This window comes from Actinoplanes auranticolor (assembly GCF_018332655.1).
Taxonomy (GTDB): domain Bacteria; phylum Actinomycetota; class Actinomycetes; order Mycobacteriales; family Micromonosporaceae; genus Actinoplanes; species Actinoplanes auranticolor.
The window spans coordinates 1-88,356 of the sequence record NZ_BOQL01000048.1 but is presented as its reverse complement, the minus strand read 5'-3'; the positions used below and the strand labels follow the sequence as shown (position 1 = coordinate 88,356).

Genomic DNA, 88,356 nt, shown 5'->3' with positions numbered 1-88,356 from the left:
TTCGCCCACTTCTCCGCGATCTCGACGAGCGGCTACCGCAGCCTCGACGAGAACCAGAAGGTCGAGTTCGACATCACCCAGGGCCAGAAGGGCCTGCAGGCGGAGAACATCCGCCCGCTCTGATCCACGTACTGCGAACGGCGGCCCGACTGATTCAGCGGGCCGCCGTTCGGCGTTTCCAGCACAGTGCCATCCCCCGGATCCGCACCGATCGACCGCGGCTATTTGCGCGCACAGTGACGCTCGCAAGGTCGCCCAGTTCGTGACGGCCAAGGTGCTCGGCTTCGACCTGGAGCGTGACTTCCTGCTGCGTGAGCCCGTACCGTCGCGCTCGTTCTGACGCCGGCGGGCCCGGTCCTGGACCGGGCCCGCCGGAGTTGTCAGCGCCGCAGGGTGAGCAGGCCCGGCCGCCACGGCAGCTGGTCGTAGGCGCCGCCGGCGTTGGGGTCCTTGCCCTGGTAGAGCAGTTGCAGGTTGCACGGATCGATGGTCTTGGTCTGGTCGGGGTTGTGGCGGACCAGGTCACCGTGGCTGATGTCGTTGGTCCAGGTGGCACCGCTGTTGGCCTTGCCCGCGAACGGGTTGCTCTCGGTGGCGGCCTGCGGCGTCCACGTACCGTTGAGGCTGGTGGCCGTGAAGGAGCGGAAGTAGCGTCCCTGGCTGCCGATCGCCTCGACGATCATCAGGTACTGGTTCTGGCCCTTGACCTTGTAGACCTCGACGCCCTCGAACAGGTTCTCCCTGGTGTCGCTCATGATCGTGGTGTACGAGGCGCCGAAGCTGCCCGGGAAGTTGCCGATCGGCATGCTGGCCCGGTAGATCTTGCCGTTGTCGCCGGCGAAGAACAGGTACATGTTCTGGTCGTCACCGATGAGCGTCTGGTCGATCACGCCGTACGGAGCATCGGCGATCGTCCCGGTGAACAGCGTCTGCACCGACGACCAGCCGTTGGCGTTGGTCGGGTCGGTCGACGTCTTGTAGCTGAACGAGGTCGGACCCCACTGGTACGCCAGCACCCAGATGTTCTTCGGGGCGAAGTACAGCAGCGTGGGCGCCACGGTGCCCTGGTTCATCGCGTTCTGGCTGGCCGAGGCCATCTCGGACCAGTCGGTGAAGAGGCCGAAGTTCATCGAGCCGTACGTCGAGCCGGACACGTTGGACGCGTAGACCAGGTGCTTGCCGTTGTAGACGACGTTGGTGAAGTCCTTCAGCGAGACCCAGCCCGACCGGGGGTTGGCCAGCGGGCCCGAGGACGTCCAGCGGTAGCTCGACGGAAGAGTGCACGTGGGGCTCGGCGCCGAGGGTGACGCGGACGGTGACGTCGGCGGTGTGGTGACCGGCGAGCTGGGGACGGTCCCTCCGTTACAGGTCACCCCGTTGACCGCGAAGGTGGTCGGGGCCGGGTTGCTGCCCGTCCACGAGCCGTTGAAGCCGAACGACACCGAGCCGTTGGTCCCCAGCGAGCCGTTGTAGCTCGCGTTCGTCGCGGTCACCGCCGAGCCGCTCTGCGTCAGGGTGGTGTTCCACGCCTGCGTCACCGTCTGCCCGGCGCCGTACGACCACGTCAGCGTCCAGCCGGTCAGCGGGTCACCCAGGTTGGTGATCGACACGGTGGCGCCGAACCCGCCCTGCCACTGCGACGACACGGCGTAGTTCACCGAGCAGCCCGCCGCCGCGGCACCCGCCGGCACCGCCACGGCAACCGCCGCCGACGCGAGCAAGGCGACGCCGGCCGAGGCCAGGCCGACACTGATCGATCTGGATCTGGTCACTGGGTCACTCCTGAGGGATGGGTCAACACGACGGTGGAGATGCTGCGAGCGGGCACGCTGACCGTGACCTGTCCCCCGTTCAGGCTGGTCGGCTGGCCGGCCGCGTTGGCGTTCTGCGAGGTGACGTAGTGCTCGGCCCGGGAGATGGTCTGCGGGGCCTGCAGCACAGCGTTGGTGACCGCGCTGCTCGAGCGGTTGAGGACGACCAGCGTGGTCTTCCCGTCACCCTGATAGGCGGTCACTTCCAGCGGCGTGGCCTTGGCGCTCTTCGTCAGGGCGACCCGTTGGTGGCCGGGGCGCACGTACTTGGCGTACTGCGAGAATGCGTATCCGCGCTTCAGCGGCGTTCCGGCGGTGGTGCCGTAGGCCGATTCCCCGTCACCGATGAAGGAGTAGTAACGCTTGCCGTACCACCAGATGTAGGCGCTCCAGTTCGATTCCATCGACTTGTGCACCGTACGCATGATGTCGTCGAGCGTTTCGTTCCACACCGCCTGATTACCGGGGTTGCCCCAGATATTGGAGCCGTTCCCGTCGGCCTCGTGGAAGTTCCATTCGGTCATCCACACCGGTTTGTTGTACTGCGCGGCCAGCGGGTACGGCTTCAGCCGGCCCGCGTCCTCGGTGCCGTAGAGGTGCCCGCCGATGTAGCCGACGGTGTTGCGGGCACTCGCGTCGTTGAGGGTCGGATCGGTGTAGCCGTAGTTCAGGTTCACCGCTTCGGCCACCATCAGCTTGGTGTTCTGCACCTTGGCGCCGTGGTCGCGGACGAAGTTCCGCAGTTCGGTGCCGGTCCAGTCCATCGAGTCGTAGTCCGGGTGCCAGTCCGGCTCGTTCTGCACCGAGGTGACGTCGATCGCCACGCCCTGGTTCTTCATGTACTGGACGTAGCTGTTGAGATGGTTGGCATAGTCGTCGTAGTAGTCGGTCTTCAGCTTGCCGCCGTTGACCCGGCTGTTGTTCGTCTTCCACGCCGCCGGTGCGGTCCACGGCGAGGCGAGGATCTTCACGTTGGACCCGTACGACTTCGCCGTCTTCAAGGCGTTGACCTGCGCCGGCCATTCGCTGGAGACGGGCGAGACGCCGGTCCGCACAATCGACAGGCCGAGCTGGCCGGCACCCGTGCCGACCAGCGTCTGCGTCTCGGTGGTGGACCACGCGCCGCCCCAGATCGATACGGCAGCCCCGAACCCGTCGATCGTCTGGTACTTGGTGGCGCCGTTCACCGTGATGTCGGGCGCGGTGGCAGGCGCGGTCGTGGTCGGCGTGGTCGGTGCGGTGGTCGGCACCGTCCCGCCGGTGCAGGTCACGCCGTTGAGGGCGAAGGCGGTCGGGGCCGGGTTGCTGCCGGTCGACGACGCGTTGAAGCCGAACGAGACCGTGCCGTTGGTGGCGAGGGAGCCGTTGTAGCTGACGTTCCGGGCCGTGACCGCGGCGCCGCCCTGGGTCAGCGTCGTGTTCCAGGCCTGGGTGACCGTCTGGCCGGCAGCGTAGGACCAGGTCAGCGCCCAGCCGGTGAGGGGGTCACCGAGATTGGTGATCGCGACCTCGGCGCCGAAACCACCCTGCCACTGCGACGAGACCGTGTAGTTCACCGCACAACCGGCGGCCGTGGCCCCGGCCGGCAACGCCACCGCGACCGCGGCGGAGGCCAGCAGGACGGCACCGGCCGGCACCAGGGCATGGGCCGGCCTGAGTTTCCGCATCCGTGACTCCTCGAAAGGGAAAAGACAGCCATACTGGGAGCGCTCCCAGCCTGAGCGGCATATCGATGACTGTCAAGCCGTAAGGCCGAATTCGCCGTTGGCGACTTCCGATATGGCGCCGGCATAACGCTTTTCGTTCTACGGAATCAGAATCCTCGCCATGCCATTGTGCGAGGGCCGGCCGATCCCTTACGGCTTGACGGCGACCGCGCCGTATTCGTCGACCACGCGGAGGTCCTCGGGCGTGGCTCCCGGCGACGGGCGCCACTGCGAGCACGGGACGAGGCCGGGCTCCACGACGGTCAGCCCGGTCAGGAACCGGGCGAGCTGGTCGGGGTGCCGCAAGTGGTACGCCAGCGGGGCGTTGGCGTTCCACACGTCGATCGCCGCGGAGAAGGCGGGTCCGTCGACGACGTCGGTGCCGTCGGCGGTCACCAGGTGGCTGCCCGGCGGCAGGGCGTCCATGAGCTGCCCGACGATGGCGACGGCGCGGTCCAGGTCGCCCACGTGGCCGAGGATGTTCATCAGGATCAGCCCGGTCGGCCGGGAGAGGTCGAGCGTGGTGCGGCCGGCCGCTCGCAGGATCGTCGCCGGGTCGTTCAGGTCGGCGTCGACGTACTCGATGGCACCCTGCGGCGTGCCGGTCAGCAGGGTGCGGGCGTGCGTCAGCACGAGGGGATCGTTGTCGACGTAGACGATCCGCGACTCCGGCGCGGCGGCCCGGGCCACCTGGTGCGTGTTCTCGGCGGTCGGCATGCCCGTGCCGATGTCGAGGAACTGGCGGATGCCCTCCTCGGCGGCCAGGTAGGTGACGGCCCGCTTGAGGAACGCCCGCGACGAGCGGGCCACGACCGTGATGTCCGGATACAGCTGCGCGAACTGGTCACCGACCGCGCGATCGGACGCGAAGTTGTCCTTGCCGCCCAGCCAGTAGTTCCAGACCCGGGCGGAATGCGGGACGCCGGCGTCGAACTCGGCACCGGGCAGGGCATCGGTCATCGTCGGCTCCGGGGATGCGGTCGATCCGGGACGGCCTCAGCCTAGCCGTCCAGGGTGGACGGACAACCATGACGAACCGGTCGGATCTTCCCCGGCGGCCCCGCGGATGACTTTACAATGAAAACCGCTTCCAACAAGATGGCGGCATGGCTGTTCCCAAGCGGCGCACCTCGCGCGCCAACACCCGTCATCGCCGTGCCCGGTGGAAGGCCACGGCGCCCGCCCTCGCCGACTGCCCGTGCCCGCGCCGCGAAAAGGTCATCCCGCACCGGGCCTGCGTGCACTGCGGCCTCTACCGTGGCCGCCAGGTCATCGAGTCCCGATGAGCATCGCCGACGGCCGTTCCCCGTACGGCAGACCGGTTGTCATGGTGTGCGGCTTCTGGCCGCATGCGACCGCCGAGGCGGCCCAGACGCTGCTGGACCGTGATCCGACGCTGCGGCTGCTGCACTACGAGACCTCGCGACCCGGAGTGCTGTCCCGGCACGGCAGCGGGGAGATCCCGGCCGCCGAGGATCCGGCCGCCGTCCTGCTCGCCGACCTGGCCACCGTCGCACCCGGTGGCGACGCCTCCGGCCGGCTCGTCATCGTGCCGGAATCGCTCGAGCCGGACCAGATCCGCACCGCCTGGCAGGCACAGCGCCACCCCGGCACCTTGCAGGTCATCACCGTCGTGCCCGCCGACCTCGCGCTGGACGGCCTCACCGACGAGACCGACCTGTGCGCGGTCGGCCTGCACCACGGCCCCGCCGACGGGCGCAGCATCGGCGACCTGGTGGCCCGGCAGCTGGAGCAGGCGGACACCGCCCTGCTGGCCGGACAGCCCGAGGGCGACGCGTGGGAAGCCGAGCAGCTTCGCGTTCTCCTGCAACGGATCGCGCCGTGGTCACAGCATCAGAGCCTGGACGACGTACGCCTGCCGAGCACCGGCCGCCTCGAACCCGTGGCACCACTCACCCGGGGCCTGCGCGGGCACGCCGTCGGGGTCCACGAGCCCGTGGCCGAGCACGGCGTCACCGCCTGCGTGTTCCACGCCCGCCGGCCCTTCCATCCGGAGCGGCTGCATGACGCGCTGGACGAGATCACTGGTCAGGTCGTGCGCTCCCGCGGCCACTTCTGGCTCGCCGCCCGCCCCGATCTGGTCCTGAGCTGGGAGTCCGCCGGTGGCTTGAGCGTGGGCCCGGTCAGCGGATGGCTCGCCGACGTCCCCGGTGAGCACTGGGCCGGAGCCGGCGCCGAACGCTGCCTGGCCGCCGCCGTCGACTGGGATCCGTACTACGGCGACCGGCACCAGCACCTGGCCTTCATCGGCGTCGATCTGGACCCCGTACGCCTGCACCGCACGCTGGCCAGTTGCCTGCTCACCGACCACGAACTCTGCCGCGGCGAGGAGGCCTGGCGGAGCTTGCCGGACCCGTTCTCCAGAACGTACCCGTCGGCGGCACCATCGTGCTCACGCTGACCGCGGCGTTCCTCGGCGCCCACCTGCCGGCCCCGCGCCACGGGGTCCTCGCCCGGCTCGTCATGTGCAGCCGGGCCCGCCGCCACCGCCGCAAAGCGTGGATCATTTCGGCAGCTTCGGGGCCGGGCCGTTGTCGACGAAGGAGAAGGTCGTCGCCAGGTTCGAGTCGCCCAGCTCCTCGGCGATCAGGCCGGTGCGCGGGAAGTACTGCAGGAACGCCCCGGCGTTGTGGATGCCGTACGTCGCGCGGCCGTTGTCCTTCTTCGCCTGCTTGACCAGCGTGAACAGCTGACCGGCGCGGCGGGAGTCGCAGGTGGCCGCCACCGCGGTGAGCGGGTTGCTGCCGTTGCTCCGGATGCCGATGCAGGCGGCCTTCTTGCCGTCGCCCGGCTTCGCGGTCTTGATCTGGAACTTCTGGCCGACCGGCGAGAGCACGAACAGACCGTACGCGGGCTCGCCGTCGGTCAGGTTGAGCCGGCCCTTGCTGTCGATCCCGACGATCGACTCGAACGAGGGGATCGGCTTGATGACGACCTGACGCTGGCCGGCCAGGATCGGGTCGGCAGCGGCCGCGGCGGCCGGGGTGGCGGCCAGCGCGGTGAGCGCCAGACCGGTCGCGGTCAGGGCGCCGATGAGAGCGGTCTTCTTCACGGTGAACTCCCGGGAGTAGGTGGTGCCGGCCAACAAAGGCCATGTTCGTCGTCCGCAAGCGCCCGGATGCCGCTTCCGTCGGGACCTGGCATGAATCATGGAGACAAGCCGGGTGGCACAGTCACCGGCGGCGCGATCGGCAGAAACGGGCGACGACGTCGCCGAGCTCGGCCGGCGCGGTCAGCGGCATCAGGTGGTCGGCGTGCCCGACGGTGACGACCGAGGATTCCGGGAGCAGGCCGGCGACGTGGGCGATCAGCCGGTGCACCGGCGGCGGGCTGTCGGCTCCCTGAATGAGCAGGACCGGCCGGATGACCGCCGGGTCGAACGTCCAGGTGCCGACCGCCGGCAGTTCACCGGTGAAGAAGTCGCCGCTGTGACGCGCCGCGTCGTCGACGGGGCCGGCCCCGAGCACGCCGTCCAGGACAGCGCGGTAGCCGGGCCCGCACACCAGCGCCATGAAGGCGTCGAAGGCTGCCGCGTGGTCGCCCCGGGCGGTCGCGGCCATCGCTGATCCCAGCACCGGGCCGAAGGCTGCGTGCAGGGCATCCCGATCGGCGGGGTCGGCCAGGGTGTCCACGAGCGGTGGTTCGCAGAGAGCGACCGTACGGACGGAGGAAGGATCGTCCACGGCGAGCTGGAGAGCGATCGCCGAGCCGGACGAGTGGGCGACGACGTGGGCGGGCGCCGCGTCCAGTTGCCGCAGCAGGGTGGCGGCGTGGCGGGCGTGGTCTGCCACCGTCAGCCCGGCCGGCACCGGACGACCGGTGTAGCCGGCGCGGACCATCCGAATCACGCGGTAGCCCTTCAGTTCGGGTGTCGCGGCCAGTGGCGTGAGCCAGTCGGCGAGCCCGCCGCCGTGGATGAGCAGCAGCGGTTCGCCGTCGCCGCCGGAATCGGTGTGGGCGACCTCGGCGCCGTCGATGAGCGAGCGGGTCAGGCCGGTGTGGACGTCCAGCATGGTCGGTCCTTTCGGGTCAGGGAGCGTAGAGGCGGATCTCGATGCCGTCCGGGTCGTGCAGGCCGACGAGGACGGAGCCGCCCTTGTGGCCGGTGACGATGCCGCCGTGCGGCTGACCCAGGTCGTCCAGCCGGGCCTGCCAGGTCTTGATGTCGTCGCGCTCCGGCACCTCCAGGGCGACCACGTCGAAACCGGCGAGGGCCTGCGCCCGTACCGGATCGAGGCGCAACGCCAGGCGCGACCGGCCGCTCGCGTCCGCCAGGGCCAGTCCTTGGAGACGCCCGTCCTCGACGAATTCGATCTCGACGTGCAGACCGAGGACCGTCGCGTACCAGTCGCGGCTGCGGTCCAGGTCGGCGACCGGGAGTTTGACGTGGTGGAAGCCGGACAGCCCAGGCATGTCGTCCTCATTCGCTAGAGTCGGCTCTAGTAACTCACTAGAGTAGGCTCTAGCGTGTGACGGAATCTGTCAAGCCCCGCCTGAGCCGGGCCGAGCAAGCGCGGGCCACCCGGCGGCGCATCATCGCGGCCGCGGCGTCGCAGTTCGTGGCGCACGGCTACGGGGCGACGCTGCTGGATCAGGTGGCCGAGCAGGCCGGAGTCGCGGTGCAGACGGTGTACTTCCACTTCGGCAACAAGCGCACGCTGCTCAAAGAGGCGCTGGACGTCGCCGCGGTCGGTGACGATGACCCCGTACCGCTGATGGAACGACCGTGGGTGCAGCAGATCCGGCAGGAAACCGATCCGGTCCGGATCATCGTGCTGTGGCTGGCCGCCGGCCGGACCATCCTCGACCGGATCGCCCCGCTCATGCGGGTCGTGCGCGGGGCGACCGGCACGGATCCCGAGGTGGCCGCGCAGTGGGACACCAATCAGGCCCAGACGCGTACGGCGCACGGCCTCCTGGCGGATCTGCTCGCCGCGCGCGGCGCTCTGCGGCCCGGGCTCGACGTGGAGCAGGCCGGCGACATCGCCTTCGTGCTCGGCAACGTCGAGACCTACCTGCAGTTCACCGACGTCTGCGGGTGGACCCCGGACCAGTGGCAGGAACGAACCGCGGCCGTGCTGACCTCAGCACTCATCTCCGGCGCCTACGCTGACTGAATGCCTGACCCGGCCGATCGGCCCGCCCGCCTCGAGGACGTCCACGCGCTCGCCCTGGCCATGCCGCACGTCACCGTCCACGACCCGGATGCGGACAACCCGGTGTACCAGGTGGGCGGCAAGTCGTTCGTCTTCTTCCGTACGCCCCGTCCCGACGCGGTGGATCCGGAGACCGGCGAACGCTACCCCGACGTGATCGTCTTCTGGGTCGAGTCGGACGCGGACAAGCAGGCGCTGGTCCAGGACGAGACGACGCCCTTCTTCACCACGCCGCACTTCGACGGCCACCCCTCGGTGCTGATCCGGGCGTGCCGGCTCGGCGAGATCAGCCGTACGGAACTGGCCGAGGTGATCCAGGACGCCTGGCTGTCCCGGGCCTCGCAGCGCCGCCGGACCGCCTGGCTGGGCCGCCGCCCCGGGCAGTGACCGGGCGGTCCGTCGGCGCGCGTCGATTCGTCCGGCTCAGTCCTCCCGGCCGCAGTTGAACCGGGTTTCGCCGGCCGCCATCCGGATCCCGCCGAGCAGGTGGGCCAGCAGCAGTGGCTCGGTGAAGTACTCGGCCTTGTGGCCCATCGCGGTGTAGAAGGCGCGGCCACCGTCGTACGGCTGGCACCAGGAGACCGGGTGATGCCGGCCCATGCCGGGTGAGCCGCCGGGAACGCTGTACCCGCGCGGGTCGTAGGTGCGTTCGTCCACTTCGGCGAGGACCCGGACGGTGTGCCGCGGGTTGGTGCGGAAGTTGTACCACTCCTCTTCCCGTTCCCAGCGGCGCGGCAGCGGCCGGGTGGCGGCGGTGTCGCGGCCGAAGACCTTCACCGTGGCGACCTGGAACTGAGGGCTGACCGAGCCCGGGTGGTCCCGGAAGTACGCCGCGACCAGCCCGCCGTACCAGGCCCAGTCGTACTCGGTGTCCGAGGCGGCGTGGATGCCCGCGTAGCCGCCACCGGCGCGGATGTAGCGCTCGAAGGCGCCCTGCTGCTCGTCGGTGAGCACGTCACCGGTGGTGCTCAACCAGATCACGACGTCGTAGCGGGCGAGGTTGGCGTCGGTGAACGCCGCGGCATCCTCGGTCGCGTCGACCCGGAAGTGGTGCCGGGCGCCGAGCTGCTTGATCGCGGCCACTCCGGCCGGGATCGAGTCGTGCCGGAACGCCGCGGTCTTCGAGAAGACCAGCGCACTGAACCGGGGATGATGCCCGGGGCCTCCCGGGCCGGACGACGCCGCGGCGGCCGGCCCCACCGATCCGGCGAGTCCCACCGCCAGGACCACCGCCACCACGAACCTGACCACGAGTTTCATGACCCCTCCTCAGCGTTGCCGCGTCGCGGATCTCCCATCGAAGGGTATGACTCAGGTCGGCCCCGGGGAAGGCATCGCCGCCGATCCGCCCGCCCTCACCAGATCGGGATGTCGAGGCCACGCTCGGATTCCGGGCGGGGGCCGGTGATGCGACGCTCGGACTCGTCGATCCGGCGGTCGTTGTGCGAGTCGGGCGTGTAGGCCGTGGCGACCCGCGCGGGATCGCGGGTGTTCCAGGCATCCTCGGCAGCCTGCACCTACTGCCGGGCGGTGGCCAGGTCGAACGGCGGGAACGGCGGTCGGGCCTCGGTCATCGGGATTGCTCCTTGCGGTCGGTGAGCGTGGGGTTGCGCGGGCAGGGGCGGTGGGCGACCTCGCGCATCGGCAGCCGGCGGGCGCTGACGAGGCGTTCCGGCTCGAAGCGGACGATGCGGCCGCTGTGCCCGTCGTCGCCGGGCCGGCCGGCCTCACCCCACTCGACCCGGGCGGTGCCGGACAGGTGCAGGGTGGCGCCGGTGGTGAAGTCCGGGAACAACAGGGCGGCCTCAGGGCTGACGGCCAGGTTGCCGAGGCTGTTGAAGAGGTTGTTGCCGGGATAGTCCGGCCACCACAGTCCACGCTCGTCGACCCGGACGAAGCCGGGCGGGCCGCCGCGGTGCGCGGCGTCGGCACCCCGCTCCGGGTGGGCGGTGCCGAGGAAGAAGGTGTCGGCCGAGCGGATCACCTCGATGTCGTACGGCTCCAGCACGGCACCGCGACGCGCATCTCCGGGCGCCGACCGGCCGGTGGTGTCCGGGGTGAGCAGCCGCTGCTGGATGTACTGCGGGCAGTTGCCGTAGACCTGCTCGACGTCGAGGACGAGCAGGTCCTCGGTGGCCTGCGCGAGGGTGCCGTTGATCCGTACCCGGCGTCGCAGGGCGAAATCCATGCTGGTCGTGCCGAGCCACTGGCCGGCGGTGATGCCGTGCAGCGGGTCGCCGGCCGGGACTCCGGCATGCACGGCCAGCTCGGCGCCCGACCGGACCTCGAGGAACCCGGCCGTCCCGGCCAGCGGGGAGGTCCACAGCCGACCGGTCGCGTCCCGCCCGGTGATGACCAGCAGGGTGCGCTCGGCCAGGAATCCGGCGATGCCGCCGGACAGCTCCGCCGGTTCGAGCATGCGTGAGAGACGGGCGGCGTCCTGCAGTACGCCGGCCCGGCGCTGAACGTCCAGCTCGCCATCGTGGAAACCCGCGGTCGTCATGAGGCCCCCGATCTAACGGATGAACGTGCGGCCACCCATGAGAATTTGTACCCCGATGTACTCACGGATGCAAGCGTCATGTTCCGTGATACGTTTCCGGGGTGGGTGATACGGCTTCCGCACGGGCCTGGATGCTCGCCGACGAACCGGTGGCGGTGCGGCTGATGGCGACGATCCGGGCCGACACCGACGGGGTGCACGACGATCTGGCGGAGCCACCGGATCTGGACGAGTGGCTGGACGCCATCGGCGTCGACCGCCACGGCGTGGCGGCGACCAGCGACGAGTTCCTGCGCGCGCGGGCCCTGCGCGATGCCGTACGCCGGCTGGCCGCTCTCGTGACCGGCGACGAACGTCCCGCCGCAGTCTCTGCCGGGCCGGACGTCGTACAGGCGATCAAGACGGTGAACGCCGCCGTCCGTGAGCTTCCGGCCCCCCGGCTGGTGCTGCACGGAGAAAGCCTCGCTCTCACCGACGGGCCCACGGCTTCCACGGTGATCACCGCCCTGGCCGAGGTGGCAGCCGGGGCCCAGCAGCTGCTCGCCGGCGAATCGACGCTCCGCGCCTGCTGCGCCCCCGGCTGCGTGCTCTACTTCGCCAGGACGCACCCACGCCGCGAATGGTGCTCGGTGGCCTGCGGAAACCGCGCCCGCGCGGCCCGCCACTACCGGACTGTCCGCTCCGCGCGCGCGGAGCGGAGGACATCCTGACGCGGCTCATCGGCCGGCCGCCGCGGCCGGCCTTCTCGAACGGGCTCGCACCGGGCGGCGACGACCACCGCCCACCCGGCAGACCGCTTCCGGCCTGCGGTCAGCGGCGGCCCGCGGCCAGCGCGACGAGGAACTGCCCGCCGCCGGCGTCGACGCTCGCGGTCACCGGCAGTCCGGGCGTCAGCCGCGAGAACCGGTCGACCAGCCAGTCCGCCGCCTCCTGAGCGTCCTTCCGGCTCGGGCAGCGTGCGACCAGCTCACGGCCGCCCTTGCGTTCGAGGCGGTCGGCCACGGCGATCAGCGGCGCCGGCTCCACCACGTGCAGCCGGTCGGGCCAGGCGATGACCACCTTGACCGCGCCCTTGCGGGTGTTGCAGGCGCGGTGCGCGAGCCGCTCGGTCACCTTGGCCTTCCGGTCGGCGGTACGGCTGTCGACGCTGGGGCCACGCGGGTCGTTCACCGACATGTCGGCGTCGACCGGCTCGTCGCACACCCAGCACCGCCAGCCGTCCCGCTCCGCCACGTCATCAAGGAGACTCATCCCAGCAAACTAGCCCCTCCCGGACAGGGGCTGCTCATCGAGCGTCGTTCCGGTATCGTCCCATCCTCATCGAAGATCGACGGGGGAAAATGAGGATGGCATTCCGGCATCGCCGTGGCCCGATCGCAGTGGCCGCCGTCCTGGCCCTGACCGGGGCCGGGATCGTGGTCGCCCGGGAGGTGCCCGCGGACGATGCGCGGCCACGGTGGAACGAGGCGGCCGCGCCCGGGCCATCCGCCGTACCCGATCCGATCGCCGCCGGAAAGCCTCAGGCCGCAGCGGCGCCGAAGAAGGCCGCTGCGCCGGCGCCCGGGCCGGCGATCAGCCGCGCCCGGGCGGTCAAGGACGCGCGAGCGGCGATCCGCCGTAACGGCGTGGCCGTCCGGTCCGCGCCGGGCGAGCAGTACCGGGTGGTCGACGCCGTGGTGGATGCGGCCGGCAGCCGGCACGTCCGGTTCGAGCGCACCCACCGTGGTCTCGCCGTGCTCGGCGGCGACTTCGTGGTCCATTCGAGCGCGACCGGCCGGTTCACCAATGCCACCGTGGCGCAACAGCACGCGATCGACGTTCCGGCGACCGCGGAGATCAGCCGGAAGCAGGCGGTCGCGGCGGCCGGGCGGTTCGCCGGCCGGTCCGGCGCCGGAGACGCGCGGCAGGTGGTCGACGCCTTCGCCGGTAAGCCGGCACGCGCCTGGCAGGTCTCCGCCGGCAGCCAGGTGGTGATCGTCGACGCGACCACCGGGGCGGTGCGGCGCAGCTACGACGAGGTGGACACCGCCGAAGCGGGCACCGGGCACGGGCTGATGGTCGGCGACGTCCCGGTGCGCAGCACCCGGCGCGACGACGGCACCTACACGCTGGTCGACCCGGACCGGGGTGACAGCACCGTGCGCGACGCCCTCAACCGCTCCTACCGGCTCGAGCCGGACCAGTTCGCCGAGTTCACCGACGCGGACGACGAGTGGGGCGACGGCACCCGCACCGACCGCGCCACCGCGGCTGTCGACGTGCACTACGGCATCGCCCGCACCTGGGACTACCTGCGGGACACGTTCGGCCGTTCGGGCCTGCGCAACGACGGCAAGGGCGTGACCGCGTACGTCCACCACGACGTCGACGATGCGAACGCCTCATGGCGCAACGCGTGCGACTGCATGCTCTTCGGTGACGGGACGCCCGCCGGTAAGCCGTTCACGTCGCTCGACGTCGTGGCGCACGAGATGGCCCACGGTCTCAACCGCGCGACCGCCAGGCTGGTGAGCTCCGGTGAGTCCGGCGGGCTGAACGAGGCCAACAGCGACATCTTCGGCACCCTGGTCGAGTTCTCGGCGGCCAACCCGGCCGACCCGCCGGACTACCTGATCGCCGAGAAGACCGAGTTCCGTACCCCGGCCCTGCGCCGGATGGACGATCCCGCCCAGGACGGCAAGTCGGCCTCGTGCTGGTCCCCGGCGGTCAAGAACCTCGACGTGCACTACTCGTCCGGCGTCGGCAACAAGTTCTTCTACACCCTGGCCGTGGGCAGCGGCGCGTCGCAGTGGGGCGACAGCCCGCCGTGTGGCGACGCCGCGCCGGTGACCGGCATCGGCAACGACCGCGCGGCGCGGATCTGGTACCGCGCGCTCACCGTCTACATGGTGTCGAACACCAACTTCTCCGGCGCGCGGGATGCGACCAGGCGCGCGGCCGCGGACCTGTACGGCCCGGACAGCGTGGAGCGGCGCACCGTCGACGCGGCCTGGCTGGCCGCCGGGGTGGACGGCTCCGACCCGGCGTACGGCGCTCCGGAACTGGCGAACTTCGAGGACGTCGCGCCCACCCCGCATGTCGGGGACACGGTGCGGGTCCAGGTCAGCGCCCGCGATCCGCAGGGACAGCCGGTGACCTTCAGCGCCGTCAACCTGCCGCCCGGCGTGTCGATCGACGCCGACGGGCTGATCTCGGGCACGACCACGGTCAAGGGCGACTACCCCAGCGACATCATCGCGACCGACCCGGACGGCAACACCGCCCGGGCACTGATGTGGTGGGTGGTCAAGGGGCCGCCGGTCGTCGTGTCGGTCCCGCCGGCCCAGACGATGCAGCTGGGTTACGGCACCTTCGGCAACTTCAGCGTGATCTTCACCGACGCATCGGACCAGATGATCGATGGCGCCGCCTCGTTCCAGGCGACCGCCACGGGCCTGCCTGACGGCCTGACCCTCGGGGTACGCCGGCCGGGATCGGGCACGCTGGTCGCCGCCATCGGCGGGATACCCACGACCCCCGGCTCCGGCACCACCGTGGTGACCGCCGTCGACGCCGACGGTGACCAGGTGACGGCCTCGGTGCCGTGGCAGGTGCTGCCGGCGCAGGCACCGGGCGCCCCGGTCAGCGTGTCGGTCACCGCCGGCGACGGCACCGCTCTGGTGGAGTGGGTCAAGGCGACATACCGCACCGGGGAGATGGTCCCCACCGGCTTCATCGTACGGGTCTCCCCCGGTCAGGAGACGACGCTTCGCGCCTCCGCCAAGTCGCTGGAACTGACCGGCCTGGACACCCGTAAGACGTACACCATCGGGGTGCGGGCCACCAGCACGATCGGCGACGGTGCGGAGAAGACGTTCACCCTGTCCCCCACCGCCCCCCCGATGACGGTGACGCCCACCGCGTTCAGCTACGGCCAGACGGCCACGCTGAGCGGCAAGGTCCTCCGCGGCAGCACCGGGATCGCCGGAGCGGCGGCGACCCTGGAACAACGACCGGCCGGGAAGACGACCTGGAGCCGGATCACGACGGTGCGGACCGACGCCAAGGGGGCGTGGCGGTCGGCGGTCAAGCCGTCGATCACAACCGCCTACCGGATCAGGTACGCGGGCTCGTCCGGCGCCTGGCCGGCGACGTCAGCGACGCCGGCGGCGACGGTGCGCTACACCGTCACGATCAAGGCAAGCACCACCAAACCCAAGGCCAACACGAGGATCAAGCTGACAGGTACGGCGAAACCGGGCCGCGCGGGCGCCAAGGTGACCCTGCAACGCAAGGTGGGCTCGCGCTGGGTCACCGAAACGACCACGAAGACGACCTCGAGCGGCACGTACGCGTTCTCCCGGTCCTACAAGCGCGGCACCTGGACGCTGCGGGTCTCGGTGGCGGGCGGCGCGTACAACGCGAGCGCGACCAGCAGCGGGGTCACGCTCAAGGTCAAATGATGCGCCGCGGTGCGGGCCGGGTCACCCGGTCCGCACCGCGCTCACCTGATCCAGCTTGCGTTTGAGCACCCGGCTCACCGGCCGCTCGACCAGCCGGTACAGCAGCCAGGCCGCGGCCAGCATCAGCACGATGACCAGGGCCAGCGTGAGCACCGCCATCTGGTTGAGGGGTGATCGGCTCCCGCGCGGTCGGCCACAGCATCACCACAGCGGTGCTGATGAGCACGGCCGGTCAGTAGGCCGGTGGCGCGCCACGATACTAGGGCGAGGCGGTCCAGGCGAGGGCGAGATACACCCCGTACCCCGCCGAGATCAGGGTCAGCGCGGCCAGGACCACCGCAGCGATCCGTCGCCGTCCCGCCGCCAGGGCGTACGCGATCGGCAGCAGCAGCGGGAACGCGGGGACCATCAGTCTCGCCTTGGCGTTGAAGTAGCTGTCGCCGAAGAAGGCCATCGCCACGATCAGGCCCGCGTAGACCACCAGCGGCCACGGCAGCCGGTCCAGGATCAGGATCGCCAGCAGGGCGAGCGCGAGCAGGAGCAGGAGGATGTTGGTGTAGATCACCAGCGGCGCCGGCTTGGTCAGTGCGGCGTGCACGGTCCCGGCGGTGAAGGCGCCGGTGTCGTACGACATCTTCCAGGCGTCTTTCTGCACGTGGAAGTAGCCGTCGGCCCGGCCCAGGCGGTGGCCGACCCAGATGACGTAGCTCAGCAGGCCCACCGGGGCGATCGCGCCGGCCAGCCATGGCCGCCACCCGTCCCGCCGGCGGATGACGGCGATCAGTGCGGCCAGGCCGATCACCGCCACGAGCGCGGCGCCGGTCGGGCGGGTCAGCCCGGCCAGCGTGCACAGCAGACCGGCGGTGAGCCAGTGCCGCCGGAGCAGCGCGAACAGCGACCAGGCGGCCAGCGCGGTGAACAGCGTCTCCGTGTATCCCATGGACTGCACGAGGGCGTGCGGCAGGACGGCCCACAGGCCGGCCAGGAGCACGCCGGTGCGTCTGTCCCGCAGGTGGGCGCCGATGGCGAACAGGCCCCACGCGGCGGCGATGCCGGCCAGCCAGGAGACAGCGATGCCCGCGCCGGCCGGGCCGCCGGGCAGGATCGGGTCGGCCAGCGCGGTCAGGCCGGGAAACAGCGGGAAGAACGCGAGATTGGTGATGGCCAGGGTGCCGTCGGCCTTGAGCGGAATGGCCGCGTCGTAGCCGCGCGCCACGATGCCGGCATAGTGCACGGCGTCGTAGCGGCTGAGCACGTCCAGCAGGCCGCGGTTCCGGTCGGCGGCGAAGAGCCAGAGCACGAGGATGCTGAACGTCCGCAGCCCGAGGTACAGAGCCAGGGCGGGCCAGGCCGCGCGCACTGTCACGTCGACGATCGGCCGCACCGGTGGGGACGCGGGAGGCCCGCTCTGAGCAGCGGTCGCCGCTGGGCGCAGCTCGGGTGCCATCACCAGGACCGCTGTCTGGTCCCCCGCACGCGCCGTATCGCGTTCGGACATTGCGGGATGCTCCTCAACGCGAGTACGGCTCTGCTTTCGCCGAGTGTACTGAGCGGGGATCGATTGTGGTCGACGGGTTGGCCGCTAACACTTTTCCGGTCCGGGCCGGCGAATTCTGTCCTGATGGACAGTCATTCTTTGGTCCCGCTTAAGGGCCTGTCGGGTCCGCGCCGTGCCTGCCTACCATTCCGGCGGCCGGTCGCCTCGGCCCCATTTTCTGTTCGCCTGGTGGGAGTGACCCGTGCCGTCTCCGTCGTTCTCCGCTCCTGGGGCCGGTCCGCCGCCGCGTCCCGGTCGCCATGCCCGGCGCTCGCGGGGTCTCGCCGTCGCCGTCGCCGGCGTGACCGTTGCCGTGATCAGCGTGGTGGTCGTGTCGGTGAGCCTCACCCGGGCTTCCGCCCGCCCGCAGCCGCACGCCGCGGCTCAGAGCCTCCCGGCGACGCCATCGACAACAGCGGCGGCGAGTGCGTCAAGCTCCGCCGGCAGCTCGGCGAAAGCCTCACCGTCCGCCGGTAAGCCGTCGGCCGGTAAACCGTCTGCAGCGGCGCCGGCTCCCCGGGCCGGCTGGATCCCGATCGACCGGGCCGCCTGGCAGGCGCAGCTCGCCGCGTACAGAGCCATTAAGGCCGAACCCGCGGGCGACGCCGGCAATCTGCCGGAGTTCCGGGCCGACTGCCGGTACAGCCACCGCAAGGCCGACGACCCGATCGTCCTCCCCGGCCTCCCGGGCGCCTCGCACATGCACTCGTTCGTCGGCAACAAGGCCGTCGATGCCCACACCGAGGCCGCCGATCTGATGAAGTTCACGGCCACCACCTGCAAGCCGGTCGTGGACCACTCCGCCTACTGGGTGCCGACGCTCTATGAGGCCGCCACCCGCAAGCCGGTCGAGACCACCGGATTCCGGGTCTACTACCGCTCGATCCGGAAGAACTCGGACGGCGTCGTGCCGATGCCCAACGGTATGCGCATGGTCGCCGGTGACGCCAAGAAGAAGCAGCCCACCCCGCGAGGTGCGCAGGGCCAGTTCTACTGCGCTTTCTACGGTCCCGGCGACATCAACGGCTACGCCCGCAGCGACAACGGCAACTGGCCGATCTGCGGCGAGCCGGCGAGCCTGCACTACATGATGCAGTTCCCGGACTGCTGGGACGGCAGGAACCTGGACAGCCCGCACCACAAGGAGCATCTGGCCTTCGGGACCGAGGCCGGCTGCCCGGCCGGTCACCCGGTGCGGATCCCGGCCTTGACGTTCGACATCGCGTACGGCGCCAAGGGCTCGAAAGCGGGTTACTACCTCTCCTCCGACCCGCCGGGCCGCAGCGCCTCGTCGATGCACGGCGACGCTTTCGTGATGTGGGACGTACGGGAGATGAACCAGCGCGTCCGGAACTGCATCGCGCAGCGCCGCACCTGCAACAACGACGGGTACGACCCGTTCCGGTACTGACCGAGGGACATCGATCTTCGTCGAAGCCGCGTAGAGTATTCCCCCGACTACACAATGTGGAGGTTCGGGGATGTCTCTGCCTGCGTTGCCACTGCCCGGGGAAGACCAGCTGCCGTTCGACCCCCCACCGGAGTACGCCCGGCTGCGCGCCGCCCCGCGGGTGATCCGCGTGGCCTGCCCCACCGGCCTGGACGCCTGGCTGGTCAGCGATTACGCCGGGGTCCGCGAGGTGCTCGGCGACGGCCGCCGCTTCTCGACCCGGCCCGGCCAGGCCGCCCACGTGCTCGGCGCATTCGGCGGACCGGACGCGCCGATCAGCGGCTTCAGTCAGCTGGACGGCCCGGAGCACATCCGGATCCGGCGCAACTTCGCACCGCAGGTGTCGCACCCGCGCCGGCTCGCCGAGCTCCGGCCCCTGGTGGAGCAGATCACCGACGATGCGGTCACCCGCATGCTCGCCTCCCCGCAGCCCTATCCGTTGCACAGCCGGTTCTCCACCGCGATCACCACCGCGGTGATCGCCGAGCTGATCGGCGTGCCACCCGACCGGCATCAGCTGCTGCACGACGCGGCTACCGCACTGTTCACCACCTCCACCACGCCGGACGAGCTGCGCCGGGCGGTCGAGCCGCTGTGGGCGTACCTCTATCAGCTGGTCGCCACCCGCCGGGCCCGGCCCGGCGACGACGTGCTCAGCCGGATGATCGAACACAGCGCGGACAGCGCGCGCCCGCTCACCGACGCCGAGCTGACCGAGATGAACGGCGCGTTGCTGATCGCCGGTTTCGACACGACCGCGTCCATGATCACGTACGGGCTGGTCTGCCTGCTCAACACCCCGGGACAGTGGGAGAAGCTCTGCGCCGACCCCGAGCTGGCCGCCTCGGCGGCCGAGGAGTTGGTGCGGTACCTGGGTGTCGGCGCCGGGCTGCTGCGGCAGGCCACCGAGGACACCGAGGTGCACGGGCAGCCGATCAGAGCAGGCGACTACGTGGTGGTGGCGCTGCAGTCCGGCAACCGCGACACCGCCCTGCACCCGGACGCCGGCACGCTGGACGTGACCCGCAAACCGGGCGCCCACCTGGGTTTCGGGCACGGCGCGCACGCCTGCGTCGGCCAGCAGATCGCCCGGATCGAGCTCACCACCGTGCTGGGGACGCTGGCCCGCCGGGCGCCGGGGCTGCGCGTCGCGGTGCCGCTGGAGGAGATCGTCTGGAAGAAGGACTCGGTGGTCCGCGGGCCCGCCGAGCTGCCGGTGGCGTGGTCATGAAGGTCGTCGTGGAACGGGACCAGTGCATCGGCGCGGGGATGTGCGTGCTCACCGCGCCGGCCGTCTTCGACCAGGATCCCGACGAGGCTGTCGTGGTGCTGCTCGACGAACAGCCGCCGGAGACGCAACGGCCGGCGGTGGAGCAGGCGGTCGACCGCTGCCCCGCCGCCGTCATCCGGCTGCTGCCCTGAGCCGTGCGGTACCAGGTCAGAGATAGCTGACGCCGGTCAGTTCCTCGGCCGCCGCCCAGAGCCGCCCGCCGACGGCCGGATCGGTGGCCTCGCGGCTGAACCGGGCCTCGGTGACCCGGCCGCGCGTCTCCCAGAGCCCGGCCGGCCCGAAGAACTGCCCGCCCCGCACGCCAGGGTCGGTGGCCGCCCGCAGCTGGGGCAGCGTGCCCTGCTCCACCGGCTGGGTGGCCAGCAGGCCGACGCGGGCGATGACCCGGCCGAGCCGGCCGCGGTGCTCCCAGGCGCGCGGGGTCAGGTTGGTGCGGGTGATGCCCGGGTGGGCCAGCACGCTGGCGACCGGCGAGCCGGCGGCGCGCAGGCGGCGGTCCAGTTCGACGCCGAAGACCGTGGTGGCGAGCTTGGACCGGCCGTAGACCGCGGCGGCCCGGTAGTTCCGCTCGGACATCAGGTCACCGAAGTCCAGGTGCGCGTTCCTGTGGGTGATCGAGCTGAGGCTGACCACGCGCGCCGCGGGTGCCGCCGCCAGGTTGCCGAGCAGCAGGCCGGTCAGCGCGAAATGGCCGAGCAGATTGGTGGCCAGCTGCAGTTCGAAGCCGTCGGCGGAGGTGCGGCGGGGGCCGAGCAGGACCACACCCGCGTTGTTGATCAGCAGGTCGATCGCGGGGTGGTCGGCGGCCAGCTTGGCGGCGAATCCGCGTACCGAATCGAGCGAGGCCAGGTCCAGCTCCCGCACTTCGACGTCGCCGCCGATGCGGCGGGCGGCCTCGGCGCCGGCGGCGGTGTTGCGCACGGCCAGCACGACGTGCGCGCCGCGCCGGGCCAGCTCGGTGGCGGTGACCAGGCCGAGGCCCGAGTTCGCGCCGGTCACGACCGCGGTCCGGCCGTGCTGGTCGGGGATGCGGTCGGCGGTCCATCCGGTCATCTGCTGCTCCTGAGGAATCGATGCGTGGAAGCCGACGGTAGGAGCGATCCGGGCCGGTTCCGTCGTACCCGTCTGCCTAGGTCCGGCAGACCTACCCACGACGGTCCGGGTCGCGGCACACTTGCGGCATGAGCAGCCCGCATCCGTACGCTCGTGAGCTCGGCGACTTCCTGCGCGCCCGGCGCAGCCGGCTGCGCCCGCACGACGTCGGCCTGGAGCCCGGCGGCCGGCGCAAGGTCACCGGGCTGCGCCGCGAGGAGCTGGCCCTGCTCGCCGGGCTGAGCACCGACTACTACCAGCGGATGGAGCAGGGCCGGGAGGTACGCCCGTCCGACGACGTCCTGGAGGCGCTGGCCGGCGCGCTGGCGCTCGACGACGAGGAACGCCGCCACCTGTTCACGCTGGCCCACGCCGCCCGCCGGCCGATGCCCGCCCGGCCCGAGCACGGCCCGGAACGGGTGCCGGACAGCACCCGTCGCCTGCTGCGGGTGATGGACACCCCGGCGGTCGTGCTCGGCCGGCACCTCGACCTGCTGGCCTGGAACACGATGGCGGAGGCGCTGCTCGGCGACCCGGCCGGCCACCCGGCCGACCGGCTCAACATGCTGCTGCTGATGTTCGACGACACCCGGACCGGCGACCGGACCTGCCCGGACTGGGAGCGCCAGGCCCTGGACTACATCGGCATGATGCGCGCCGCCGTCGCCGCCGACCCAACCCATCCCCGCGCCACCGCGATCGTCGGCGAGCTCAGCATCCGCAGCGCCGAGTTCCGGCGGCTGTGGGCCCGCCACGACGTCCGCGAGTCGGTCAGCGGCACCAAGACCTTCTCGATCCCCGAGGTCGGCGACATCGCCCTGGACTGGGACACCTATCCGCTGCCCGGCAACCCCGGCCCGGTCATGCTGATCTTCACCGCCGAGCCGGGCAGCGCCGACGCGGACCGGCTGCAGCTGCTGGCGTCCCTGCACGCGACCCGCTCGGCGCACTCCCGCTGAAAAAGCCGGCGCGGATGTCGAGAACGGCGTGGCGGCCGCGTCCCCGGGGCGGAGACGGCCATCTCGGCCGTCCGGCAGCGAGGAGACCGGCATGACGATCCAGCGGATGGACAACGTCCTCATCGTGGTCGAGGACCTGGACGCGGTCATCGCGTTCTTCGTCGAACTCGGCCTGGAGCTGCAGGGCCGGGGGCCGGTCGAGGGCCCCTGGGTGGAGCAGGTCATCGGGATCGCCGGCGTCAAGCAGGACATCGCGATGCTGCGGACCCCGGACGGTCACTGCGGCGTCGAGCTGGCCATGTTCCACACGCCGAAGGCGATCGGCGCCGGGCCCCGGATCGCCCCGGCGAACACGCTGGGTCTCCGCCGCATCATGTTCGCCGTCGACGACATCGACGAGGTGGTCGCCCGGCTGCTCGCCCACGGCGCCGAGCTCGTCGGCGAGGTGGCGCAGTACGAGGACGCCTACCGGCTCTGCTACGTCCGCGGCCCGGAGGGCATCATCGTCGGGCTGGCCGAAGAGCTCGGCTGAAGGCCCCCGAGGACCGCGCTCAGCACCTCGCGGGTCCGGTCACGGAGCCAGGCGTGGCCGGTGTCGGTGTCGTAGCGCTGATGCCAGTTGGCCACGATCGGCACCGGCGGCAGCCGTAGCGGGGCCGGCAGCGGTGCGACGCCCAGCCCGAAGGCCGTGATCAGCGGCCGGCACATCACCTCCGGCACGGTCACGACAGCGTCGCTGTTTCCGACGATGTGCAGGGCTGTCGCGGTGCTGCCGACCGCGGCCAGCACCCGGCGGTGCCGGCCGTGCGCTTCGAGCTGCTCGTCCACAGGATCGCTGAGCCGGCCGCGGCGGGACACGAGCAGGTGGGGCTGAGCCGCGTACGCCTCGAGGCCCAGGCTCCCCGCGTACGGGTGATCGGCGCGCAGCACCACGACGAGCCGGTCGTGGCCCACGGTCTCGGTCCGGATCTCCGGCAGCTCCGGGGCCGTCGCGCCGATCTCCAGGTCCACCCGGCCGTGCCGCAGGTCGTCGGTGTCCACCGCCGTCTCGGTCAGGAACCGCACCCGTACGCCCGGGGCCCGCTCGGCGATCGCGGCCAGCAGCGGCGCCGCGAGTGCCGTGGTCAGCGCGTCGTGGCACTGCAGCGTGAACGTGCGCTCCAGCGTCGCCAGGTCCAGATCACGGCTCGGGGCCAGCACCGCGCCGGCCTGCCGGACCAGCCCGCTGACCTGCTCACGGACGGCCATGGCGTACGGGGTCGGCGTCATCGTCCGGCCGGTCCGCACCAGGATGTCGTCGCCGGTCAGCTTCCGGATCCGGCCGAGCGAACGGCTGACCGCGGGCGACGACAGGTGCAGCCGTTCGGCCGCTCCCCGCACGCTGCCCTCGACGAGCAGGGCGTCCAGCGTGGTGAGCAGATTCAGATCCAGTTGCATGCCGGTAAACGTTAGCTTAAAGAGAGTGCACTGTACTTATCTCTGGGTACGGCCAAGACTCAGATCATGACCGATGACCTGATCTCCACCACCACCGATCTGGTCCGGGAGGCCGGCGCCCGCCTGCGGGGCTACTTCGCCCCCGGCAACCGCGTCGCGACCGAGGACGAGCTGTTCAGGAGCCTGCGGCGCCACGACGGCGCCGTTGCCGACCTGCTGCGGCCCGCCCTGCTCGCCGCGCTGCCCGGCTCCGGCTGGGAGGAGGACGAGCACGCCACCGGCCCGCTGGCCGGCGGCGACCGGTGGGTCGTCGACCCGGTCGGCGGCAACCTCAACCTGGCCCACGGCATGACCGACTGGAACATCGGCGTCGCGCTGGTCCGCGACGGCCACCCGGTGTTCGCGGTGCTCTACGCGCCCTGGTCCGACGAGACGTTCACCGCTGCCGACGGCGGCGGGGCGTTCCTCAACGGCACCCGGATGGCGGTCTCGGCCAAGACCGACCTGGCCCTCGCCCTGACCGGAACCGGCCAGGCCCGCCCCGGCCACTCGGCCGTGGTGGCCCGGCAGGTCGGCACCTCGATGACCGCCATGCTGCAGCGCGCCCTGTACGTCCGCTCGTCGGTGCCGGTCGGGCGCGAGCTCAGCCAGGTGGCGGCCGGACGGCTGGACGTGCACTGGCAGTTCGAGAACGTGCGGTCGCACATCGGCCCGCTGCTGCTGGTCCGGGAGGCCGGCGGTGTCGTCACCGACTTCGACGGCAAGCCGTGGGAGATCACCAGCAACGGCTACGTGGCCGCCGCGCCCGGTGTGCACGCCGCCGCCCTGGACGTCCTGCAGAACACGCTCTGACCCTCCACTGTGATCGAGGAAGACTGCCATGCGTATTGCCGTACTCGGCGCCACCGGCGCCACCGGAACCCTGATGGTCACTGCCGCGCTCGACCGAGGGCTGGCGGTGACGTGCATCGCCCGGCAGCCCGGACGGATACCTGTCCGGCCCGGACTCACCACTGCCGCGGCCGACGTGCACGACCCGGAATCGATCGAGCGGGCCGTCATCGACTGTGACGTCGTGCTGTCCGGACTCGGTGTCGCCAAAGGCACTCCGCCCGGGGTTCTCACCGCCGGCGCCAAGGCTGTCGCCGCCTCCGGCGTTCCTCGCATCATCTGGCTCGGGGCGCTGGGCACGGGACCGTCGGCCGACGTCGCCGGCCCGCTCACCCGGGCCCTGATCAAGCTCTTCCTGCGCGACGAGCTGCCCGACAAGGTCACGGCCGATGCCACGGTCATCGCCACGGGCGGAACGGTGTTCCACGCCGGCCTGCTGACCGACGGCCCGGCGACCCCCGCCCGGCGCACCCTGACCCTGGACCGGACCCCGAGACGATTCCTGCCCGGCCGGGTGAGCCGGGGGACGGTCGCGGCAGCCATGGTCGAGGAGGCGGTACGCGGACACTTCCCCGGACAGACCGTCACCATCAGCAGCACCTGAGAGCAGGCTCGTAGGTATACCTAGGCGGCCCGCGTACCCCCACTAAAGCGGAGCGACAGCCAAGATAGGTGATCGCGTCCGATGTGACAGCTCCCCCGTCAGCCGACGATTGATCCATCACCGGTTGACGAGGAGAGAAGCCATGATGATGCACCCGGACCTCCTGCTGGCCCTGGCGAACGACCGGCACCGTGAGTTGATCGCCGAGGCGGATCGGGAGCGCCTGCTCACCAGCGCCCGGCGGGCCCGCAGAGCCCGCAGGGCCCGGAAAACCTCGGCCGTCCGCGGACAGCCCACCGGTACCCTGGCGTCGTGCGAACCATCCGCGGCGGTGCCGGCCCGGTGATGATCGGGCGGGAGAGCGAGCTGCGCCGGCTGGCGCAGCTCGCTTCGGCGCATGAGCCGGCGGTCGCCCTCATCGCCGGCGAGCCGGGCATCGGCAAGACCCGGCTGGTGCACGAGTTGCTGGCGACCGTGCCGGCGGCGACCGTGGTGCTGGTCGGCCAGGCGGAGCCCGGCTCGCTGTCCCGGCCGTACGAGGTGCTCCTGGACGCCATCGACGGCCACCCGGAAGTCGACGAGGAACAGTTGGCGGCCCTCGCGGACCCGCGGCGCAGCCCGGTCGAGCGCCTGCACACCGGACTGGCCATCCTGGCCGACCTGATCGGCGACTCCCCCGCCGTCGTCGTCTTCGAGGATCTGCACTGGGCCGACTCGGAGAGCGCGGCGCTGTTCGAGCGGATCGCGGACCAGCGCGGGCCCCGGCTGCTCATCGGCACGTACCGGCCGGACGAGGTGACCCGCCGCCGGCCGGTGGCGGGACTGCTGGCCCGCATGGAACGCCGGCACGCCGTCACCCACGTACGCCTGGACCGCCTCACCCCCGCGCAGACCGCGGCGTTGCTCGCGGCAGCCACCGGCGCGCCCGCGCCGCTGCGCGCCGCGACGGCGCTGCACCACCGCACCGGCGGCAACCCGTTCTTCCTGGAGGAGCTGCTGCGTGCCCTGCCCGGGTACGACGTGGACGCCCTGGTCGAGCAGCCGCTGCCGTGGAGCCTGGCCGACGTGCTGCGCCGCCAGGTCGACGACCTCGAGCCGCTCAGCCACCGCATCGTCGAGGCGGCCACCGTGCTGGGCCACCGCATCCCGTTCGATCTGCTCGCCGAAGTGACCGGAACGGGCGAGGACGAGCTCATCGCCGCCCTGCGCGACCTGGTCACCCGGGGCGTGCTGGTCGAGTCGGGCGAGGACGAGTTCGCGTTCCGGCACGCCCTGGTCCGCGAGGCGATCGCCGATCAGATGCTCGGCCGGCAACGCCGCCGGCTGCACGAGGCGGCCCTCGACGTCCTGCTGCGCGGCGCGGCCGGCCCGGTCGCGGGCGCCGGCGGCTCCGACCCGGCCATGGTGGCGCACCACGCCCGCGGCGCCGGCCGGTACGACGACATGATCGCCGCGGCCCGCCGGGGCGCCGCGCTCTACCTCTCGATCGGCTCGGCGTACCAGGCCCTGCAGCTGGCCGAGATGGGCCTCGACGAGGTGCCCGACGACACCGAGCTGCTGGCCGCCGCGGCCCGGGCGGCGTGGCTGGCGGGTCTGCTGGACGACGCCCTGCGGTACGGCCGGCGCTGGCGGGACCTCGCCGGCACCACGACCGACCGGGCCGAGTCGCTGTACCTGCTGGTCCGCATCGCCTGGGAGTCGCGGGAGACCGCCGAGATGCGCACCCTCACCCAGGACATCGAGACCCTGATCGCGCAGCTGCCGCCCGGGGCCGACCAGGCCCGGGCGATGACCGCGATCGCCCAGTCGGCGTACCTGCGCGACGACCCCGACGCCGCGCTGCACTGGGCCGACAGTGCCCTGGCCCTGGCGGACGAGTTCGACCTGCCCGCCGTGCGTCTCGCCGCGCTGCTGGAGAAGGGCTCCACCCTCACCGAACGGCCGCAGACCGCCGCGGCCGGCCGGGAGATCCTGTCCGGCCTGGTCGACGAGGCCGAGAAGGCGGGCGAGTGGGTGCTGGCCGCCCGCGCCCTGAACAACCTGGTGCACGGCGAGCCGCCCACCTCGCCGGCCGAGCACGCCGAGACCCTGGAACGGATGCGGACCGACGCCGAACGGGCCGGCTTCGAGTCGCTCGCCGTGGCCACGTACTTCCAGGGCCGGGCCCGCCTCGCACTGCGGGCCGGCGACCTGGACGCCGCGATCGCGGCCCTGGAGAACGGACGCGAGCAGGACCGCGGCTACCGGCGCCGGGGCCGCTGGGCCGACTACCACGGGGTCTTCCTCGCCGGGCTCTACCTGGAGGCCGGCGAGCTGGACCGGGTCGAGCAGCTCATCGCCGACCTGGCCGCGCTGCCCAACAATCCGCCGACCACGATCCCCGGCCTGGCGTTCAACCTCGCCTGCCGCCGCGGCGACCTGCCCCGCGCCGAGGCGACCCTCGACGAGCTCGTCACCGTCATGAACGAGGAGAACTGGCACAGCGGGGAACAGGCCCACGACCTGATCTCCGCGGCTCTGCGGATCGGCCTGCCGGCGCACCAGCTCGACCGGATGGCCGCCGCACTGCTCGACGAGGACGTGTGGGACGCCTACCGGACGCTCGTCGACGCCCAGCTCGCGGAGGCGCGCGGCCGGCACGCCGAGGCGCTGGCCGGCTACCTTTCGATCACCGACGCGCACATCCTGGGGCCGGCGAACCGCGGCACCGTCCACGTCGGCGCCGCCCGCTGCCTGCTCGCCGCCGACCGCCGCGAGGAGGCCACCGCGCAGGCCGGGGCGGCCGCGTCGTTGCTGTCCGGGTGGCGGGGCTGGCGGGTGGACCAGCTCGCCGGGGTACGCGCCCGGCTGGGCATGGCCCCGGCCGACGCACCGCCCGCGGTGACCGGCCCGGCCGCGCTGACGCCCCGCGAGCGGGAGGTGGCCGTGCTGATCAGCGACGGGCTGACCAACACGGAACTGGCCCGGCGTCTCTACATCTCACCGAAGACCGCGGCCGTGCACGTCTCCAACATCCTGCGCAAGCTGGGCGTCTCGTCCCGTACGGAGGTGGGCGACCTGGTCGGCCGGCGCTGACCCACCACAGTGGTCATTGCGGGAAGACGCGCGGGATCCGGGGCGAGATCTCGCTGCGGAACGCTTCGATGCGCCCGGTCACCTGACGCCGGCCCCAGGCGTTCTCGATGCGGTCGATGTACAGGCAGCGGGCGGCGAGCTTGTCCAGGTCGACCGTGAAGTACATGGCCGTCAGCGGATTGACGAACAGGGTGCTGCCGCTGGTGCGCCGGGTGAACTGGACGTCCCCGAAGGCGCCCCTGGTGGCCGCGGCGATCTGGCCGTGGACGATGGTCGGCCAGGTCACCAGCTTCACCGCCGCGTCGAGGCCGCCGCCCGCACCGGCGATGAGGACGTTGCGGGCCGGGGCCAGAGCGGCGAACAGCGGCGGGGTGAGCAACGAGGGGCCGGCGTCCGTCAGGGCCGGATCAGTCCCGCCACGAGCACGGCGAGAGCGTCGTCGATGGCCATGTTCTTCTCCTCGGCGGTCAGCTGCGGCAGCAGGTCGAGCAACATGATCGACAAACCGTGCACCGTGGCCCAGCTGGCCGTCACGGCCTTGCCCGTGTCCTCGGGACGCAGGCAGCCCACCTCGACGAGCCGGGTGAGCGCGCGCTCCAGGAAGGCCCTCGGCCTGGGCCGGTCGTCCTCGTCCCCGGACGTGTCGGCGGGCGCCGCGGGAACTCGGATCCCGGTGGGGTCGCCGCCCATCGCGGTGCGGAACAGTCCGGGCTCCGTCAGGGCGTACTGCACGTAGGCCCGGCCGACCTCGCGCAGGTAGGTCGTCGCCGCCTCCCGCGCGTCGGCGGGCTCGGCCGGGGCCACGCCGTCGAGGTGGGCCTTCATGGCCACGGCCATGTCGCCGCGGGCCCGCTGCGCGACCGCCTTCTTCAGGGCGGTCAGGGTCGGGAAGTGACCGTAGGCCGAGTTGGGCGCGACACCGACGACCCTGGTCACTTCCCGCAGGACCAGGGCTTGCGGGCCGCCCTCGCGAGCGAGATCGATCCCGGCCCCGATGAGAGCGGCGCGCAGATCGCCGTGGTGGTAGGAGGCCCGCTTGCGAGGGCGTTGCTCGACCATGGCCAGATCCTGGCACGCCTCGGCGGCCCCGGCCCGCGTGGGCGGGGCAGCCGCGGCCACCCCGCCCACGAACGGTCACTGCTGCGGCGTCAGCACCGACTCCGGGATCAGCGTGGCGACCGGCGGACGCTGCTTACCGGTCGGCGAGGACAGCGTGGTGGCCTCCCCCGCCGGCGGCAGCGGCTCGGTGAACGGCTGCACCGAGTCCGTGCAGACCGTGCCCTTGGCGGGCGGCGTACCGGTCAGCAGGTAGTTGTCGATCGCGGTGGTGGCGCACACACCCGAGCCGTACGCGGTGTGGCCCCAGTTGTTGCTCGACAGCAGCCGCGAGTTCGGCAGCAGCCGGCTCGACGTGACGGCTCCCCGGTAGTTCGTCGCCGGGTCCCAGAAGTTGCCGACGACCAGCACCGGAGCGGCGGTCCGCCGGGTGAACGGCCCGCGGTAGGCGTCCTCGTCCTGGACCGTCCACGTCTTGTGCGCGCACTGGCTGTCGATCCAGCCCCAGGCCCGGCCGAAGTAGGGCGCCTGCTGGTCGCGCCGGGCAGTGGCGGCCGGCCAGAGTCCGGCGTCCGCCGGGTGCCGGCCGTCGGTGCAGATGACCGCGCTGCTGGCCTCGAATCCGTTCTGGTACGGGAAGTCGTACCCCCGCTTGGTCGCCCGGGCCTCCCGGGCCCGTTCGGTCAGCGCGGCCGTCGAGCCTCCGCGCAGTGCCGCCCAGACCTCCGCGGCGATCTCGGTGACCACCTGGCCGGCGTCGACGCCGTAGAGCGAGCCGAGGATCGCGCTGACGAAGACCGCGTACGTGACGGTGATCGTGCCGCCCGCGCCGTCGGGTAGTTCGAGCGGCTTCGCGCGCAGCTCGCGGGCGATGGTCGCGAAGTTCTTGACCGGGTCGCCGCCGGCGAAGACGCAGAACTTCTCACCCGCCTTGTCGCAGCGCTTCAGGATCTCGATCAACGCGCGGTACGCACCGTCGGACGAGCGCAGCCGCTGGTCGAGGATCTCCCGGGTGCTGCCCACCCAGTCGGTCGGGTCGAGCACGCCGTCCACGGCCAGGGCCCGGAACCGGTCGGGGAACATGTTCGCGTAGTACTGGCCCAGGGCGCTGCCGTAGCTGAAGCCCAGGTAGTTGAGCTTGCGGTCACCCACGGCGCGGCGCATGACGTCCATGTCGCGGGCCACCTCGGCGGTGGACATCGCGCCGGCGAGCGGCCGGCCGGTGGTGGAGCAGGCCCTGCCCAACTGCTTCGACCCCTTCACGTACCGCTGCTCCTCGGTCTTCGTGACCGGGAACGGCACGTTCAGCAGATCGAGGACCGCGGTCTGGTCCTTGACCGACTTGAAACAGCGGAGGTTCGCGCTGGCCCCGATGCCGCGCGGGTCGACACCCACGATGTCGAAGCGCTGCAGGAGCGAGTCGCTGAGGAAGTACGGCGCGAACAGCGCGAAGTCGGTCGCCGATCCACCCGGACCGCCCGGGTTGAGGAACAGGCTGCCGATCTTGCGCTTCTGGTCCTTGGCCTTGACCCGGAGAATGGCGATCTCGGTGGTCGCGCCCTTGGGCTTGTCGTAGTCGAGCGGCAGCTGCGCGGTCGCACACTCGGCGATGTCGTAACACTTGTACCAGCCGAGTCTGGGCGTGGGCACGGCATCGACCCGGCGGCTCTCCGCCTTGCTGGTGCGCTCGGCGGCGGCCGGTGCGGCCGACCCGGGCGCGGCGGCGACGGTGGCCAGGACTATGCCGGCCAGCGCTGCGGTCAGTAGTCGGTGCGCCTTCAGTGGCATACGGACGACCCTTCTGACGGTGGCTCGCGGCGGCGGTGCCGCGACCCCAGGCATAGTAGAGAGTCGATGCCACGCTGAGTGATCATCAACCGTCGTCCGGCAACCGGACCGGGCGGCGTTCCCCACGGACCGGCCTGCTCGGTTAGCCTTGACGCATATGGCTACCTTTCGCAGTTCCTCAACGCTCGTCGCCGCCGACGGCACCCGTACCCCCGGCACCGCCGCGCTCTTCGCCGAGCCCAGCCGCCGGGGCGGTGTCCCGCCCTGGGCGGGCGACTTCCGGCCGGCGAACGACGCCGGCTACGGCCCCAAGAATGCGGTCGGCAAGACGTTCACGCTGGAGCTGCCCGACGGCCGCACCGGCAAGGTCGTGGTGCAGAGCCTGAAGACCGGAAAAGGCGGCGTCACCCTGGCGCTGATGGGCGAGGACGCGCCCCCGTTCTGATCGACCACCACAGTCGTGCAGGTCGGCGGCGAGGGGAGACGAGCGATGCATTCCGCGTTCCGCACACCGGAGGGCGTGACGCTCGGGGTTGAGCACTTCGGTGACGAGGCGGCACCCCTGGTGCTGCTCGCCGGTGGCACGACCATGCTCTCCTGGCCGGACGCGCTGTGCCTGGCCCTCGCCCACGGCGGACGCCATGTCGTGCGCTACGACCTGCGCGACTCCGGCGCGTCGGCAACCGTCGACCCCGACGCGCCGGCGTACACGTTGCGCGACCTCGCCGCCGATGCCGCCGCGCTCGCCCGCGGGCTCGACGACCGCCCGGCGCACCTGGCCGGTATCGGCGTCGGCGGCATGGTCGCCCAGGTCGCCGCGCTGGACCACCCGGACGCCTTCTCGGCGCTCACCCTGGCCGGGACCCGGCCCGTGGCGCCGGGCCCGGTCGACGACGACCTGCCCGACCACGACGCGGCGACGATGCGCCGGGCCTTCGCGGTCCCGCTGCCCGACTGGTCCGACCGCGCCGCCGTGGCGCAGAGCGCCGCCATCCGCGCGGAGATCCTCGGCGACGACCCGGCCGCGGCCCGCGCGACCGCCGAGCGGGTCTACGACCGCACGCCGGGCCCGCAGCCCGCGGTCCAGATGGCCAATCAGCTGGGCATGGTGTTCGCCAAGCTCGACTGCACGCCACGCTGGCGCGAGCGTCTGCCCGAGCTGGCGGTGCCCACGCTCGTGGTGCACGGTCGCCGCGACCCGTTCTTCCCGCTGGGCAACGGCGAGGCCCTCGCCCGCGAGATCCCCGGCGCGCGGCTGCTCGTGCTCGACCGGGCCGCCACCAGCATCCCCGATACCGCCGCCGACGAGGTCGCCGCGGCGATGCTCACGCTGTAGGCACCCGGGTCACGCCGGTTCGACCGGCAGCCACAGTTCGCAGGTCGCGGTGCTGAAGTCGGCCGCGCGTTCGAGCACAGCGACGATCGAGGGACCCGGCCGGAGCTGCCAGGGGTTGGACGGGAACCATTCGGTGGCGGTCGCGGCCCAGCCCTCCTGCAGAGCCTGCGGATGCGGACCCGTGGTGCGGAAGACCGCCCACCTGCCGGCCGGTACGCCGATGGCGTCGAGATCCTCGGGCACCGCGGTGTCCGGGGAGACAGCGACGCCGTGCAGATAGGTCAGCTCGCTGCCCTCGGCGCCGTCCGGGTCGACGTCGTCGCTGACCTGCAGCAGGCCCTCGGGCTCGGTGTTGCCGAGGGCCTTGAGCCGGCCGTGCTCCTGCTGCGGCAGCGCGGTGATGTGCTGCTGGATGTGCGGGTTGACGCCCCGGTGCAGCAGGGGGACGCGGGCGGCGTATCCGACGAGCCGGAATGCGGGCCGGTCGAGGATGCGGGTGTCCATGGGGATGCTCCCTTCGACGGTCAGGCGGAACCTGAGTTGTGGTTGTGTGCGAAGGGGGCCGCCGTGCCGCCGGACCTCGCCGGGCCCGGTGCCGTGGACCGCCCGGAACGCCCGGCCGAACGCCTCGGTGGAGCCGTATCCGTGCCGGACGGCGATGCTCAGCAGATCGTCGTTGCCGCGCACCACGTCGCCGGCCGCGACGGTCATGCGCCGCCGGCGCACGTACTCCGACAGTGGCATGCCGGCCAGCGACGAGAACATCCGGCGGAGGTGGTACTCCGTCGTGCCGAGCACACCGGCCAGCCCGCTGAGGTCGAGCTCCTCGGTGAGGTGCTGTTCGACCAGGTCGACCAGCCGGTTGAGAGCCGAGATCACGGGGCCTCCCTTCGAGATCGATCCTGACGCGGGGCAGCCCGGCAGCGCCCGATCAGCGCGGACCGATCAGATCATGCGCCGGGTGGGCGCCGCACCGATCCCGGCTCGTAGGCTGAGGCTCCCACGCGAAGGACGGGAGGCCCGGGTGGCTGACACGACGGTGGCCGAGGTGATGGCCGAGCTGGCCGCGCTCGAGGACCCGAGGGCACGTGAGGTGAACGAGAGACACGGTGACGATCACGGGGTGAACCTCACCAAGTTGCGCGCGCTGGCCAAGCAGCTGAAGGTCCAGCCGGACCTCGCCCGGCAGCTGTGGGAGACCGGTGACACCGCGGCCAGGCTGCTGGCGCTGCTGATCTGCCGGCCGAAGGCGTTCGAGCGGGACGAGCTGGACGTGATGCTGCGCCGGGCGCGTACCCCGAAGGTGCACGACTGGCTCGTCAACTACGTGGTCAAGAAGAACCCGCACGCCGAGGAACTGCGCCGGGCCTGGCTCGCCGATCCCGACCCGGTGGTCGCGAGCGCCGGCTGGGCGCTGACCACCGAACGCGTGGCGAAGAAGCCGGCGGGTCTGGATCTCGCCGGGCTGCTCGACGTCATCGAGGCCGGGATGAAGGGCGCCCCGGACCGCCTGCAATGGGCGATGAACCACTGCCTGGCCCAGATCGGCATCGAACACGCCGGGCACCGCGCCCGCGCGATCGACATCGGCGAGCGGCTGCAGGTGCTCAAGGACTATCCGACCCCGCCGAACTGCACGTCGCCGTTCGCGCCGATCTGGATCACCGAGATGGTGCGCCGAGGAACGGGTGCCACTGCCGGATCCGGGTGACCGCAACGCCCGGAGTGGTGAAGTAGGGGTCGGCGGCGATGAGCTCGTCCACGGTGCGCCGGTCGGCTGCCTCCACCACGATCAGCGCCCCTTCGTCGTCGGCGAACGGGCCCGCCATCCGGACCACTCCGTCGGCGTGCAGGGCGGCGAGCCGGCGGCGATGCTGCGCTCGTGCGGCCAGGCGTTCGGGTGCGGCGGTGAAAGCCAGCTCGAGGATCCACATGCCGGCACGGTAGGCCGGGGCGGCGGGGCAGCGCTGTATCACTTGATACATGACCTCGTTGGGATCCATCCCGGCGTTCGGCCGGCTCGGGCCGGACGAGCTGCGAACGCTCACCCGCCGGAGCAGCCCCGCGGCCTTCGACGCCGGCGCGCTGATCCGCCCGGCCGGCGAGCCGGTCAGCACCGTGCTGTTGCTGCTGTCCGGCACGGTGGCGGCCGTGCACGTCGCGGCCTCGGGCCGGCAGGTGTGGACCCACCGGTGGACCGGGCCCGCGATCGCCGACAAACCCGCCACCCTGGACACCGGTACGCCGACGACCGGCCTGGTCGCTGTCACCGCGGTCTCCGCGCGGCTGCTGTCGCGGTCGGGTTTCCTGCAGCTCCTCGACGAGCAGGCGTCGGTACGCACCCACGTCCTCGGGCAGCTCGCGGGGGACGTCATGACCGGTCGGCGTCGCCTGGCCGGAGCCGTGACGCTGCCGGCGGTGGCTCAGGTCGCCGCCTGGCTGCACGCGCAGGAGCCGGCCGGCCGGATCGTCTGGCGGGGATCCCAGGAAGAGCTGGCCCGGGTGCTCGGCCTGAGCCGGGTGACCGTCAACCGGGCGCTCGGCCGGCTCACCGAGGCCGGCGTCGTGGCCGTGACCAGGCACGGAGTCGTCGTCCAGGATCGGGAACGCCTCGCTAAATTCGCGGCGTCGCGATGATCGGCCGGCACTGCCGGAAAAAAGTTCCGAGAATCTCCGGCGGAGTCGTCGATCGGGGCGGGGCCCTTTCGTAGCCCTGGTGAGAGGCCGGCACGGAGCCGGCCCGCGGACCGCCGGAGGGCACCATGACCACCATCGCCACCACCCCGACGACCACCCGCACCGCCGGTTCGAGCGTCGTCGCCTCGATCGGGGTCGGACTCGCCGCCACCGCGGCTGCCGGTGCCGCCACCATGATCGTCGCCGCCGCCGGTGAGGCCGCGGGCATCAGCCTCGACGTGAGCGGCGCACCGATCCCGGTTTCCGGATTCGGCGTACTGACGGCCGTCTTCTCGGTCGTCGGCCTCGTCCTGGCCGCGGTGCTGTCCCGCACGGCCCGGCACCCGCGGCGGGCCTTCGTCCGGACCACCGTGATCCTGACCGCGCTGTCGCTGGTCCCGGACGTGATCGTGGACGCCGCGCCGGCCACCAAGGCGCTGCTGATGCTGACCCACCTGGTCGCCGCCGCGATCGTGATCCCCGCTGTCGCCCGGCGCCTGTCCGCCTGATCCGGCGACATCACCCCGCGGCTCTGTCACCATTTCACCTGTCTATCCACCGGAGGAAGAATCATGAAGCAGTACATGCTCGCCGTGCACATGGTCGAGGGCACGCCGGCCCCGTCGCCGCAGGACATGCAGAGGGCCTACGACCAGGTCGACAAGGTCAACCAGGAGCTGCAGGCCACCGGAGCCTGGGTCTTCGGCGGGGGCCTCCTGCCGGCGGACAGCGCCACCGTGGTCCGGGCCGAGGGCGGCCGGACCACCATGACCGACGGCCCGTTCGCCGAGACGAAGGAGCAGCTCGGCGGGTTCTGGGTGCTGCGGTGCAAGGATCTCGACGAGGCGCTCAGCTGGGCGGCCAAGTGCTCCGAGGCCTGCATGGGACCGGTCGAGGTGCGGCCCTTCGAAGACGAGCCGGAAAGCTGAACGGGCGGCCCGGCACCATGGACCTGGACGGCGTCTACCGAGCGGAGTACGGCCGCTGCGTGGCGACGCTCGTGCGCCTCCTCGGCGACATCAGCCTCGCCGAGGAGGCCGTCCAGGACGCGTTCGCGGTGGCCCTGGAGAAGTGGGACACCCTGCCACCGAACCCCGGCGCCTGGATCGTGACCACCGCCCGCAACCGGGCCATCGACCGGCTCCGCCGGGAGTCCACCCGCGAGGCCCGGCACGCCCAGGCGCTGCTGCTGCACCAGCACGACGAACCCGAGGAGGTGGGACCGGTGCGCGACGACCAGCTTCGGCTCATCTTCACCTGCTGCCACCCGGCGCTCGCCCCGGACGCGCGGACCGCTCTCACCTTGCGCCTGCTCGGTGGCCTGGAGGTGCCGGAGATCGCCCGGGCGTACCTGATGCCGGAGGCGACCATCGCCCAGCGGATCGTGCGCGCCAAGAAGAAGATCCGCGACACCGGCATCCCCTACCGGGTGCCGGCCGAGCAGGAGCTTCCGGACCGGCTGCCGCCGGTCCTGACCGTGCTCTACCTGATGTTCAACGAGGGGTACGCGGCCACGAGCGGTTCGCTGATCAGGACGGACCTGTGCGCGGAGGCGATCCGGCTGGCCCGGGAGCTCGCCACGTTGATGCCCGACGAGCCGGAGGTGCTCGGCCTGCTCGCCCTGCTGCTGCTGACCGAGGCGCGCCGGCCCGCCCGCCTGAGCCCGGCCGGCGAGCTGGTGCTGCTGCCGGACCAGGACCGGTCACTGTGGAACCACGCGCTCATCGCCGAAGGCCACGACCTGGTCCGCCGGTGCCTGCGGCGCAACCGGCCGGGCCCGTACCAGATCCAGGCGGCGATCAACGCCGTGCACACCGACGGCCCGGCCACCGACTGGCAGCAGGTCCTGGCCCTCTACGACCAGCTCCAGGCACTGGCACCGACCCCCGTGGTCGCGCTGAACCGGGCAGTCGCGGTCGCCGAGGTGCACGGGCCGGCGCTGGCGCTGGCCGCGCTGGAGCACCTGGAGCTACCGGGCTACCACCTGCTGCCCGCCACCCGTGCTGATCTGCTGGTCCGGCTCGGGCGGGCGCGGGAGGCCGCGGCCGCCTACGACGAGGCGATCGCGCTGGCCGGCAACGAGACCGAGCGGGCCTTCCTCCGGACCCGGCGCGCCGGCCTCGACCGGCCTTCCTGACCGAGGCCGTGATCCGGCCGGAGCCGGGTCAGCCGCGGCAGGTGCGCCGGTAAGGCAGCTCGGGGACGTACCGGGCCCATTCGCTCGCGGTGAGGCCGCGGCCGGTGATCGCGCAGGCGTAGCCGGCCGGGTCGGTCCGCAGGCTGTTCAGCTTCGCGTAGCTCCACAGGGTGACGGTGGCGCTGGTGCGGGAGGACTCCCCGGTGACCGCCAGGGTGCGCCCGTCGCGCCGGAACACCAGGGCGCGCACCTCGCCGCCGAGGCCGGACGGGATCGAGGCGACCCGGATCGGCGTGGCCGGATTCGCGGTGTCCCACAGGACCACCGTCTCGTCCCGGCCACCGGTTGCCATCGTGCGCCCGTCCGGGCTGAAGGCCACCGCTCTCACCGGTCGGTCGTGACCGCCCACGACGGCGAGCCGGTGCGGGCGGGCGCGGTCGGTGACGTCCCACAGCATCGTCGTGGCGTCGAAGCCGGCGCTCGCCAGGGTGCGACCGCCCGGGGTGAAGGCCAGCGATTCCACCGAGTCGCTGTGACCGGTGAGGGTGGCCAGCCGGACCGGTACGGAACGGCCCGCCACGTTCCACAGCGTCAGCGTCCGGCTCTCGCCCCCGACGGCCAGAGTCCGCCCGTCCGGGCTGAAGGCGATGGCCGCCCCGAAGCTGCCACCGCTCACCGTGGCCCGCAGAGCGGGGCGCCGGCCGGTCAGGTCCCACAGCATCAGCCTGGTGGGATCGGCGACGACGGCGAGGGTACGCCCGTCCGGACTGAACGCCATCACGTTCGTCCCCCGCACCTCCTCCGGCAGCACGGCCAGCGCCGTCGGCCGGGCCGGACGAGCCACCTCCGCGACCGTCAACCGCCCGTCCTCGGCACCGACCGCGGCCACCGTCCGGCGGTCCGGGCTGAACGCGACCGACCGGACCGGTCCGCTGTGGACGGTCACCGGGGCGCCCGGGATGGGGCGGGAGGGGTTGGCCACCTTCCAGGACTTCGCCGTGCCGTCGGAGCCGGCGGCGAGCAGGCTGCCCCCGTCCGGCCGGAAGACGGTGGTCCGGTGCGGCCCGCCCGGCAGGGTCAGCGCGGCGAGCCGGTCCGGGGCGCCCCGGGGCGCGACGTTCCACATGGTCGCGGTCCCCGACGTGTCGGTGGCGACCAGCGTCCCGGCGCCGGGGGCGAAACCCACCGCGCTGATCGCGGCGTTGGTCCGCATGCTGGAGACCACCGTGCGGCCGTCCCACACGGTCACCGTGCCGTCGACGTCACCGGCGGCCATCATCTTCCCGTTCGAGCTCAGCGCCAGCGCGGTGATGTTCCCGCCGAGGCTGGTCACCCGGTCGTAGGCGCCCCAGTCCGGCTCGTCGGGCGGCATGGGCGGCGGCTGCGGACTGTCGTCGTCCATGACCCGGACCTGCTTCTCGGCCTGTTTCTCGACCCGGCGCGCCTCGATGTCGTAGAACGCCACCGTGCCGTCGTAGTCGCCGACGATCAGCTTCGACGAGTCCCGGGTGAACACCATCGGGGACCCGCCGAAGCCGACGACGCCGCGCAACGAGACCGGATCCAGCGGGTCGGTCATGTCGTAGACCGGGACGAACCGTCCCTTGTCCACGATCAGGGTGCGTCCGTCCGGGCTGAACGCGAGATCCTCCACCGGGTACGGCACGAAGCCGTCCAGCTCGGTGATCAGGATGGGTGCGGTGCGGTCGCCGGTGTTCCACAGCGTGGTGATCCCCGACCGGTCGCCCGTGACGAAGGTCCGGCCGTCCGCGCTGTACGCCATCGAGCGGACGGTGCCGTCGTTCGGCAGCGTGACGAGCCGGACCGGTCGGGTCCGCACGGCCACGTCCCACAGGACCGCCTTGTCCTGCGCGCCCACCACGGCCAGGGTCTTGCCGTCCGGACTGAACAGCACGGATCCGGCGGTCGCGGCCGGGTCGCGCAGGGCGGCGAGCCGGACCGGGTTGCGCCGGTCGGCCACGTTCCACAGCGTCACGCGCCCGTCGGTGCCGAGGGCGGCCAGGACGCCGTCGCGGGCGTACGCGGTAGAGGTCACGTTCCTGAGCGTGCCGGCATAGTTCGTCGAGGTGACCACGCCGGCGAGCTCCTTGTGGCTCTCGGCGTCGGGCCGCAGCACGTGGGCGGCCGCCCCGAGCATCAGCGCGGTCTTCGGGTCCTCGACGACCGACGTCTTGGCCCGGGCCATCAACCGCCGGCTGACCGCGATCCGCTGCTGCTCGTCGGCCTTGGCCTGCTGCCGGGCCGCCTCGGCAGCCGCCACCCGGGCGAGCCGCCGCTGCTCCTCCGCGATCCTCGCCAGCCGCTGCGCCTCCTTCGCCAGCCGCTGCGCGCGCTCCGACGCCTCCGCGGCCAGACGCTGCTGCTCCCGCGTCCGGGTCGCGGCCCGGTCGGCGAGCCGCTGCTGCCGGCGCGCCTCCACCGCGGCCTGGTCCGCCAGCTTCTGCTGCTCCTGGGCCAACCGCTCGGCCTCGTCCGCCGCAGCCGCCGCCTCCGTGGCCCGGGTCCGCTGTTGCTGCGCCAGAGTCTGCTGCTCTTTCGCCAGCTCCTGCTGCCGGAGCGCCTCCTGCGCGGACCGCTCGGCGCTGCCGCGCTGCACTTCCGCCACCTGCTGCTGACGCAGCGCCTCGGCCGCCGCGGCCCTCGCCCGCTCCGCGTTGCGCACCGCCGACATCCCGGTCACCGAGGCCAGCAACGTCAGCAGGACCAGCGTGGCCACCGCCCCCGACCGCAGCCGGCGGGCCCGGCGGTGCTGCCGGACGTCCTCGCCCTCCAGCTCGTCCTTACTGACCCCGTGCATCGGGGCCGCCAGCTGCGCGATCGCGTCGCGGAAGCGGGAATGCTGGAGGCTGAGATGCTCGCTGCCGCGCGCCCAGCGCAGATCGAGGAACAACGGCTCCTCGGTGAACACCCCGCGCAGCGCCGCGGGCACCGCCGTCGAGTCCGCGGTGAAGTCGTGCCGCTCCCGGTCCCAGTCCCAATCCCCGTCGGTCACCACCGGCAGGATCCGGTCCGCCGTCTTGGTGGCGATCCAGTGCTCGATCTCCCGGTTCACCCACGGCGACTCCGCGGCCTCCGGGGAGGCGAGCAGCACGAAGTATTCCGAACCGTCCAGCGCGGTCTGGATGGACGACCACAGGGCGGGGGTCACCGACAGGCCGGTCTGGTCCCGGAAGATCCACAGGGCTCGCCGGCGGTGCCACGGCTTGGCGAGCCGGTGCAGACCACGCTGCACGGCCGGCGCGAGGCGCCCGTCGGCAGCGTGGCTGTACGAGATGAACCCATTGAAGGTCATGACACGGTCCCCCGGCGATCAGCATGTCCAGCGACGACAGATTGTCCATGCCCGCACTCCCCGGGGAAAGGCGGGAGACCGTATCGTCATGGTGCTTCTGCAGAGTCGGCGAGCCTTGGTACGGGGGTCGTGGTGCGGTTCGGTGTCACCGGTCATCAGATTCTCCCGCCGGAGATCGTCGACTGCGCGCAGGATCACTGGCGCCGGGTGCTGCCGGCCGGCGCCGAGTTGTGCGGCCTGTCGAACCTCGCCGACGGCGCCGACCAGTTGTTCGCCGCCCACGTGCTGGCGGCGGGCGGCACCCTCGAGGTCATCCTGCCGTGCGAGGGCTACGCCTGCTCACTGAGCGGGGCGGAGAGCCGGGCCCGGTTCGAGGACCTCAGGCGGGCGGCGGCGACGGTGGTCACGATGCCGTACCCGCGGCCCAGCGAGCAGGCGTACCTCGCCGCCGGCCAGACCCTGGTCGATCGCTGCGACCATCTCTTCGCCGTCTGGGACGGCCGTCCGGCCCGCGGCGTGGGCGGCACGGCGGACATCGTCACGTACGCCCGGAGCCGCGGCTGCCCGGTCACGGTGCTGTGGGTGGACGGCGTGCGCCGGATCTGACTACCCGCCGGGAGCCACCGCCGGGAGGCCGAGGCCGGGCGCCGCGGGCACCGCGAGCTCGGCGAACAGGCGCCGGGCGAGATCCCGGTGCGGCCGGCAGTCCTCGGTGGCGTCGGTCGTGGCGGCTATGCCGTCGTGCGCACGGGCCTGCTCGTACCGGTCGCCGATCTCCCGGGCCAGCATCAGCGCCTGCTCGTGCTGGGTGCGCGCCTCCGCCGCCTCGCCCGCGGCCCGCAGCACCTGGCCCAGGTCGTTGAGCGCCTCGGCCTCGCTGGCCCGGTCGCCGATCCGCCGGTGCAGGACCAGCGCCTGACGCAGGTGACCGGCCGCCTCGGCGAACCGGCGGTCACGGGCGTACACCGCGGCGAGGTCGGTGAGCGCGTACGCCTCCGCGGTGCGGTCGCCGGCCTGCCGGCCGGCGGCGAGGCTCTGTTCCAGCTGGACGGCGGCCCGGGCGAGCTGCTCCGGTCCCCCGGAGAGCCGGGCGAGCAGGGAGAGCACGTACGCCTCACTGAACCGGTCGCCGAGCCGCGTGAAGAGCTCCAGAGCCGACCGGAGGCGCTCCGTCGCCTGCGCCTCGTCGCCGAGCCGGCCGTCGACCAGGCCGAGCCGTACCGAAGCGTCGGCCTGCCCGGCCTCGTCGCCCAGCTCCCGGTAGTGCGCCCAGGCCCGCCGGTAGTGCTCCGCGGCCTGCCGGTAGTCGCCCAGCCGCCAGTGCACGCTGCCCAGGTTGCGCAACGCCACCGCCTCGGCGGCGCGTTCGCCGAGGTCGGCGTAGAGGAGCAGGGCCTGCCGGTAGGTCTCGGCCGCATCGTGCAGGCGGCCCTGCCGCCGGTGCAACCGGCCCAGATCGGACAGTGCCCGGGCCTGGGCGGCACGGTCGCCGTCGGCCCGGGCCGCGGCCACGGCGGCCGCCGTCACGGTGACCGCCTCGGCGACCGGCCCACCGGCGTCGAGATAGCGGAACATGGTCGCCGCGATGGCGATGGCGTGCCGGTACCAGCCGTGGGCGGCACCGTACGTGCAGGCGGCAGCCAGGTTCGGCCGTTCCGCTTCGATCCAGCTCCGGGCGGCATCCGGGTCGCCGGTGAGCACCGGCTCCTGCGGATGGAGGACGTTCATCGCCGCGACGGCCCCGGCCAGGTAGTCGTCGAACAGCCGGGTCAGGGCGGCTCGGCGTTCCGGCGCGGGGTCGTGCACGGTCGCCAGTTCCGCCGCGTACGCCCGCAGCAGGTCGTGCATGGCGTACCGGCCGCCCCGGCCGATGTGCACCAGGCTGGCCCGGACCAGCACGCCGAGCAGCCGCCGGGCCTCGCCCGGATCGGTGCCGGTCAGCGCGGCCACGGCCGCGACGTGCACACTGTCGCCCGGATGCAGACCGAGCAGCCGGAACGCCCGGGCCGCGTCGGCGGGCAGGTGCTGGTACGACCACGAGAAGACGGCACGGACCGCGGCTCGCGGATCACCACCGGCGTCGAGCAGGTCCAGCCGCAGCTGATGGTCACCCAGCTCGGCGACCAGCTCGGTCAGCGAGACGTCACTGCGTGCCGCGGCCAGCTCGGCGGCGATCCGCAGCGCCAGGGGCAGCCGGGCGCACGCGGCGGCCAGGTCGGCGGCGACGGACGGCTCGCGGTCGACCCGGGCACCGATCAGGCGGCGCAGCAGGCCCACCGCGTCCGGCAGGGGAAGCAGATCCAGGCTGACCCGCTCCGCGCCGTGCACCGCCACCATGGCGGGCAGCGAGTCCCGGCTGGTGATCAGCACCAGGCACGATCCGGTGCCGGGCAACAGCGGCCGGACCTGCTCCACCGACGACGCGTTGTCGAGCAGCACGAGCATCCGGCGGCCGGTCAGCTCGGAGCGGTACCGGGCGGCACGCTCGTCGGTGCCCAGCGGCATCTCCGGTCCCCGGACGCCGAGGGCGGTCAGGAACCCGGCCAGGGCGTCGGCGACCGCCACGGGCTGCTCGGCGTCGTAACCGCGCAGGTTCACGTACAGCTGCCCGTCGGGGAAGGCCTCCCGGACCCGGTGCGCCCACCGCACGGCCAGGGCCGACTTGCCCACCCCGGCCGTGCCGGAGAGCAACGCGACCGTCAGCGGCGGCTCATCGCCCTCGGGCGGCGCCAGCAGGCGGTCCAGCGCGGCCAGTTCACCGGTACGGCCGGTGAAAGCGCGCACGTCGGCGGGTAGCTGCGCCGGCATCGTCGCCGGCATCGCGAGCTGAACGCCCGGGGCGCGGGTCTCCGGCACCGGGGCGGCCAGGGCCGGATCGGCGGCGAGGATGCGCTCGTGCAGCCGGCGCAGCCCGGCGCCGGGATCGCTGCCGAGATCGTCGGCCAGGCGGCGCCGGATCCGCCGGAACTGCTCGTCGGCGTCCGCCTGACGGCCGCACCGGTAGAGCGCGAGCATCGACTGCTCGGCGAGCCGTTCGTCCAGCGGATGCTCATCGACGGCGGCGGCCAGGGCGGGCAGCAACTCGCCGTGCCGGCCCAGCCGCAGCAGCACGTCGTTGCGGTCGAGCTCGGCGGCGAACCGTTCACCGAGCAGCAACCGGCGCATCGCGTTCAGCCACGGGGTGTCCAGGCCGGCGAACGGTTCGCCGCGCCACAGGCCGAGAGCCTGCTCGATCAGCTCGGTGGCCGAACGGTCCGCATCCGTGGCCCGCGCCAGCGTGACGAGCCGGCGGAAGAGGTGGAGATCCACCGTCTGCGGGTCGGCGGTCAGGACGTATCCGCCGGGCCGGCGATCGATGCCCACCGCACCGGCGTCGGCGACGGCTCGGCGCAACCGGGACAGATAGCTGTAAAGTGCGCCGGCGGCCCGCTGCGGGGGTTCCTCGCCCCACACCCGCTCGATCAACTGGTCGACCGTGACCGGCCGGCCCGCCTCCACCAGCAGCACCCCCAGCACAGAGCGCTGCCGAGCGTGCCCCAGAACGACCAGCCGGCCGTCGATCCGGGCCTCCACCGCGCCGAGCACCCCGAAATCCGCCGCCAACTGACCTCAGCACACCCTTCGTTAGACCGTCCCCACCAGGGGATTCAAGAAATCTACAAGGAACGTCACCAGTCTCCCACGCTTCGCACAAGGTCCGCAGACGACTATTGGTCACGTTGCAGGGGAACAGGTCGCCCTCGCCCGGTTACGCAGCGCGTACGGGGGAATCGGGACGTGAGGGTTTGACCAAGAGCGACGGGCGACCTGCCCTGCGACAAAGGCCAGGACGGCATCCTGCGTACACGTAGGACACGAAGTGCCGGCGGCCCGGCCGGCGCGGCCGCCGCCCGGATCCGAACCGCTCCCGCATCGCCTCATCGTCGCAGCGCCCGGCCGGTTGATTCGGGCAGGCGTCGATCCTTCGTCAGGGCTAGCATGACTCACCGTGCGCGCCTTGAAGATCGTTGTCGTCCTGTTGCTGGCGGTGGCCGGGGTCACCGGATGCGGTCTGTTCGGCGATGACCCGGGCCCGTCGCAGGACGAGCAGATCCAGCAGATCCTGGACGAGAACGCGTCGTTCACGGTGATGCTGAAGCACGACGCCACCGCGGCGCAGCGCCAGAGCGTCGAGACGGCGGTGCGGGGCCTCCCGGGCTTCACCGGTCTCACGTTCACGGACAAGCAGGAGGCGTACGAGAGGACCCGGCAGCTCTTCTCGGCGAACCCGGCCGGAGTGGACGAGATCGGCCCGGAGCACTTCCCGGAGAGCTTCGAGGTGCGGATGACCGACATCACCGCGGTCCGGAAGGTCCGCGACGCCCAGGCCCCGGTGAAGAACCTGCCCGGCGTCGATCAGCTCGTCTTCGCCTGCCTGACCGTGGCGGAGTGCAAGGACCGGTACTCGCCGAAGCCGACCGCCTCGCCGTCCTAGGAGATGCCCCGGTCCCGTCGCCGCCGGACCACGAGCCCGGCGGCGACCAGGAGGGCGTCCAGGACGAGGTAGACGCCGGCCACCAGCCACCAGCCACCAGCCACCAGCCGCGATGCAGTACCGCCCGGCACCAGGTCCACCGGACGAAAACGGCGCCGAGAGCGGGCGGCAACAGCGGGTCCTCAGGAGCTGATCATGGCGCTGCCGAGGGGACGGCCTTGGCTGTCGAGGGCGCTGATGCGGCTACGGTCGCCGTCCGGGCCGGCGCCCTCGTTCAGGCCGATCCCGGGGAGGATGAACGTGCCGCCGGTGACCGGCGCGGTGACCGCGGCGCGGTGCGGCCGGCTGATGCTGACCGTGGCGACGCGCGGGTCCTTGACCAGGCCCGTGACGGCCACCGTGTCGCTCGCCGAGGCTCCCTGCGACGTGGCGCGGAAGCCGTAGAAGACGGTCCGGGTGAAGAAGAGCGCGTTCCCGTCGGCCTCGGCGGTGCGCAGACCGCTGCTCGCACCGCCCTCGTCGACCGTCACCGTGGGGGTGCCGGGAGCTCCGGGGGCACCGCGGCGGACGCATACCGCGAGCAGGTCGTGGTAGCGGCCGAGCAGGATCCGTTCGTTGTCGTTGAGCGCCAGGACAGCGCCCGGCTGCCACGCGTGCGGGTCCACGATCGGCGGGGTCGCGCCGCCGAGACAGTCGGCCAGGCCGCGGCCGGCCGCCGACGACGCGTCCCCCGCGGGCTGCGGGCGATCCGTACGAGGTGTGACGGCTCGCGGGAGGTCGGCGGCTTCCACGACGATCGAGGTCGCGCCGGCCGTGAGCCGCAGGGAGCCGATGGTTCCGGAGAAGGTGTTCGGGAGCACGAACACGCCGTCGCGGGTCACCGCCGGGTTGCCGCTCTCGGTCATCGGGTCCGGCGTGCCCGGGTCGAACACGGTCACGTCCCCGGTCCCCGGGCCGGTCACGCCGGCCACGGTGCCGAGCGCTGACACGTACGTGATCCTCGGGGTGCCGTCGCCGGCAGCGGAAGCGGCGGCAGACAGGGCGACCGTCGCGGGCGTGAGCTCACAGAAGCGCGCACCGGACCCGGTGCGGTACGCCACGACGGTGTCGCCCCGCGCGGAGACCGTCAGGATGGGCTGCCACCGGGCGGCTTCCCGGCCCCCGGCGGCCGTACAGCGCCGGGCCGCGTCCCTCGGCGCACCACTACGCGCATCGAACATCTGCTCGGGCGGCACAGCCTGAAGTTGGGGAATCTCCGCTCCGGCGGCCGGTGTCACGTCCGTCCGCGAGCCCACCGTGAGCACCGCGGCACCCAGCGGGACGGCCAGGACGGTGAGGGCGAGCGCGAGGGCGCCCACGACAGCCCGGCCCGAGCGGGGGGCGAGACCGGCCTGCAGGCGGCGGCGTGCGTCCCGGCGTACGGTCGCCGGCAGTGGACGGTGCGCGGGCAGATCGCCGAGATCAGGCATCGGGGTCCTCCAGGACGAGGTCGTGCAGGCGGGCCCGGGCGCGGGCGAGACGGGAATGCACGCTGGACGCCGAGATGCCCCACATGGCGGCGGCGTCGGCGACCGGGGTGCCGCCGAGCAGGCACAACTGGACGGCTTCGCGTTCGGCGCGGGGCAGGCGGTCGACGGCGGCGAGGACGCGGCGCAGGCGGTCCCCGGCGGCGTCGTGCTCGGCGAGGCGTTCCGCGTGGTCGGGGGTGTCCGGGGCGAGCAGCCGGGGCAGGGCGCGGAACAGGCGGGCGAGCCGGCGGCGCTCACCACGGCACACGTTGGTCGTCACCACGTACAGCCAGGGCAGGGCGCTGCCGTGGACCAGGCGCAGGTCACGGCGGCGGCGCCAGGCGGTCAGGAACACCACGGACAGCAGGTCGTCCGCCTCGCTCCAGGACGCGGTCAACCGGTACGCGTAGTTCCACACCGCCTCGGCGTGGCGCTCGTACAGGACGGTGAAGGCGCCGTGGTGCCCGGCGGTGATCAGCGGCCACAGATCCTCGTCCGCGGCGGAGGCCACCAGCGCGACGCCCGGGTGCACCACGATGTCCCCCAGGCCGATTGAGTAGGTCACGTCTCCTTGTGGCCGCGGCCCGGACGTCCCTGCATTCTCGTCGCGAGACCCACGTCACAGTAGGCACTCCCCAGTGGATGACAGCCTCGAGGCCGAAGCCGGATTCGAACCGGCGTGTCCCGTGTTGCAGACGGGCCCCTGACCACTCGGGCATACGGCCGTGCGTGCCCCCGGCTGGGATCGAACCAGCGGCCCCCGGATCCGGAATCCGGTGCTCTGTCCGCTGAGCTACGAGGGCAGACCATCAGTTCTTGTAGATTCGCCGATGCCACCAGGGCAGCGGGTCGCCATTCCAACTCGTCCGGGGAAGGGAGTCGGGAAGGGTGCGGCGCCGGAACTCGTCGTCGAGGCGGCTCAGCAGTCGGCGCATCTCCATGCGGGCCGGCGGTGGCAGGCGACGGGTCACGGCCTCCAGCGCGTCCCGCACGACCGCCAGATCGTCGTACTGGCAGCCGGGACAGGCGGGACAGAGCGACGCTTCGAGGCGGAGCTTGTGTCCGGGCTGCCGGAGAAACTCGCGATACTGCGCCAGGAAAGTGGCAGTGTGCCCGGGACGGATGTGTTCGCTGAAGAGGTCGGAGTCGTAACCCTTTCCGTCCTGGGCGTACCGACCCAGACAACCGCCGAGCTCGACCGCTCGGACGACGGCGGTGGCGGCGGGAGACAGCCGGTCGATGGGACCACCGCCTTCGCCGGTCCACTGGCGGACGGCACGACGGGCGGCTGGTGGTGTGGCGCGGATCGCGCCCGGCCGCTTACGCGGCATGACCCTTTCGGTCGATCATCATGGCGCCATGCTCCCACACGGGCCGGGGATCTGCTCCGGCGGAAGGACTCGAACCTTCACCTGTACGCATTAACAGTGCGCTGCCCTGCCGATTGGGCGACGCCGGACCGTGCAGCGCGGACGGGATTCGAACCCGCACATGTCCCGGGCGAAAACCGGGCGACTCTACCTTTCGTCCACCGCGCCGAGGCGGGTTCTCCCTGACCGCCGCTACCGGCGGTTTCCTGCGTGGACCCGGCCGGAGTCGAACCGGCCACCTCCCGCTTGCGACACGGGCGCTCTACCAGATGAGCTACGAGCCCAGGTGTTGAGCCAGCGGCGGGACTCGAACCCGCTACCTCCCGATTACGAAACGGGTGCACGACCGGTCGTGCTGCGCTGGCGTGATACTGCGTGCCCTCGGCGCGATTCGAACGCGCACTGGCGACGTCCTCAACGTCGGGCCTCTGCCGTTGGGCTACGAGGGCGTGAGCTGCGGGCGGAGGATTCGAACCCCCGACCTCCCGGTTCAGAGCCGGGTGTGCTGCCGGATTGCACCAGCCCGCAAGGGGGCCGGCGAGGTCGCGGCCCCGCCGGCCGGGTGCAGCGCCACGTGAGCGCGCTGCCGGAACGTGTGGAGCGGCTGCCGGGGCTCGAACCCGGGACCTCGACGATGGCAACGTCGCGCTCTACCACTGAGCTACAGCCGCATGCCCCGCGACAGGGGCGCCGGGAGGGGGTGGTGACCTTCCGCGTTGGCCGGGTTGCGCTCTTCCCGGCCGGCGAGCCGCCACGGGTCGAGACCCGTGGTAGCCGGCGCGCGGTGTCCCCCGCCCCTTCCCGGCTCCGGGCGGCCGTCGCCGGGCCGGCGCGTCCGCCGGGCCCACCGGGCCGCCAAAGGTGGTGCCGTCGCCCGTCCGGGGGTCGAACCCGGTCCTCCGGATCGAGAGTCCGGTGGTCTACCTCCCTCAGCCTCACGGGCGTCACCGCCGCATCCGAGAGTGCGGCGGACGTTCTGCTGTCATCCACTGTGGAGTTTTCAAACACCGTTGCCGCCGGCCGGAACCGGGGCGTGGAGCACGGGCGGCAGGAGTCGAACCCGCAACACACGGCTTTGGAGACCGTTGCTCTACCGATTGAGCTACACCCGTAGGGGGATACGAAAAAGCCGCCCGGCCCGTGAGGGCGTGGGCGGCGGCTGTGCCGAGGTGCGCTAGCCGCGCCGCCTACCCGATTCCTGCTGGCCGTTGTTCCGGCCGCTGACCGCACCGAGCCGTCCGGTCAGCTCCACGCCAGCCTCGCGACACGGCGTGAGCCGGCGCGCGGTGTTCGAGGGCTGCCACAACATCTCGGTCTCCTGACCATCTCGGTGCGTTCGGTGTTGATCCATACGGTAGGGCCCGCCCCGCCGGGCGGACAACCCATTAACCGGCCTCAGGTGTCGATCCTGTCGGTGCCGCGCGCGACGGCGACATCAGCCGCCGGCCAATCGGTCACCGTCGCGAGCGCGGCCAGCGGAATCCGGTCCACTCCCTCGGCGTCGCCCTCGTCCAGGATCGCGCGGTAGGTCAGCGACGCCGCCCGCAATGCCGCGAGCACAGCAGCAAGCGGGTGCAGCACCAGGCGTACCCCGAAGCCGGCCAGCTCCGCGCCGGTCAAGCGCCCGCGGCCGCTCGCGCTCTCGGATCGGCTCACCACCAGCGGTACGGCGGGCAGCGCCGCTCGCAACCGGCCGAGCCCCTCCGCCTCGGAGATGTCCACCGGGAGAACCGCGTCCGCGCCGGCGGCCGCGTACGCCCGGCACCGCTCGATCGTCCCGGTGAACCTGCCGCTGCGGACCCGCGCGATCACCGCGATGCCGGGTGCCTGCGCGGCCAGCGCGGTGATCCGGGCGGCCGACCGCACGGCGTCCGCGCCGTCGTCCAGGATGATCCCGCTGATCCCGGCCCGCTGGTAGGCGAGCGCCGTCCACACCGCGTCGTCCGGATTGTCGTAGCCGATGTCCGCGTCGGCGAGCAGCGGCACGCCGTCGAGCGCCGGCGTCAGGGTCGCCGCGCGGTCCGCGATCTGCGTGGCCGGGGTGAAGCCGAGGTCCGGCCGGCCCAGCATGGTAGCGGCGATCGCCTGCCCGGACAGGTGCACGGCCCGGTGCCCGGCCCGGACCGCCAGCGCGGCGCTCGCCGGATCCCAGACCCCTGGTACGTGGGTGAGGCGGTCGGCGGCGAGCAGCGCCCGCAGGTCGGCGGCGGTCATGGGCGGGGCACCGCGGCGTCGTTCATGTCCCGATCATGACTGGTGCATCGGCAACTCGCGATCCCCGCAACGGTGTTAGCGTCCATCCGTGACCGAGTTCAGCATGCAGGTGGCCCGTCTCCATGGCGCCGGGGACGTGCGGTTGCACGCCGAGGACCGTCCCGCGCCCGGCAGCGCCGACGTGCGGTTCGTCGAGGTGACCTCGGTCGGCATCTGCGGCTCCGACCTGCACTGGTTCACCGAGGGCGGGATCGGGGACGCCGTGCTGGCCCGGCCGCTCGTGCTCGGCCACGAGATGGCGGGTGTCATCCGGGGCGGGCCCGAGGACGGGCGCCGGGTGGCGATCGACCCGGCCATTCCGTGCGGCGTCTGCGAGCCCTGCCGGGAGGGGTACGGCAACCTGTGCCCCCAGGTGGTCTTCGCCGGGCACGGCTCCTGCGACGGCGGCCTGCGCCAGTTCCTGACCTGGCCGGCCGACCGCCTGCACCCGCTGCCGGACGGCCTCTCCGACGACGACGGCGCCCTGCTCGAACCGCTCGGTGTCGCGCTGCACGCCCTGGACCTCGCGCACCTGCGGATGGCTTCGACGGTGGCGGTGGTCGGCTGCGGACCGATCGGCCTGCTGCTCGTTCAGCTGGCTCGCCGGCACGGCGCCACCCGGGTGCTGGCCGCCGAGCCGTTGGCGCACCGGATGGCCGTCGCCGCGTCGTTCGGGGCCGAGGCGGCCGACGCCGACGCGGCCGGTGTCGCCGACGTGGTCTTCGAGGTGTCCGGCTCGGATGCGGCCGTGGACACGGCGCTGCGGCTGGCCAAGCCCGGGGCCCGGGTCGTGCTGGTCGGCATCCCCGACGGGGACCGCACCTCGTTCAGTGCGGGGCTCGCCCGCCGGAAGGGCCTGACGCTGGTCATGGTCCGCCGGATGGGCGAGGTCTACCCGCGGGCGATCGACCTGGCCGAGCGGGGCCTGGTCGACCTGGCGCCGATCGTCTCCGACGTGTTCCCGCTGAGTGCGGTCACCACCGCCCTGAGCGCGGCTGCCGCCCGTACCGGACTGAAGGTTCTGATCCATCCGAATTGATCCCGGGTCTCAGGACGCCGCCCAGCTGGCCGAGGTCACCGCGTCGGAGGCGACCAGGTCGTAGCGGTTCTTGGCGGCCGACCAACCCGGGGAGGTCAGCGTGGCGCCGGCCTTGGCCTTGCGGGGCGGGCCCGCGACGGTGGCGGTCTTCGCGCCACCGCGCAGGCGGAGCCGGACCGGGGTGCCACCCGCAGTGCGCACGATCAGCTCCCCGACCGTGCCGCTGACCGAGATTCGTACGGTGCCCTTCGGCTCGGGCAGCTGCAGAACCAGCTGGTTGGTGCCCCCGGTGACCTCGATGCCGGCCACGCCGCCGGTACGCATGTCGATGAGCTGCTCGGACGAGCCGCCGGCGAGCTTGAGGGTCCACGCCACCTTCGAGTTGAGCTGGATCTCGGCCCCCACCGTCCCGGCCTGCCCGGTCGGGGTCAGCTCGAGCCGGGAACTCTTCTCCGTCTCGGTGAGAGCGGGGATCGCGCCGCGGTCCGTCGTGGCGATGTCGAGCAGGTTCTCGCCGAGATCCACGCCGCGGACGCGCAGCACCGCCGAGGCGCCGGCCACCTCGAACCGACGCGTCCGCACCGCGCCGAGCGGCGCGGTCACCCGGTGCGCGGCCTCCGGCCACGGCTGCTGGAGCGTGCTCGGCGACGGCACGACCGGTGGCGGTTCGGTCTGCGCGCCCGCCGCCGGCCGGTAGACCGGGTCGAACGCGGCCGTCTGCCCGAGGACGACGCCCACGGTCAGCGCCACGAGCGCCACGGTGAAGACCCAGAGCCGCCAGGGGCGCCGGGGCCGTTCCTGGTAGACGATCACCGCGCGGGCGACCACCATCGGCGGTGGCAGCCGGGGCGGCGACGCGGAGACGAGCGGAAGGACCTGCGTCGGCTCGGTCACGGCAGCGCGCGGCTCGAACCAGTCCCGGCCGTCGGACGCGTCCGGGCCCGGCGCGGACTCCGGCGGTCGCTTGCCATGCCTGCCGTTCACCGTGGCGCCTCCGCTCGCCGGGTCCCTGCACCCGGCCTCACAGTGATACGGATCTCAACCGGCTTCGGATCGACGGTCGTCAGCGCGTTCTGCGGAAGATCAGGGACGGGTGGGCCGCGGGCGCCCCGCGGCGCCGCGCGGCCGGCCGGTCACGCCGGGTCGGTCTGGGTCAGCAGCCCTTCGTAGTACGGCTTCATCGCCGGGTAGTAGTCGCCGAAGTCCGGCGTGGGCAGGCCGTCGCGGGCCGCCACCAGCATGTCGAGGTAGTACTCCCAGCCGGGTCCCATGTCGCCGGCCTCGGCCGGGTTGTCGAGGTGGTGCACCAGCCGCAGCTCGGTCCGGCCGTCGGCGTGCGACAGCAGCAGCTCCAACCGCTGGTTGCTGGACTGGTCGATCATCGACACGGCCAGGCGCCGCGGCGGCTCACACGCGTCGATCCGGAAGTCGAACCACGGTGACTGCTCCTCGAAGGCCATCTGCACCTTGATCGTGGCTCCCGGGGCGGCATCACCTTGCCACGCGCCGAACCAGCGGGCGGTGCGGTCGGATTCGGTCACGCTGGCCCAGACGTCCTCGATGGGCGCCCGGAACGTGCGGTTGACGACGAGGTCGGCGCCGTCGGCGGTGGGAAAGAGCCGGCCGATGGGTGAACTGGTCATGCCGTGTTCTCCTGTCGTTGATCCGTCGTGGCACCCCGGCGGCGCTCACGACGGGTGCGATAGACCTCGGTCTCCAGCGCGTCGAGGCGCCGCTCCCAACCGGCGGCGGCGAACTGCGCGAGCCACCCGATCAGGTCGGCGAACCGCGACGGGTCGATCTCGTAGACGCGCCGGCGACCGACGAGCGTGTCGCGGACCAGCCCGCTCTCCCGCAGCACCCGCAGGTGCCGGCTGACGGCGGGCCGGCTGATGGCGAACCGGCCGGCGATCTCCCCCGCGGGCAGCGACTGCTCCCGCAACATCACCAGGATGTCCCGCCGCACCGGGTCGGCGATCGCCGCCGCCACCTCGTCCACCGCGGAAGCGTAACCAGTGTGTTACGCGTTTGGCAAGGAGGGATCATCGCCGGCGCTCGTCAAGGTCGGGGGACGGTGGCGGGCCGGCCCTCGACGGCGGGGACGACGAAGGCGGGCCGGCGCGCGTTCGTCAGCCAGCGCAGCACCCACTCGACCGGGCCGTAGCGGAACCGCCGCAGCCACACGGCACTGACCACCAGCTGGACCAGGAACACCGCCACGGCGTACGCGAACAGCGCCGGCGGCGACAAGGTGCCGGCCAGCCCCAGGCCGATGCCGGTGAACGTCAGCAGGCCGATCGCGGACTGGCCCAGGTAGTTGGTGAGGGCCATCCGGCCGGCCGGGGCCAGCGCCGCCCGGACCGCCGCCGTACCCGGGTGGTGCATGATCCGCAGCAGCGTCGCGACGTACGCGGCCGCCAGGGCCGGCGCCGTGGCGACGCTGGCCGCCACCCCCAGGGTGTTGGTGTTGCCGCCGGCGGCGGCGTAGGTGATCGAGCCGAGCAGGCCGACCGGGAATCCGATCCACTGGATCCGGCGCAGGGCGGGCATCCCGCCGGAGATCCGGGTCAGCCACTCCCGGCGCCCGGCGACCATGCCGAGCAGGAACAGGCCCAGCGCGGTCGGGCCCTGCAGAGTGACCGCCTGCAGCACCAGCAGGGGCAGACCGGCCAGGTGCTCGTCGAAGTTCGGCCCCCAGCCGCCGAGCAGCGCCCGCGTCGACGCCTCGGCATTGGCCAGTGCCTCGGCCTCACCCGGCAGGAAAGCCGACCGGTCCACGACCATCGCGGCCACGATCAGGCTGGCCAGCACCAGGGCGTAGAGGCCGGCCGCGATCGCGATCGCCGTACGGTCGGTCACGTTGCGCAGCAGGAGCAGCGCCAGGCAGGCCACCGCGTACGTGGTGAGGACGTCACCGCCGTACAGGAAGAGGATGTGCAGGCCGCCGAGCACGAAGAGGCCACCGATGCGGCGCAGCATGCGCCCCGGGAAGGCCGCGCCGGCCCGCCGTGCCGCCGCCATCTGCAGGGTGAAGCTGTAGCCGAAGAGGAACGAGAACAGCACGTAGAACTTCATGTCGATGAGGACCGAGGAGAGCGTGCGCACGGCGTGGTCGAGCCCCGAGTCGAAGGCCGGGTCGGTGACCAGGTTTCCCGGATAGCCCGAGGCCATGAAGGTGACGTTGACGGCGAAGATCCCGAACAGCGCGAAGCCCCGCAGCGCGTCCACGTCACGGACGCGCCGGTCCGGCGTTGGTGTGGTCACGATCAGCCTCTCATTACTGTGTACGTTATACAGCGTATGAGATACAGAGTCGCGGAGATCTAGAGTGAGCGCAAGACCCGCGGGTGCGAACGAGGAGACTTTCAACGTGGCGGAACGCAGGCTTCCCCCCGTGGTGGCCCGGATGTGGGGCCGGGAGACCACCCCCCGCCACGGGCCGCGGCCCAGCCTCGACCTGGCCCGCATCGTGGCGGCCGCCATCCACGTCGCCGACCGCGACGGCCTGGAGGGCGTGAAGATGAGCAGCGTCGCCGCCGAGGTCGCGATGGCGACGATGTCGCTGTACCGCTACGTCGGCAGCAAGGACGAGCTGCTGATCGTGATGGCGGACGCCGCCGTGCCCGAGCCACCGGCCTACGACGGCGGGAACTGGCGGGCGTATCTGACCGGCTGGACCCGCGCCAACCGCGATTTCCTGCTCGGCCGGCCCTGGCTGCTGGCGCTGAACCAGCACACCCCGCCGACCGGACCCCGGTCACTGCGCTGGCTGGACCGCGCGCTCGCGGCGCTGGCCGGCACCGGCCTGGGCTACGGCGAACGGATCAACATCGCGGTCGCGCTCACCAACTACGCCGCCCGGCAGGCTGCCATGGTCCACGCCATGACCGGCACGGCGACCGCCGGCAGCGAAGCGATCGCCGGGCTCACCGAGTACGGCGACATCCTCGGCGAGGTCCTCGATCCGGAGGGCTACCCGGAGCTGACCGCCGCCGTCCGCGAGAACGCGTTCGGGAGCGCCGACCAGTGGATCGACGATGCCGACTTCACCTTCGGCCTCAACCTGCTCCTCGACGGCATCCAGGCCCTCATGACACGGGGGCGGGACTAGGACCGCGTACCGCCGGCCGCCGGCATTCCGCCGTCCCCGGCAGCCCCAGCGCGCCGTCCAGCAGGTCCTGCAGCAGGACCTCGTACGCCGGGTCGGACAGGTATCCGCTGTGTCCCCGGGCCGCCAGCCGGGGCACGTCCGGCGAGTCCACGATCGTGGCCGGATCCCGCAGCCGCACGTCCGCACCGATCGCCCAGTAGCGCGGTTCCGGGCATTCCCCGGCGGGTCTCCGCCGGCTCGGGCAGGGATCGGTGCAGCCGCATCGGACGACCGGCCGGTGCTCGGTGCAGGCCGGGTCGCAACCCATGGTGAGCCACTCGGTGAGGTCCGGGCCGAACTTCTCCCCGGCCTTCGGCACCTGCCAGGACAGCACCGGGCCGCCCAGCGGATCGGTCCACCGGAACGCGTTGAGCCAGCGCCGGCGCAGGCCGGCGGTGCAGACCTCGCTGATGCGGGCGAACCCCAGGTACGACGGGAAGAACCGGGCGTAGAGGAACTGCAGCTGGGAGCCGTACGTGATCATGTGGAGCCGCTCGGCGGTGACCCGGGACCGGGCGAAGTTCAGGTCGTCCTCGGCTCCCCGCTCCCCCGCCTTGCCGGCCGCCTGGTCCAGGATGACCGCGCACGCCGCCAGCGTGATCACGCTGCCCTGGCTGTGTCCGGACAGGACCACCTGGTCGGCCCGCGCGCCCTTGGGCACACCGCGGTTGGCCCACTGCGAGGCCCGGCCGGCCAGCGCGAGGACGGCCCGGCCGCCGTACGGCGGCGGGCACAGCGGGTGGCCGACCCGCGGCCAGAACGACAGCAGATCCCAGATCACCCCGACGGTGGTACGCAGCCCGGCCCGTCGCCACGTGCCGAGCCCGAGCACCACCAGCCCGGTCGCGCCGAACGAGACGACCACCACGCCGAGCTGACCGAGCGGGCCGGTCGCGTTGCCCATCAGCGCGCGGGGCGGCTCGTCGGACGCGGCCAGCAGCCAGGCGCAGGCGCCCGCCGACACGATCACCGCGAGCCCGCCCAGAGTGGCGAGCAGCCCCAGGACATGGTGGTAGCGGTAGCGGATCATCGCGATCCGCCAGCGGCCGGCCACCCGCGCCTGGGCCCGGATCAGCTTCTCGTTGTCGGTGTAGTCCTCGCTGAGCAGGCGCCGGAAACTGTCGCGGCCGGTGAAGAAGACCACGAAGGCGACCGCGAGCACCAGGACCAGACCCACGATGAGCCACTCCGCCTGCCGGGACAGCACGTCAGGACCCGGGTGGGCCAGCACTGCCCAGGCCGCCGTACCCCCGGCGGCCAGCAGAGCCGGCACCAGCAGCCACCACATCCGCCGGCGCAGCAGCCACGCGGCCAGCGGCAGCAGCGCCACGACCAGCACGACGGCCAGGGCACCCCAGACCGCCGCCATGATCCAGTAGACCGCCGCGATCTCGATCTGCTGCGGCTGCGTCCGCGTTCCGTCGACCACCGGGTCACCCAGCGCCCGGGCGGTCCAGAACACGGCGGCCGCGCTCATGCCCATCCCGGCTGTCGCGCCGAGCGCCGCACCGAGCCAGCCCGCCATGCCGAAGTAGAAGGGCCGAAACGACACCGGAATCGTCGGACGGTCACCGTCGCCGAGCCGCAGCCGGCGGCCACCCGACCCGTACGCGAGCAGCGCACAGACCCCGAGCAGCACCAGCAGCACCGCGCCGAGCAGTGCGAACACGCCGTTGGCGACCGCGGAGAAGATCGCGCCCACCTCCTGCGGCGCCGCGGGCGTGACGTGGTCCAGCCCGATCGCGGCCAGCCCGACGGCGGCCAGGGCGGCTGCCGCGGTGGACAACCGCATCGCCCGCATGCCCGGCCGCAGGGCCACCGGGTCGCGGCCGTCGGGGACAGCCTCCGTCTCCTTCGGCATGGGGTTGCGGATGACCTGCCACACCCCGCTGACCAGGCCGGCCGTCAGGACCGCGGCGACGAGCGCGCACGCCACCGTGAAGACCGCGTGCTGCCCGGCCCAGACGCCGGGGCGGCCGAGCATGGCCAGCGCCAGCAGACCCGCTACGGCGCAGCCGGTCCACACGTGCGCGGCCCGCTGCCAGGACGTCTGCGCGGAGGCGCCGCGCCAGAAGCCCGGATCACCGAGGTCGCCGTTGCTGCCCCGGCGCTGCCGCCGCGCGACGCCCGGCGGGTCGTGCGGGAACGACAACCGGTCGAACTGCCAGAACACCACCAGGACCGTGATCGGCAGCAGCGCGCCGACCAGCTCCCGCACGCCCGGCGACCGGCCGGCGTACCAGTCGAGCGGCCCGAAGCCGCCGGAGCACGCGCCCGGGCCGCACTGGCGGGCCAGCACGTTCCAACCCAGATAGCAGGTGGTCACCACGATCGTCACGGTCAGCACCAGGCCCAGCAGCCGGATCACGCCGTCGGCCACCCCGTCGCGGGTCCGCCGCCGCTCGGGCATCAGCAGCGCGAAGCGGGCCACGTTCACCAGCGCGAACGGCACCAGCAGGAGCCACAGCGCCCGGGACGGTGATCCCGCGGTGTACCGGCCCCAGTGGTAGCCCTCGATCACCCGGCCGGACGGGTGCGCCCCGCTACGCCGGAAGATGCGCCCGGCGTCGTCCCCGGCGACCTGAGCCGGCCACGGGTCGTCGAGAACCGACTCGATCGGCGTACCGCTGACGCCGTGCACCCGGATCTCGACGACTCTGTTCTCGACGTCTCTGTCGTGCGGTTGCGGGACCATGCCCGTCCTCCTGCCGCGAATCCAAGCCCTTCACTATCCGTCAATCCGCGGGAACAGCAGTCAGGTAACGGACTCAGCCGGGATTCGCCAGCCGGCGCAATGCATCCTGCGAGGGTGATCCGGGCTGGGTCGTGAAGCTGACGAGCCACTGGTCCGGCTCCCCGATCGCCTTCATCACGTCGACCGCGATCTCGATGTCGCCCACCACCGGATGCCGCAGCCGGCAGGTGACGTCGGCCCAGTCGGCCACCTCGTGCTCGGTCCACAGCCGGCGGAAGTCGGCGCTGGCGGCGTGCAGCGACTCGACGACACCGGCCGGTCCCGGGTCCCCGGGATAACGGCCCAGACCCAACCGGAGGTACGCGACGTGCCGGCGGGCCAGCAGCTCCCACCCCGGGCCGGCGACCATGGACCGGAACGGACCCTCCAGGAACACCAGATGTGACCAGGTACGCCGCTCGGCGGGCAGCGCGTCGAGATCGCCCAGCAACCGTCCGGCCGCGTCGTTACAGGCGAGGATGTCGCCGTGCCGGCCGTGCACGAACGCGGGCGTGGGGTCCATCCCGTCGATCAGGCAGCGCAGGTCGGCGCGCACCGCCGAGCCGGCCGGGCCGGGCCCGAGCCGAGGTGGATGGACCAGATTCGTCAGGTGCTCACGCTCGTCGCGGGTCAGCCGCATGGCACCGGCGACCGCGTCGAGCACCTCGGCCGACACGCCGCGGCCGTGGCCCTGCTCCAGCCGCGTGTAGTGGGTGACGCTCACCCCGGCGAGCTGGGCCAGCTCCTCGCGGCGCAGACCGGGCACCCGGCGGCGCTCGCCGTAGCGCGGCACCCCGACGGTCTCGGGCTGCAGCCGGGCGCGCCGCGACATCAGGAAGCCGGTCAACTCCGCACGAGTGTCCACCGCGCCAGGGTAGCCATCCGGTGGGTACCCAACCCAGGAGTCTGGCTGGGCCGGGGCCGGGGCCGCACGCTGAACGGCATGGTCACCAACCTCATCGGCCGGGAGATCCGGCTGGCCGGCCGCCCCGCCGGCGTCCCCGGCCCCCAGCACTTCCACCTCGTCCGTGAGGCGGTGCCGCCGCTCGCCGACGGGCAGCTCCTCGTTCGCAACACCTGGATGTCGGTCGATCCGTACATGCGCGGGCGGATGAACGACGAGCCGTCCTACCTGCCGCCGTTCCAGGTGGGTGCCGTGCTGGAGGGCGGCGCGATCGGCGAGGTCGTCGAGTCTCGGTCGGCCACCGTCGCGAGCGGCGCCACGGTCTCGCACTTCCTGGGGTGGCGCGACTATGCCGTCGTCGACGCCGCGGGCGCGACGGTGCTGGACACCACGGCCGGGCCCGCGCAGGCGTATCTCGGGGTGCTGGGCACGACCGGGCTGACCGCGTACGCGGCGCTGACCGAGGCTGCACCGGTCCGGTCCGGTGACACCGTGTTCGTGTCCGGTGCGGCCGGTGCGGTCGGCAGCGTGGCCGGGCAGCTGGCCCGCCTGCTGGGCGCCGGCACGGTGATCGGGTCGGCCGGCGGGCCGGACAAGGCCAAGCGGCTGGCCACCGACTTCGGCTTCGACGTGGCGATCGACTACCAGGCCGGTCCGATCGCGGAGCAACTCACCCGGGCCGCCCCGCAGGGCATCGACGTCTACGTCGACACGGTGGGCGGCGACCACCTGGCCGCGGCGATCGGGGCCGCCCGCAGCGGCGCCCGCATCGCCCTGGTCGGGGCGGTCAGCTCGTACAACGCGACCGGGCCGGTGCCCGGACCGGAGAACCTCTATCAGGCGTACTGGAAGGAACTGACCCTGCGCGGCGTCCTGGTGACCTCGTACTTCCCCCTCTTTCCGGAGTGGATCGAGCGGGCGAGCGGCTGGCTGCGGGCCGGAGCCCTGCGTACCGAGGAGACCGTGGTGCACGGCCTGGCCCAGGCTCCGGCCGCGCTGCTCGGGGTGCTGAGCGGGGCCAACACCGGAAAGATGCTGGTCCGCCTGGACAGCTGAGGTCCACGGACGCCGCCCGCCGTCAGCTCTGCTGTCGCAGCTCCGCCACGACGCCGGGCAACACGCCGCGGCGCTCCAGCGTGGCGGCGGACTCGTCGATCAGGGCGTCCCGGGCGGCGACGTCGTCATCGGCCACCATGACCCCGGCCAGCCGCTCGGTCTGCTGCTTCACTCCGATGTGACCGATGGTGTCGGCGGCCCGGTCGTAGTCGCCGAGCGCGTCCGCCAGCAGCCGGCGTGCCTCCTCGGGGGCCGCCGGCTGAACGGACACCGCCTCCTGCCCGCTCGGCGTGGTGGTGAGCACCTTGCCGTCCGACGCCAGCGGGGTGCCCAGGACCGCCTTGGCATGGACGGCGGCGTTGGAACCGGGCAGTTCCTCGGCCAGCTGACGGAGGGTGTCGTTGGCCCGCTTCAGCACGCGTGAACCGCCGAACGCCAGCGTGTGGGCCACGTCCTGGGTGAACACCTCGCCGGCCAGCCGCTCCGCGCCAGGGCTCGCGGGCGGGTCCACGACGATGCGCAGGGGCACGCTGAGCGCCGCGTCGCCGCCGCCGAGATCGAGGGCGGCGAAGGCCCGGTAGTTGCCGGGGTCGCTGATCAGCCAGCCGCCCGTACCGGCCGAGAGCAGGACCGAACCGTAGATCGCCTGACCCGGCTGGAGGACCACGGGCGCCGGCGCCTGGCAGTAACGGGCGAACGGCAGCCACCGGCGCACCGGGCCACCGTCCTTGGCGACCACGATCGCGAGGCCGTCGTCCCGCAACGCGTTCCGGTCGACCACGGCGGGCGTCGAGGAGACGTTCTTGAGGCGGAGCTCCGCGACGACCGGCTCGAGGAACTCGAAGGACGAATCCCGGTGCACCCGCAGATCGAGCGCCAGCGGTCCGGTGACCGCCGCGCGCAGCTCATCGAACGCCTCCTGCTCGAAGCCGTGCTCACTGAACCACGGCGCGGCGCCCTGCTTCACCAGCCGCTCCGGGGCGTGCCGGAGGAAGAGCAGTTCGTCGGGGCTGAAGCCGTACTCGAAGGCGCTGAAGAAGGCGTCCAGTCCGCCCGGATACCGGAACGGGTAGTTCATGTAGCTCAACGAGCTCGGCTCGTCGGCCAGCGGCACCCACGCGGTGCCGAGCGACTTCTGCCAGGCGTGGGCGAGGTTGAAGGCGTGCCCGATCTCGTGCACCGCCGTCCAGAATTTCATCCGCTCGACCCACGGCCCCGGATTCGCCTCGCCGGCCGGCGCCTGCTCGATGAACGAGCCGCCGAAGATCGCCGTGCCCTGCCGTTGCGCCGTGCCGATGTCGTCGAACATGATGCCGCCCAGCGTCGAACCCTGGTCGTGCAGGCGGGCGAAGAGGACCCACACCGCCCACCGCGGCGCATCGGCCCAGAGCGACCAGTGCCGCTGCATCGCGTCGTGCATCTCCTGGTCGGACCAGGTGGCCCCCGGACCGGCCTCCGAGATGTCGATGACGTTGTCGTCCCCGGTGCCGGTCACCTTGATGCCGACGCGCGCGAACGCCGATTCGATCGTCAGCATCGTGGCCGGCGCGCCCGGGGCGCGCACCGGGTGGGTCGACGGATGGTGCGACGTGACGGCTGTCGCGTCGCTGACTCTGTCGTACTCGAAGGTGACCTCGCGGAACGCCGCCTTCTCGTATCGGTAATGCATTTTCACCGATGATCCGGACGTGGTGCTGAAGACCACCGTCGCATGGCCCGAAAGGGGCAGCAGACCGCCGGTCAAGGTGACCGACACGTTGTCGAAGGGCCGCAACGCGGTATTTCCGTCGCGATAGATGATCGGGCCGGTCCATACATTCTGGTTCTTTGTCACCCGGGCCATCCAGGTGAGCCGGCCGCCGAATATCCGCGTGACGGTGCCGCTGACGGTCATGGTCGGCATGACTCCGTCGACGTCGACCCGCAACTCCTCGGTGCCGAGAACCGGGAAGACCGGCCCGGCGGCCGCCTGCTCGCCGTCAGCACCGGCGACCGGATCCGCGACCGGTGCTCGAGGCAGGAAGACGGGCACAGCGAGACGATAGACGCCGGATCGGCGCAGGAGGAACGGCGGGAAGGGCGCCGTCTCCGGCGCGCCGGCCGCGCTGTCGCCGTCGGTGACGAGGTCGTGGTCGGGCACGTCGCTGACCACCGGTTGCCGGGACGAGCGACCGGCTGACCCGTTCGGCTCCGGGGGTGGATCCACGAGTGTGACGGTTACGGGATCAGACATTGTGCGCTCCCTCGCGGGCAGGGTGGAATGGACATCGGTAAGACCTTTCCGTCCCGGCCGGAGCGGGACCGGAAAAAGAGAATTCGTGGCGCGCGGTAATCTCACGCAGACGCTACGCCGCACCCATGATCAATGGAGATACTGTCGTAGATTTTACGATCACAATGACGATTGTCGAATGAGGAGTCCGTCGATGGCCAGCGTCCGAGTCTTTCTTGAGTCCGGCTTCGACCACGACGAAGTCACGATGAGCGCGGGCGGCGCCGCGCACGAGGAGCACGAGGTGACGACCCGCTACCAGGTCGGCCTGGCGAAGGTGGTCGACCTGACGCTCCCCGACGGCGAGCCGTCGAACCTGCGGATAACCGTGCGGAACCTCTCCGCCGAGGCCGCGATCACGCCCGAGCAGACGCCCTACGTACGCGTCAACGCCACCGCAACCGGCCTGACCGTCGAGCCCGAATCCGCCCCGCCGATGTACGGCTGATCCGGAGTCTCCTGGACCGCGCGGTCGACGAATTCCTCCATCAGGCGGTCTGCGGGTGATCGCCGGCGGCGGTCTCGCTTCTCCCATCGGCCGATGGCCCGACACCTGCTCGTCCCCGGGCGTGGCATCCCCCCGCCCGGAGCACTGGATGGTCCGCTGGGCGGACGCCCACCCCGATTACCAGTGGGCGCCCCGCCCGCCGGGCCCGCCGTTCGTCCTGGAGGACCGGGTGGCCGCGCTGCGCCAGGCCATCACCGCCGATGACGAACCCGCCGTGCTGATCGCGCACAGCGCCGGGTGCATAGGCGGACTGGGGGGCCGAGCTGGTCGATGCCGGTGACGCCGGCCATGTCGAGACGGCGAGCGGCTACGGTCCCTGGCCCGCCGGTGAACGGCTGGTCGCCGCGCTGGGCTGAACGGGTCAGCTGGCGTCGAGCACCTCGCGCAGCTTCGCCGCGAACTCCTCGGGCTTGCCCGCGTAGCCGAACTCGCCGCCCAGGAAGCCGCCGTGGTGGCTCGGGAAGACCGTCGCCTCCTGGCCGAGCAGCGCCGCGACCCCCAGGGCCGCACGCGCGGTGTACGTTCCCGCCGACTCCTCACCGACCGCGATCACGATCCGGGTCGGGGCGGCGGTCAGCGCGGCCGCGACCGGGCGGTAGTCGCTGATCGCCCACGAGTTCTTCGACAGCAGCGGGTCGTCGCGGTTGCCGTCGTCGTCGGTGGACATGCCGAACATCGCCGGGTCCGGTGCGGGCTGCTCGAAGTAGGCGTCGGTGAACTCGCCCTGCCAGGAGGTCATCGTGATGAACGCGGCCATGCCGGCGCCGGTGCCCTTCGCCTGGTACGCCTCGTGGAAGCCGGCCCGGGCGCGCTCGGCGGCCGCGGCGTCGGGCAGCACCGCGTTGATCGGCGGCTCGTGGGCCACCAGGGTCACGACGTCGCCGGGGTGGGCGGTGACCAGTTCCAGCGCGGTGACCGCGCCGCCGCTGCTGGCGAACACGTCGACCGGGCCCGCGCCGAGCGACTCGATCAGCAGGTGCAGGTCGGCCGCCTGCTGCTGGGGAGTGTGGTCCGAGCGGCCGTCCGTGCGGGCACTGCGGCCCAGGCCCCGCGGGTCGTAGGTGACGACCGTACGGTCCGTGAAGTGGCCGGCCAGGGCGGTGAAGCCCTCCGCCGACATCGGCTGGCCGATCATGAGCAACGCGGGGCGTCCGCCGGCCGGTGGCAGCGGGCCGCGGACGTCGTAGACCAGGTCGGCGCCCGGCGCGGCGAGGGTGTGCGTCTGTGGCTGCGTCATCCGGTGAGGATACGGCCGGCGGGACCGGACGGGGAGCACATCAGTCCGCCGTCCAGGGCCGGAGCTTGTCGGGGTTGAGGACGGCCCAGATGTGCCTGATCCGCTCGCTCGCGACGTCGAAGGCCATCACCGACACGACCGCGCCGTCCAGCCGCACCACCAGGCCGGGCCGGCCGTTGACCGTACGCTCCAGCACCGTCATGCCGGGCATCGCGCCGGCCCGGGCGGCGAAGAAGCGCGCGACCTGCTCGGCCCCTTCGACCGGCTGCAGTGCGGCGCGGACGTGTCCCCCGCCGTCGCCGATCGCGGTGGCGTCGGGGGCGAGCAGGCCGATCAGGGCGTCGATGTCCGCGGTCTCCCACGCCCGTTTGAAGGCGCGGACGATGCCGGCCTGCTGAGCGGTCGGGGTCGCCGGCGCGGGCGAGGCCGGCAGCCGCCGGCGGGCCGACGAGGCCAGCTGGCGGCAGGCCGCCGGGGTCCGGCCGACGATCTCGGCCACTTCGGCGAAGGAGTAGCGGAAGACGTCGTGCAGGATGAACGCGACGCGTTCGGCCGGGGTCATCGCCTCCAGCACGACGAGGAAGGCCATGCTGATCGACTCGTCGAGAGTGACCCGGTCGCCCGGGTCGGCGGTCGCGGCGCCGGGCCGCGCGCTGAGCCATTCCGTACGGCCGGGCAACGGCTCCGGAATCCATTCGCCGACGTAGCGTTCCCGCCGCGAGCGCGCCGAGCGGAGCTGATCGAGGCAGATGCGCCCGGCCACCCTGGTCAGCCAGGCGCCCGGCGACTCGATGGCCTCCTGCTGCGCGGCTGACTGGGCGTACCAGCGGGCGTAGGTCTCCTGCACCACGTCCTCCGCGTCGGCCAGCGAGCCGAGCAGCCGGTACGCGAGATTGACCAGCTGCCGCCGTTCGCTCATGACCGTGCCCAGGCTGCTCATGGTCCCGCCGGCCCCCTCGCTCGTCGCGTCCGCACCGGTCCGACGAGACATCACACCGCTTTGTCAGGTCCGCGCGCCACCTCACATCCTGCCGCGCTGTGTCGTCGTACCGCTGCACCGCAAGCCCGCCCGACCTGGAGGGAACCCTATGGAACCCGTGAACGCCGCCATCGTCTACTACAGCGCCACCGGCACCGTGCACGCCCTCGCGCAGGCCGCCGCCGAAGGCGCGGAAAAGGCCGGCGCGCAGGTACGGCTGCGCCGGATCGCCGAGTCGGCCCCGCAGCAGGCGATCGACGCGAACCCCGCCTGGGGCCGGCACCTGCGGGACAGCGCCGGCATCGCCGAGGCCGGCCTGGACGATCTGGCCTGGGCCGACGTCGTGCTGTTCGGCACGCCGACCCGCTTCGGCAACGTGGCCGCCCAGCTCAAGACCTTCATCGACGGCACCGGACCGCTGTGGGCGCAGGGCGGGCTGGCCGGCAAGGTCTACTCGGCCTTCACCGCCTCCAACACCGCCCACGGCGGGCAGGAGTCCACCCTGCTGGCGCTGGGCAACGTGTTCTACCACTGGGGCGGCATCATCGTGCCGCCCGGCTACACCGACCCGGTCCAGTTCCGGTCGGGCAATCCCTACGGCACCTCGCACGTGGCGGGCGACGGCCCACCCGGTGACATAGCCTTGCAGGCAGCCCGGCACCAGGCCCTGCGTGCGGTCGAGACCGCCGCCTCGCTCAAGGCCGGCGCAGGCAGGAGGGGCACATGCGCGCCAGACGCATCATGACCAACCTTCGCGTGGCCGACATCGAGGCCGCCAAGGAGTTCTACACCGGCTTCCTCGGGCTGAGCACCGAGGAGTTCAACCTGGGCTGGGTGGCCCGCTACAGCTCACCCGGCGGCGGGGCGAACGTCCAGCTGGTGACCGGCGACGCCACCGCACCCGAGGACTCGGTCATCTCCGTGCAGACCGATGACGTCGACGGGGCCTACGAGGAGGCGCAGCGGCTCGGCTACGAGATCGTGCACCCGCTGACCACGGAGCCGTGGGGTGTGCGCCGGTTCTTCGTCCGGGACCCGGACGGCAACGTCCTCAACATCGTGGGCCACTCCGACTGAGCGCGGAGTTGGTGGTCGGCGCCCGGAGTGGGTAGAGATGCACCATGAAGACGGTCGTGCGTGTGGTAGTCGCCGGTGGCCTGACGCTCGTCCTGGCCGCGTGCTCCTCCGACCAGCCGGCGGCTGCGCCCGCCGACAGCGCTTCGCGCGCCCCCGTACAGCCGTCGTCGGCCCCGGCCTCCGCGGACGTGCCGGCTCTGGTCGCCACGACCGTACGCCCGCTCGCCGGCACCGGCGCCGCGCCGTTCGATCAGAACCGGTCGGTGCAGGCCCCACCCGGCTGGACGGTCACCGTCTGGGCCCGGGTGCCGAGTGCCCGCCTGCTGGCCTGGACGCCGGACGGCCGGCTGCTGGTCTCGCGGCCCAAGTCCGGCGACGTCGTCGAGCTCGTCCCCAGCCCGGGTGATGCCGCGCCGGTGCAGCGCACCCTGGTCAGCGGGTTGAACCAGCCGCACGGGCTGGCCTTCGCGGGCAGCACGCTCTACGTGGCCGAGAGCGACAAGGTGAACGCCTTCACCTACGCCGCCGGCGCGGTGTCGGGCAAGCGGGTGGTGATCGACGGACTGCCCGATGCGAAGAGCCCCGAGCTGGGCGGAGCGTACGCACACGCGCTCAAGAGCGTGGCGGTCGGCCGGGACGGTGCGCTCTACGTCTCGGTGGGCTCGACCGGCAACGTGTCGGCCGAGGACCGGGACGCGACCCCGGAGCGGGCCTCCGTGCTGCGGGCGCCGGCGGGCGGCGGCACGCCCACGGTCTTCGCGCGCGGCGTGCGCAACGGCACCGGGCTGGCGGTCGATCCCGGCGGCGCGGTGTGGACGGCGGTCAACAACCGGGACAACACCGAGTACCCGTACGACCGTGACTACGACGGGGACGGCGACCCCGACGAGGGCCGGGTCCTGCAGGGGTACGTGAACGACCATCCGTTCGAGCCGCTGGCCCGGCTGACGCAGGGACGTGATCTCGGCTGGCCGTACTGCAACCCGGACCCCGACCTGCAGCCGGGCGACAAGGACTCGCCGCTGAGCTACACCCGCCGCCCGTTCGTCCGGGACGTCGCGAACAACCCCGGCGGCACGAAGCTCGACTGCGCCGCCCTGCCCCCGGTCGAGCAGGGCATGGGCGCCCACTCGGCGCCGCTGGGCCTGAGCTTCGCCACCTCGCCGGGCCTGGCCGGGGAGTACGGGCCGGGAGCGCTGGTGGGCATCCACGGCTCGTGGAACCGCAACCCGCCCCGGCCGCCGGAGGTGTCGTTCTTCGCCTGGCGCGACGGCACTCTGGGCCCGCAGCAGACCCTGCTGACCGGGTTCCAGCAGGAGAACGGCTCGCGCTGGGGCCGGCCGGTCATGGCCGTGCAGGGCCCGGACCGCGCCCTGTACGTGAGCGACGACTTCGCCGGGGCCATCTACCGCGTCACCGCCTCCTGACCGACGCCGGCGCGGGGAGCCGGTCCAGCGTCATCGGACAAAGTGAATGTTTCTCGCAGTCACCTTGACAGACATCGACGCCGAGCACAGTCTTTGCTGACGTTCGCGCTGCTGGGCCAGGTCCAGCGTGAGTCAAGCGGGTGCCCCCATGCCTTTGTCCCCACTCCACCGCCGACCCCTCCGCGCACGGCGTACGAGTCGCTCCGTCGCCCTCGCCCTCGCCGTTCTGTTGCCGGCAGCGGCCCTGTCGGTCTCCTCCGCCTCCCCGGCGACCGCCGCGCCGGTCACCGTGGCCGCCGACGCCCTCGACGGCACGTGCGCCGCGCTCCAGGTCCATGACGGCTCCCGCGCGCTCGGCTACGTCGTGCGCAGCTCGGGCGGCTACGGTTTCACCAGCTCCGCCGCGGCGGCCACGCCGTTCCGCCTGGAGGCCACCCAGCTCTCCCGCTACCAGCTGTTCGATGCCACCGGCGCCCCGGCCTACCAGAGCGTGGCCGGCTTCATCCTGGCCGGCGACGCCTACGGCGAGCGGGCCGACTACACGGTGACCGTGAGCGGCGACAGGTACCGCTTCACCAACACCGCCACCGGCCAGATCATGGGCTCGTTCCTGTGGAGTCTCGGCGCGGGCGGCACGTCCCACACGGTGGCGCTGACCACGGCCTCGGGCTGCTACACCCCGCCCGACATCGATCCGGGCGTCGCCGGCACTGCCGGGCCCGGCGTGGACAGCAGCGGCAAGCTCGTCGGCACCATCGACGCCCACGCCCACATCACCGCCGGCGCCGCGTTCGGCGGGCGGCTGCACTGCGGCGAGGCGTGGGCCCCCGGCGGCGTACGGGACGCGCTCGCCGGTTGCTCCTCACACGCGAGCCTCAACGTGGGCGCGCTGTTCGAGGGCATCATCGGCGGCACCGATCCGGTGAACTCCGCCGAGGACGGGTGGCCCACCTTCGGGGACTGGCCGCAGCACAACTCGCTGCTGCACGAGCAGTCGTACTACCGCAGCATCGAGCGGTCGTGGCGCTCCGGTCAGCGGGTGCTGAACGCGCTGCTGGTCGCCAACCGGGTGATCTGCGAGCTGTTCCCGTACCGCGACACGTCGTGCGACGAGATGGACCAGTTGCGCGTGCAGTCGGCGTACCTGTCGTCCATGCAGGACTACATCGACGCTCAGCACGGCGGCAAGGGCAAGGGCTGGTTCCGCATCGCCACCACGCCGGCCCAGGTACGCGCCATCGCGGCCCAGGGCAAGCTGGCCGTGCTCGTCGGCGTGGAGAACTCCGAGGTCTTCGGCTGCCGTGAGATCAAGGACGTGCCCCAGTGCACCCGGGCCGACATCGACGCCGGCCTGGACGAGCTGCAGGCGCTCGGCGTCTCCGGGCTGTATCCGGTGCACAAGTTCGACAACGCGTTCGGCGGCACCCGCTTCGACTCCGGGGTCACCGGGGCGGCGCTCAACGTCGCGAACCTGCTCTCCACCGGTCACTGGTGGACGGCGACCAGCTGCACCGGCCCGTCCGACAACGAGCAGCCCCTGGTCAGCGACGACTTCGCCGAGCTGCTCAAGCTGGGCCCGCTCGGACTGCCCGCGGGGGCGATCCTGCCGGTCTACCCGAGCGGCAAGATCTGCAACACCCGTGGGCTGACCGCGCTGGGCACGTACCTGATCCAGCGGATGATCAGTCGCGGCATGATCATCCACGTCGACCACATGGGGGTGAAGACCGCGCAGGCCGTGCTCGATCTGGCCGACGCGGCCCGCTATCCCGGCGTGGCGTCGGTGCACACCTGGTCGGATCCGGCGCTGGTCGACCGCATCATCGCCCGCGGCGGATTCGTCGCCTCCTACGCCTTCGCGGCCCACGAGCCCGGCAACGGCGAGCCCGGCTTCCTCGCCGAGTGGCGCACCCACCGGGCCCTGCCGCACGGTGGTTCGATCACCGGCTACGGGTTCGGCAGCGACGTCAACGGCCTGGCTCCACAGGCGCCGCCCCGCGGGAGCGACCCGCTGGCCTACCCGTTCACCGCGCCCAACGGCACCACGGTGAGCAAGCAGGTCTACGGCACGCGCACCTTCGACCTCAACACCGACGGCGTGGCCCAGTACGGCCTCTACGCGGACTGGACCACCGACCTCATCGGCCAGGCCGGCAGCGACGGACCCCTGCTGCGGCAGCAGCTGATGAGCGGGGCCGAGGCCTACACCCGGATGTGGGAGCAGGCGACAGCCGCCGGTTAGTCGACCGAGCGGATCCGGGTGACCAGCACCGAGCCGAGCACGGTCACGGCGGCTACCACGAGATAGAGGACCGGGTAGCCGCCGAGGTAGGCCACGATCGGGAAGGCGAGGGCCGGGCCCAGGACCTGCGGCGCCGAGCTGGCGATGTTTATGATGCCGAGGTCCCGGGCCCGGTCCTCGGCCGTCGGCAGCACCTGGGTGATCAGCGCCTGGTCGACGGAGAGGTACACGCCGAAACCGAGGCCCAGCACCGCGGCGGCGATCAGGGCGCCGGTCCAGGTCGGCCAGAGGGCGAGCAGCGCCGCCGCGGCCGCCATGACGTAGCCGGACAGGATCACCGAGGGTTTGCGCCGCCCGGTCCGGTCCGAGACGATGCCGCCGGCCACCACGGTCAGCACCGTGGTGCCGGTGTAGACGAGGATGAGCAGCAGCAGCCCGTCCTCCGGGCTGCTGTGCTGCACCCGGTCGCGCAGGAAGTAGAGCAGGTACAGCGTGGCCATGGCGTTGCCGAGCTGCACCAGGAACCGGGTGGCCCAGGCCCAGGCGAAGTCGGGGTGGGCCCGGGGGCTGAAGCGGAACACGGCCGCCAGCCCGCGCAGGGTGACGCGCGGAGCGGCTTCGGCCGCGACCGCGGGATCGGGCGTAGCCAGCACGAACGGCAGGGCGGTGAGCACGACCAGGCCGCCGATCAGCAGATAACCGCTGATCGTGCCGCTGACGACCAGCGTGACCAGCAGGACGCCGATGACCACCCCGATCGACTGGGTCAGGCCCACCCAGCCCGAGACCAGGCCGCGTTGCCGCACCGGCGTCCGGTCCGGGACGATCGCGGTGAGCCCGGCCTGCAGCGTGTTCAGGCCGGCCTGCGCGACGCACCAGCACAGCGTGAGCCCGATCAGGGTGCGCTGCCCGGAGAGCAGGGCCAGCCCCACACAGCCGAGCAGGGCGCCGGAGGCGATCCAGGTGTGCCGCCGCCCGGTCCGGGCCGTCGTCGCATCCGACAGCGCGCCGGCGATCGGTCCGACCAGGACGGCGACCAGCGCACCGGCGCCGGTGATGATGCCCAGCGCGGTGGTCTTGTCGATCCCGGCCAGGTCCTGCGCCTGATTGGGCAGCAGCACCTGGAGGGGACCGAAGTAGCCCATCCACAGCCCGAGATTGGCCAGCGACAGCAGGCCGATCCAGTGGGCGCCCACCCGCGCCGGTTCCACCGCCGCGGCGGGCGCGGTCATCTCTGGTCCCGCAGGGCGGCGCGCAGCCAGGCGAAAGAGTCCTTCGGGGTACGGCGCTGAGTGTCGTAGTCGACGCGGACCAGCCCGAACCGCTGCTGGTAGCCCTCGGCCCACTCGAAGTTGTCCAGCAGCGACCAGACGAAGTAGCCGCGCACGTCGACTCCCTCGGCCATGGCCTGGTGCAGGGCCCGCAGATGCCCGTCGAGGTACTCGACGCGGGCGGTGTCGTGGATCCGCCCGGCGGGGCTGACCTCGTCCACGGTGGAACAGCCGCTCTCGGTGATGTGGATCGGCGGTAGCGCGCCGGCGTACCGGTCGCGCAGCCCGACCAGCAGATCGCGCAGACCGCCCGGGACGACCGGCCAGCCGAACGCGGTGGTCGGGACCCCCTCGATCGGGAGCATCTCGAACGGCAGCGGCGATCCGTCCGGCGCGGCGGCGACCCGGGTCGGGTTGTAGTAGTTGATGCCCAGCGCGTCGAGCGGGGTCGCGATGATCTCCCGGTCGCCGTCCCGGACGCATGGAGCACCGTCCAGCAGCGGACTTTCGCCCAGCAGCACCGGATCGAGGAACAGCCGGTTGTGGAAGCCGTCGTACACCGCCGCAGCGGCCAGATCCGCCTCCGCATCGCTGGCCGGCACCACCGGCGTGCAGTTGTTGGTGATCATCACCTCGGCCGCACCGCTCGCCCGCAGCGCGCGTACGGCCAGACCGTGCCCGAGCAACTGGTGATGCGCCACCGGCAGCGCGTCGAACATCAGCTCGCGCCCGGGAGCGTGGGTGCCGAAGGCGTAGCCCTGGGCCATGTGCACGATCGGCTCGTTGAGCGTGATCCAGCGGCTGACCCGGTCGCCGAGCCGGTCGGCGACCACGGCGGCGTACTCGGCGAAGCGGTAGCTGGTCTCGCGGTTCAGCCAGCCGCCGGCGTCCTCCAGGGCCTGCGGCAGATCCCAGTGGAACAGCGTGGGCACCGCGGCGATGCCCCGGGCCACCAGCTCGTCGACCAGGCGGTCGTAGAAATCCAGGCCCTTCGGGTTGACCGGCCCGGCGCCGGCCGGCTGGATGCGCGGCCAGGCGATCGAGAACCGGTACGCGTCCACGCCGAGCTCGCTGAGCAGCGCCACGTCTTCGGGCCACCGGTGGTAGTGGTCGCACGCGACGTCGCCGGTGTCACCGTCGCGGACCCGGCCGGGCGTGTGGGCGAAGGTGTCCCAGATCGACGCGCCTCGCCCGTCCTCGGTGACGGCGCCTTCGATCTGATAGGCCGCGGTGGAGACGCCCCACACGAAGCTCGACGGGAAGCTGGGCAACGCATCCATGGCCACGACTCCTCAGAAGTGAGAGGAGCTCATATTAGTGACCGGTGAGGCCCTTGGTAAGTCGTCGCCGTGGCCGGATTCAGCAGGAGGTCTTGTTCTGGACAACTGGTGTTCATGTCCAGGTCCCTAGCATCTAGCCATGCGTGTAGGACTGTCGACGCTTCCGGACACCGCCGAGGAGCTGGCGTACGAGTTGCTGGCCCCGCTGGGCAACCGCTGGCGGCACACGGCGGGAGTCGCCGCGCGGGCCGCCGAGCTCGCCGCGCCCCTGGAGGTCGACCGGGACGTGCTGGTCGCGGCGGCCTGGCTGCACGACATCGGCTACGCCGAGCGCACCGTGGTGACCGGCTTCCACCCCCTCGACGGGGCCCGGCACCTCGAACAGCTGGCCTGGCCGGCCCGGATCGTCGGGCTGGTGGCGCAGCACTCGGGGGCCCGGTTCGTCGCCGCCGCCCGCGGGCTCGCCGAGGCGCTCGCCGCCTACCCGGACGGCGGCGGGATGATCTCGGACGCACTGACCTACGCCGATCAGACCGTGGGCCCGGACGGCACGCGGGTGACCACCGGCCGGCGTCACGACGAGATGCTGCGGCGGCACGGTCCGGCCTCGTGGAACGCGCGGGTGGACCACGTACGGCTGCCCCACCTGCGGGCGGTCGCCGACCGTGTCGAGCACCGGCTGGCCCTGGCCGGCGTCCGCGGCTGATCGACGGGGTCCGCTGTTTACCGTCATGTCATCGGCTATTGGGCCGGGCTCCGCGCGGTCAGGGCAGGCTGGGGTGGTGAGTACATCAGTCGGCCTGGTGGTCGGGGCCCTGGCCGCCGCCTGGGGTGTCGTGGTGGCGCTGCTGGACCAGCCCACCGCCTCGAACAAGCGGCTCACCGACCGGCTGTGCACCACGCTGCTGGTCGCGTGCGCCGCCGCGGTGGCCGGCGGCGGGCTCGCCAAGATCACCGGCCTGTGGTGACGGCGGCCCTCGTCAGCCCTCGATGAACTGGAAGTCGCTGACGATGCGGCCGTCCGCGCCGAGCAGCAGGATCTCCAGCCCGACCGCGGCCACGCCGCCCACGGCCCCGGAAGGCACCATCTCCCAGCGGAACTTCACGAGATCGTGCAGCCGGTCCGCGTCACCGCGGGCGCGGAAGGCGAACGTGCCCGGCGCGACGAACTCCTCGTAGGCGCGCGTCACCCGCAGCTCCAGCGCCTCGTGGCCCCGGGCCTCCAGCACCAGCCGGTCGAACCCGAGCCCGGCGGCGGCCTGCCGGATCTCCTGCGGCGGTTGCAGCACGTGCACTGCGTCGTCGGACCACAACGCGCGTACGGCGGCAGCACGGCGCCCGGCGTCGGGCTCGTTCCAGACGGCGACGTAGCTGTTGGTCAATGTCATCAGGTCCGGCCCGGCCATGGCTGCTCCTCGGTGGCGATGATGGTGTGCGAGCACGACTCTGGTGCGCCGCCGGAGACCCGGGCAATTCCCCGCGAGGAATCGCCGATCCCCACCGCGACCGGTACACAGGAACGGTGATCAGCCCATCGACTGCCGGGGCCCTGCGCGAGTGGCGGCGGCGCCGGCGCGTGAGTCAGCTCGAGCTGGCGGTGCGCGCGGGCACCACGCAGCGGCACGTCAGCTTCATCGAGAGCGGCCGGTCGACGCCCGGCCGCTCGATGATCATCCGGCTGGCGGAGTCCCTGGACGTGCCGATCCGCGAGCGCAACGAGCTGTTGCTGACCGCCGGCTTCGCGCCCGCCTATCCACAGAGTGATCTGGAGGATCCGCTGCTCGCCCCGGTCCGGACGGCGCTGGACCGCATCCTGCACGGGCACCTGCCGTACCCGGCCGTGGTCGTCGACCGCCACGGCGACCTGGTCTCGGCCAACGCGGGGTTCGAGGTGATCACCCGCGGCGTGGATGCGCGGCTGCTCGAGCCGCCGGTGAGCGTTCCCCGGGTGCTGCTGCATCCGCTCGGCCTCGCGCCGCGCATCGTCAACCTCGACCAGTGGGCCTGGCACGTCGTCGACCGGGTGCACGCGGAAAGCCTGCGCAATCCGACCGAGCAGCTCCGGCGACTGGCGGCCGAGCTCACCGGTCTCGCTCCCCCGCGCCCGTCCACACCGGACCACCTCGGCTTCGCCGTGCCGCTGCGCCTGCGCGTCGGCGGCCCGGCGGAACGCGAGCTGCGGCTGATCACCACGCTCACCCACTTCGGCACCGCCACCGACGTCACCATCGCCGAGCTCCGGCTGGAGGCGTTCCTGCCCGCCGACGCCGCCACCAGCGACGCGCTGCACGAGCTCGTCACGTGGTGAACGCGCGCAGGGCGAGCTCCAGCTCGAAGCGCAGCCGCGGGTCGCGGATCTCCTCGCCGAAGAGGTCGGTCAGCCGGCGCAGGCGGTGACGCACCGTCTGCGGATGGACGTGCAGGTGAGTGGCCACCTCGTTGGCGTTCTGGTTGCAGCTCAGCCAGGCCAGCAAGGTCTGCGCGAGCAGCCGGCGCTTGTCCTCGCGCAGCCCGTCGAGCGGGGCCAGACGGCGCTCGGCCAGCGCGGTGAGCAGGGCCTCGTCCTGGAAAACGGCCAGCGTGGCCAGGTGGTCGGCGCACCAGACGACCCGCCGGCGGGGGATGCGTCCCTTGGCTGCCAGCTCCAGGGCCAGCCGGGCCCAGCGCAGCGACTTGCCGGCGTCCATCGGCTCGACCGCCAGTCCCACCGCCGCGTGGTGCCGGGCCAGGCCGTTGATCAGGGCCCGGACCTGGGCCCGGCCCTCCGGGTCGGGCACGATCAGGCACGGTTCGACGTCGTCGAACGTGGACAGGATCTCCGGCGCCAGCAGCGGTGGCTGGCTCAGCGGCCCGGGGGCGGCGACGACCACGACGGCGAGGCGGCGCGGCAGATGCCAGTGAGCCGCCGCGGCCGCGGCCGTCAGCGCCCGCTGCGAGGGCGGCGGGTCGGCGAGGAGCACCTCGACCAGGCGGCGCCGGCGGCGGTCCAGCTCACCGGCCTGGACCTCCTGCGCCTGCGCGTATCCCTCGGCCGACGCCCGGGCCACCTCGTCGATGTTGTCGAAGATGGCCTCGGCCAGCCACGCCACGACGGTCGGCGGCAGCGCTTGGCGTCCGGCGAAGGCCCGTAGCCGCCGGCTGGCCACCCGTGCGCAGATCCGCACGGCCGCGTGCAGCGACTCCAGGCTGCGACCCGCCCGCATCTCCCTAGCGCCCACCGCACGGTAGATCTCGCGCCAGTCACCGCCGGGCGCACCGCGGCCCACGTGCTGGTCGAGCATCTCGACGTACCGGCGCAGCGCCAGGTCGACGCCGCGCCGCAGGGCCCGGGCGTCGTGCCGGCCGGACGGCGCGTACTCGGGCACCTGCTCCTGGATCTCGCGGACCATCTCGGCCGCCGATCCCAGCACGTCCGCGTGCAGCAGGGCGACGGTCGCCGCCTCGGTGCTGCCGGCCGGCCCGGTGATGATCGTCGCGTCGCGCATCACCCGCATAGAGCGATGTTCGCCTATTTCCCGCGCAGTGGCTACCCCCGGGTAACACCGCTGCCCGGACGCCGCCGGCAGCCCGTGGATGCGCACCGCGATGACAACTTTCCACGCCGATATCAGCAGGTCGATGAGTATCAGCGGGGCCGGGCGCCTCGTTAGCTTCGGGCCTCCACCAGCCCTCACCAGAAGCAGAGGTGATCCACATGCGCTTTTCCCTTCCCGGCGGCCGGGGGCGCGTCAGCGTCCTGCTCGCTGCCGCGCTGCTCGCCACCGGCGGTGCGGTGATCGCGGCCGGTCCCGCGGCGGCCGCCGCGGAGTGCGCGGACGTCGACGTGGTCGTCGCCCGCGGCACGAGTGAGCCCGGCCGGCTGGGGCTCATCGTCGGCGACCCGGTGTTCGCGGCGATCCAGCGCCGGGTGTCCGGCACGACGCTGACCAGCCACGCGGTCGACTACCCGGCGAGCGTCAGCCCGACGTCACCGACCGCCGGCAACCGGGCCCTGGTCAGCCACGTGTCCAGCCAGGCGCAGGACTGCCCGGACCAGCGGTTCGTGCTGGTCGGCTACTCCCAGGGGGCCAACGTGGTGGGCAACTCGCTCGGGGTCAGCTCGGCCGGAGCGAGCGTCGGCGGGCCGGTCGTCGCCACCATTCCCGCGGCGGTCCAGCCCCGCGTAGCGGCGGTCATGGTGTTCGGCTACCCGTTGCGCAAGCTGGGCCGGGGCATCACCGGTGTATACGCGGACCGGACCCTGGACATCTGCGCGAACCGGGACGTGGTCTGCGATCCGCGGGGCGCGAGTGTGCTGGCCCACCTGAGCTACACCGATGACGCCGACGAGGCCGCCGAATTCGCGGTCGACCGGCTGTAGCGCGGGCACCGACGCTGGTGACGGGTCCGGCCGGGTGGCCGGCCCGTCGCCCGTCAGCCCGCGAGGATCTTCGCCTCGGTGCGGCCGGTCGCGGCGCCGTACTTCTGCACCACGACCAGGTCGAGCCGGCCGTCCCTGTTCCAGTCCAGCACCGACAGGCTGTGCCGGTCGTCCGTGGAGACGCGCGTGTTGATCGGCTTGCCGAGGAGGTTCCGGTATTGCGCGGCACCGTCCAGGACCTGCAGCACCGTCCGGTCACTCTTGGCCCCGGACTTCTGCGTCACCACCAGGTCGAGGTTGAGGTCGCCGTTGAAGTCCGCGACGGTGAAGGTGTGCCGGGCGTCGGTCGGGCCCAGCGGCGTGGGGCTGTCCTGCAGGTAACGCTGGAGGTCCGAGGCGCCGTCGAGCACGCGGACCTCCGTACGGCCGCTCTTCGTGCCGCACTTCTGGATCACGGCCACGTCCACCCGGCCGTCGGCGTTCCAGTCCGCCACCGCGAACGCGTAGCAGGCGTCGCTCGGGCCGAGCACGGTGGCGGTCTCCTGCAGGTAACGCCGCAGGAACGAGGCGCCGTCGAGCACCCGGACCTCGGTACGGCCGCTCGCCGTGCCGGACTTCTGCGTCACCACCAGGTCCGGGCGGCCGTCGAAGTTCCAGTCCGCCATGGCGAACTCGTGCCGGACGTCGGTCGGGCCCAGCGGGATGGCCGTGTGCAGCAGCAGGTGTTGGAACTTGCTGGCGCCGCTCACGATGCGCACCTCGGTCGCGCCGCTGGTCGTGCCGGACTGCTGCAGCACCACCAGGTCGGAATGCCCGTCGCCGTTCCAGTCGGACAGCAGCAGCCGGTGCCGGTCGTCGAACGTGCCGGGCAGCCCGGGCACGGTCTGCAGCAGGGACTTGCTGAACGGTCCGGCCGGCTTCTTCTTGGTCGACTTCTTCGGCGTTCCGGTGGTGGTGGGGGTGGTCGTGGCGGTGGCACTCGTGCCGGTCGAGCTGGTCCAGAGCTGACCGACGAGCAGCCGTGCGTCGTTGGCCTCCGGCCCGTACGCCGCGGGGTAGCGCGAGACCTGCACCCGCTGGCTGATCCGGCCGATGTCACCGGCCATCCAGCTGCTGGCGGGATAGCTGCGCAGCATCTTGTCGAGGAAGGCGCCGGTGGCGAAGCCCGGGTCGAGCAGCTGCTCGGGGCTGCCCCAGCCCATCGACGGGCGCTGCTGGAAAAGGCCGAGGCTGTCGTGGTCGACGGCGAGGGTGTAATTGTGCAGGGTGCTCTCGGTGATGGCCGTGGTCACCGCGATCACCGCCGCCCGGGCGGGCAGGCCGCGGCCGATGACGTGCCGCACGATGGCCCGGGCGCAGGAGACGTTGTATCCGGTCAGGGCCGAGCCGAGGCGCTGCCCGGTCATCGCCGGCCGCAGGCGCTGCGCGACGGACCGGTCGGCCGCGGTGACGCCACCGGGGGCGCACGACGTCGACGGGATGGCCGCCGTGGCGGCACCGGGCAGGGACAGCGACGCAGTGACCAGAGCGGCTGCGCACAGCACGCCCGACAGAGCTGAAAGCCTCACGACACCTTCCCCCGAAGTGCGGATGGGTCGCGGCCACCCATCGAAGTGACCCTAGCCAATGAGCCGCCGGATTGCCATCGCCGGAGGGGACGGCTTACCGCCGGCGGGCGGCGGCCGGGAACGTGCCACAAACGATTTCAGTCGCGTCCGGAAACCTCACGGTCATTCGACGATCATCTATTGACAACCCTCCGCAAAGGATTTCACACTCTCCGCAGCACTCCAGTCCCCGGACGATGCGGAGGCAACCGATGGCGGTGACGATCAAGGACGTGGCCCGGGCGGCCGGGGTGTCGCCGTCCACCGTCTGCCGTGCCCTCTCGACACCGGAGCTGGTGCGCGCCGAAACCCGCGAACGCGTCCAGCGGTCGGCCGCCGAGCTGGACTATTCGCCCAACCGGGCCGCCCGCGGCCTCATCACCGGCCGCACCGGCAACCTCGGGCTCATCGTGCCGGACCTGGGCAACCCGTTCTTCCCGGGCGTCGTGAAGGGCATCCAGGCCCGGGCCCGCGAGGCCGACTACGCCGTCTTCCTGGCCGACACCGACGAGGACCCGGCGGCGGAGGCCCAGCTGGTCCGCACGCTCGCCAAACAGGTGGACGGGATCGTGCTGTGCTCACCGCGGATGAGCGAGCAGGAGCTGCGGGGTGTGGCCGCACTTACCCCGGTGGTCCTGCTCAACCGCCGGGTCGGCCGCCTCCCGGCGATCACCTTCGACAACGTCGACGGCATGCGGCAGGCCGTCACCCACCTGACCGCCCTGGGGCACCGGCGGATCGCGTACGTCGCCGGGCCGCGCGCGTCCTGGTCCAACCGGGAACGGGTGCGCGGGCTGCGCCTGGCCATCGCCGCGGCCGGGGCCGAGCTGATCGAGGTCGGTCCCGTCCAGCCGCAGTTCGACGGCGGGGTGGCCGCCGCCGACCAGGTGCTCGCGGCCGGGGTCACGGCCGTCATCGCCTACAACGACGTCATCGCGCTGGGCCTGCTCAGCCGCCTGAACGTCCGCGGGATCGCGGTGCCCGCCGCGATCAGCGTGCTCGGCTTCGACGACATCGCGCTGTCCGCGATGGTGCACCCCTCGCTGACCACCGTCGGCCTGCCCATGAAGAGCTGCGGCCGGGCCGGCGTCGACCTGCTGCTCGGCCTGTTGCAGGACCCGGACAGGTTCGGCAGCACCCGCCGCGAGCTCGGTACGCAACTGATGGTCCGGGGCTCCACCGGCCCCGCACCGAGCGCTTGAGACTCATCTCCTCGAGGAAGGCTTCCGATGCCACCACTCGCTCGTAGACGCGCTGTCACCGCCGCGACCGCGGCCCTGCTGCTGCTGACCGCGTGCAGCGCCCCCGATACCGGCGGCTCCGCCCAGGACACCGACGGGGAGGTGCCGGCCAAGCCGGGCAAGGCGGTGACCCTCAACGTCCTGGACGTGGCCGGCAACCTCCAGCTCACCCAGGGCATGATCGACGACTTCGTCAGCAAGAACTCCGGCGTGGTGAGCAAGGTGACGTACTCCAAGTCGCCGGCACCGGAGCTGGTCGGCAAGGTCAAGGCCCAGCAGAACGCCGACCGGGTCGACATCGACCTGGTGCTGACCGGTGTGGACGGGCTCTCCGCCGGCATCGAGCAGGGCCTGTGGAATCCGCTGCTGACCAAGTACCGGGACCGGCTGCCCGGCGTACAGCAGTATCTGCCCGGGGCCGCGGCCATGCAGCAGCTGGCCGGGGATTCCGGGGTGACCGTCACCTACTACCCGTCCGGCCCGCTGATCGAGTACCTGCCCGCCAAGGTGCCCGACCCGCCGAAGTCGGCCCAGGAGCTGCTGGCCTACGCCAAGGCCAACCCGGGCGCGGTCCAGTACGCCCGGCCGTCGAACTCCGGTCCCGGCCGTACCTTCCTGATGGGCCTGCCCTATCTGCTCGGCGACTCCGATCCCAAGGACCCGACCGGCGGCTGGGACAAGACCTGGGCCTACCTGGCCGAGCTGAACAAGTACGTGACGCTCTACCCGTCGAGCACGGGCGAGACGATGAAGAATCTGGCCAACGGCTCGGCGAAGATCATCGTGTCGACGACCGGGTGGGACATCAACCCGCGGGTGCTGGGCACCGTGCCCAAGGAAGCGGCGATCGGCACTCTGGAGGGCTTCCACTGGGTGACCGACGCGCACTACGCCGTCGTCCCCAAGGGCGTCTCGACCGACAAGCAGTCGGCCATCCTGTTGCTGCTCGCCCACATGCTCACCAAGGAGCAGCAGGCCAAGGCGTACGACAAGGGCTACTTCTACCCGGGCCCGGCGATCAAGGACGTCGACCTGGCGATGGCACCGGCGGACAGCCGGGCCGCGATCGAGGAGTTCGGGCGCCCGGAGTACGCCGGCCTGATCGCCGGTGCCCCGCTCGAGGTGCCCCTGGGTTCCAAGCAACTGGTCGCCGCCTTCGATCGGTGGGACCGCGAGATCGGCGGCGCGAAGGTGGCCAAGTGAGCGAGGCATCATGACGGCCGCGGCGACGAGCCGGGCGAGCACGCCGGCGACGCGTCCGGGCCACTTCGAGACGTTGCGCCTGGACGGGGTCAGCCGCAGCTTCGGCGGGCAGGCGGCGCTGGCCGACCTCGACCTGACCATCCGGCGGGGTGAGTTCATCGCGCTGCTCGGCCCGTCCGGCTGCGGCAAGTCGACGGCCCTGAACTGCCTCGCCGGGCTGCTGCCGCTGACCCGCGGCAGCATCTGGCAGGACGAGACCCGCCTGGACGTGCTGCCGCCGGAGCGGCGCGGCTTCGGCATGGTGTTCCAGAACTACGCGCTCTTCCCGCACCTGCCGGTCCGCAAGAACATCGCCTTCGGCCTGCAGATGCGGCGGGTACCGCGGGCCGAGATCCGCCGCCGGGTGGACGAGGCGCTGCGGCTGGTGCACCTCGAGGAGCACGCCGGCAAGCTGCCCGGTCAGCTCTCCGGCGGTCAGCAGCAGCGGGTGGCGATCGCCCGCGCGGTCGTGCTGGAGCCGTCCCTGGTGCTGATGGACGAGCCGCTGTCCAATCTGGACGCGAAGCTGCGGCTGGAGATGCGTACGGAGATCCGCCGGCTGCACCAGTCGCTCGGGCTGACCACGGTCTACGTCACCCACGACCAGGAGGAGGCGCTGTCGCTGGCCGACCGCCTGGTGGTGCTGCGCGCGGGCCGGGTCCAGCAGATCGGCACGCCGGAGGAGCTGCACACCGAGCCGGCCAACTGGCACGTCGCCGACTTCATGGGCTACCGCAACCTGCTGCCGGTGCGGGCCGGCGCGCGGCAGGGAGCGGGCATCACCGTGGAGATCGAGGGCCAGGAGCTGACCGGCACGCCGGTCGGCGACCCGGCGCCGGGCAGCGAGGTGATCGCCGGGATCCGACCGGAGGATCTGCGGATCGGACCGGCCGGCAGCACGGGGGTGCCGGCCACCGTCGAGGTCGTGGAGTACCAGGGCCGCGAGGTGGCGGTCGAGGCGCGCACCGACGGCGGTATCCCGCTGAACCTGCGCGCGGTCGACCGGCCCGCGGTCGGCGACCGGATCACCGTCACCGTGGAGCCGCGCCGGCTGCTGGTCTTCCCCGCGGACGCGCGATGACCGCGATCAACGCCGCCACGGGCGGGGCCCGGCCGGCGCTGCGGCACCGGCTCGCCGAGCGCGGCATCGACCGGCAGTTGCTGCTGCTGATCCCGGCCGCCCTGTTCGTGCTCATCCTCTTCATCTACCCCTTCCTGTACGGCGTGGGCCTGTCCTTCCAGCCGACGGAGGGCGGGGCGCTGGGGGCGTACCGGGAGTTCTTCACCGATGCGTATCTGCGCGACACGATCCTCACCACGTTGCAGCTGTCGCTGCCGGCGGCGCTGCTGAACGTGCTGGCGTCGGTGCCGATCGCGTACCGGATGCGGGGCCGGTTCCGCGGCAAGCGGTTGCTGACCACCCTGCTGGTCGTGCCGATCACGCTCGGCACGGTGCTGACCGCCCAGGGCCTGCTCAACTTCCTCGGCCCGACCGGCTGGTTCAACCGGACCCTGCTGAGCTCCGGCCTGGCGGACGCGCCGGTGCGGCTCACCAACAACTACTGGGGTGTCTTCTTCTCGCTGGTGATCACCGGTTTCCCGTTCGCCTTCCTGCTGGTGCTGTCGTACCTGTCGGGCATCGACCCCACCCTGGAACGGGCCGCGGCGACCCTCGGCGCCGGCCGCTGGCAGCGTTTCCGGCGGATCACGCTGCCGCTGCTCGCGCCCGGGCTGGCCACCACGTTCTGCCTGACCTTCGTGCTGGCGTTCAGCGTCTTCCCGTCGGCGGTGCTGGTGGGTGACCCGTCCGGCACGACCCGGGTGATGTCGATCGCCGCCTACGACGCCGCGTACGTGCGCTACGACTATCCGCTCGCCTCCGCGGTCGCCGTGCTGATGGGCGTGGTCGAGCTGCTGGTCATCGCCGCGGTGCTCGGCTGGCGGGCGCTGCTCTACACCGGATCCACGGCGGGAGGCAAAGGCTGATGGCCGCCCGGCGACCGGTCGTGGCCACCCCGATGGCGTGGCTCGTCTGGGGCGTGGTGCTCGCCTTCTTCATCTTCCTGGCCGGGGTCATCGGCTCGGTGGTGGTGAGCTCGTTCGGCACCCAGTGGTTCGACACCTGGCTGCCGGTGGGCTGGACCCCGAAGTGGTACGCCCAGTCCTGGGACGAGTTCACCCTGCTGCCGGTGCTGATCGTGACCCTGGAGGTGTCGGTGCTGGTGGTCGGCATCTCGGTGCTGATCGGGGTGCCGGCCGCGTACGTGCTGGCCCGCCGCAGCTTCCCCGGGCGCCGGCTGCTCTACCTGCTGTTCCTGCTGCCGATCCTGATGCCGCCGATCACCTACGGCATCCCGCTGGCCACCGTGCTCTACAAGTACGGGTTCGCCGGCAACCTCTCCGGCGTCGTGCTGGCCAACCTGGTGCCGTCGGTGCCGTTCGTGATCCTGACCATGACGCCGTTCATCGAGCAGATCGACCCGGCCGTGGAACGGGCGGCGCGGATGTGCGGCGCCGGCACCCGGCAGGTCTTCACCCGGATCCTGGCGCCGCTGCTGGTGCCCGGCATCCTGGCCGCCTCGATCCTGGTGCTGGTGCGGACGGTGGGCATGTTCGAGCTGACCTTCCTGACCGCCGGACCGGACTCACAGACGCTGGTCGTCGCCCTGTACTACTCGATGTCGGCCGCCGGGATCCGGGCCCAGCAGTCGATCGACGCGATGGCGGTGATCTACACGTCGATGATGCTGGTGCTGCTCGTGCTGGCGCTGCGCTTCGTCAACCCGACGCAGCTGGTCGCCCGGGTCCGCGACGAGGGGGACTGAGATGCGCATCGCCGGGGCCCGGGTGATCGTGACGTCGCCCGGCCGCAATTTCGTGACGCTGAAGCTGGTCACCGACGACGGCGTGACCGGCGTCGGCGACGCCACGCTGAACGGGCGCGAGCAGGCCGTCGCCGCCTATCTGGGCGAGCACGTGGTGCCGCTGCTGCTGGGCCGGGACCCCGCGCGGATCGAGGACACCTGGCAGCTGCTGTACAAGGGGGCGTACTGGCGGCGCGGGCCGGTGACGATGAGCGCGATCGCCGCCGTGGACACCGCGCTGTGGGACATCAAGGGCAAGGTCGCCGGGCTGCCGGTGTACCAGCTGCTCGGCGGGCGCAGCCGCGACGGTGTGACCGTCTACGGCCACGCCGCCGCGGAGACCACCGACGACGTGCTGACCGACGTGGCCCGGCTCGTCGGCGCGGGCTACCGGGCGGTCCGGGTGCAGACCGGGGTGCCCGGCCTCACCGGCACGTACGGCGTGACCGCGGACCCGCGCACCTACGAGCCGGCCGGGTCCGCACTGCCCACCGAGGCGGTGTGGTCGACCCGCCGCTACCTGGCGCACGTGCCGGGGGTCTTCGAGCGGGTCCGCGCCGAGTTCGGTTCCGAGCTGCGCCTGCTGCACGACGCCCACCACCGGCTCACCCCGATCGAGGCGGCCGGGCTGGGCCGGGCGCTGGAGCCGTACGGGCTGACCTGGCTGGAGGACCCGGTCCCGGCCGAGCTGCCGGAGGGTTACCGGCTGATCCGGCAGCACACCACCACCCCGCTCGCGGTCGGTGAGGTCTTCAACAGCATCTGGGACTGCCGGCAGCTGATCACCGAACAGCTCATCGACTACATCCGTACCAGCGTCGTGCACGCCGGCGGGATCACCCATCTGCGCCGCATCTTCGACCTGGCCGATCTCCATCACGTCCGCAGCGGCTCGCACGGCGCGACCGATCTGTCGCCGGTGTGCCTGGCCGCGGCGCTGCACCTCGACCTCAGCATCCCCAACTTCGGCCTGCAGGAGTACATGCCGCACAGCGCCGAGACGGACGCGGTGTTCCCGCACACCTACCGCTTCGCCGACGGTTATCTGCACCCGTCGGAGGAGCCGGGTCTGGGCGTGGACATCGACGAGGAGCTCGCGGCGCGGTACCCGTACCGCCCGGCCTCCCTGCCGGTCAACCGGCTCGAGGACGGCACCCTGCACAGCTGGTGATTCCCCGATCGCAACCGGACTGCTCCCCGGCCCGCCCGGCCCAGTGCTTCTCCCGCGAGGCTCGCGGCCGATCAGCGTTCTGTGAAGCGTCTGCCCGCCGGGGCCGTACCCGTACTCGCCGTGCTCCTGGGGCTGCCCACGGTGCTGCTGCCGGGGTCGATGACGGCCCAGGTCACGTACACGATCGCCTTCGGCTTCTTCGTGGTGCTGGCCTGGCTGGGCATGCGCGGGCGGACCGGCCGCGCCCGGACCGCCCACGCGCTGATGGCCGGCACGCTGACCGCCTGGCTCGGCGGCGACCTGCTGTACTCGTTGCTGGCCTGGCGCCTCGGTGAGCTGGGCGACGTGTCCCCGCCGGACGTGCTGTGGGTGCTCGGCTATCCGCTGCTGGCGGCCGGCCTGGTGCTGACGGTCCGGGTGCGGGCGCCCGGCCGGCTCCGCGAGGCCGCCCTCGACGTGCTCGCCATGGCCACCGTGGTGGCCGCCCTGTTCTGGCAGTTCATGGTGGCGCCCGAGGTCACCGGCAACACGATGTCGCTCGCCGTGCTGTTCAGCGTCTTCTACCCGTTCGGCGACGTGCTGCTGTTCGCGGCGGGCGCGCTGGTGGTGCTCTCCCCCGGCGAGCGCACTGCCTCGACCCGGTACCTGATCGCGGCCCTGATCGTCACCTTCGCCGGCGACGTGACGATCTCGGCGGTGTCGCCGGTCTTCCCGGACTTCGACACCGCCCAGCTCGACAGCGTGCTGCTGCTGGCGAACGGGTTGCTGGCCGCCGCCCTCTGGCACCGCGACACGGACGAGCCCGCCGGCGCGGTCAAGGCCGACGCCCAGCGCCCGCACCCGGCCCGGGTGGTGTTCCTGGGCGTCTCGCTGCTGGCGCTTCCGGTGATCAACGACGTCCGGCTCGACGACCAGGCGATCCAGCGGGTCACCATGCTCAGCGCCATGGTCATGCTCACCGTCATCGTGCTCATCCGGTTCACCCTGGTGCTCCGCGAGCAGGAGCGGGTGCGCGCGGTGCTGGCTCACCGGGCCACCCACGACCAGCTCACCGGGCTGGTCAACCGGCAGGAGCTGCACGTCCGGCTGACCGCCGCGCTGCGGCAGCGGGCCGGCGACGGCCCGGTGGTGCATTTCCTCGATCTCAACGGCTTCAAGCCCGTCAACGACCGGTACGGGCACGCGGCCGGCGACTTCGTGCTCACCGAGGTGGCCCGGCGGCTGCGCGCGACGGTACGGGACACCGACACGGTGGCCCGGCTGGGCGGCGACGAGTTCGTGGTGGTCTCCGCCGCGGTCGACGACGCCACCGCCGTCACCGAGCGCCTCCGCGACGCCGTCACCGCCCCGCTGCACTACGACGGGCACGACCTGCGGATCGGCGTCAGCGTCGGGCACGCCTCGGCGGCGGACCTCGAGCACCCCACGTCGGACGCCCTGCTGGCCGCGGCCGACGCGACCATGTACCGGGAGAAGAGCGCCGCGTATGCGCCTGATGCGACTATCGGCATGGCTCGTACATATTGATGGTTCTTTTTGACCTGCGACGCGAGAAACATGGGAGGTCCGGCCCACAGGCGAGGGCGAGCAGAAACGGAGCACAACGAGATGACGGGCAACAGAGCGGTTGTCTATCAGGGTCCCGGCCAGGTCGAGGTCCGTGAGGGCGACTACCCGACGTACGAGATGAAGGACGGCCCCGGCGTCAACAAGGCCAACGTCGGCCGCCGGACCCCGCACGGCGCGATCCTCAAGACCGTCGCCACCAACATCTGCGGCAGCGATCAGCACATGGTCCGGGGGCGCACCACCGCGCCGCAGGGGCTGGTGCTCGGGCACGAGATCACCGGCGAGGTCGTCGACACCGGCCCGGACGTGGAGTTCATCAAGGTGGGCGACATCTGCTCGGTGCCGTTCAACATCTCCTGCGGCCGGTGCCGCAACTGCAAGGAACGCGCAACCGGCGTCTGCCTCAACGTCAACCCGGACCGGCCGGGCTCGGCGTACGGCTACGTCGACATGGGCGGCTGGGTCGGCGGGCAGGCCGAGTACGTGATGGTGCCGTACGCCGACTGGAACCTGCTGAAGTTCCCCGACCGGGACCAGGCGATGGAGAAGATCCTCGACCTGGCCATGCTCACCGATATCTTCCCCACCGGTTACCACGGCTGCGTCAGCGCGGGCGTGACGACCGGCTCGACGGTGTACATCGCCGGCGCGGGCCCGGTCGGCCTGGCCGCCGCCACCTCGGCGTTCCTGCTGGGCGCGGCCGTGGTCATCGTCGGCGACCTCAACGAGGAACGGCTGGCCCAGGCGCGCAGCTTCGGCTGCGAGACGGTCGACGTGTCCCAGGGCGACCCGGTGGAACAGGTGCAGCAGATCCTCGGCCGCGACGCGCCGGCGATCGGCCAGCCGCTGGTCGACTCGGCCGTCGACGCGGTCGGCTTCGAGGCGCGCGGGCACGGCCAGAACGCGCAGACCGAGATGCCGGCGACGGTCCTGAACTCGCTGATGGACCTGACCCGGGCGGGCGGGGCGATCGGCGTCCCCGGCCTCTACGTCACCGGCGACCCGGGCGGCGTCGACGACGCGGCCAAACACGGCTCACTGTCGATCCGGCTGGGCCTGGGCTGGGCCAAATCGCACTCGTTCGTCACCGGCCAGTGCCCGGTGATGAAGTACAACCGCGCCCTGATGATGGCGATCCTGCACGACCGGGTGCAGATCGCGAAGAACGTCAACGCCACCCCGATCCCCCTGGACGAGGCCCCGCGCGGATACCAGGAATTCGACCAGGGCGCGGCCCGCAAGTACGTCATCGACCCGCACGGCATGATCGGCAGCCGGGCCGGCTGACCGCCGGGTGCTCAGGTGCGGTGGTGCTTCTTCACGAAGGTGTAGCCGGGGGCGAGCGGGCTGGCCGGGACCTGCTCGCTCTCGACCGCCTTCTCGTGCAGCGTCACCTGCTTCTCCGACGGCTGGGCGCCGGGCGGGAGTTTGCGGACGAAGCCGTTGACCCAGTGGTCGCGGCGGTCGGCACCCTCGCCCTCGGCGAAGTCCGGGTCGCCCGGGTACGGCGCCGGCTCCACCAGCGGCGCGTAGAACAGCATCTCGGCGGGCTTCTGACCCTCGACCGCGGGGTAGGACGGATAGCCCGCCTTGTCGACGCTGCCCGGCACCCGGGTCAGGTAGCCCTCGCGGATCAGCTGGTCGACGGCGTTGCGGAGCAGGAACGAGCCGCGGGCTCCCCGGCCCAGCCCGCAGTGCGCGGCCAGCCCCGCCTCGGCCAGCACAGCGCTGCCGTCGGAGAACACCCGGCCCAGCCGGCGCACCGCGCGCAGCACCTGCCCGCGGTTCGATTCACCGGCGTCGAACTCGCGGGTGACCACCCTGGGGTCGTACTCGTGGTAGTAGTTCACGCCGTCGACCCGCATCGGCTCTTCCAGGGGGACGGTCCGCACCACGACCTCGTCCTTGGCGGACTGCCAGGAGACGGTGACCAGCACGCCGGGGCGCAGGTCCGGCGGCCAGACGATGGCGCCGAACTGCCACTCGACGTCCTCGCTCAGCGAGGTCTCGAAGAGCTGCCGGGCGGGCGTGACGCCGTGTTCGCGGTGCTCGAGCACCAGCGGGATGCTCTCGCGGTCGCGCAGGAACTCGACGCATTCCTCCGGGGCGGCGCACACGCCGCCGTCGAGATCTGCCTGCCAGAGGGCGAGTCGACGGGTCACCCGCACCATGATCCACCTCCGTGTGCCGTTACCTCTCATTGCGCTCTGGTGAGCACACGATCAGTAGTCCTGCCTTGC

The 88,356-nt window shown here is 72.2% G+C and carries 88 protein-coding genes and 11 tRNA genes; 47 read left to right on the top strand and 52 right to left on the bottom strand.

Annotated features, from left to right (window positions below; genetic code table 11):
• A partial coding sequence (locus Aau02nite_RS29215; RefSeq protein WP_212991808.1) for a cold-shock protein occupies nucleotides 1-123 on the top strand: 123 nt, incomplete at its 5' end.
• Between the two features lie 257 nt (nucleotides 124-380).
• Here the strand turns inward: Aau02nite_RS29215 and Aau02nite_RS29210 are convergent.
• The 3 genes from Aau02nite_RS29210 to Aau02nite_RS29200 form a co-directional block, all read right to left on the bottom strand.
• Complete coding sequence (locus tag Aau02nite_RS29210; protein ID WP_212991796.1) at nucleotides 381-1,772, bottom strand: non-reducing end alpha-L-arabinofuranosidase family hydrolase; 1,392 nt, start codon at nucleotides 1,770-1,772, stop codon at nucleotides 381-383.
• On the bottom strand, nucleotides 1,769-3,478 hold the full coding sequence (locus tag Aau02nite_RS29205) for a cellulose binding domain-containing protein (RefSeq protein WP_212991795.1): 1,710 nt from the start codon (nucleotides 3,476-3,478) through the stop codon (nucleotides 1,769-1,771). The genes Aau02nite_RS29210 and Aau02nite_RS29205 overlap by 4 nt, the downstream gene beginning before the upstream one ends.
• Nucleotides 3,479-3,667: 189 nt before the next feature.
• Nucleotides 3,668-4,477, bottom strand: coding sequence for an SAM-dependent methyltransferase (locus tag Aau02nite_RS29200; protein ID WP_212991794.1), 810 nt, complete (start codon nucleotides 4,475-4,477; stop codon nucleotides 3,668-3,670).
• A gap of 146 nt (nucleotides 4,478-4,623) precedes the next feature.
• On the opposite strand from Aau02nite_RS29200, the gene rpmF reads away from it, so the two are divergent.
• A complete protein-coding gene (rpmF, locus tag Aau02nite_RS29195) occupies nucleotides 4,624-4,803 on the top strand; it encodes a 50S ribosomal protein L32 (RefSeq protein ID WP_212991793.1) in 180 nt (59 codons plus the stop codon).
• The gene (locus Aau02nite_RS29190; RefSeq protein WP_212991792.1) at nucleotides 4,800-5,939 is read left to right on the top strand and encodes a GTP-binding protein; all 1,140 of its coding nucleotides are present in this window, start codon (nucleotides 4,800-4,802) and stop codon (nucleotides 5,937-5,939) included. The genes rpmF and Aau02nite_RS29190 overlap by 4 nt, the downstream gene beginning before the upstream one ends.
• A 102-nt stretch (nucleotides 5,940-6,041) precedes the next feature.
• Here the strand turns inward: Aau02nite_RS29190 and Aau02nite_RS29185 are convergent, their stop codons facing one another.
• From Aau02nite_RS29185 to Aau02nite_RS29175, 3 genes are all read right to left on the bottom strand, one after another.
• Nucleotides 6,042-6,623, bottom strand: coding sequence for a hypothetical protein (locus Aau02nite_RS29185; protein WP_212991791.1), 582 nt, complete (start codon nucleotides 6,621-6,623; stop codon nucleotides 6,042-6,044).
• An 88-nt stretch (nucleotides 6,624-6,711) separates the two neighbouring features.
• The gene (locus tag Aau02nite_RS29180; RefSeq protein WP_212991790.1) at nucleotides 6,712-7,551 is read right to left on the bottom strand and encodes an alpha/beta fold hydrolase; all 840 of its coding nucleotides are present in this window, start codon (nucleotides 7,549-7,551) and stop codon (nucleotides 6,712-6,714) included.
• A gap of 16 nt (nucleotides 7,552-7,567) precedes the next feature.
• Nucleotides 7,568-7,951, bottom strand: a complete 384-nt coding sequence (locus Aau02nite_RS29175) for a VOC family protein (RefSeq protein ID WP_212991789.1) — start codon at nucleotides 7,949-7,951, stop codon at nucleotides 7,568-7,570.
• A gap of 56 nt (nucleotides 7,952-8,007) precedes the next feature.
• Here Aau02nite_RS29175 and Aau02nite_RS29170 point away from each other — a divergent pair, with 56 nt between their 5' ends.
• Entirely contained in the window at nucleotides 8,008-8,655 is a 648-nt protein-coding gene (locus tag Aau02nite_RS29170) for a TetR/AcrR family transcriptional regulator (RefSeq protein WP_212991788.1), read from the top strand.
• Nucleotides 8,656-9,081 carry an MmcQ/YjbR family DNA-binding protein gene (locus Aau02nite_RS29165; protein ID WP_212991787.1) on the top strand — a complete coding sequence of 142 codons (426 nt, stop codon included), beginning with the start codon at nucleotides 8,656-8,658 and terminating at the stop codon, nucleotides 9,079-9,081.
• Nucleotides 9,082-9,117: 36 nt separating this feature from the next.
• Here the strand turns inward: Aau02nite_RS29165 and Aau02nite_RS29160 are convergent, their stop codons facing one another.
• The 3 genes from Aau02nite_RS29160 to Aau02nite_RS29150 all read right to left on the bottom strand — a co-directional run bounded on the left by Aau02nite_RS29160 (nucleotide 9,118) and on the right by Aau02nite_RS29150 (nucleotide 11,197).
• Nucleotides 9,118-9,954 carry a ThuA domain-containing protein gene (locus Aau02nite_RS29160; protein ID WP_212991786.1) on the bottom strand — a complete coding sequence of 279 codons (837 nt, stop codon included), beginning with the start codon at nucleotides 9,952-9,954 and terminating at the stop codon, nucleotides 9,118-9,120.
• Between the two features lie 95 nt (nucleotides 9,955-10,049).
• Complete coding sequence (locus Aau02nite_RS29155; protein ID WP_246595530.1) at nucleotides 10,050-10,211, bottom strand: DUF1348 family protein; 162 nt, start codon at nucleotides 10,209-10,211, stop codon at nucleotides 10,050-10,052.
• A gap of 53 nt (nucleotides 10,212-10,264) precedes the next feature.
• On the bottom strand, nucleotides 10,265-11,197 hold the full coding sequence (locus Aau02nite_RS29150; protein ID WP_212991785.1) for a pyridoxamine 5'-phosphate oxidase family protein: 933 nt from the start codon (nucleotides 11,195-11,197) through the stop codon (nucleotides 10,265-10,267).
• Nucleotides 11,198-11,298: 101 nt separating this feature from the next.
• Here Aau02nite_RS29150 and Aau02nite_RS29145 point away from each other — a divergent pair, with 101 nt between their 5' ends.
• Nucleotides 11,299-11,907: a CGNR zinc finger domain-containing protein gene (locus tag Aau02nite_RS29145; RefSeq protein ID WP_212991784.1), complete on the top strand. Its 609-nt coding sequence runs from the start codon at nucleotides 11,299-11,301 to the stop codon at nucleotides 11,905-11,907.
• A 100-nt stretch (nucleotides 11,908-12,007) separates the two neighbouring features.
• Here the strand turns inward: Aau02nite_RS29145 and Aau02nite_RS29140 are convergent, their stop codons facing one another.
• The gene (locus tag Aau02nite_RS29140; protein ID WP_212991783.1) at nucleotides 12,008-12,448 is read right to left on the bottom strand and encodes a hypothetical protein; all 441 of its coding nucleotides are present in this window, start codon (nucleotides 12,446-12,448) and stop codon (nucleotides 12,008-12,010) included.
• A 95-nt stretch (nucleotides 12,449-12,543) separates the two neighbouring features.
• On the opposite strand from Aau02nite_RS29140, the gene Aau02nite_RS29135 reads away from it, so the two are divergent.
• Nucleotides 12,544-15,639, top strand: coding sequence for a M4 family metallopeptidase (locus Aau02nite_RS29135; RefSeq protein WP_212991782.1), 3,096 nt, complete (start codon nucleotides 12,544-12,546; stop codon nucleotides 15,637-15,639).
• A 21-nt stretch (nucleotides 15,640-15,660) separates the two neighbouring features.
• On the opposite strand, the gene Aau02nite_RS29130 is transcribed toward Aau02nite_RS29135, so the two are convergent.
• Nucleotides 15,661-15,798, bottom strand: coding sequence for a hypothetical protein (locus tag Aau02nite_RS29130; RefSeq protein ID WP_212991781.1), 138 nt, complete (start codon nucleotides 15,796-15,798; stop codon nucleotides 15,661-15,663).
• A 100-nt stretch (nucleotides 15,799-15,898) separates the two neighbouring features.
• Nucleotides 15,899-17,137, bottom strand: coding sequence for an ArnT family glycosyltransferase (locus Aau02nite_RS29125; RefSeq protein WP_212991780.1), 1,239 nt, complete (start codon nucleotides 17,135-17,137; stop codon nucleotides 15,899-15,901).
• Between the two features lie 340 nt (nucleotides 17,138-17,477).
• On the opposite strand from Aau02nite_RS29125, the gene Aau02nite_RS29120 reads away from it, so the two are divergent.
• The 3 genes from Aau02nite_RS29120 (at nucleotide 17,478) to Aau02nite_RS29110 (ending at nucleotide 20,048) form a co-directional block, all read left to right on the top strand.
• On the top strand, nucleotides 17,478-18,587 hold the full coding sequence (locus Aau02nite_RS29120; protein ID WP_212991779.1) for a DUF1996 domain-containing protein: 1,110 nt from the start codon (nucleotides 17,478-17,480) through the stop codon (nucleotides 18,585-18,587).
• Nucleotides 18,588-18,657: 70 nt separating this feature from the next.
• Nucleotides 18,658-19,857 (top strand): cytochrome P450, encoded by a 1,200-nt coding sequence (locus Aau02nite_RS29115; protein WP_212991778.1) that lies wholly within the window; start codon nucleotides 18,658-18,660, stop codon nucleotides 19,855-19,857.
• Complete coding sequence (locus Aau02nite_RS29110) at nucleotides 19,854-20,048, top strand: ferredoxin (RefSeq protein ID WP_212991777.1); 195 nt, start codon at nucleotides 19,854-19,856, stop codon at nucleotides 20,046-20,048. The genes Aau02nite_RS29115 and Aau02nite_RS29110 overlap by 4 nt, the downstream gene beginning before the upstream one ends.
• A 16-nt stretch (nucleotides 20,049-20,064) precedes the next feature.
• Here the strand turns inward: Aau02nite_RS29110 and Aau02nite_RS29105 are convergent, their stop codons facing one another.
• Nucleotides 20,065-20,970 carry an oxidoreductase gene (locus Aau02nite_RS29105; protein WP_212991776.1) on the bottom strand — a complete coding sequence of 302 codons (906 nt, stop codon included), beginning with the start codon at nucleotides 20,968-20,970 and terminating at the stop codon, nucleotides 20,065-20,067.
• 128 nt (nucleotides 20,971-21,098) lie between these two features.
• On the opposite strand from Aau02nite_RS29105, the gene Aau02nite_RS29100 reads away from it, so the two are divergent.
• Both Aau02nite_RS29100 and Aau02nite_RS29095 read left to right on the top strand, forming a co-directional pair.
• A complete protein-coding gene (locus Aau02nite_RS29100; protein ID WP_212991775.1) occupies nucleotides 21,099-21,968 on the top strand; it encodes a helix-turn-helix transcriptional regulator in 870 nt (289 codons plus the stop codon).
• 91 nt (nucleotides 21,969-22,059) lie between these two features.
• Nucleotides 22,060-22,500, top strand: coding sequence for a VOC family protein (locus tag Aau02nite_RS29095; protein WP_212991774.1), 441 nt, complete (start codon nucleotides 22,060-22,062; stop codon nucleotides 22,498-22,500).
• On the opposite strand, the gene Aau02nite_RS29090 is transcribed toward Aau02nite_RS29095, so the two are convergent.
• Nucleotides 22,446-23,405 carry a LysR family transcriptional regulator gene (locus tag Aau02nite_RS29090; RefSeq protein ID WP_212991773.1) on the bottom strand — a complete coding sequence of 320 codons (960 nt, stop codon included), beginning with the start codon at nucleotides 23,403-23,405 and terminating at the stop codon, nucleotides 22,446-22,448. The genes Aau02nite_RS29095 and Aau02nite_RS29090 overlap by 55 nt on opposite strands.
• A 66-nt stretch (nucleotides 23,406-23,471) precedes the next feature.
• Here Aau02nite_RS29090 and Aau02nite_RS29085 point away from each other — a divergent pair, with 66 nt between their 5' ends.
• The 4 genes from Aau02nite_RS29085 (at nucleotide 23,472) to Aau02nite_RS29070 (ending at nucleotide 27,975) form a co-directional block, all read left to right on the top strand.
• Nucleotides 23,472-24,257 (top strand): inositol monophosphatase family protein, encoded by a 786-nt coding sequence (locus Aau02nite_RS29085; protein ID WP_212991772.1) that lies wholly within the window; start codon nucleotides 23,472-23,474, stop codon nucleotides 24,255-24,257.
• 28 nt (nucleotides 24,258-24,285) lie between these two features.
• Nucleotides 24,286-24,900, top strand: a complete 615-nt coding sequence (locus Aau02nite_RS29080; protein WP_212991771.1) for an NAD(P)-dependent oxidoreductase — start codon at nucleotides 24,286-24,288, stop codon at nucleotides 24,898-24,900.
• A 142-nt stretch (nucleotides 24,901-25,042) separates the two neighbouring features.
• Nucleotides 25,043-25,246, top strand: coding sequence for a hypothetical protein (locus tag Aau02nite_RS29075; protein ID WP_212991770.1), 204 nt, complete (start codon nucleotides 25,043-25,045; stop codon nucleotides 25,244-25,246).
• Entirely contained in the window at nucleotides 25,213-27,975 is a 2,763-nt protein-coding gene (locus tag Aau02nite_RS29070) for an ATP-binding protein (RefSeq protein WP_246595529.1), read from the top strand. The genes Aau02nite_RS29075 and Aau02nite_RS29070 overlap by 34 nt, the downstream gene beginning before the upstream one ends.
• A gap of 13 nt (nucleotides 27,976-27,988) precedes the next feature.
• On the opposite strand, the gene Aau02nite_RS29065 is transcribed toward Aau02nite_RS29070, so the two are convergent.
• The 3 genes from Aau02nite_RS29065 to Aau02nite_RS29055 all read right to left on the bottom strand — a co-directional run bounded on the left by Aau02nite_RS29065 (nucleotide 27,989) and on the right by Aau02nite_RS29055 (nucleotide 30,819).
• The gene (locus Aau02nite_RS29065; protein WP_246595528.1) at nucleotides 27,989-28,354 is read right to left on the bottom strand and encodes a hypothetical protein; all 366 of its coding nucleotides are present in this window, start codon (nucleotides 28,352-28,354) and stop codon (nucleotides 27,989-27,991) included.
• A gap of 17 nt (nucleotides 28,355-28,371) precedes the next feature.
• A complete protein-coding gene (locus tag Aau02nite_RS29060) occupies nucleotides 28,372-29,034 on the bottom strand; it encodes a TetR/AcrR family transcriptional regulator (protein WP_212991769.1) in 663 nt (220 codons plus the stop codon).
• Nucleotides 29,035-29,109: 75 nt separating this feature from the next.
• Nucleotides 29,110-30,819, bottom strand: a complete 1,710-nt coding sequence (locus Aau02nite_RS29055) for an alpha/beta hydrolase (protein WP_212991768.1) — start codon at nucleotides 30,817-30,819, stop codon at nucleotides 29,110-29,112.
• Between the two features lie 157 nt (nucleotides 30,820-30,976).
• On the opposite strand from Aau02nite_RS29055, the gene Aau02nite_RS29050 reads away from it, so the two are divergent.
• Together Aau02nite_RS29050 and Aau02nite_RS29045 are read left to right on the top strand one after the other, a co-directional pair.
• Nucleotides 30,977-31,264: a hypothetical protein gene (locus Aau02nite_RS29050; RefSeq protein WP_212991767.1), complete on the top strand. Its 288-nt coding sequence runs from the start codon at nucleotides 30,977-30,979 to the stop codon at nucleotides 31,262-31,264.
• A 45-nt stretch (nucleotides 31,265-31,309) separates the two neighbouring features.
• Nucleotides 31,310-32,155: an alpha/beta fold hydrolase gene (locus Aau02nite_RS29045; protein WP_212991766.1), complete on the top strand. Its 846-nt coding sequence runs from the start codon at nucleotides 31,310-31,312 to the stop codon at nucleotides 32,153-32,155.
• 9 nt (nucleotides 32,156-32,164) lie between these two features.
• Here the strand turns inward: Aau02nite_RS29045 and Aau02nite_RS29040 are convergent, their stop codons facing one another.
• Nucleotides 32,165-33,034, bottom strand: coding sequence for an AraC family transcriptional regulator (locus tag Aau02nite_RS29040; RefSeq protein ID WP_212991765.1), 870 nt, complete (start codon nucleotides 33,032-33,034; stop codon nucleotides 32,165-32,167).
• A gap of 172 nt (nucleotides 33,035-33,206) precedes the next feature.
• On the opposite strand from Aau02nite_RS29040, the gene Aau02nite_RS29035 reads away from it, so the two are divergent.
• A complete protein-coding gene (locus Aau02nite_RS29035) occupies nucleotides 33,207-33,866 on the top strand; it encodes a DNA alkylation repair protein (protein WP_212991806.1) in 660 nt (219 codons plus the stop codon).
• On the opposite strand, the gene Aau02nite_RS29030 is transcribed toward Aau02nite_RS29035, so the two are convergent.
• On the bottom strand, nucleotides 33,817-34,089 hold the full coding sequence (locus tag Aau02nite_RS29030; RefSeq protein ID WP_212991764.1) for a YciI family protein: 273 nt from the start codon (nucleotides 34,087-34,089) through the stop codon (nucleotides 33,817-33,819). The two genes, Aau02nite_RS29035 and Aau02nite_RS29030, sit on opposite strands and share 50 nt — an antisense overlap.
• A 49-nt stretch (nucleotides 34,090-34,138) precedes the next feature.
• Here Aau02nite_RS29030 and Aau02nite_RS29025 point away from each other — a divergent pair, with 49 nt between their 5' ends.
• The 4 genes from Aau02nite_RS29025 (at nucleotide 34,139) to Aau02nite_RS29010 (ending at nucleotide 36,968) form a co-directional block, all read left to right on the top strand.
• Nucleotides 34,139-34,792 carry a Crp/Fnr family transcriptional regulator gene (locus Aau02nite_RS29025; RefSeq protein WP_212991763.1) on the top strand — a complete coding sequence of 218 codons (654 nt, stop codon included), beginning with the start codon at nucleotides 34,139-34,141 and terminating at the stop codon, nucleotides 34,790-34,792.
• Nucleotides 34,793-34,917: 125 nt separating this feature from the next.
• Complete coding sequence (locus tag Aau02nite_RS29020) at nucleotides 34,918-35,340, top strand: DUF6069 family protein (protein ID WP_281421051.1); 423 nt, start codon at nucleotides 34,918-34,920, stop codon at nucleotides 35,338-35,340.
• Between the two features lie 63 nt (nucleotides 35,341-35,403).
• The gene (locus tag Aau02nite_RS29015) at nucleotides 35,404-35,760 is read left to right on the top strand and encodes a YciI family protein (protein ID WP_212991762.1); all 357 of its coding nucleotides are present in this window, start codon (nucleotides 35,404-35,406) and stop codon (nucleotides 35,758-35,760) included.
• A gap of 17 nt (nucleotides 35,761-35,777) precedes the next feature.
• Nucleotides 35,778-36,968 (top strand): RNA polymerase sigma factor, encoded by a 1,191-nt coding sequence (locus Aau02nite_RS29010; RefSeq protein WP_212991761.1) that lies wholly within the window; start codon nucleotides 35,778-35,780, stop codon nucleotides 36,966-36,968.
• Between the two features lie 28 nt (nucleotides 36,969-36,996).
• On the opposite strand, the gene Aau02nite_RS29005 is transcribed toward Aau02nite_RS29010, so the two are convergent.
• Complete coding sequence (locus Aau02nite_RS29005; protein ID WP_212991760.1) at nucleotides 36,997-40,281, bottom strand: TIR domain-containing protein; 3,285 nt, start codon at nucleotides 40,279-40,281, stop codon at nucleotides 36,997-36,999.
• Nucleotides 40,282-40,410: 129 nt separating this feature from the next.
• Here Aau02nite_RS29005 and Aau02nite_RS29000 point away from each other — a divergent pair, with 129 nt between their 5' ends.
• On the top strand, nucleotides 40,411-40,887 hold the full coding sequence (locus Aau02nite_RS29000) for a hypothetical protein (RefSeq protein WP_246595526.1): 477 nt from the start codon (nucleotides 40,411-40,413) through the stop codon (nucleotides 40,885-40,887).
• Here the strand turns inward: Aau02nite_RS29000 and Aau02nite_RS28995 are convergent, their stop codons facing one another.
• Nucleotides 40,888-43,884: an AfsR/SARP family transcriptional regulator gene (locus Aau02nite_RS28995; protein ID WP_212991759.1), complete on the bottom strand. Its 2,997-nt coding sequence runs from the start codon at nucleotides 43,882-43,884 to the stop codon at nucleotides 40,888-40,890. It lies immediately after the preceding gene.
• 385 nt (nucleotides 43,885-44,269) lie between these two features.
• On the opposite strand from Aau02nite_RS28995, the gene Aau02nite_RS28990 reads away from it, so the two are divergent.
• Nucleotides 44,270-44,755, top strand: a complete 486-nt coding sequence (locus Aau02nite_RS28990; RefSeq protein ID WP_212991758.1) for a permease-like cell division protein FtsX — start codon at nucleotides 44,270-44,272, stop codon at nucleotides 44,753-44,755.
• Here Aau02nite_RS28990 and Aau02nite_RS47505 read toward each other — a convergent pair.
• The 16 genes from Aau02nite_RS47505 to Aau02nite_RS28915 form a co-directional block, all read right to left on the bottom strand.
• The gene (locus tag Aau02nite_RS47505; RefSeq protein WP_281421050.1) at nucleotides 44,752-44,886 is read right to left on the bottom strand and encodes a hypothetical protein; all 135 of its coding nucleotides are present in this window, start codon (nucleotides 44,884-44,886) and stop codon (nucleotides 44,752-44,754) included. The genes Aau02nite_RS28990 and Aau02nite_RS47505 overlap by 4 nt on opposite strands.
• Before the next feature lie 51 nt (nucleotides 44,887-44,937).
• Nucleotides 44,938-46,224, bottom strand: coding sequence for a hypothetical protein (locus Aau02nite_RS28985; protein ID WP_212991757.1), 1,287 nt, complete (start codon nucleotides 46,222-46,224; stop codon nucleotides 44,938-44,940).
• Nucleotides 46,217-46,828: an RNA polymerase sigma factor gene (locus Aau02nite_RS28980; protein WP_246595525.1), complete on the bottom strand. Its 612-nt coding sequence runs from the start codon at nucleotides 46,826-46,828 to the stop codon at nucleotides 46,217-46,219. The genes Aau02nite_RS28985 and Aau02nite_RS28980 overlap by 8 nt, the downstream gene beginning before the upstream one ends.
• An 89-nt stretch (nucleotides 46,829-46,917) precedes the next feature.
• A tRNA-Cys gene (locus Aau02nite_RS28975) sits at nucleotides 46,918-46,988 on the bottom strand.
• A gap of 5 nt (nucleotides 46,989-46,993) precedes the next feature.
• Nucleotides 46,994-47,066 (bottom strand) — tRNA-Arg (locus tag Aau02nite_RS28970).
• Nucleotides 47,067-47,072: 6 nt separating this feature from the next.
• A complete protein-coding gene (locus Aau02nite_RS28965; protein WP_212991756.1) occupies nucleotides 47,073-47,594 on the bottom strand; it encodes a hypothetical protein in 522 nt (173 codons plus the stop codon).
• A 54-nt stretch (nucleotides 47,595-47,648) separates the two neighbouring features.
• Nucleotides 47,649-47,722: transfer RNA gene (locus Aau02nite_RS28960), tRNA-Asn, on the bottom strand.
• Between the two features lie 5 nt (nucleotides 47,723-47,727).
• A tRNA-Glu gene (locus Aau02nite_RS28955) sits at nucleotides 47,728-47,801 on the bottom strand.
• A 43-nt stretch (nucleotides 47,802-47,844) separates the two neighbouring features.
• Nucleotides 47,845-47,917: transfer RNA gene (locus tag Aau02nite_RS28950), tRNA-Ala, on the bottom strand.
• 8 nt (nucleotides 47,918-47,925) lie between these two features.
• Nucleotides 47,926-47,998: transfer RNA gene (locus Aau02nite_RS28945), tRNA-Thr, on the bottom strand.
• Between the two features lie 11 nt (nucleotides 47,999-48,009).
• Nucleotides 48,010-48,082 (bottom strand) — tRNA-Leu (locus tag Aau02nite_RS28940).
• 5 nt (nucleotides 48,083-48,087) lie between these two features.
• A tRNA-Gln gene (locus tag Aau02nite_RS28935) sits at nucleotides 48,088-48,161 on the bottom strand.
• 68 nt (nucleotides 48,162-48,229) lie between these two features.
• Nucleotides 48,230-48,304, bottom strand: a tRNA-Gly gene (locus tag Aau02nite_RS28930).
• Nucleotides 48,305-48,503: 199 nt separating this feature from the next.
• Nucleotides 48,504-48,577, bottom strand: a tRNA-Glu gene (locus tag Aau02nite_RS28925).
• A gap of 95 nt (nucleotides 48,578-48,672) precedes the next feature.
• Nucleotides 48,673-48,745 (bottom strand) — tRNA-Trp (locus Aau02nite_RS28920).
• Between the two features lie 283 nt (nucleotides 48,746-49,028).
• On the bottom strand, nucleotides 49,029-49,847 hold the full coding sequence (locus Aau02nite_RS28915) for an isocitrate lyase/phosphoenolpyruvate mutase family protein (protein WP_212991755.1): 819 nt from the start codon (nucleotides 49,845-49,847) through the stop codon (nucleotides 49,029-49,031).
• Nucleotides 49,848-49,935: 88 nt separating this feature from the next.
• Here Aau02nite_RS28915 and Aau02nite_RS28910 point away from each other — a divergent pair, with 88 nt between their 5' ends.
• Nucleotides 49,936-50,925, top strand: coding sequence for a zinc-dependent alcohol dehydrogenase (locus Aau02nite_RS28910; RefSeq protein ID WP_246595524.1), 990 nt, complete (start codon nucleotides 49,936-49,938; stop codon nucleotides 50,923-50,925).
• A 9-nt stretch (nucleotides 50,926-50,934) separates the two neighbouring features.
• Here the strand turns inward: Aau02nite_RS28910 and Aau02nite_RS28905 are convergent, their stop codons facing one another.
• From Aau02nite_RS28905 to Aau02nite_RS28890, 4 genes are all read right to left on the bottom strand, one after another.
• Nucleotides 50,935-51,909, bottom strand: a complete 975-nt coding sequence (locus tag Aau02nite_RS28905) for a hypothetical protein (protein ID WP_212991754.1) — start codon at nucleotides 51,907-51,909, stop codon at nucleotides 50,935-50,937.
• A 149-nt stretch (nucleotides 51,910-52,058) separates the two neighbouring features.
• Nucleotides 52,059-52,568: an SRPBCC family protein gene (locus tag Aau02nite_RS28900; protein WP_212991753.1), complete on the bottom strand. Its 510-nt coding sequence runs from the start codon at nucleotides 52,566-52,568 to the stop codon at nucleotides 52,059-52,061.
• Complete coding sequence (locus Aau02nite_RS28895) at nucleotides 52,565-52,924, bottom strand: metalloregulator ArsR/SmtB family transcription factor (RefSeq protein WP_212991752.1); 360 nt, start codon at nucleotides 52,922-52,924, stop codon at nucleotides 52,565-52,567. Before Aau02nite_RS28895 ends, Aau02nite_RS28900 begins: the two co-directional genes overlap by 4 nt.
• 59 nt (nucleotides 52,925-52,983) lie before the next feature.
• Complete coding sequence (locus tag Aau02nite_RS28890) at nucleotides 52,984-54,189, bottom strand: DUF418 domain-containing protein (protein WP_246595523.1); 1,206 nt, start codon at nucleotides 54,187-54,189, stop codon at nucleotides 52,984-52,986.
• 64 nt (nucleotides 54,190-54,253) lie between these two features.
• Between Aau02nite_RS28890 and Aau02nite_RS28885 the strand changes: the two genes are divergently transcribed.
• Nucleotides 54,254-55,036 carry a TetR/AcrR family transcriptional regulator gene (locus tag Aau02nite_RS28885; protein WP_212991751.1) on the top strand — a complete coding sequence of 261 codons (783 nt, stop codon included), beginning with the start codon at nucleotides 54,254-54,256 and terminating at the stop codon, nucleotides 55,034-55,036.
• Here Aau02nite_RS28885 and Aau02nite_RS28880 read toward each other — a convergent pair.
• Both Aau02nite_RS28880 and Aau02nite_RS28875 read right to left on the bottom strand, forming a co-directional pair.
• Complete coding sequence (locus tag Aau02nite_RS28880; RefSeq protein ID WP_212991750.1) at nucleotides 55,014-57,770, bottom strand: hypothetical protein; 2,757 nt, start codon at nucleotides 57,768-57,770, stop codon at nucleotides 55,014-55,016. The genes Aau02nite_RS28885 and Aau02nite_RS28880 overlap by 23 nt on opposite strands.
• Before the next feature lie 73 nt (nucleotides 57,771-57,843).
• On the bottom strand, nucleotides 57,844-58,674 hold the full coding sequence (locus Aau02nite_RS28875) for a helix-turn-helix domain-containing protein (protein WP_212991749.1): 831 nt from the start codon (nucleotides 58,672-58,674) through the stop codon (nucleotides 57,844-57,846).
• Between the two features lie 78 nt (nucleotides 58,675-58,752).
• Here Aau02nite_RS28875 and Aau02nite_RS28870 point away from each other — a divergent pair, with 78 nt between their 5' ends.
• On the top strand, nucleotides 58,753-59,769 hold the full coding sequence (locus Aau02nite_RS28870; RefSeq protein ID WP_212991748.1) for an NADP-dependent oxidoreductase: 1,017 nt from the start codon (nucleotides 58,753-58,755) through the stop codon (nucleotides 59,767-59,769).
• A 22-nt stretch (nucleotides 59,770-59,791) separates the two neighbouring features.
• Here Aau02nite_RS28870 and Aau02nite_RS28865 read toward each other — a convergent pair whose 3' ends face one another.
• Nucleotides 59,792-62,002, bottom strand: a complete 2,211-nt coding sequence (locus tag Aau02nite_RS28865) for a zinc metalloprotease (RefSeq protein ID WP_212991747.1) — start codon at nucleotides 62,000-62,002, stop codon at nucleotides 59,792-59,794.
• A 193-nt stretch (nucleotides 62,003-62,195) separates the two neighbouring features.
• On the opposite strand from Aau02nite_RS28865, the gene Aau02nite_RS28860 reads away from it, so the two are divergent.
• From Aau02nite_RS28860 to Aau02nite_RS47900, 3 genes are read left to right on the top strand one after another with little or no spacing between them, the layout of a single operon-like run.
• On the top strand, nucleotides 62,196-62,489 hold the full coding sequence (locus Aau02nite_RS28860) for a hypothetical protein (RefSeq protein WP_212991746.1): 294 nt from the start codon (nucleotides 62,196-62,198) through the stop codon (nucleotides 62,487-62,489).
• Between the two features lie 55 nt (nucleotides 62,490-62,544).
• Complete coding sequence (locus tag Aau02nite_RS28855) at nucleotides 62,545-62,829, top strand: alpha/beta hydrolase (protein WP_307857962.1); 285 nt, start codon at nucleotides 62,545-62,547, stop codon at nucleotides 62,827-62,829.
• Nucleotides 62,813-62,905 (top strand): alpha/beta hydrolase, encoded by a 93-nt coding sequence (locus Aau02nite_RS47900; RefSeq protein WP_212991800.1) that lies wholly within the window; start codon nucleotides 62,813-62,815, stop codon nucleotides 62,903-62,905. Before Aau02nite_RS28855 ends, Aau02nite_RS47900 begins: the two co-directional genes overlap by 17 nt.
• Nucleotides 62,906-62,910: 5 nt before the next feature.
• On the opposite strand, the gene Aau02nite_RS28845 is transcribed toward Aau02nite_RS47900, so the two are convergent.
• Both Aau02nite_RS28845 and sigJ read right to left on the bottom strand, forming a co-directional pair.
• Entirely contained in the window at nucleotides 62,911-63,786 is an 876-nt protein-coding gene (locus Aau02nite_RS28845; RefSeq protein WP_212991744.1) for an alpha/beta fold hydrolase, read from the bottom strand.
• A gap of 40 nt (nucleotides 63,787-63,826) precedes the next feature.
• Complete coding sequence (sigJ, locus tag Aau02nite_RS28840) at nucleotides 63,827-64,777, bottom strand: RNA polymerase sigma factor SigJ (protein WP_246595522.1); 951 nt, start codon at nucleotides 64,775-64,777, stop codon at nucleotides 63,827-63,829.
• Between the two features lie 97 nt (nucleotides 64,778-64,874).
• Here sigJ and wrbA point away from each other — a divergent pair, with 97 nt between their 5' ends.
• The 4 genes from wrbA to Aau02nite_RS28820 all read left to right on the top strand — a co-directional run bounded on the left by wrbA (nucleotide 64,875) and on the right by Aau02nite_RS28820 (nucleotide 69,511).
• A complete protein-coding gene (gene wrbA / locus Aau02nite_RS28835; protein ID WP_212991743.1) occupies nucleotides 64,875-65,510 on the top strand; it encodes an NAD(P)H:quinone oxidoreductase in 636 nt (211 codons plus the stop codon).
• Nucleotides 65,489-65,842, top strand: coding sequence for a VOC family protein (locus tag Aau02nite_RS28830; protein WP_212991742.1), 354 nt, complete (start codon nucleotides 65,489-65,491; stop codon nucleotides 65,840-65,842). Before wrbA ends, Aau02nite_RS28830 begins: the two co-directional genes overlap by 22 nt.
• A gap of 56 nt (nucleotides 65,843-65,898) precedes the next feature.
• A complete protein-coding gene (locus Aau02nite_RS28825) occupies nucleotides 65,899-67,269 on the top strand; it encodes a PQQ-dependent sugar dehydrogenase (RefSeq protein ID WP_246595521.1) in 1,371 nt (456 codons plus the stop codon).
• A gap of 148 nt (nucleotides 67,270-67,417) precedes the next feature.
• Nucleotides 67,418-69,511: an amidohydrolase family protein gene (locus Aau02nite_RS28820; RefSeq protein WP_246595520.1), complete on the top strand. Its 2,094-nt coding sequence runs from the start codon at nucleotides 67,418-67,420 to the stop codon at nucleotides 69,509-69,511.
• Here the strand turns inward: Aau02nite_RS28820 and Aau02nite_RS28815 are convergent.
• A complete protein-coding gene (locus Aau02nite_RS28815; RefSeq protein WP_212991740.1) occupies nucleotides 69,508-70,743 on the bottom strand; it encodes an MFS transporter in 1,236 nt (411 codons plus the stop codon). The two genes, Aau02nite_RS28820 and Aau02nite_RS28815, sit on opposite strands and share 4 nt — an antisense overlap.
• A complete protein-coding gene (locus tag Aau02nite_RS28810) occupies nucleotides 70,740-72,062 on the bottom strand; it encodes a GH1 family beta-glucosidase (protein WP_212991739.1) in 1,323 nt (440 codons plus the stop codon). Before Aau02nite_RS28810 ends, Aau02nite_RS28815 begins: the two co-directional genes overlap by 4 nt.
• Nucleotides 72,063-72,201: 139 nt before the next feature.
• On the opposite strand from Aau02nite_RS28810, the gene Aau02nite_RS28805 reads away from it, so the two are divergent.
• Nucleotides 72,202-72,768, top strand: a complete 567-nt coding sequence (locus tag Aau02nite_RS28805; RefSeq protein WP_212991738.1) for an HDIG domain-containing metalloprotein — start codon at nucleotides 72,202-72,204, stop codon at nucleotides 72,766-72,768.
• 76 nt (nucleotides 72,769-72,844) lie between these two features.
• Nucleotides 72,845-73,030 (top strand): hypothetical protein, encoded by a 186-nt coding sequence (locus tag Aau02nite_RS28800; protein ID WP_212991737.1) that lies wholly within the window; start codon nucleotides 72,845-72,847, stop codon nucleotides 73,028-73,030.
• A 12-nt stretch (nucleotides 73,031-73,042) separates the two neighbouring features.
• Here Aau02nite_RS28800 and Aau02nite_RS28795 read toward each other — a convergent pair whose 3' ends face one another.
• On the bottom strand, nucleotides 73,043-73,468 hold the full coding sequence (locus Aau02nite_RS28795; RefSeq protein WP_212991736.1) for a hypothetical protein: 426 nt from the start codon (nucleotides 73,466-73,468) through the stop codon (nucleotides 73,043-73,045).
• 116 nt (nucleotides 73,469-73,584) lie between these two features.
• Here Aau02nite_RS28795 and Aau02nite_RS28790 point away from each other — a divergent pair, with 116 nt between their 5' ends.
• Entirely contained in the window at nucleotides 73,585-74,370 is a 786-nt protein-coding gene (locus tag Aau02nite_RS28790; RefSeq protein WP_246595519.1) for a helix-turn-helix transcriptional regulator, read from the top strand.
• Here the strand turns inward: Aau02nite_RS28790 and Aau02nite_RS47500 are convergent.
• On the bottom strand, nucleotides 74,360-75,556 hold the full coding sequence (locus tag Aau02nite_RS47500; RefSeq protein WP_212991734.1) for a PucR family transcriptional regulator: 1,197 nt from the start codon (nucleotides 75,554-75,556) through the stop codon (nucleotides 74,360-74,362). The genes Aau02nite_RS28790 and Aau02nite_RS47500 overlap by 11 nt on opposite strands.
• 200 nt (nucleotides 75,557-75,756) lie before the next feature.
• Between Aau02nite_RS47500 and Aau02nite_RS28780 the strand changes: the two genes are divergently transcribed.
• Nucleotides 75,757-76,422 (top strand): cutinase family protein, encoded by a 666-nt coding sequence (locus tag Aau02nite_RS28780; RefSeq protein ID WP_212991733.1) that lies wholly within the window; start codon nucleotides 75,757-75,759, stop codon nucleotides 76,420-76,422.
• A 53-nt stretch (nucleotides 76,423-76,475) separates the two neighbouring features.
• Here the strand turns inward: Aau02nite_RS28780 and Aau02nite_RS28775 are convergent, their stop codons facing one another.
• Nucleotides 76,476-77,990 carry an FG-GAP repeat domain-containing protein gene (locus Aau02nite_RS28775; protein ID WP_246595518.1) on the bottom strand — a complete coding sequence of 505 codons (1,515 nt, stop codon included), beginning with the start codon at nucleotides 77,988-77,990 and terminating at the stop codon, nucleotides 76,476-76,478.
• A 251-nt stretch (nucleotides 77,991-78,241) separates the two neighbouring features.
• Between Aau02nite_RS28775 and Aau02nite_RS28770 the strand changes: the two genes are divergently transcribed.
• The 8 genes from Aau02nite_RS28770 to fdhA all read left to right on the top strand — a co-directional run bounded on the left by Aau02nite_RS28770 (nucleotide 78,242) and on the right by fdhA (nucleotide 87,403).
• Complete coding sequence (locus Aau02nite_RS28770) at nucleotides 78,242-79,231, top strand: LacI family DNA-binding transcriptional regulator (RefSeq protein WP_212991732.1); 990 nt, start codon at nucleotides 78,242-78,244, stop codon at nucleotides 79,229-79,231.
• Nucleotides 79,232-79,258: 27 nt separating this feature from the next.
• Complete coding sequence (locus tag Aau02nite_RS28765; RefSeq protein WP_212991731.1) at nucleotides 79,259-80,473, top strand: extracellular solute-binding protein; 1,215 nt, start codon at nucleotides 79,259-79,261, stop codon at nucleotides 80,471-80,473.
• Between the two features lie 10 nt (nucleotides 80,474-80,483).
• Entirely contained in the window at nucleotides 80,484-81,593 is a 1,110-nt protein-coding gene (locus Aau02nite_RS28760) for an ABC transporter ATP-binding protein (protein ID WP_212991730.1), read from the top strand.
• Nucleotides 81,590-82,498, top strand: a complete 909-nt coding sequence (locus Aau02nite_RS28755) for an ABC transporter permease (protein WP_212991729.1) — start codon at nucleotides 81,590-81,592, stop codon at nucleotides 82,496-82,498. Before Aau02nite_RS28760 ends, Aau02nite_RS28755 begins: the two co-directional genes overlap by 4 nt.
• Complete coding sequence (locus Aau02nite_RS28750) at nucleotides 82,498-83,337, top strand: ABC transporter permease (RefSeq protein WP_212991728.1); 840 nt, start codon at nucleotides 82,498-82,500, stop codon at nucleotides 83,335-83,337. Before Aau02nite_RS28755 ends, Aau02nite_RS28750 begins: the two co-directional genes overlap by 1 nt.
• A gap of 1 nt (nucleotide 83,338) precedes the next feature.
• On the top strand, nucleotides 83,339-84,547 hold the full coding sequence (gene manD / locus Aau02nite_RS28745) for a D-mannonate dehydratase ManD (RefSeq protein WP_212991727.1): 1,209 nt from the start codon (nucleotides 83,339-83,341) through the stop codon (nucleotides 84,545-84,547).
• An 81-nt stretch (nucleotides 84,548-84,628) separates the two neighbouring features.
• A complete protein-coding gene (locus tag Aau02nite_RS28740) occupies nucleotides 84,629-86,074 on the top strand; it encodes a GGDEF domain-containing protein (RefSeq protein WP_212991726.1) in 1,446 nt (481 codons plus the stop codon).
• A gap of 81 nt (nucleotides 86,075-86,155) precedes the next feature.
• Nucleotides 86,156-87,403, top strand: coding sequence for a formaldehyde dehydrogenase, glutathione-independent (gene fdhA / locus Aau02nite_RS28735; RefSeq protein WP_212991725.1), 1,248 nt, complete (start codon nucleotides 86,156-86,158; stop codon nucleotides 87,401-87,403).
• Between the two features lie 11 nt (nucleotides 87,404-87,414).
• Here fdhA and Aau02nite_RS28730 read toward each other — a convergent pair whose 3' ends face one another.
• Nucleotides 87,415-88,287, bottom strand: coding sequence for a hypothetical protein (locus Aau02nite_RS28730; RefSeq protein WP_212991724.1), 873 nt, complete (start codon nucleotides 88,285-88,287; stop codon nucleotides 87,415-87,417).
• Nucleotides 88,288-88,356: the final 69 nt, after the last annotated feature.

Coding starts and splice junctions, on each gene's coding strand:
- Aau02nite_RS29205 (WP_212991795.1), bottom strand. CDS start 3,478: ATGCGGAAACTCAGGCCGGCCCATGCCCTGGTGCCGGCCGGTGCCGTC.
- Aau02nite_RS29200 (WP_212991794.1), bottom strand. CDS start 4,477: ATGACCGATGCCCTGCCCGGTGCCGAGTTCGACGCCGGCGTCCCGCAT.
- rpmF (WP_212991793.1), top strand. CDS start 4,624: ATGGCTGTTCCCAAGCGGCGCACCTCGCGCGCCAACACCCGTCATCGC.
- Aau02nite_RS29190 (WP_212991792.1), top strand. CDS start 4,800: ATGAGCATCGCCGACGGCCGTTCCCCGTACGGCAGACCGGTTGTCATG.
- Aau02nite_RS29180 (WP_212991790.1), bottom strand. CDS start 7,551: ATGCTGGACGTCCACACCGGCCTGACCCGCTCGCTCATCGACGGCGCC.
- Aau02nite_RS29175 (WP_212991789.1), bottom strand. CDS start 7,951: ATGCCTGGGCTGTCCGGCTTCCACCACGTCAAACTCCCGGTCGCCGAC.
- Aau02nite_RS29165 (WP_212991787.1), top strand. CDS start 8,656: ATGCCTGACCCGGCCGATCGGCCCGCCCGCCTCGAGGACGTCCACGCG.
- Aau02nite_RS29160 (WP_212991786.1), bottom strand. CDS start 9,954: ATGAAACTCGTGGTCAGGTTCGTGGTGGCGGTGGTCCTGGCGGTGGGA.
- Aau02nite_RS29150 (WP_212991785.1), bottom strand. CDS start 11,197: ATGACGACCGCGGGTTTCCACGATGGCGAGCTGGACGTTCAGCGCCGG.
- Aau02nite_RS29140 (WP_212991783.1), bottom strand. CDS start 12,448: ATGAGTCTCCTTGATGACGTGGCGGAGCGGGACGGCTGGCGGTGCTGG.
- Aau02nite_RS29135 (WP_212991782.1), top strand. CDS start 12,544: ATGGCATTCCGGCATCGCCGTGGCCCGATCGCAGTGGCCGCCGTCCTG.
- Aau02nite_RS29130 (WP_212991781.1), bottom strand. CDS start 15,798: ATGGCGGTGCTCACGCTGGCCCTGGTCATCGTGCTGATGCTGGCCGCG.
- Aau02nite_RS29125 (WP_212991780.1), bottom strand. CDS start 17,137: ATGTCCGAACGCGATACGGCGCGTGCGGGGGACCAGACAGCGGTCCTG.
- Aau02nite_RS29115 (WP_212991778.1), top strand. CDS start 18,658: ATGTCTCTGCCTGCGTTGCCACTGCCCGGGGAAGACCAGCTGCCGTTC.
- Aau02nite_RS29110 (WP_212991777.1), top strand. CDS start 19,854: ATGAAGGTCGTCGTGGAACGGGACCAGTGCATCGGCGCGGGGATGTGC.
- Aau02nite_RS29105 (WP_212991776.1), bottom strand. CDS start 20,970: ATGACCGGATGGACCGCCGACCGCATCCCCGACCAGCACGGCCGGACC.
- Aau02nite_RS29100 (WP_212991775.1), top strand. CDS start 21,099: ATGAGCAGCCCGCATCCGTACGCTCGTGAGCTCGGCGACTTCCTGCGC.
- Aau02nite_RS29095 (WP_212991774.1), top strand. CDS start 22,060: ATGACGATCCAGCGGATGGACAACGTCCTCATCGTGGTCGAGGACCTG.
- Aau02nite_RS29090 (WP_212991773.1), bottom strand. CDS start 23,405: ATGCAACTGGATCTGAATCTGCTCACCACGCTGGACGCCCTGCTCGTC.
- Aau02nite_RS29085 (WP_212991772.1), top strand. CDS start 23,472: ATGACCGATGACCTGATCTCCACCACCACCGATCTGGTCCGGGAGGCC.
- Aau02nite_RS29080 (WP_212991771.1), top strand. CDS start 24,286: ATGCGTATTGCCGTACTCGGCGCCACCGGCGCCACCGGAACCCTGATG.
- Aau02nite_RS29075 (WP_212991770.1), top strand. CDS start 25,043: ATGATGATGCACCCGGACCTCCTGCTGGCCCTGGCGAACGACCGGCAC.
- Aau02nite_RS29060 (WP_212991769.1), bottom strand. CDS start 29,034: ATGGTCGAGCAACGCCCTCGCAAGCGGGCCTCCTACCACCACGGCGAT.
- Aau02nite_RS29055 (WP_212991768.1), bottom strand. CDS start 30,819: ATGCCACTGAAGGCGCACCGACTACTGACCGCAGCGCTGGCCGGCATA.
- Aau02nite_RS29050 (WP_212991767.1), top strand. CDS start 30,977: ATGGCTACCTTTCGCAGTTCCTCAACGCTCGTCGCCGCCGACGGCACC.
- Aau02nite_RS29045 (WP_212991766.1), top strand. CDS start 31,310: ATGCATTCCGCGTTCCGCACACCGGAGGGCGTGACGCTCGGGGTTGAG.
- Aau02nite_RS29035 (WP_212991806.1), top strand. CDS start 33,207: ATGGCCGAGCTGGCCGCGCTCGAGGACCCGAGGGCACGTGAGGTGAAC.
- Aau02nite_RS29030 (WP_212991764.1), bottom strand. CDS start 34,089: ATGTGGATCCTCGAGCTGGCTTTCACCGCCGCACCCGAACGCCTGGCC.
- Aau02nite_RS29025 (WP_212991763.1), top strand. CDS start 34,139: ATGACCTCGTTGGGATCCATCCCGGCGTTCGGCCGGCTCGGGCCGGAC.
- Aau02nite_RS29020 (WP_281421051.1), top strand. CDS start 34,918: ATGACCACCATCGCCACCACCCCGACGACCACCCGCACCGCCGGTTCG.
- Aau02nite_RS29015 (WP_212991762.1), top strand. CDS start 35,404: ATGAAGCAGTACATGCTCGCCGTGCACATGGTCGAGGGCACGCCGGCC.
- Aau02nite_RS29010 (WP_212991761.1), top strand. CDS start 35,778: ATGGACCTGGACGGCGTCTACCGAGCGGAGTACGGCCGCTGCGTGGCG.
- Aau02nite_RS29005 (WP_212991760.1), bottom strand. CDS start 40,281: ATGACCTTCAATGGGTTCATCTCGTACAGCCACGCTGCCGACGGGCGC.
- Aau02nite_RS28985 (WP_212991757.1), bottom strand. CDS start 46,224: ATGCCTGATCTCGGCGATCTGCCCGCGCACCGTCCACTGCCGGCGACC.
- Aau02nite_RS28965 (WP_212991756.1), bottom strand. CDS start 47,594: ATGCCGCGTAAGCGGCCGGGCGCGATCCGCGCCACACCACCAGCCGCC.
- Aau02nite_RS28915 (WP_212991755.1), bottom strand. CDS start 49,847: ATGACCGCCGCCGACCTGCGGGCGCTGCTCGCCGCCGACCGCCTCACC.
- Aau02nite_RS28900 (WP_212991753.1), bottom strand. CDS start 52,568: ATGACCAGTTCACCCATCGGCCGGCTCTTTCCCACCGCCGACGGCGCC.
- Aau02nite_RS28880 (WP_212991750.1), bottom strand. CDS start 57,770: ATGGTCCCGCAACCGCACGACAGAGACGTCGAGAACAGAGTCGTCGAG.
- Aau02nite_RS28870 (WP_212991748.1), top strand. CDS start 58,753: ATGGTCACCAACCTCATCGGCCGGGAGATCCGGCTGGCCGGCCGCCCC.
- Aau02nite_RS28865 (WP_212991747.1), bottom strand. CDS start 62,002: ATGTCTGATCCCGTAACCGTCACACTCGTGGATCCACCCCCGGAGCCG.
- Aau02nite_RS28860 (WP_212991746.1), top strand. CDS start 62,196: ATGGCCAGCGTCCGAGTCTTTCTTGAGTCCGGCTTCGACCACGACGAA.
- Aau02nite_RS28845 (WP_212991744.1), bottom strand. CDS start 63,786: ATGACGCAGCCACAGACGCACACCCTCGCCGCGCCGGGCGCCGACCTG.
- sigJ (WP_246595522.1), bottom strand. CDS start 64,777: ATGTCTCGTCGGACCGGTGCGGACGCGACGAGCGAGGGGGCCGGCGGG.
- wrbA (WP_212991743.1), top strand. CDS start 64,875: ATGGAACCCGTGAACGCCGCCATCGTCTACTACAGCGCCACCGGCACC.
- Aau02nite_RS28830 (WP_212991742.1), top strand. CDS start 65,489: ATGCGCGCCAGACGCATCATGACCAACCTTCGCGTGGCCGACATCGAG.
- Aau02nite_RS28820 (WP_246595520.1), top strand. CDS start 67,418: ATGCCTTTGTCCCCACTCCACCGCCGACCCCTCCGCGCACGGCGTACG.
- Aau02nite_RS28815 (WP_212991740.1), bottom strand. CDS start 70,743: ATGACCGCGCCCGCCGCGGCGGTGGAACCGGCGCGGGTGGGCGCCCAC.
- Aau02nite_RS28810 (WP_212991739.1), bottom strand. CDS start 72,062: ATGGATGCGTTGCCCAGCTTCCCGTCGAGCTTCGTGTGGGGCGTCTCC.
- Aau02nite_RS28805 (WP_212991738.1), top strand. CDS start 72,202: ATGCGTGTAGGACTGTCGACGCTTCCGGACACCGCCGAGGAGCTGGCG.
- Aau02nite_RS28795 (WP_212991736.1), bottom strand. CDS start 73,468: ATGGCCGGGCCGGACCTGATGACATTGACCAACAGCTACGTCGCCGTC.
- Aau02nite_RS47500 (WP_212991734.1), bottom strand. CDS start 75,556: ATGCGGGTGATGCGCGACGCGACGATCATCACCGGGCCGGCCGGCAGC.
- Aau02nite_RS28780 (WP_212991733.1), top strand. CDS start 75,757: ATGCGCTTTTCCCTTCCCGGCGGCCGGGGGCGCGTCAGCGTCCTGCTC.
- Aau02nite_RS28770 (WP_212991732.1), top strand. CDS start 78,242: ATGGCGGTGACGATCAAGGACGTGGCCCGGGCGGCCGGGGTGTCGCCG.
- Aau02nite_RS28765 (WP_212991731.1), top strand. CDS start 79,259: ATGCCACCACTCGCTCGTAGACGCGCTGTCACCGCCGCGACCGCGGCC.
- Aau02nite_RS28760 (WP_212991730.1), top strand. CDS start 80,484: ATGACGGCCGCGGCGACGAGCCGGGCGAGCACGCCGGCGACGCGTCCG.
- Aau02nite_RS28755 (WP_212991729.1), top strand. CDS start 81,590: ATGACCGCGATCAACGCCGCCACGGGCGGGGCCCGGCCGGCGCTGCGG.
- Aau02nite_RS28750 (WP_212991728.1), top strand. CDS start 82,498: ATGGCCGCCCGGCGACCGGTCGTGGCCACCCCGATGGCGTGGCTCGTC.
- manD (WP_212991727.1), top strand. CDS start 83,339: ATGCGCATCGCCGGGGCCCGGGTGATCGTGACGTCGCCCGGCCGCAAT.
- fdhA (WP_212991725.1), top strand. CDS start 86,156: ATGACGGGCAACAGAGCGGTTGTCTATCAGGGTCCCGGCCAGGTCGAG.
- Aau02nite_RS28730 (WP_212991724.1), bottom strand. CDS start 88,287: ATGGTGCGGGTGACCCGTCGACTCGCCCTCTGGCAGGCAGATCTCGAC.